This is a genomic window from Flavobacterium sp. AK-345, assembly GCF_058310175.1.
The window spans coordinates 1-115,343 of record NZ_JBZEER010000011.1 but is presented as its reverse complement, the minus strand read 5'-3'; the positions used below and the strand labels follow the sequence as shown (position 1 = coordinate 115,343).

Genomic DNA, 115,343 nt, shown 5'->3' with positions numbered 1-115,343 from the left:
CCAAAAAAAGTTTCTCTCACATTTTCATTCAATGAATGAGTTTGATTAACAGTTGCGTGAGTTCCTACAATAATCAAAGTAAATTTTGTTTTCTTATCTTTTTCAAAAAACAAAACATGTTCCTGATCTTGTTTAGAAGAAAGAATTGCTGTTTGAAACGTTTTCAATTTTCTTTCTTCGCCCGTAATTCCAAAACTGTGAGATAAATTACCTTTAGAACAATAAGCAAAATAAACCGGAGACGATTTTAAGTTTAAGATATTCATTCGAACGTCGGCAGAAAAAGTCATATCAAACTGCACATACGAAATATCATCATTGAATGAAGCACCGGTAATAGATCCTTTTGCAAAACTATTATTGACTTCCAAAGTATATTCATCTAAATCGAAAGTTACTTTTCCGCCTACATTTAAAGTTAACTCATCAAAAATATTTTCGATTTTCTCTGTATTTATAGTTACTATTTTCATTTTGCGTGGATTTTAAAAATTCTACATTCTATTTTTAATAGATTTTTGAGAAACTTTTAGAAACAGAAACATTTCTTTTAGACGTTGGATTTCCTTAAAAATCTATCTGTCAAAGTTCGTTTAATGACCTTCCGAAAATGTTATATAATTTTTGTAATTTGTTTTATAATTACCTCTAAATGATTATTCTAATATTTAAATTTTTTTCTTCTAAATAAGTAAATACAAAATGAAAAGTTTTTCTTTCGCTCCAATAACTTCTAATGATGCTAATATTTTGATTTTAGGCACAATGCCAGGTACTAAATCATTAGAACTCAATCAATATTACGGTCATAAACAAAACAATTTCTGGAAATTTATGTTCACTATTTTAAAAGAAGATTTTTCAGATAACTATCCAACCAAAAAAGCACTTTTGCAAAAAAATAAAATAGCACTTTGGGATGTTTTACAATTTTGTGAACGAGTCGGAAGTCTGGACAGTGCCATAAAAAATGAAATTGCCAATGATTTTGAAACTTTCTTAAAAAATCACCCTAACATAAAAACCATACTTTTTAATGGACAAAAAGCGGCGGCTTTCTTTAAAAAATACGTTCATCTTCAAAAAGAATATCACTTGATCACCTTACCTTCATCAAGTCCGGCCAATGCGAGTAAAACTTTTCAGTCAAAATTAGAGGAATGGAAAATTATTGAAACCTTAATTTAAAATTCAATATTTGAATTCTATAATAAAATCATTTTAAAATGTAACAAAAAAGGACAGCTTCTAAGATAATTTTACCAAAGGTTTTAAGATATTTAAAATAATTAATCCTTTTAATTTATATGGACTCACTACTTATAAATTATTGCCAGGGAATTAGATTATAAAATATTGGTTGTTAGTTTATTTTTAAATAAAAGCTATTCTTTATTGAATAGCTTTTATTAATTTAACACTAATATTTAATGCAGAAGAAATCATGAAAATTCAAACATATTCAAACCATATTCGGTTTTATTCATGGCATCATTTTATTTATTATCCTGTTTTGATCGCATTTTTGACAGGAAGTATATATTTTGTCTGCACCACAAACGATAAATTAATCTGGACATTTATAAGTGTCTGCTTTATTTTTTTGTTCTGTCTTGCTTTTATGCTTCGCCAGCATTATGCAATTACCCTCCAAAACAGAATTGTCAGACTCGAACTTAGGTATCGCTATTTTACGCTAACCGGAAAAAGATTAGAAGAATTTGAATACAAATTAACCGACGATCAATTATTTGCCCTGCGTTTTGCGCCAGACAACGAACTGCTTGGTTTAATCGACGATGCCATCAAAAACAACCTCTCCGGAAACGCCATCAAAAAGACAATTGTTCACTGGCGAGGCGATTATAATCGTGTCTAACAAAACCAACTTTCCATTAGTCTCTTTTAGAGGCTTTTTTTTGAACTAACCAAAATGTAAATCAAAAATACGATCAACTCTCAGTATCTTAACAATCTGGGCGTGCCACCATCCCGATAAGGGGGCAAATTTACATTGCGGTTATTCGCCCCCTTATCGGGATGCTGTCGGGCTATCCGCGCTACTTCGGTAGCTTGCTCCTATCCCTCACGCGACATTCAGTATTCATAAAAAAATATTTGAGCTTTTTAAACATTCTTACAAAATTAATTCACTAAAAAAGCATATAAAGTATCTTTATTTTTACAAAATAAAATATACAATACTGATAATCAAATAAATCTAAAAAATAATAAAATAAAAAAAGTAAGAAGAACGTTTTTTTTTGTTAACTTTAATTGCTAATTTTTGTCAATAAACCTAAAAAACAATCCTATGAAAAAATTATTTTCTTTGTTGGTTATTTCCCTTTTTTGGTTTTCAGCTCAGGCACAAACCACAGCCGAAATTCCTGCCGAAACCACTTTACCTACTTTACAAAATAATAATAATTTAGAAGATCTTCAGGATTATGATGTCAATGAATTGCCCTGGCACGCCAGACGATTTAAATTTACTGCAGGAGCATTTTTTCCTTTAAACAACACACAGGTTCAGGTTGGAAGAAATAGTACCGATACAGCAACCGAGATAGATCTTGAAGACGATTTAGGATTTTCGAAATCGAGCGTGTCATTTTTATCAACATTCGAGTGGCGTATTTCAAGAAGATCAAGACTAGGTTTTGAGTATTTTAATTTAGACAGAAATTCATCAAAAACTTTAGAAAGAGATATTACTTTTGGCGATCACACGTATAATATAGATGCCAGAATAACTGCCTTTTTTAATGTTCAGATTGCAAGAATCGCTTATGGATATGCCTTTTTATCTAAACCAAAATACGAAGCCGGTTTATTAATAGGATCACACGTTATGTTTGTCGATTTAGGGCTGCGCCTTGAAGGAGAAGGACAGAGTGTTGAATACAGAGATAGTTTTAATTTTACTGCACCATTACCGGATGTTGGAGTTTGGGGAGAATTTGTTCTGGGAGAACGCTTTGGTCTTTATGTAAATGCTAATTACCTCGCCGTAAAAATTGACAACATTGACGGTAGAATTCTGAGTTATAATTTATCTCTATTATATAATGTACACAAAAACTTCAGTTTAACAGCCGGATACACAGGACTTAATTTTAAAATTGATACCGTAAGAGAGAGACTAAACGGATATTTAAAATGGGGTTACAATGGCCCAACTTTAACAGCAGCCTATACCTTTGGAAATCATGTTAAACTTTATAAACATTAGATTTTTTTAAAGGTGCTAAGTTGCTGAGATACTAAGGTTCTAAAGTTTTAAGTTATTATCCTTGAAGCTTGAAATGACAAAACAAAAAAATCCGCGACAATCCGTGTCTTCGCTTGCGAATCAGCGTTATCCGCGTTCCATATCGCTCCTATAAACTTTTGTCGATTGAGCACGTGAGATTGCTTCATTCCTCGCAAAGACTTTACTTTTCGGAGTTTCTTTGTGATCCTTCGACTTCGCTCAGGAAGACAATCAAAAAAAAATCCGTGGCAAATCCGTGTTTTCGCTTGCGAATCAGCGTCATCCGCGTTCCATATCGCTCCTATAAACTTTTGTCAATGTGAGATTGTTTCGTTCCTCGCAAAGATTTTTCGCATTGTAAAAAACAAACCCGACATCTTCTTAAAAGACATCGGGTTTCTTACTCAAACATAACTCAAAATAAACTTAAACAATTATTTCTGTACCGGAGAAAATTTTATAGCTGTTCCTCCGCCAGCTGCGAGTTTAATATCTAAAACTGTTCTGTTATTTACTTTTTGTTTTGAAATCGCCACCGGATACGGATTTGTTTTATAATTTGCTCCTGCTCCATCGGCATAAATTTCGGCTTCGTATTCTTTTCCTGCATCTAAAAATGATAATGCTACTTTTAAATCCCGTGCCTCTTTATTTGTTATAGAACCCAAATACCAGTTTTTCTCGTCCCAGTCTTTGCGGACAATTGTGGTGTATTCTCCAATTTTAGAATCTAAAACTTTTGTATCTGACCAATTGCAAGGAACTTCTTTTACAAACTGAAATTCCGGTTTCCCTTCATAATTTTCAGGCAAATCCGAAGCCATTTGCAACGGACTAAAAACTATCACATACAAAGCCAATTGATTTGCCAAAGTCGTCTGCACGCGCGCTCCGGATGGTGTTTTATAATCAAAATTGAAATTACCCGGCGTATAATCAAACGGTCCTGAAAGCATTCTTGTAAAAGGCAAAGTTGTTAAATGTTCCGGCGTGTTTCCACCATCTACAGACCACGCGTTGTATTCCTGTCCTCTCCCGCCTTCCTGCGACATAAAATTTGGATAGGTACGCTGTAAACCTGTTCCTTTTATAGGTTCGTGGTTGTCGATCATGATGTGATATTTCGCCGCTGTTTCCATAACTTTTCTGTAATGACGCGCTCCGTATTGACTATCATGCCATTCTTTTTTGTCCAGATATTTGTTTACATAACCCGTTTTTACGGTATTTACGCCCATTTTATTGTATAGTTTAAAAGCTTCTTCCAACTGACTTTCATAGTTTTTTGTAGCACCTGCCGTTTCGTGATGTCCAATTAAACGAACATTTTTCATGGCGGCATATTTGGTGATTTCTTCCAGATTAAAATCAGGATAGGGTTTTACGAAACTAAACGCAGATCCGTCGGCAGTCCAGTCGCCGTCCCAGCCTTCATTCCAGCCTTCAACAAGAACACCGTCGAAATTGTTTTTCGCAGCAAAATCAATATATTCTTTCGTGTTTTTTGTGGTTGCACCGTGTTTTGGACCTTGTCCCCACGTGAATTTTTCCAAATGCATTCCCCACCAGATTCCAATATATTTTGAAGGTGTTATCCACGAAAGATCTTCAATCTTTGAAGGATCATTTAAATTCAGCATAATCGTAGAAGTTGTTAAATCTCCCGGATTTTTGCCTACAATAATCGTTCTCCACGGCGTTGTAAAAGGTGTTTCTGCATATACTTTTACGCCATCTGCCCAAGGCACCAATTCACTTTTGTATTGTTTATTGTTTACTTTTAATAACGTCATTGAGGCAAAATCAGTTAAATTGGCTTCGTGAATCGCAACAAATAATTTTTCTTTGGTTTCAAAAGTTGCCGGCGTGTTTATAGTATCTGTTTTACTAACAGGTGTTTTGCGATACGTACTTTCATAATAACTGTTTTCTCTGTGAACAGGAATCCACCAAACCTCATTTTCTGATTTAAAAGTAAACTGCGTTGCTTCGTCAGCAATCTTCACTTTGTTTAAATGAGGCTGTTTCGGAAAGAAATAGCGAAATCCTACGCCATCATCAAAAACCCTGAAAATAATATCAACCAAACGTTCTTCTCCTTTTGATTCTTTCAAATGAACAATCAATTCGGTGTGGTGGTCACGAACTTTTTTGAATTCGCCCCAAGGTTGTTCCCAGGTTTCATCAGACGTTTTTTCTTCGGTGGAAACCACTTCAAAACCTTCGGTCATTTTCTGGATTCCCTGAAATTCAAATCCCATCAAAGACGGCTCTATAACCGATTTCCCTTTCGATGAAAAACTGTATTGCGGTTGACCGGAAACAGTTAATTCAAAAATTAATTGTGTGGTTTTTCCAGGCGAACTGATTGTGTATGTTTTTTTAGTACCAGCACTGCAGGCGTAAATCAATATCGACGCTAAAGCAATTAAACAGTATCTATAGTTTATGTTTTTCATTATTTAATTGTATTAATTACAACTCTTTATTTAATTTCATTGATCAATTGTTTTGCTTTTGCAGGCTGTGCAGAAACAAAATAATTAAAAGCCTGATCTAATTTTTGCTGCACATCGGCATTGCTTTTCTTTTCGATTCTTAAATTGTACATTTTACTGATTTCAGGAAAAACCGATTCGGTGTTTTTTACTCCGGCAAAAGCTTTTACTTTTTCGATATACGTATAACCAAATTCTACGGTTGGTTCAAACATGGTTCCTTCGCCAAAGTCGTTCCAGGTAATTAATTGCAAAAAGTTTAGGTTGGCATTTTTAGCCAAAGCTAAAGTTTCATCCAAAGTCGCTCCATTGTTATGTTCAATTGTCCATCCAATCGCTGCTCCGCCCCCTCCTTCGGCATAAAAATCTTTAAAACCGGGATAAGCACTTCCTATTGCAACATCTAGTTTTGGTTTTGTATTGGTATAAAAATTCGTCAGGTAAGAGTTGTCTTTATACACCCACGCATATTCTCCCGAAGCATTTACTCCCGCTTCTACAGACTGATCCCAAAGTGTGACAAATGTAGGTTTTGTAGTTATGGTATTAAAAACGTTTGTCCATTCTGCTGGTGTTTGCAATACAATTGGTCCGAAGTTTAGCAACAATGGTTTTCCGTTTACTTTGATGTAGTTTGCATCATCAAAATAATTTTTCTCCATATAAGCCAAATCGGTTTTTGCTGCTGCGGTTACAGAAATTGCTTTTCCGGCATCAACAGCACTTTTGGTTACTCTGTCTTCATAAACGATGGCATATTCTAAACCAACTTTATTAAGCATGGCAATTAATTGTTCTGTATTTTCTTTGACCATTCTGTAATCAAAAACATCATAAGTGCCGTACCAATCGATTAAAACTCCATCAATTCCGGAGTATTTCATCAGTAATAAATGGTTTTCGATCACATTTTTATCGCCTGAATGGTACGGACCAATTAGGGGATAATAATACGATGCAATTTCTCTGCGATTGTTTGCGCCTATCGTGTTCGGATTTTTGTTGGCCATTGTCCAGTGATATCCCCATTTTTTGTCGGCACTGCTCTCGTTGGTTTCAAACCAAGGCATGTAGTGCACGTAAATTTTGGTGCTATTTGTTTTTTCAATCGCAACGGGCGCAATAACTTCTGGTTCTGTAGGTTTATCTGAACCTTTGTCATCGCTGCTGCAACCGGCGGCGATTAAAATATTCAAAATCCCAAAAAACAATAATGTGATATATCTTTTCATATTAATGTGTTGTTTGTTTTGTTTTTTTTGCCACTTAATTTTCTCACGCAGATTTGGCAGATTTAGCTGATTTTTTTAATTATTTTAATATTATAATCTGTGCCTAAAATTATTTCACGCAGATTTAAAATAGATTTGAGCAGATTCCGCAGATCTTTTAATTAAATTAAATCTTTTTTAATCTGCTTTAATCTGCAGAATCTGCGTGAAACAAAAACTATTCACACAGATAAAATAAATCTGCTTAATCTGCCAAATCTGCGTGAAAAAAAATCCTTTTAATCTGTAAAAAAAAATAAAAGATGTCAGCCTTCCACGACTAACCAACATGGAAGACTGACATTCCAGAATCTAGTTTACAGGATATCCGGGATTCTGATTAAGGTTTTTATTTGTGGTCATTACAGTACTCGGAATTGGAAAAATCGCTCTGTATTTTTCTGTCGCTCCTTTTTCCCACCATGAATCGAAGAAAGTTCCAAAACGAATATTATCCGTTCTTCTTCTTCCTTCAAAAGTAAATTCGCGAAGTAATTCCTTATCGACATAAGCAAGATCAATTGTAGCTGGTAATTCTGTTCCGGCGCGAGTTGCAATTTGCTGTAAAAATGGTTTTGCTAAATCTGCAGATCCTAAACGAACATAACATTCGGCTTGCATCATCAAAATTTCGGCATAACGAATTACGACAAGATCGTGATCACGTTCCCACATTTCGCCGGCTTTCATTTCATATTTACCTAAACGAACACCTTCATTTTCTTTGGCATCGGCAACACTTGTTACGGCTTCTGTGTAGGTTAAAGGTTCTCCATTATCCATCATAATCACTTGTCCGGTTGCTAAATTGATCTGATCTCCGGCAACCATACATTTTCTTCTTTTGTCTGTTGCTTCAAACGCAGAATAAACTCCCGGTTGAGCACACATTCCGTTGGCACTCCAAGGATAATCTCCAATAGCAGAAAGCGTTAATTTATGCAAATAATGACATGACATTGAACTCATATAATTTCCAACAGTTCCAGCTTTTGAATCGTACGGAATTGCAAAAATAATTTCTGGAGATTTTTCATTTTGTGTCGCAAAATTGGCAAAAAAATCAGGTGCTAATGTATAACCCGTCACTTTCTGGCACATGTCGATACAATCCTGCCAACGCGGTGTTCCAACGAATGCTTCTGAATTTAAATACAATCTTGCCAATAACGAATAAGCAACATTTTTAGTAAATTTAGAATACACCACATTCGAAGTTAAATGCGGAAGTGCGTCTAATAATTCTTTTTCTACGAAATCATAAACCTGTTTTCTGGTAGAATTTGACGGCAACGAAGTATCTTCAAAATTAACTACGATTGGCACATTCCCAAACATATCAAGAAGATTGTAATAATAATACGCTCTCAATGCTTTTAATTCGGCATAAATTGGTGCTTTTGCAGCATCTGTCAATGACGATTTATCGATTTGATAAATGATCGAATTGATCTTTGCGATTCCGGTATAGTTGTAACGCCAAGCCGAAAGAATCATACGGTTGTCTGGTTTCCAGGTGTGTTTTTGTGCATCCTGATATTGTCCGCCATCGTACCAGTTGGTTCCTCTTGTTGGAATCGTGGCTTCATCTGAAACGGTTTCGTTCAAAAAGAAAACATATTCGCAAGTTGGGTAATTGTTTGAAATTCCGTCTGCAAATCCTCTTAAAGAAGAATAAGCGCCACCAACCAATGCATCAATTTCTTTTGGCGTATTCCCAAAGTTTCCGTCTTCTACTCTATCGTACAAATCTTCATCTAAGTTTGTACATGATATCGTAAAAAGCATGCTCATCAATATTGCTGCTGTTATTTTGATTTTCATTTTTTATATTTTTGAGTTAATTCGCTTAATTGTTAAACGTGAAATTTAATCCCACAGAAATCGTTGTTGGGCGAGGATAATTGTTGTATCTGTCAATTCCAGGCGCTGCCAATCCGGTTAAATCCATTACTCCGGTTTGGTTGATTCCGTCTTGTGCATTTAAACCAATTTCAGGATCAACACCTTTGTATTTTGTAAACACGGCAAGATTTTCGCCCATTAAATACATTCTCAATTTTGAACCTTTTAATTGCAACGGCAATGTATATCCAACAGAAACCGTTTGAAGTCTGAAGAAAGAAGCATCTTCAATCCAGTAACTTGAGTATTTTGGTGCCGAAGTAATACCTGTATTCAGGAAATCATCAGGAACATTAAAAGCAGGTAATCTGTTTGGATCGTTTAACATCATGTTGGTTGCGTTTAATGCTTTTTGACCAAACATTCCGTAACCGGAAATTCCTAAATCAAAATTTCCATAAGTAAAATTCATTCCGATCCCTAAAGTTAAATCCGGCTGAATATTTCCTAAATCTCTTTTATCAGCATCTACCAAAACATCGTCCAGAACTTTATCTCCGGCAGCATTGTAGTACAACATTTTTCCATCGGCGCCAAGCCCGGCACTTTCAAATCCCCAGAAAGTTCCAACAGGATATCCTTCTGCAATAATTTGAGAATATTGTCCGGACATACCCGCTAATCCGTGTAAAGATCCGCTGTAAATTACATCTGTTTTATACGTTGGGTTTGATAGTTTTTCGATTTTTTGAACGTTGTGTCCTAAAGTCAAATTCGCATCCCAGGTAAATTTATCCCCTTTTACGATGTCTGCATTCAGCGTAAGCTCAACTCCTTTATTTGACATTTCACCAACGTTTGCTAACATATTTCCCACTAAATAAGGCGGTTGTGGTACTTCATACGTATATAATAAATCTCTTGTTGTTTTAGAATACCATTCGAATGAACCTGTAATTCTATTAAATAAACTAAAGTCTATACCCACATTTACTTGTTCTGTAGATTCCCATTTTAAATCAGGGTTTGGGTTTTGTTTTGGCGAATAAGCCAAACTCCACGTTCCTGTAACCGGATCGTAGTAACTGTCATTGCCTACTCCTAAAATCGAAAGCGATTTGTATTCACCAATTCCGTCCTGATTACCGGTAATTCCCCAACCTACTCTTAGTTTTAAATTTCCCAACCAATCTTTAGAAGAAGTCATAAAATCTTCATTAGAAATTCTCCACGCTGCAGATGCAGATGGGAAAGTTCCCCATTTATTGTTTTCTCCAAAACGGCTTGAACCGTCACGTCTTACTGTTGCAGTCAACAAATATTTGCTGTCGTAACCGTAATTGGCACGCGCATAAAATGAAACCAAATTCGATTTTCCTTTGTAGGAGTACACATCGCCCAAACGATAATTATAACCTGCTCCTAAATTATTATAACCAAAAGCATCAGTTACAAAACCGGAACGCTGTGCACCAAAACCATTGTAAATATTTTCCAAATAAGAATATCCGGCAAGTGCGCTAATATTATGTTTATCAATAACTTTAGTATAATTTACATACAATTCTCCTTGTGCATTTGTATATTCTGCATAAGTTTTTTGAGCATAACCGCCTTCCGTTCTTCCTTCCATAACAGCGTATGAAGGTTTGTATGTACTTCCCTGCATCGCATTATGTTCTAATGAAATATTAGCTACCGCTAAGAAATCATTCAGGAATTTAACTTCGGTTTTAAAATAACCCAGAAGTCTGTGTCTTTCGTTATCAACTGTTCTGTTGGTTAAAATCTCCACCGGATTTTCGTAGATATTTCCTCCAACAGAAGAAAAATCTCCATTGGCATCATAAACCGGAATTGTTGGGTTTAAGTTATAAGAACGCTCAAAAATTCTGTAATCAATTGGATGCCACTTATCGATATTGGCAAATAATCCCATATCAAATTTTACGGCTTTGTTGTCTCCAAGATATTGGTAGGCATTTAAGTTTCCGCTAATTCTTTCTAAACCGCTTGTTTTAATAACACCTTCATTATTTAAGTACGAAAGTGAAGCTCTAAAACCACTGTCAGTTTTACCAGAATTTATGCTTAAAGTATGCGATTGCGAAATGGCAACTTGCTCGATTTCTTTTTGCCAGTTGGTATTTCCGCCGTAATCAACAGCGTCAAGATTTCCGGTTTGACGAACTTGCGCTCTCCATTGGTTTGCCGATAAAAGATCTAAATTATCAGCCACATAACCTACGCTTGATAAACCGCTATAGGTAACAGAAACGCCTTTTGTACCTGATTTTGTGGTAATAATAATTACTCCGTTTGCTCCTCTTGAACCGTATATGGCTGTCGCCGAAGCATCTTTAAGAATGTCAACCGATTTAATATCTGAAGGCTGAACGACATTGATATCAACACCCGCGATTCCGTCAACTACAATAAGCGGGCTGTTGCTTGCCGTTAATGATGTTCCTCCGCGCAAGCGTAAAGTAGAACCCGCTGCAGGATCTCCGGAAGGACGAATTACATTCAATCCCGCTACTTTTCCCTGTAAAACCTGTTCTGTTGAAGAAATTGTTCCTTTAACCAAATCATCTGCACCAACGGTCGAAATGGCTCCGGTTAAATCTGATTTTTTCTGAGTTCCGTATCCAACAGAAACAACCTGAACTTCTGCTAGTTGATATCCGTCATTTTGCAAACGAACATCAATGTTTGAAGAAGTTGAAGTGATTTGAACTTTTTGTGTTGATGAACCTATAAACGATACTTCTATTGCACCTCCTACGGCTACATCCAACGAAAATTTTCCGTCAAAATCTGTTGTGGTTGCGTTTTTTGTACCCACTTCAATTACCGAAGCTCCCGGCAAAACACTTCCCGTATTGTCATAAACGGTTCCTGATACTTTCTTTTTTCCCTGCGCAAATATTCCTGCCGAAAGGAAAAGCATGAAAATCATGAATACCACCGATTTAGTAGTCCACATTTGATGCAGGACTATTTTTTTATTTTTACTATTCATTAGAATTGGTGTTTGGTTTGATAGTTATTTGTCTAAAGTTTTAAGCGGAATGGTTGTATCCGAAATTGTTTTGTCTTTATTGTCTTTGACCAAAACATGAATTTCACTTAAATTCGGAATTCCCTGAAGCTCTGAAACCAAATTGACAAATCCTTTTATTTCAGCAGTTCCGCCTGAAAACTCACCCGCAATTATTTTGCTTCCGGCTGTAATCGTGTAAAGTAATTTGTTTACGCCCGGTTCGTTGTTTTTTCTGTACATACCCAGAAAATCTTTTTGGCTAATTTGCAAAGGAAAAAATCCAAATACCGGCGGTGGTGGCGGCTCATAAGCTCCTGCATAAATAATCTGATCACCAGAATTCGTTGTCCAGTCTTTTGCTACAAACAGAAACGTAATGTTTTCCATAACAAAGCCAGGCTCAGGATTGTAATATTGTTGCGGAATCAAATCCATTCTGTAAAAACCATTTCCAAGATCTTTCAGTTTTGTTTTTTCAGATACATCCGGAAGCCATGCCTGATATTCCTGTTTAACCGCCCAATCGTTTAATCCACTGTGGAAATGCACACTTGGAACTCCGGCAAAACCGTCTTTCAAGTTTGTGTTAAATAAAATACTAACCGGTTTATCAATTGTTGGTTTTGTTGGGTATGATCTGATTAACTCATTTGCAGTGTAAAACGAAGAGAAATCAGTGTAAGTTACATTGGCAACCTCACTTTGTTTAGATCCGTTTTTGTTTTTTAAACGAAACCAAAATCCGTCGCTTGCCGTAATTTGTGCCACCGTTCTGGAGAAATAAACTGTTGGTGTTAAAGTAAAACTCCATACTTTATTGCCTTCATAATGCAGTTTTGCAAAATCAGAAGAATTTTCCCAGTTGCCCGCATCCGGTTCAGATGGTGACCACATCCACATATACAGATCTTCGTTTTCGGTAAAAGTTGATCCTGACATGTCAAAATACCACGTAACCTGCTCATCATATTTATAAACTACGGGAAACGATGATATTGGTCCCACAGCTCCCGCGGCTTCCTGAGCCTGCATAAAATTCGGAGCCACTAAAAGGGCAAGTAAAATTGTATATAGAAATTTTTTCATATTACTTTAGTTAATAGCAGTTAATTTGAATACATAAGATACAAAGGCAATCCCGCCTGAAGAGTGCACTAATTGAAGCTCCATTTCGTCGTTGTTTCCAGGAACCGAAGTCAGTCTGAGTTCGTCTGTTTTTTGCGTTTTCTGAGCGTCACTGTACAAATAAATTCGAACCGGACCGCTTGCATTAGTAGGCTGAAAATCTGAACTTAATCTCCAAAATCCAGTTTTGGCAAACAATGGAGGAACATCTCCCAGAACTTCATAACTTGTTGGGTTCCTATTTTCATCTACGTTAAATTTGATCTTAAAATCTTCGTAGTTAAAATACGTACTCAAGTTTTGTTCACTTGGTTCGATGGCATTTGCCTTAGCAGATTCATCAACCATTTTCAAATTTGTTAATCCCCAATTTCCGTTTACTTTCTCGTAAAGGGTAATCGGATCAACGTAGCTTCCGTCTTCTGTATTATCACAACCAATGGCCATGAAACACATCAAAACAGCTAACCAATAAATACTTTTACATTTCATAAATTTGTGGTTTGTTTCGTTAGTTTTTTTGTCTTCTTAAAGACAGAACGAAACTAGATGTTAAATAAATCTAAAAAAAAACATCTGAGAAAAATCAAGATATATTTTGAGCCAATAAGAAGTCAAAAATCTAATAATCAATATTTTACAATCTTGTAACGATTCAAAAAATCAAGACGTTGTTTAGATCAATTTATAGTTTTTTTTAATGGTAATAATGACAATATCTAAATTTATACATGTATTTTTTTCACTATGCATATATATAATTGCTTTTTATTGTATAATTGCAAATTATTAGACTACTTTTAACATTTAAGAGTGATTTGACTTTATAAATCACACATTTCTAAATACAAAAAGCTAATTTTAAAGTTGCTCAATCATCAACTCTTTTAAAATTATTCTGAATTAACCAATTAACACTACAAATCAAAAACTAACTTTACCTAACCAAAACACTATGCGAATACTATTGATTCTGTATTTTTTTATTGCAGGTTTTTCTCTGGCTGCGAAAGAGAAAAATCCTGTATTGGAAGAATTGGATAAAGTGCTTCTGAAAAAGGAAGTTTATTTAAAAAAGAAATATCATAAAATTGCGGCCATAAAAAAAGACGTTTCAAAATTTACTTTGAACCAAAACAACGAGCAATTGTATAATTGTTATATGTCGTTGTTTGAAGAATATAAATCCTTTAAATACGATTCTGCTTATTATTATCTGGAAGAAGCAAAAATCAAAGCCATTGTTTTAAAAGATCCGAAGTTTTTGGCTAAAAGCCGAATTAAAGAAGGTTTCGTATTGCTTTCCTCCGGATTATTTAAGGAAGCAATTGATACTTTGAATGTTATCGATGACCAAAAACTCGACCAGAAACATAAAATCGAATTTTATTCCATCAAAGCGCGTGCTTATTATGATCTCGCCGATTATAACAAAGACCAGCGTTTTAATGTGCATTATGTACAAAAGGGAAATCATTTCCTGAAAAAAGCGCTAGAATTAATTGGAAACAACAGCAACGAATATTGGGCTGCAGAAAGTTTAAAACGCTTAAAACAACAAGATTGGCGTGGCGCCGAATTTGCCTTTAGTTACTGGATAAACAACTATAATCTTCCGCCGGATTATTACGGAATCGCAACTTCCAGCCTCGGTTATATTTATTCTGAACGGGGTTATACCAAAAAAGCCATTTATTATCTCGCGCTGGCCGCTATTGCCGATGTTAAAAATGCGACCAAAGAAACGACAGCGTTGCGAAATCTCGCCAACGAACTCTTTAAAATGGGCGAATTAGAGAAGGCAAATGAATACATTAATATTGCGATGGACGATGCGACTTTTTATAATGCAAGACATAGAAAAATTGAAATTTCGTCGATTTTGCCTATTATAGAAAAAGCACAATTGAATAATGTAAAAGACAAAAATGACAAACTAGAGAGAATCATTATTCTGTTAACGATTCTGACTTTGATTATTATTTTGTTTTTGATTATTATCTTCAAACAATTAAAAGAAAAGAATAAAGCCCGTAAAATAATGGCTTCTTCCTACGCGCAATTGCAAGAAATGAATGTGAGTTTAAGTGAAGCCAATGCAATTAAAGAAGAATATATTACGTATTTTATTAAGGCTACTTCGGCATTTATTAATAAAATTGATCACATTCAGAAAAGTACGCTTCATAAAATTATCACCAAGAAAACCGACGAAGTTATTGCGAGTTTAAAACGTTATAATGTAAAGGAAGAACGTGAAAATCTCTTTCACCAATTTGATGAAATCTTCCTGAAATTATTCCCCACTTTTGTGACCGATTTTAATCATTTATTTCCAAACGATCATAAATGCGTCGTTAAAAAAGGAGAACTTTTAAATACCGAATTAAGGATTTTTGCCTTGTACAGATTAGGAATTCAGGACAGCAGTCAAATGGCAGAATTTCTGGAACTTTCTGTGGCTACAATCTATACGTACAAAACCAGAATCAAAAGCAAATCAGATTTTAAAGATACTTTTGAAGAGAAGATTATGGCGATTAAAACGATATGATTTTTTTGCACACGGATTGGACGGGTTAAAACAGATTGACGCAGATTAGAAAAAAACATTTTAATCTGTGTCAAAAAAACCGCCACGAATTCACGAATTTTAAAACAATTTAATTTTTTGCCCACGGATTGGACGGGTTAAAACAGATTGGCACAGATTAGAAAAAACATTTTAATCTGTGTCAAAAAAAAACGCCACGAATTCACGAATTATTGTTACATCTGCATGTATAAAAATTCGTGAATTCGTGGCGATCTCCATAATTTTATTCTGCTCCAGATCATACAAATTTATACAATAAAAAATCTGTGATAATCCGTATCATCCGCGTCATCTGTGGCCTATTTTTATTCTGATTCCAATTGCAATACTACATTTTGATAACGTTTGCTCAACGAAAACAATTGTTCTGCAAAAATCATAATCGCCAGCGGAACAAACAAAAATGCCGTTAAATCTTCTTCGTATAAAAAATAACTGCTTACGATAAAAATTCTTCCATATTCCAGATAATAAATCCATCTGCGCTGTTCTAATAATGCACCACAGTTGACTAACGTTATTAAGATAAAAGTCAACACAAAAATCTTATCAAAGAGATTTAAAAAGTCGAAATAATAAGTGAAAACAGTTAGAAATAAAGTGCAAATTCCTAATTGGATATAAAGGTAATTACGGAATCTCAACCTTTGATTCGGATTGCTTTTGTCCTGCAAAAAGCGTTTTTCTAATATCGGTCGAATATCCTGATCCATATTCGCAGGACTTCCAAAAACGGCTTTCCATTTGGCTTTAAATCCTGAAGAGCGTTTCCATAATTCATATATTTCAAAATAATAATGAAAGTGCTGCCAAAGGAAACTGTAGCTTTTTAGCGGATGTGTTAATCCGTATTTTGGTTTTTCTTCTTCTTCCTGGAAAGTTCCAAAAATACGATCCCAAAAGGTAAACATATCTCCGTAATTTTTATCCAGATATTTTTCGTCAGAGGCGTGATGAACACCGTGAACGGATGGCGTTACAAGAACATATTCTAACCATTTTATTTTTCCAATAAGCTGTGTATGTGTAAAAAAGGAATAGGCGCCGTGAACAATAAGCATTGTGATTACCATTGTAGGATGAAAACCAACAAGTGGCAAAATGCACCAAAAACCGGTTCGTACAACCGCCTGAAAAGTAGTGATTCTGGCTGCAGCCGTAAAATTAAATTCTTCGCTGTGATGATGTACAATATGCGCAGCCCAGAAAAAATTGACTTCGTGACCTAGTCTGTGGTACCAATACCAGACAAAATCGGTCGCGAGAATTAAGGCAAACCAGACAAATACATTGCTGGGAATATCAAAAAATCGATAATTATTATAGATAAAATAATAGAGCTGATAAAAACTTGCGGCTACAAAAAGATTGATTAATCTTTCGGCAATACCAATACTAATGTTCGAAACAGAGCTTTCGTAATTGAAAATCTCAGGTCTTTTTTTGCGCTGTGCCAGTTTATATTCCAAAAACAAAAAAATGAAAAACGCAGGCATAGCAAACGCTAGAAAATTAATATGTTCCATTTTAAAAATTACTTTTAATTGCTAAACAATTAGGTATTTAATTCGGTATAATTTTAACGAAAAAGATATTTTCATCAGTTACTATTTCGAATAACCAATGAAAATATACTATTCATTTAAAAAATCAGTTTTTAATTCTGTTTGAATTTTGGTGCGCTTAAAGCCACTTCTTTTACAGATTGCGTATCGGCAACTTTTTGCAAAGCGATGATATAAGCCGCAATACGTGGCGTTACGTTATGTTTTGCCGCAATCCTGAAAACAGTTTCAAAACCTTTTTCCAAAATATCTTCGAGACGCGTATTGATTTGGTGAATTCTCCAGGATTCTAAAAGCGAATTCTGAAGCCATTCAAAATAAGAAACCGTTACCCCGCCGGCATTTGCCAAAATATCCGGAACAACCAAAACATTGTTCTCATGCAAAATCTGATCAGCATCTGAAGAAACCGGACCATTTGCGCCTTCTACAATTATTTTTGCCTTAATTTCGTTCGCGTTTTTTTGTGTAATTACATCTTCTTTCGCCGCCGGAATCAAGACATCAACTTCCAAAAGCAATAAATCTTCGTGTTTTATAGCAACAGAGTTTGGATATCCCTTGATGCTTTTATTATTCAGATTATAATACAAAATCAGTTCAGGAATATTAAGTCCGTCCGGGTTATAAAATGCTTCTGAAACATCACTTACTGCGACTACCTTCAATCCTTTTTGATGTAAAAACAATGCGGAATGCAATCCTACATTTCCAAATCCCTGAATGGCAACCGTAGATCTTGCCGGTCTTAATTTTAATTTTTGAAGTGCCAAAAGTGTAATAATGCTTACACCTCTTCCGGTTGCTTCTACCCTGCCCAAAGAACCTCCGGAATGCAAATGTTTTCCGGTTACTACAGCATGAATTGGTTTGCCGTGAAGTAATGAAAATTCATCCATTAGCCAGCCCATTTCGTCAGGACCAGTTCCCATATCCGGTGCCGGAACATCTTTTTCTGGACCAAAAATATCTGATAAAGCTTTTGTATACGCTCTTGTAATTTTTTCTAATTCTTTTTTAGAAAGTGTTCTCGGATCGCAAATAATACCGCCTTTTGCTCCTCCAAACGGAATTCCCGTAACGGCAGATTTCCAGGTCATCCAGGCTGCCAATGCTTTTACTTCGTCAAGATTTACGCCATTATCATAACGTATTCCACCTTTTGACGGACCTAATGCCGTGTTGTGAATTACTCTGTATCCTTCGAAGTTTTGTACGTTTCCGTTATCCAAAACAATAGAAAAATTAACGACAATTTGTTTTTCAGGTCTTTGCAATTTTTGCCTGATTGATTCGTCAAGATTAAGAATATCTGCCGCGATATTAAAACGATCAATCATAGACTGAAAGGGATTCTGTTTAATTATTTCTGTACTCATTTTTATATTTTTAATTGGGGTTATTTTTTTGATTTAGAATTTTACCTGACTCTTTTCCAAGAGAATTGTTATTGCAAACAATTGCCTTGTCTACAACACGGAATTTTGATAAGACAGCATTGCATCATTATGTTGGTATTTCTATTTGATCTCATTTTATTGATTTTTTAATAGTTCTAAAAAAAAGCCTTTCATGGTGCATGAAAGGCTAAAAAAAAAATAACTAACAAGTTCCATTTTCTATTAACGCCATTTCATTACATAGTTCACCATGCAACACATCGTGAAGCTGCACATGACCTGAATGATATTTTGGCTAGAGTTTCTCATTGTTGAAGCAAATTTATAAATATATTTTATAAATTCTATAGAATTAGTCGAGTTTATTTTAATTATTTTAAAACTTAACATAAAAGAACCTGTAAATTAACGTATTAAGCTGTTGAAAAATTTACTTAAATTGAGAAATAACAATCAAAACAATGGCAATTAAGGCCAAAAAGATACCGATAAAGTTAATTTTGGATAGTTTTTCTTTGAAAAAAAGCAGACCAACAAGACTTCCTAAAATAATAACTCCCATATTCATTCCGGCAAAAACGGTAGAGGGATTTTCTGAAAATGCTTTGTGTGCTTTTAGGTAAAACAGAATATTCCCGAAATTAAAGAGTCCGACCAAACTTCCGAAAAGGATATTTTTAACTTCCAATTTTACCTTTTTAATTGCAACATCATAAATAACGATAAGCAAAGAAACCGCTAATGAAATATCAAAAACAATAAATAAAGAAGTTGTATAAGGCAAATTGGTATAAAGGGCAATTTGTTTGAAAAGTATATCGATTAATCCGAAACCTATTAAAACCACAGCGGGATAAATCCATTTGTTTTCTTTATTTTGAGATTGTTTTTTTAAGATAAACAACAGCGCTAAAAAGCCAATTATGATTCCCAGAACTTTATATGTATTAAATTCTTCTTTAAAAATAAACCATGCGGCTAGTATTGGAATAAAAAGTGATAATCGCTGTGCTGTATCAGTTTTTACGATTCCCATATGCTTTATGGATGCGATCAAAAACAAGAAAACAACCGGTAACAGAATTCCTATTGCAAGATAAATATTCCACGGCGCAGTTGTGTGAATTTCAGAAATATCCGGACTAAAAGTAAGGTAACACAATAGGAGAGCAAACACATAATTGAAGGCTACAATCTGAATTGGATTTCCGTTATATTTACGGGTTATTTTGAAAATTACACCAACAGTTACGCTACAAAGAATACTTAAAAGAAGAAATAACATATTATATATTTTAAATACAAAAATAAGGTTTTAAACTCCTTTAGTTTTATTTTTCACTTCTTTTATTCCCGCTTTTTTGATTTCTAACTGTGTAATTTTTCCTTTTTATTTTTAATAAATTCCAATGTCATATTATTATTGTCTGATCTAAAAAATTTCGTCTGAGATTCCGCCAACAGTTCGATATTGTAATCAAGATAATAGAGTTTATTGTCTTTCTTTAAAATTTTGATGCCATCATAATCGCCAACATACTCATCAAAAACTTTTGTATCTATTACTGATTCAATGTGTTTGTACGGAAGCTCTACTTCTTTTCCAAAACAGATTCCGGCAAGACCATAAGCGATATAATATGATTTTGACTGATTATTAGACAAAACGGTTATAAAAACCTTATCCTGTGTGTATTTATTAAAAGAAGTCATAGCACCGTAGAAACCTCCATCGTGCGCAATTAATTGATGTCCCTGATTATAGAAAGGATTTATTACAACTCCAAAACCAAAATTTTGCTCATTATAAGGTGTAAACATTTCTTTCTTAGATTCTTCTGATAAAATCGTTTCACTATCAAAAAGTGCCTTATTCCATAAATATAAATCTTCAGCAGTTGCATAAATACCATCATGCCCTAAATTACAACTCCAATCGATATAGGGATTCTTTACCAATTTATTATTTTTTAAATAATACAATTGAGTCATTTTATCTACTATTGCATCATTAGTTGAAACACCTGAATTATACATTTTTGCTTTATCGAATACATTCTCTTTTAGGCATTCGGCATAAGATTTCCCAGATACTTTCTCTATAATACGCCCCAGAAAATAATATCCAATATTGCTGTAAGCCGTACTTGTTCCAGGCTCAAACAACAATGTTTTTTTGGTTAAATAGTTATAAACAGAATCTTTATCAAGATTTGTTTTAGACAGATACAACTCGTCAAAATCCATTTGTAAACCTGAATTGTGGGTTAACATCATTTTTAAAGTTATTTTTTCTCCTTTAGGAAAATCACTAAAATATTTGCTAAGAGGATCATCCAATGAAAGTAATTTCTTTTCTGTCAATTGCAAAATAGCAACAGCAGTAAATTGCTTTGAAACCGAAGCTAAACTGAATTTAGAGTCTATCGTGTTTTTTACATTCCACTCATAATCAGCAAAACCATATGCTTTTTCCAGCATTACAGAATCATTTTTAGAAATCAAAACAGTACCACTAAAATTATTAATGACAAATTGAGCATCCATATATTTTTCTAATTTTCCCGGAAGTTCTTTTTGTGAATATCCAAAAGTAAATACCAACAATGCAATTAGTGTTAATCTTAATTTCATAATTATTATTTTTTACAATTCGCAATTATTTTATTGAGGGTTTTGTTTAACAATGCTATTTCTTCTAACGATAAACCATCGAGTGCCGTTTCTCTATTAATTTTGATAACTGGCTTCATTAGTTCCAGAGTTGTTATTCCTTTATTTGTTATTTCTAGATTAAATTTCCTGCGGTCTTCGAGATGAATTGTTCGGTTTAGATATTCTTTTTTAACCATTAATTCAATCATTCTTGTAATCGAAGCATTGTCCTTAAAGACTAGATTTGCTAATTCTTTCTGAGAAATATTCTGATTATCATTTAGTATAATTAATACTAAACACTGATCTATCGTAATGTCTTTTACAACTTTGGTTATATTTTTTTGTGCCAGTTTTCGATATTCCTTTATCGCTTTTTCTATTGAATAAAGCGCGGTTCCGGTTGGATTTTCAAGTTTCATGTCCTTTTATTTGATACAAATATAATTGATATATCAATATAATTTCTAAAAATATTCAAACTCCAAACAATTAAATATTTATAAGGATCTTTTAGTCGCTCTTTAACCAGCCTGTAATACTCATTCTGGTATTTTGCGTAACCAAAACCTCATGAACTAATTCATTACTTTTAAAAAAAACTGTTTTTCCCTGAGTTGGGGCAATTTTTTGATTGTTGTTTTCCTGATGAATCATTAATTCACCACCGTCTGCTTCTTTCCAATTACTATTTAAATAACTGATCATGGAATATTTTCGACTTGGATTATTTTTGAATTGATCTAAATGTTTCAGGTAAAAATCACCGGCTTCGTATAATGAATAATGAAATTCATAACCGGTAATTCCGGTGTAACAGCTTTCGTTTAAGTATAATATGAAAGCGTCTATTTTATCGAAAAATTCATTTTCGAAAACATTATTGTGCTTTTTATCAAGCCAATAAATGGAATCACTTCTGATGGCGCCGTCGTAAGATAGTTTCTCTGAATTACCAATTCCGGCAGCAAGCAACAAACTTTTGTCGTTTAAATCAAATAAATTTTGTTTTAAATGATTTGCTAGTTCAGCACTTAAAAAATGCTCTGATATTCCTACTTTATTCTCAATATAACTCGAAATCAAATCTTCGAAACTATCTTCCATTTTGTTTTAGGGAAGACTACAATTGCAGCCAACGGAGCAAGGTAGAGGAAATAAAACTGGTAATAGGTTTATTTTCAATAAATAAAAAATTGAATTATAATTGATTAGTAAATCTTTGTTAAAGATCGCGCATAAAAAACCCGACAGGTTTTAAAAACCTGTCGGGTTTGATTTCTTAAAATATAAAACTTAATTTATAATTAATAATTCACAATTTATAATTTACTTATATAACTTCCGTACATATCTTTAAACTGATGTCCTTGTGCAAAACGATCTTTACTTAATTTTTTATATTCAACCAATCCCCATAAAATAAATTCTTTGAAGAAATAAATATCTTCTTTATCCAGTTCTGGCTGGTATTTTTTCACCAAAATATTTAACGGAGTTACTTCATCCAAAATTCCCTGATATTCAGCATCCGAAGCATCGTCTAATAATTCGAAACCACTTTCGGCAAAAAACCATTCGATCAAATCAGAATATGGTGTTTTTTCTCCCGGTTTTTCGAGCTTTTCTATTTTTGGCAAAAGTGTCGGGAATAACGTTCGAATTGCAGAACCTATTAAACTCTGAGCCACATACGCTGCTCCCTCCTGCTCTCCTTCGTAAACCAATTCTACTTTTCCTGTAATAGCCGGAATAATTCCGATAAAATCAGACAAACGTAAATTTGTTTTATCAACTCCGGCTTTTAAAGCGCGGCGTTCTGCTGTACTTATTAAGTTTTCGAAAGCCGTAATACTCATTCTCGCACTTACACCGCTTTTATTGTCAATGTATTCGCTTTCGCGGGCTTCAAAACTAATTTGTTCTAAAATATCACGAGCTAATCCAGGTACATAAACAATGTCACTTTGGTTTTGATCTAATTTGGATTCCTGTTCTGTAATTGTTCTTGCAATGGCAACACTTTCAGGATAATGCGTTAAAATTTGTGAACCAATTCTATCCTTTAAAGGCGTTACGATACTTCCACGATTGGTATAATCTTCGGGATTTGCCGTAAAAATAAATTGCATATCAAGTGGCATTCTTAATTTGAAACCTCTAATTTGAATATCGCCTTCCTGCAAAATATTAAATAACGCTACCTGAATTCTGGCTTGTAAATCAGGTAATTCGTTGATTACAAAAATGCAACGGTTCGCTCTCGGGATCATTCCGAAATGGATTACACGATCATCTGCATAAGATAATTTTAAATTGGCAGCTTTTATTGGGTCAACATCTCCAATTAAATCGGCTACGGTAACATCCGGCGTGGCTAGTTTTTCAAAAAAACGTTCGCTTCTGTGCATCCATGAAATTGGCGTTTCATCTCCTTTTTCTGCAATTAAATCTTTTGAAAATCGAGAAATTGGATTCAACGGATCGTCGTTAATCTCCGAACCTGAAACAAACGGAATATATTCGTCTAACAATTCGACCATTTTGCGCGCCAAACGCGTTTTTGCCTGACCACGAAGTCCTAATAAATTGATATTATGACGAGATAATATAGCACGCTCCAATTCTGGAATTACAGTATTTTCGAATCCGTGAACACCTTCAAAAACAGGAGCTCCGGATTTTATCTTCTCACGCAAATTATTTCGCAATTCGTCCTTAATACTTATCGTTTTATATCCTGCGGCTTTTAATTGACCTAATGTGTTTATGTTTTCTATTTTCATTTTATTGAAATATCTGTGTTGTTATTATTATTTGTGAATGACAAATATTGTGTCATTACTTTGCGGGAGACGCACTGCTGTGCGCCTCTACGATATGCGTTGTGTATAAAATCTTTGTTCCTTTGAACCTCTGCAACTTTGAACCTAAATCTTTTTACGTTGTCTATAAAAACCTTTGTCCCTTTGAACCTCTGCAACTTTGAACCTAACTAACGAACTCTCTTCTTCCTATTCGTTTCATAATCTTCAAAAATCATTTCGCCCAAACCTTTTAGTCCGGTATAAAATGCTTTTCCCTGATTGGCTTCTGTAAAATGATTTACAAAACGCTGTAAATACGGATCGTTTGCAATCATAAAAGTCGTAATCGGGATATGGAGTTTTCTGGCTTGCTGTGCCTGTGTGTAGCATTTATCTACAATATATTCGTCGAGACCATTACTATTCATATAATAGGAACCATCACGTTCGCGCACGCAACTTGGTTTTCCGTCGGTAATCATGAAAATTTGCTTGTTTGTGTTTCGCTTTCTACGCAAAATATCCATCGCTAATTGCAAACCAGCAACTGTGTTGGTGTGATACGGACCAACCTGTAAATACGGTAAATCTTTTATGGGAATCGTCCAGGCATCGTTTCCAAAAACCAAAATATCAAGCGTATCTTTTGGATAACGTGTTGTGATTAATTCGGCCAGAGCCATCGCTACTTTTTTGGCAGGCGTGATTCGGTCTTCACCATACAAAATCATACTGTGACTAATATCGATCATCAAAACCGTACTCATTTGGGCTTTGTATTGTGTTTCTTCTACAACCAAATCATTTTCGGTTAGCATGAAACTTTCTACACCATTATTGACTTGTGCATTTCGCAAACTTTCTGTCAATGAAATACGTTCTAAACCATCGCCAAAATTAAATTCGCGAAATTCTCCTGTATGTTCATCGCCATTTCCTGCATGCTTAGTTTTGTGATTTCCTGTTCCGGAACGCTTTAAATTTCCGAAAATCTGATCTAAGGCTTGTTGCCGAATGGCGCGTTCTGTTTTAGCAGTAATACCAAAACCGCCGGTTCCATCTTCTTTAACCTCGTCTTTTATGTAACCTTTCTTTTTTAAATCTTCGATAAAATCATCGATTGTATAGTTTTCGTCGGTAAGTTTATATTCTTTATCCAACTCACGAAGCCAGTCTATAGCTTCATCAAAATCGCCCGAAGTATGGGTGATTAGCTCTTTAAAAATCCCAAAAAGCTTTTCAAACGGAGACTGAAATGGGGCTTCGTACGTCTTAAAATAAAAACCTTTTTTAAATTCGTTTTTCATAATTCTAAAATTAAGCTATTTTAGAATTACGAAAAAAGAAACGTTTATTAATTTTTAGTTAAAATATTCAAACAAAAGAGGTTGAATTCCCTTATAAATTTAGCAATTATTCAAACTTTCCGTCAACGTAAAACCAAACATTATTTTCTAATTTAAAAGTCGAAAATTCATAATGTGTTTGAGGCTTATTATTAGCATCTGAAAAATAGGCTTTAAACTCAACTGTATCTTCTGATGAGCTAAGAATTTCTAATTTTTGCCATTTATTACTTGTTGCCCATTTTAAAATTTCAGTTTTTGAATAATACTTTCTTTCCGAAACATAAGTAGTTCCCAAAAGATAATCGGCATTATGAGTCGCGTATGCCGAATATCTCGAACGCATTAACGCTAAAGCTGTTGGCGCTTTTTGATTGTTTTCCAGATACAATCCGCAGCAATCTTTAAACAATAAACCTGTATCGCAAAAACATTTATTCTCCATCAACCTGCTCTTCGCCGTTAATTTTTACATGCAATTGATTCAATAAAACCTGATATCTGCTGATTTCTCTTAAATCTTCATCTTCTTCTGCGTGATCCAGCATTTCGTCTAAATCATCACTTACTTCAAGCAGTTTATTATTGGCTTCTCTCTCTTGTTTTGCAGCTATCAAATCAATGATTTCCTGCACTCTTACTTTTAAATCTTCGAATTTCATATCTTTTGTTTTCTGTTTTCTGTTTTTCGTTTCAAGTTTCAGGTTTCAGGTTACTTGACGCAACTTGAAACCTGAAACCTGAAACTTGAAACAATTATTTCTATTCTTCTTTTTTATCTTCGTTGAACTTTTTGATTATTTCTTTTAGTTTTTCTTTACGTGCAATTTCAGCCTGTTTTACTTTATTTTGGGCTTTATGCAATTTGTCATTGTGTTTCTTGATATTCCTTTCGTTGTTGCGTCCCATTATATTTCTCTTTTAATTTCTTCTAAAGTTTTCTCGGTGTAAATCAATTCGGTAATAATTTGCTTTCGTAAATCGGCAATATCATCATAATCGAAATGTTTAGCCCAGGAAGTTAATTGCTGCAGATTTCTAATCTGTTTGATGCGTTTTGTCGTTTCGAAACTCGTTCTTAAAATTGCTTTTTTATCATAATCCGGGTTATTTTTATGCTGATAGGTTACGGTATTTTTATCAAAATCAGCATCTATATAATATAGTTTTTCTTCGGCATTATCCGGATGAAATTCACTCCATGCGGCAAAACCTATTTTAGTTTTTGATTCCGTTTCAGGCTCGCGCGCTACCAAACGCCATTTACTGTTGGCTAATCTCCCCCAATGATTCGAAACGCGATACATTCCGGCTTCGGTATAATAATAGGTACTTCCGGCTTTGCTTTCGAACTGTTTTTTTAACCCTTCAATTTCATCTCCAAGTACTTCATGAAAAACACAGAATGTATTTTTAAACGAATTAGGATGTGGCTTAAAGTTTTTTTGCATATGCAAATATACTGAGATTGTTGCGAACTCCCCAAAACAAACATTAATTGATTAACTTTGCTGCTTTAATTTTAAATTTAAAAGTCATGTCTAAAGATTCACAAGAAAAAATGCCCCAAAAAGGAGTTTACACCGGTATCATCGAAAAAGATGAAAACAACAATTATTTTTGTGGTGAATATCTTTTAGATTATAAAATTGCACATACTAATTTTAACGTAGGTGATTGGATTACAATTAAATCTGTAATTGAAAATCCAAGCGATATTAGTTATGATAAATATCCTAAAAAGTCCAAAAACTTTGATAAGGCAAATCATAAGCCGGAAAATAAGTAATTTTTGTTCCTGGTTTTATTTGTTTCAGGTTTCAGGTTTTGAAATGAGAATTTAACCACAAAGTCCACAAAGGTTTCGCAAAGTTCGCAAAGTTATAACACATAGCTTTGCGTCCCGAGGCTTCGGGATGCTGTTTACAGGTAATTTATATATAAAAACTTTGCACCTTTGCGATAAAATTTCTCACTTAAACACTAACTCTTAATTTTTTACAATATTTTTTCCTTCAAAAGTAAAAAGTTAAAAAAAAGTGTACCTTTGCAAAAAATTTGTCGTTTTGAAGTAAAAAACACTCATTTCAAACTAATAGACAATAAGTTACCTTTTATTTATGAAAAAAATAGTTGAATACCGCAAGTTACTAAACGTTGATAAAACTGCAGAGTTAAAAGATTTGAAAACCATTTATCGTAATGCGATGAAAGAATCTCATCCTGATAAATTTCAAGGTGATGATGCTGGTTTAAAAGCTGCAGAAGAAAAAAGTAAAGCTATTATTGAGGCTTACCACTTTTTGGTTAGTATTAATCCTGAGACAATTAAAGCAAATTTACCTGAGTATACAGAAACGATTTCAACTTGTTCAATTACCGATTATAAATTTGTTGAAGGTCGTTTAATTATCGATTTTTCTAACGGAAGTGTTTACGAATACATTAGTGTTCCTAAAGCAACTTACGTGAAAATGGTAAACGCTGATTCTCCTGGAAGATTCGCAAAAAGACACATTTTAAACTCTTTTACCTGGAGAAAGAAAACAAATCAGGAATAGATTTAGACCCAAATATTTATAAAAGCATTCTGACAACAGGATGCTTTTTTTATGCTTAAAAATCAGAAAATTGTATATTTTATTTCCAAATAATAATATAATTAAAAGTTTTAAGTCAAATTTAGTCAGCAAACACACTGAAAACATGAGAATTAAGCATAAAAAAACTATAACAAAATTTTAGGTTACAAAATTCTTTAAGTTTTATATTTTTAGATACTTTTGTTGCACAAATCAATTAACTAATTAATTTTTTATAATGAAAAAAATACTTTTTTTACTTACCGCTTCTGTAGCGATAATTTCTTGCAGCAAAGTTAAAGACGGAGAATACCTAATTACAGGAACTGCAACTGGAATTGAAAACGGAAAAACGATCATTCTTCAAGGTCAGGACCCAACAACAAAAATGCCATTAGCTCTTGATACAGTAAAAGTAGAAAATGGAAAATTTGAAATTAAAGGAAAAGTAACTGAACCAGCATTTCATACTTTAATTCTTCAAGGTGCAAACGGGCCAATTCCTTTTATCTTAGAAACAGGAGAAATTAAAATTGCAATCGATAAAGACAGTATCCACAAATCTAAAATTTCTGGAACTTACAATAATGATGAGTATGTAAAATTCAACGAAGAGCTTACTAAAACTCAAAAAGCATTAGTTGATTTTCAAAAAAACAACACTCAAAAAATGCAGGCAGCTCAACAAGCTCAAGATACAGCAACTATCAACGGTTTGATGAAACAATACATGAAAATTCAAACTGAGGTTCAGGCAGATTCTAAAAAGAAATATTTAGCTTACGCTGAAGGTCATCCAAAATCTTATATTTCTGCATTGATTATTCAAGGTATGTTAGGAGATCCTTCTACAGATGTTAAAAAAGCAGAAGCTTTATACAACTCTTTAGATGAGTCTTTGAAAAACACAGCTCCTGGTAAAGAAATTAAAACAAAACTTGGTCAAGCAAAAATGCCTGCAGTTGGTGCAACAGCTCCTCCTGTTGGTGACGCTAAATGAAGATCAGATTTTTCTGCACCCAATCCTGAAGGGAAAGTAATTTCGCTTAAAGAAAGCTTAGGAAAAGTAACTATTGTTGACTTTTGGGCTTCATGGTGCGGACCATGCAGAAAAGAAAATCCGAATGTTGTAGCCATTTACAAAGAATTACATTCTAAAGGCTTAAATATTATTGGGGTTTCTTTGGATAAAGAAAAAAGCAAATGGACAGAAGCTATCGCAAAAGATGGCTTAACATGGACACACGTTTCGAACTTAAAATTTTGGGACGAGCCAATTGCAGCTCAATACGGAGTTCAATCTATTCCGGCAACTTTTATTCTTGATGCGTCAGGAAAAGTGGTTGCTCAAGACTTAAGAGGTCCTGAATTGAAAGCAAAAATCGTAGAATTATTAGCAAAATAATCCTACTTTTTAAAAAAACTTAAAAAATCTCCCTAGTGGAGATTTTTTTATTTTATTCAATTCCAATGAATTAAAAAATAACTTTAAAATAACTTAAAATTAAGTTCGTTTTTTGTTTGTAAACATGAAAAACGTTCCTATATTTGCAACCGCTTAGAACAACAAAGCGCATCAATGCTGAGATCGGGGAGATACTCAAGCGGCCAACGAGGGCAGACTGTAAATCTGCTGTGTGAACTTCGCAGGTTCGAATCCTGCTCTCCCCACCAAAAGGGTAAAAGAAATAAAGGCAACTTTTTCAATCTTTTCAAAAACCCATAAAAAACGTGGTAAAACCTGCAAATCCTAGGATTCGCAGGTTTTTTGCATTTAAGGCAGTTTTCAATTTTATAAAAACACTCAAAAGTTTTGTGGCAGAATCGTGGCACATTGAGTTTTTGAAAATAGAGTTCTGGGAAGATTAGGTTCGAAACTTTATATCACTTCCTATTAACAGATTTTTAATCTTAATCCTCCCTTATTGCCTCAAAATATATTGGATTTTTCGTAGTATTAATTATAAATATTATTATGAGTACTTTCGTATCTATCAGAATCAAATAAGAATTTAAATAATTAAAAAAGGTAAAGATAAAACTTAGGTTTAAATGCGAACAGAAGCTTTAATTCCGATACTGATCTAAAAATACATTTAAAGCCTTTGAAGGTTCTTCATTATTTCTGTAAATTAACACTGTGGTCATCGTGGCAAGTTCTTTAGTTACAGGAAAAGTTTTTATATTTCTGTTGCTGTAATAATGCTCTACCACTTCTGCAGGAAGTATACTAATACCAAGACCTGCCTCCACAAAATTAATAATACCTTCTATCGAATTGAGTACGGTACTTTTATAGCGGAGGATTCCTTTTGAACCGAGCCAGGTTTCAAGTCGCGCCCTGAAAAAACAACCTTGCTCAAAAACTACTATTTTTAAAGGTTCTTGTTTCAATACTACCGAAAGCTTATCCACATCACCACCTGCAATTATTACAAGTTGTTCATCACGAACAATAAGCTGCTGTAAACCCGGAATATTTATGGGTGCTGCAACAAAAGCAGCATCAAGTTTATAACTGATTACATCGTTTATCAATGCTGATAACATTGAAGAATAAAATTCAAGCTCTACATTAGGATAAAGTTCTGCAAAACCTTTGATTATTTCTGGCACTTTAAGAGCCATAGTGGTCTCAATACACCCCATGCGTATTGTCCCTCCTATTTTGTCTGCACTCTGTATATCACTTTTTGCATCATCCAATAATCGTCCTATTTTTTTAGCATATTGCAAAAGTGTTTCCCCTGCTTCAGTTAGAACCACTTTTCTGGATACTCTTCTAAACAGTTCGGCTCCAAATTCATCTTCGAGATTTTTTATGCGCGCCGTTACGTTTGATTGTACCGTAAAGGTTGCTTCTGCAGCTTTTGTAAAACTTCCGAGTGTTGCTGCTGCTTCAAATATTTTTAGGTCATTACTATTCATAGTATCACTTTTAGTGATTGATTAGATCATTATAAATCGTTTTCACGTATCAAATATAGGCTGTATTTTTGTCTTAAACAATTGAAAATATGAAAAACACAATTAAATCCTTAACTCTAATTCTAGCTATAATTATGCTACCACAAACAGCTGTAAATGCACAAGTTAAAAACTCTTTAACTACAAAAGAGAACACTGAAATTCAGGCCACTCATTACAATAACACGGAAGTCAACGGATTAAAGATATTCTATCGTGAAGCAGGATCTAAAGATGCTCCAACTGTATTATTACTGCATGGTTACCCTACATCATCTCATATGTTTAGAAATCTTATTCCTATTTTAAGCAAAAAATATCATGTAATAGCTCCAGACCTGCCTGGTTTTGGCTATTCAGATGCACCGGACCATCTTAGTTTTCAATATACTTTTGACAATCTTGCCAATACTATGCAGGGATTCATCGATAAGCTTGGCTTAAAACGTTTTGCCATTTATGTATTCGATTATGGTGCTCCAACCGGATACAGACTTGCTCTTGCTAATCCGGAAAAGATAACTGGCATCATATCACAAAATGGCAATGCTTACGAAGAAGGATTAAGCAATGGTTGGAATCCTATTCAGAAATACTGGAAAGATCCTTCGCTGGCTAACAGAGACGCGCTTAAGGATTTTGTTTCTAAAGAATCAACCTGGTATCAGTATCACGAAGGTGCTTCGGATACTGCTCTTATCGCACCTGAAACATACACATTGGATCAGCATTTTCTGGATCGCCCTGGAAACATCGAGATACAGCTTGACCTGCTAAAAGATTACAGAACTAATGTTGCTTTATATCCTAAATTCCAAGCTTATTTTAGAGATAAAAAACCTATGATGTTAGCTGTTTGGGGCAGTCAGGATCCTTATTTTCTTCCCGCAGGAGCAGAAGCATACAAACGTGACAATCCAAATACTACTGTAAAGTTCTATAAAACGGGTCATTTCGCCCTTGAAACTCATTATAAAGAAATCGGTACTGATATATTGTTATTTCTTGCCAAACTTCCTAAATAATTAGGAATATAATATATTTAAAATAGCGGTTATAAAAGACCGCTATTTTTTTAAATAAAAGTGGACCTGATATTTTTTTTTTACAAAAAATTAATTTGCATTTTTCTTCCAACTCGCTTTTATGCGATTAAAAAGGGTTGATATTTTTCTGTTATTTACTATAAAACTATATTTTTGCTTTTCAAATAATTAAAAGAATCAGAGTATGGTTCTGTCGCATCTATCAGAATCAAATACAAATATTTAAGGAATTCAAAAGTTAAACTGCTAATTTACAAAATGATTTAAATATGCTCAACGCTGGTCTAACCATTTGATTCTTTCTCAGCAAATGCACAACTTCAATTCCACTCAATGTTCGTATAGCTGATTCAAAACTTTTAAGGCCTAATCCGTTTTGTATACGCCATTTGATAAAACGATGATCCTGTTCTACAATATGTTGAGATATTTACATTGCCGGATTTTAATCTTTGAAAACGAACGCTTGTTATATACTTTGATAGCTGCCAAAGTAGTACCACTTTTATCAATATTAATTACTATCGGCCTGTAGTTATTACTAATTGCTTTAATTAGAAATGACTGTGCACTCATTCTCTGTCTTTTTCTGGTCAAAAGAAAATCTACCGTATTTCCTACTTTATCTACAGCTCGATATAAACTACTTCGTCACAAGTACTTGATTGGTTCATGTTTGACATTAGCACTTATATATTTCATTTTTGGACTCTGCAAAAGTATTTTTTTTAAAGATTTAGGTAGGGTAAAAGAAAAGTAAATTGTTTTATTAAATTATATACTTTCATTATTTAAACCTTTTGGTTTTAAATAAAAATTAATTGTTGGCTTATGGCTTTAAGGAATCAAGTTGAGGCGCAGCTTCCAACGGATTGGGGAATTTTTAAGATTATGGCATATTCTGAGGATGCAGATGATTGGATGCCACATATTGTTTTAGTGCATGAAAAGACTGATTTCGAAAAACCGGTCGCAGTGCGTTTGCATTCGGAATGTCTGACGGGAGATATTTTTCATTCTTTAAAATGTGAATGTGGAAAGCAGCTGCATGTTGCAATGGAATATTTTCAGGCCCATGGAGGTATTTTGATTTATCTGCGTCAGGAAGGGCGTAATATTGGAATTATAAATAAACTTAAAGCATATAAACTTCAGGAGAAAGGTAAGGATACGGTGGAGGCTAATGTTGCACTTGGATTGGCACCAGATGGAAGGTCTTTTGATGATGCAATAACTATCATAGAAGATTTGGGTGTAAAATCGATTGTGCTTTTGACGAATAACCCTGAAAAAATGAAGGCTTTTGAGGATTCAAATGTTGTTTTGGTGGATTGCGTACCAATTGAGATTGAGTCGACAAAAGAAAGTGAAGGGTACTTGCGAACAAAAAAAGATTTTTTCAAGCATTTACTAAACTTGGATCCGGTTGAATAGTTATTTGGAGCATGTATATTCTGATTATATGAAAAGAAAAGAATGGACGGTTGATTGGCTGTTTTATCATTCGATTATAATTATGATCGGATTGATAGTTGATGTTGCCAGAGGTACATTGTTTTTTTGTCCTATAGCCGGTGTTTTGGTTTTTTTAATTTTCCTGATTAAAAATTGGTCTGGATTTACGGAAAAGAAATCTTGGGGTGGTGTGCCAAATGTAGTAACGTTACTTCGATTGATATTGCTTTTTATGGCACCGTTTATTATGCATAATCGTTTTAATGTAGCTGTTTTGGGTACTGTGTTTGTGATGTTGGATGGTGTTGATGGTTTTTTGGCGAGAAGACTTGATCAGATTACACATTTTGGCGGACAGCTTGATATGGAAGCAGATGCTTTTTTCTGTTTGATGTTTTCGTTATTAATTGGGTTTGAATCTTCAGAAATGCAATGGGTTTTGCTTGCAGGATCTATGCGATATCTATATAAAATTGTTACGACTGTATGGAATAAAAACGCTTTCGCAGAGACGAAACAAAAGTATGCCCGTTTTTTTGCAGGTTGTTATTTTGTTAGTTTGGTATTGTTTTTTTATATGGATTTTTCATTAGGGAAATACATTATTGCGATTGGTAATGGGCTGGTTCTGTTTTCGTTTGCAATATCTTTTATAGACTTTTTTAAAATAAGAAGCTCGTGATTATAATACTGACATCTGATATTTGCCATAAGATTAGTGGTGGAACAGTTTATAATACAAAACTTGTTGAGTTTTTGAAAACAAAACACCAACAAGTAGCTATTGAGGTTGCAGAAGATATTAATTCATATGATTTTAATCATGGTGCCACTTACATAATTGATAGCATACTCATTCATGAAAAGTTGAATGTGAATAGCCTGAAGCGCTATAAAGTTTGTTTTTTGATTCACCTTTGGCCATCTTTAAATAAGTTGGGTGTAAATAAAAACAGATTATTAACGGTTGAAAAATTGATTTGTGAGGCGTTTTTGGTTTTTGTCACAGGTTCAGTTTCGTTAGACTATATAGATGATGTTATTCTGCCTGTTGCGGCAAAAAAATATTTGGTAGAACCTGGCATTGATAGTGGTTGGAATACAAAAGTTTATTTTGAACAACACCCAATAAAAATAGTTTATTTGGCCAATTTTATTGAAGGTAAAGGGCATATTAAACTTTTAGAAGTATTGAAAAGGCTGAAACATTTGAATTTTAAGGTGGATTGTTATGGAGAGATACTTTCGGAGCCTTATTTTCTGAAACTTTTAAGCGTAACTGAACGGTACAGCTTACATAATATTGCTTTTAAAGATCCGATACCACATGAGCGCATAAATGGATTGCTTTTGGAATATGATTTAATGCTGCATTTTTCGGATTATGAAAGTTTTGGTATGGGTGTTATGGAAGCACTGTGTGCACATTTGCCTTGTATCATTACACCTACGGGTAATTATAAGCAATATCAATCTATTGGAATTCAGGGTGTTTTGGATTCTTTTGATGTAGATGAAATGACGGCTGTTGTAGAATATGTTTTAAATTCATCTGCCAGATATTTGCAATTGGTAGAATCAGTGAAGCGGGTACATATACAAAGTTGGGGAACTAATTTTGAGTTGTTGTTAAGTAAAATTAAGAATTTATGATTGTTTTTGCATTTGTGTTTGGGTACTTAACCTTACTGATTGAATTGATTTTTTTTCATGTTCCAAGCGTTGCAAATACGCAAAATTTTTTTCAGAAAAATAATAACTATATGATTGATAAGAGTACATATATTTCTAAAATATACGGTTGGCCCATGTGGAAGAAGATCCTAATTTTAGCCGTTCCGTTCTTTTTTATAAATATGTATTTTTTATTACCGTTTTTATATTTTTTTCCGGGTATTCACAGTAGTAAATTGTTAGTTTTTAGAGCTAATAATTGGTTGGTTGCGATTGGGATTTTGTGTGTGATAGCGGGAAGGATAATTACATTTGGATCTATGTTGTTTATGCGCAGAAAAAATAAACAAACACAGAATAGTTTCAAACTTTACACTAATGGTATTTTTAGTTTTTCCAGAAACCCCGGTCTGGATGGTATGTTTTTATTTTTTATTGGATTCGGTATTCTGTTTCCAAGTCTTTTAATATGGATAGGGTTACTATTATATTTTTATTATATGCGGTTTAGGGTAAAAATTGAAGAAGAGTTTCTGAAAGAATTATTTGGAGATGTTTACTTAGATTATACTACTAATACAAAACGTTTTTTATTATTTTAAATGGAAAAAATGATTGAAAATCAACAACAGACAATTAAGGCATGGTTTGATAAAACCTATTTGGCACGAGGAGAAATGTATCTTAGACCGAAAGAAGCATATTATATTTTTGCAGAACTACTTCAGATTAAGCCTAATACAAAGGTACTCGACGTTGCCTGCGGGTTGGGTAGAATGTTAGAAGTAGGGTTCGATTATAATGCTGAGTGTTGTGGCATTGATATTTCCAGCGTAGCAGTAGAAAAAGCGAAGCTGAAATTGCCAAAAGCTGAAATTCTGGAAGCTAACGCCGAAGCATTGCCTTTTAATGATAATATGTTTGATTTCGTTACATGCTTGGGCTCTTTAGAAAGGATGCTCGATAAAGATAAAGTACTGCAAGATATTAAAAGAGTAACAACTGCTGATGCCAGGATTTGTTTTATGGTAAGAAATTCGAACTCCTGGCGCTGGATATTTACTAAAAAACTTTTTTTTGCGGTTAATAAAAAAGGACATCAGGACGCAAAAAATTATCAGCAATGGAAAACTCTTTTTGAACAACAACATCTTGAAATTATAAACTGTATTTCGGATCAATGGCCGATAATGCGAATATTACAGATTTTGACTTTTGGTAAATTTGATGGTTACAAAAACAAACAAAACAAATTTACGCCATTAAAATATGCCAATGAATTTATTTTCATATTAAAGAAAAATTAGCTTGAATACACGAACCGACATAACGCAATTATACAATGCTCTTTTTCAAATTGAAGCTAAATTAAAACCCGATGAGGAATATCCGATTCATAAACAGTTAAATTTTGGAGAAAAGTTTAATGATATTTATGAATATTTGATTTATAAAATTGATATAAAAGATAAATATATTTTGGATGCAGGTTGTGGCGTTGGGTTTGGAAGTTTGCTTTTTGCCAAAAACAAAGCTCAAAAAGTCTCCGGAATCAGCGTGAGTGATTTAGAAATAGAAAGTGCAAATCGAAATAAAAATAAATATGATTTTGATAACGTTGATTTTGAAGTCAGTATTTTTGAAGATGTGCCATCATGTAGTTATGATTTAATTTTTTGTGTTGAATCACTTAAACATGCCTTAGACTTTGATAATGCATTTAATACACTATTGAGCGGTTTAAAAACTAATGGGAAGTTAATCATTGTAGATGATTTTTTTGAAAATGAAATGACAAAAACCGGCAAGGCCTTTATGTCAGATTGGAATTTGAATTTTTTATTTGCATTATCACATTTTTCTAATATACCCCGGGAATTTAAATTAGAAGCAGAGGATTTAACGCATTTTATGCCTAAAAAATCTTTACTTAAAATCAATATGCAACTTCTTTTTTTTAAGCTGTTAAATAAATCTTTATTTAAAAAACTTTTTAAAGGCGGGTTGTTGCTTGATAAAATGTATGCTAAAAAAGCAATGAAGTATCAATTAATTATTATAACAAAGGAAGTTTGAAAAATACATTGATATATACTTTTTTAGGTATTCTGCCTCCAGTCATTGGCTTTGTTTTATTACCTGTGTTTTTAAAATATTTAACTACAGATCAGTATGTAATATTGTCATTGTCGAATGCTTTTTTTGCTGTAATTTCAATAGTTTTAAGTTTAAAAGTGGATCAGGCGTTAAGACATATTTATTTTTATGAATCTGATAATGCGCCTAAACAGTTGGCACTGTTTAGAAATTTGTTTAGTTTTCAGATTCTTCTTTTTTGTTTTTGGATTGTTGTTTTGTATCTGTTTGGGGATCAATTATTTCATCTTATTTTTAAAAACAACTTTTCATTTTTCCCATATACGTTTGTGATGATGCTATCGTTGTGTGTAGGTATGTTGAATGGTTTTTATTTCATCTATTTACAAAATAAATTAGAAGTTAAAAGGTATAGTTTCTATTTTATTGTCAATATATTACTTACGCCTATTTTACAAGTGCTATGCATAAAAGTATTCAAATTAGATTTTTTATGGTTTTTACTTTCAGCGCTTTGTGCTAATTTATTCGTGTTTTTGATGATTTTTTTTAACAACAGATTACTTTTTAAAATTGAGTTTTCAAAATCTATCATCAAAGAAGCTCTTAAGTTTTCGTTGCCATTTATTCCGTTTTTAATTCTATACAATTTAGAAAATCAATTAGACAGGTTTTTTATAGAGAAGTTTTTAAGGCTGGAAGATTTGGCACGCTATTCAGTTTTGTTAGGAATCTCAAGTGCTGTTTTTATGCTTTTTAACAGTTTGGATAATGCCATAAGACCAGAACTATTTGAGATACTTTCTAAAAAATCAGAAGATTTTGAATTGTTAATTCAAAAAAAAATAGATTTTTATATTTTAATAGGCCTTGTCGCATTAAGTTTTTTAGCTGCTTTTGGTACAAATATTCATTGGTTTTTAAATCATCCTAAATACAACGGTATAAGTTTATATTTTCCTTTAATAGTACTCGCATTTCTGCCATTAATTTTGTTGCGTTTTTGGGCTCTGATTTTAAGTTACGAAAATAAAATTAATAAAATTAATTACTTTACAGTTGGTAAAATTGTATTGATGACAATTCTATTTTATTTTTTAATACCCATGTTAAAAATTAATGGCGCATTAATTACGATAGGGGTTTCAAATTTGTTGAATGTTTATATTTTTTATAAAATCATTCATGCCAAAGTGCTTCCCAGTCACAAGATTTATTTTTGTATTGCCCTATTTATATTTTTAAATAGTATGATGTTATTTTTGAACAAACCGACACTTGTACCTTTAATAGCTATTCTTCAATTTGGCGTTTTTATTTTAATATTTCTAATGATATATCAGAAAGAATTAAGAAAAACAATATCAACCATTAAAAATAATCTGACATGAAAATTAAAGATGTTTACTGGAATTTGTTATTAAACATAAAAGAAATCTATCGAACTGTTGACGTATCAACAGAAATGTTAATTATTACTCATGATTACAATGTCATAAAAAGTACAAATATTGTTTTATCAGACTACCTGGCTGCTATTTCTTTTTATTCTAACAATGCGAATGATCCTTTTTTTAAAGTTTTATACGGTAACGGAGTTTCAAGGAAGTTGAAAAAAAATTTAGACCTGTATTTGGGATATTTATTAGTAAACAAACATTCCAAAACACCTTTTACCTGTGTCCATTTGGCACAAACTATTGACGGTAAAATTGCAACTATATCCAGAAAATCAAAATGGATTGGTAATGAGGAAAATTTAATTCATGCCCATCGAATAAGAGCATTGGTTGATGCAATACTCATAGGAGGTAATACATTTAGAATCGATAAACCCAAGCTGGACGTACGGCTTGTAAAAGGCAAAAATCCTATTAAAGCCATTATTGCAAACTCACCTTTAGAGCTTGAAGATTTGACACCAGGAAAGACATATCTTTTTAGTAACAAAAAGCTGTCATACAATAATTTACATAAAGATATTGAAATAGTAAATATCGATGATACATCTGGATATATTCCTACAAAATCATTATTAGAAGTTCTGAAACAAAAAGGCATACATTCAGTTCTTGTAGAAGGAGGGCCTTTAACAATTAGAAGGTTTATAGAAGATAAAATGTTGTCAAGAATAGAATTTCATATTGCTCCAATGCTATTTGGTTCAGGTAAGAATGGAATTGAACTTCAAGAAATCCATGATCTGGATGAGGCAATCCGTTTAAATAACCCAAAGTATTACAATATAGGAAATGCTATAATGATAGTTTCAAATTTATAATTATGACGACAGTAAAAGCATTTTGGCATAACAATAAAAACACATCAGAAATAAAAACTGAAAATATTGATTTTAGTGATATAAATCAAGCTGTTAACTTAAGCTCCAGATATTCGTCAATAAGTTTAGGTACAGAGAAACTCGTGGCGAAAGGTGAAATACCAATGGGACTTTATAATAAAATGAAAGTCAATTATATGGCAGGCAGTTTTGACTTCCCTGTAAAATATGGCTATTCATTAGTCGGTGAAACAGATGACAGTAGATGGGCACATATTATGCATCCACATCAAAATCAAGTTATAGTTAACGATCATGATTGTTATTTTTTTTCTCCAGAAAAAATAGATCCTATCGTTGCTACACAGTTTTCTAACCTGGAAACGGTAATTAATGCTATTTGGACATCTAAAGTAAAAAATACAGATGTGGTTCTAGTTTGTGGTACAGGAAGTATAGGTATTTTATTGGCACAAACAATAAAAAAATATATTGGAGCAACAGTATATGTTCATGAAACAAACCCGATAAAAAAAGAAAAATTAAAAGACTTTGGATTTGATTTATGCACAAACAATATCGAATATGATATCACATTTAATGTATCAGCGAACGAACGAGGCTTGCAATATTGTATTGATCATACAATCGAAGAAGGAAAGATAATTGAGCTAAGCTGGTACGGAAACAATCCTGTTGTGCTGCAATTAGGCGGAAATTTTCATTATAAAAGACTGCAAATTATTAGTTCGCAAGTGTCTTCAATACCAAACGAGAAAAAAGAAACTTATGACTTTTTAACTAGAAAACAATTAGTAGAATATTTGCTTACAACTATTGATTATAAGTCATTTATCTCAAATATTATCTCTTTTGACCAGCTGCCGGCTTATTTCGAACAAATCAGAAAAAATCAACCTAATAACGATTTTATAACTATAGTAAAATATTAAACCAAACTTAAAGATATGTATTTTGTAAAAATTAGAGAAAGCATGATGATTGCCCATTCCTTAAAAGATCCTTTTTTTGGACCGGCACAAAATGTTCATGGTGCAACGTTTGTTGTAGATGTAACATTTAAAACCAAAACTATAAACCAGCACAATGTTGTCATAGATATAGGTGTAGCGCATAAAGTGGTAAAAGATATATTGTCAAAACTAGACTATCAAAATTTTGACGACTTAGATGTTTTTAAAGGCAAACTCACTACCACAGAGTTTATAGCCCGATACATATATGATGAAGTGAGTTTAAGCGTAAAATCTCACTTTGAAGGAAAAATAAACGTTTCAATAAAAGAAAACCCAAATGCATGGGCCGGTTTTGATGAGGATTAGTACATTAAAAAGCTTTGAAAAACACTACACTCTATAATTATTAACCAGAACAAGCAGCCTAATAACAATTAAACTATATACTTTTATGATCGCAGTTGCTATTTATTTATTCCTTAATTTTTTGCTATTTGTTCCTTTGTATTTTTTCAATAAAGAAACCTCAACCTTTTTACCCATAAAACAAATCCTCAGAGAAAAAAACTTACGATCAGTAATTGCCACATTATCAGGGCGAGTGAATAAAGACATATTCCGAGTAAACTTAGAATACACAATCATTATACTCTTGCTGTCCATATTTAAAAATTATATTAATTTTCAATATGTAGTTGTTCCATATCAAATATATTATATACTTACCTTAATTGTATTTTATTATCATTATAGTATTTATGGCATTTATAATACTTTTCCAGCTATTAATTCTGATTTTCAGCTCATTATCCAGGGTGTGAAAATCGCATGGGCTGGCTATAAAAAACAATTACTGCTAGGTATTTGTGGCTTTTTAATTTTACTAGTTCTCATCATTGAGTTAAACACAATTTTGCTGACAGAAATTCAAAACACCAATGCCATTATGTTAGAGATATTTGCATGTATTATTATAATCTTAATTCTGAGGCATTTCTTTTTTCGTCATGCAAACTATATTTATTTGCAGAAAGAGAATGATTTTGAACAATCTTCAGCCATGGAAATTCAGGCACTTTCATTTTTAATTAGTTCTAATATCTTTTTTAGTAAAAAAGCAAAGAGTGAGCTAGCATTAATACCTGAAATGTATAACAAAACGCAACTTATAATTAAGGCAGATCAGACGCTAAAGCAAAGTCCTAACATTTATTTTATAGCCCTTGAATCCTACGGTGCCATTTTATACGAAAATGAAGCATATACCCAACCATACATTGAATTATTGGAAACCTTGCACCAAACAATTAAAAATGATCAATGGCACTCTGCAACTTTTTTATCAAATTCACCTGTAAGTGGCGGAGGCTCATGGATGGCTTTTTTTTCAGTTCTCAAAGGAATACAAATAAAAACAGATTCTCTTTACCGTAAATTAGTTCATCTAAGGGATGAGTATCCTGTACAATCCATCTTTACCGTATTAAGAAAATTTCAATACAGCACCTTTTTGGTTTCAGGAATTGGAGGGTTTGAAAATTTAAAAGTACCATGGAAAGAAATTTTAGAATTTGCAGACGTACAAGATGTTGTTACCCACAAAGATCTTAATTATACTGGTCCTTCATTTATTTTAGAGTCAGCACCTGATCAATACTTTCTCAATCGGTCAATTCAAATCATGAAAGAAAAGAATCAGGGTAAGCCCCTCGCCTTTTTTGTAGAAACTCTCAATTCTCATTACGATTTTTATACCCCCACCGTGCTCCTGGATCAATGGGAAGACTGTAATGTCACTTCTTTAGAGCATTACAGACCAACAGATCCTAAAAACAATAACAAAGAGAACTACTTTGAAGCCATTAAATATCAGTTAAAGACCATTGAAAACTTAATTGTAAACGAACCGCAAGATACTATTTTTGTCATTTTCGGAGATCACCAGCCACCGATGCTAACAACGGATCAGAATTCTTTTAAAACGCCTGTACACATCATTTCAAAAAACAAAGATTTTATTGCATTATGGCATCAAAAAAAGTTTTCAAATAACCTCATCGTCGATATTGAAAAAACGCCAATCGTCCATCACCACGAATTAAAAAACTTATTTCTAGAATTCTTTTTGCAGCAATATTCAGTCTAAGGACATGCAATATTAGATCTTGGATATCATACTAACTGAAGCACTGGTTCTGTCGCATCTATCAGAATCAAATACAAATATTTAAGTAATTCAAAAGTTAAACTGCTAATTTACATGCTTAGCCCTGGTCTAACCATTTGATTCTTTCTCAACATATGCACAACTTCAATTCTACTCAATGTTCGTATAGCTGATTCAAAAATTTTAAAGCCTAATCCGTTTTGTATACGCCATTTAATAAAACGATGATCCTGTTCTGCAATATTGTTGAGATATTTACATTGCCGGATTTTAATCTTTGAAAACGAACGCTTGTTGTATACTTTGATAGCTGCCAAATTAGAACCACTTTTATCAATATTGATTACTATCGGCCTGTAGTTAGTATTCATTTTAGATGAGCTTAAATTTATAAAGATAAAAGTTATTACCAAATGCGACAGAACCACTATTTTCTTACTTAAAAATTCGGCCAATAATTTTTCCAATATCAGCAAAATCATCAAGATTACTTACGGATCTTTTTTCTGTAACCGTATTATCAATTTTTGAGAAAGGATAAATTAATAAATAATTGTTATTATGGAGTTTTTTATTTAAAATTTCAGGCACTTCTTTCATCTGAGGAAAATAAGAATGCATACCCCTGTCAGCCATTAGAATGATAAGCCCTTCATCCTCTTCAAGACTGCTTGCCATATTTTCAGCCTCCTGCCAGGAAGTTACAGCATTAAAAACAGCTTCAATATTTGCCTTTTTAATAATGCTTTTCAATACATCAAGAGTTTTATCGTTTGCATAAAAACTCATTTTAGCACCCGAGTTTTTTCCGATATTCCAAATCCTTAATAAACAATGGAAAAAACCTGGTTCGCGCTCCGCATCGGCAGGAATAAGAACAACATATTTTTTAATAGTTGACACTGGCTGGACCGCATGATAGATAATCAAATTTATATGCTTATTTTGCAGGTAACCGTTATAAAGATTATAAATAAAAGAGGGTGAAAATCCTTTTTCTTCTTCAAGACCAATAATCAGATCCGTAATATTCTGTTCTTTTACCACGTTATTAACACCCGCAATTACATCATTGTCATGTCGTGTTATCGGATTTATTTTAACATCCACAGCTGCGCCCATATTTACAGCTTCACCCAGCAGTTTTTCTGCATTTTTTGAAGACGACTCACTTTTTTCTTCATTAATCACATTAAGTGCGAAAATCTTGTCTTTATTACTTTTATTTTTTATAAGAAGTCCCAGGTTAACCATTTTCTCAACAGTATGCTCATGATTTACAGCCAGCAGAATCTTTTCTTCTTCATCACCCGTACCCGCCGCAGTTTCTTCTTTATCAGCATCGGCAATCCTCTGGGCACTTGCCATTGATACAAAAGATGAAATAGTACAGGAAACCAGGATAAGTAGAATACTGCCATTAAGCACATGTTCGTTTAAAAGCCTCACAGGCTCGCCTGCTTCATTTTCAGATAAAATAATATTATATCCTACCATTACAGATGCAAGTGTCGCTGCTGCAGAGGCGGCGCTCATTCCGAAAATAAGCCTGCCTTCATCATCTGTAAAATTAAATGTCTTTTTAGTTAAGATAGCTGCTGCGTATTTTCCTCCTATTGAAGCAATAAGCATAATTGAGGCTACCCCCAGTGTTTCCCAGCTCTGGATAAAAGCGTTAAAATCAATCAGCATACCAACACTGATCAGGAAAAAAGGAATAAAAATAGCATTGCCCACGAATTCTACCCTGTTCATAAGTGATGAAGTGTGAGGTATAAGCCTGTTTAGGGCAAGACCAGCAAAAAATGCTCCGATAATGGCTTCTATTCCTGCTAATTCTGCCAGTAAGGCTGCAAGGTATATCATTACAATTACAAAAATATACTGCGAAATCTTGTCTTCTACATTCTTAAAAAACCAGCGTGCTATGATGGGAAAAAGAAGTAAAACTACTAAAGCAAATAACAGCATGGAAGCAGATAGTGTAACCCAAAATGAAGTACCTACTTCTCCCTGTGACATACCTACTACAACAGCTAGTACTACTAGTGAAAGTACATCTGTAATCATTGTTCCGCCTACCGTAACATTTACTGCCAGCTTTTTTGCTATTCCGAGTTTACTCACCATTGGATATACAATAAGAGTGTGTGACGAAAAAAGACTGGCAAACAATACCGAGGTTAAGAGCGAAAAATGAAGTATATAATATCCGCCTATAAGTCCCAGGGCAAATGGCACAATAAAGGTATACAGCGAAAAAGTGATACTCTTCCATTTATTTTTTTTAAAGTCACCCATATCTATCTCCAGTCCTGCCAGAAACATTATATACAGCAGTCCTGTAGTACCTGTTACCACTATGCTGCTGTCTCTGGCAAGAACGTTAAATCCATTTGGGCCTATAACAGCACCAGCTATAATAAGGCCAAGCAGATGCGGCACTTTTATTTTATTCAGTAAAAGCGGAATACATAAAATAATAATGAGTTCGATAAGGAATTTTAGCACTGGATCTTCAATAGGAAGACTAACGTGTTGTATACTTAATAACATAAATTATTTTTTTTGAGGAAGTGTAAGTTCTACCGCGAATCTGGCAGAACAGTTATCCTGTCCGGTAATAGTCTGCGTGCCTTTAATAATATTTTCTTTGATATCATCAAGAACCACATTCATTTTCACTCTGTTTTTAGATACACTGTCACTGCTGAATTCAAGCATTATTTTATTTTTTAGGAATTTTGCCTTAAATACCCTGACCAGCTTTTTATTATTTAGAACATTCGTATAAGTTCCGGTAGAATCAGATACAAATTCCCAGGCTTCATTACGCTGGTCTCCTATAACATACTGGCTGCAGTTTGATTCTCTGCACAGCATCTTACTGTTCCAGAAACCTTTAAGCGATTCCGGCCATTCCGTAATTAATTCAGCATCCTTATTTATAGTGTCTTTTAAAGCAAAGATGCTGTCGCGCATAGAGAGTAATGCATTATAATCTGCTTCTTTTTTTTCAAATTCTTCTTCCTTTAAAATTATAGCCTTTTCTCTCTTCAGCAGCTCCTGTTCTTTTCTGTTTTCGCATGAAATAAAAATACAGGCAAGAATTAATAGTAGAGGTAATTGTTTCATAAATCTTTTTTTGGATATACAATTTAACCAAAATATACCGCTATACAAAATAAAAGAAACCTTAAAAAAAATAAGCTTCCATTAAAGTTGATATAGAAAATAAGAATAAATCAGTAAATTTCAATTAAAGTAAGCCACGAAATTAAAAAAGATTACAGTAAATTAGTTTAAAACTTACAACATCATGGTTATGTTATCGACAATCTAAACGAGTTTTGGGTAGACAATCAGGCATTTATATTGATGGCAGTCGTAGTCTATGTTATTGCGACAATTTTTCAAAAAGGAGTTGAAATCCAAAACGATAACGACTTAACAGTGTAAGATATGCCAATAATTGTAAACCTGGATGTGATGATGGCAAAACGAAAAGTTTCTCTGAATGAACTTTCTGAAAGAGTTGATTTGACATTATCTAATCTTTCAATATTAAAGACTGGAAAAGCTAAGGCGATCCGCTTTAGCACCTTGGAAGCTATTTGTAGAGCTTTGGACTGCCAACCAGCCGACATTTTAGAATATGTTAATGATAAGTAAAAAGCGACCACTGACAACCACTAACCGTAATCGCAGAGATTTAGGTAAATTTACGTTGTGATAATCAATATATCGATGTGGAACGAGAATTTGAGCGAAAAATGAAAACGGAATAATATCATTATCAGTAATTAACATATTACAGTACAGTCAATAATAAAAACCTCCAAACTTTTTTGGAGGTTTTTTATTTTGTACTTTAATAAGTTCGAATCAAAATTGAATTTAAATTCTGATAATTTATCACATCTATAAATAGTAGTTCAATTATTTTATTTTAGTTGCAAATTGATTAATGGGCAGGCGAACTTTTGACATGGAAGCCAGATAATCGTTTGCAGTATCGCGATAGCCCAAAGAAAGAATGACAGAAGCATGAAGATTCTTTTCTGACAAACCCAAAGCATTATTAAATAACTCCGGATCAAAACCTTCCATAGGAGTAGCATCTACTTTAAGTTCAGCCGCTGCGATTAAGGCAGTTCCAAGGCCAATATAAGCTTGTTTAGCAGACCAAATCGCGTGTTGCTCGGGAGTTTGAGTGAAAAAAAAAGAAGTCACTGCATCCTTTAAAGCATTTAGAGCTCCAACTTCTAAAGCGCGTTTTTTTTCCATCATTGCTACGTAATCTGCAATGTACTCGCTGGTTATATTGTTAAATGCAGCAAAAACAAGTAAATGAGAAGAATCCAAGATCTGAGTATTGAATGATCCCTCCGCTAATTTTTGTCGTATTTCAGGATTAGTTACCACGATAAGACGATAAGGCTGTATCCCGCAGGAAGAAGCGCTAAGGTTGATGGCTTCGATGATTTGGTCAATCTTGTCTTCACTAACCAGTTCATCTGTGTATTTCTTAACAGCATATCGCCATTGTAAATTTTTAATCAATTCCATATTTGTATAATTTTAATGCAAAGCTATATCAGTTATGTGTATATTTGTCACTAAGTGACAAAAAGTTATAGTGACAAATGGGTAACCACCTAAATAATATGGAACAGAAATTTGAACCAATAAAAGATTGCGCCCATAAAATATTGGCGATCAGCGATACAATGGATATTTTAAATGGAAAATGGAAAATGTCCATCGTTGCCTGCTTGTGCTATAAGCCAATGCGCTATTCCGAACTGCTGAATGAGGTTAAAGGTATTTCCGGCAAAGTGCTCAGTCGCGAATTGAAAGATCTGGAAATAAATGAGCTTATTGAGCGTAGAGTGTTAAGCACTGCGCCTGTTGCCGTCGAATATCGAATTACAGAGTACGGCAATTCGCTTAAAGATCTCACCAATACAATTGCTGATTGGGGATTCATTCACAGAAAACGCATCATTAGTAGAATGAAAAAGGATTGAGCTGTTTATCACTAGTTACTGCAGGTTGCCGTTGTACATTCCTTCGTCAAAATGGACTGCATCTGTTTGTGTGATAAACAATACAATATCGCTTGTTTTAACAGCCTTCAAAAAATCTACTAATCTATTAATTCTTTCTCATCAACTAAATCACAGGTGCAACATAACATTTTTGAAATCATAATTTCACTTTTTAAAGAAGGTTAATCTCTATAAATTCAACATAAAAACTGTTATAAGAATGACTAACTGTAAGTTTAGAATGAAATTATAAAAGTTTACTTTTATTCTCTTAAAATATCAATATTATTTCCAATGTATTTTACAGAGATATTTGTTTGCGCTTTTTCGAGACCAACACCGTTTGATTCATTAACCCAAACGATATTGAATACCCTGTTTTTAATTAACCCATTAAAGATTTTGCCTTTCCGTTTTCCAATTGTAAGGGTTTGTTTTTGCTCATTCCATTCAAAAGGTATAATCGAAAAAGCTCCTTTCTCATAGTTGTAATTTACTCCTTCATCTTCATAAAGTTCAAACTTGCCATCTGATCCTGTATATATTCTAATTTCAAGATTTTCAGCAGGCTTTTCATTTGTGTACTGTGTTTTTTCACCCATTGGAATTACAGAACCCGATTTTACATATAGAGGAATAGTTGAAAGAGACGAAGCTGTTTGTATTGTTTGTCCGCCTTTATACTGTTTTCCCGTCCAAAAGTTAAACCATACTGATTGATTTTCTGGCAAGTAAACATCCCAGTTTTCCATACCTTCTGAAACAACTGGCGCCACAAGAAACGCAGTTCCAAACATATACTCATATTTTTGTTGAAGTGCTTTTGTATCATTTGCAAAATCCATTATCAGTGGACGCATCAAGGTTCCGTTTTTAAATGTTATATCTGCTGCTTGGGAATAAATATATGGAAGCAGACGATAACGAAAGTTTAAATATTTTAAAGATTCGGCTTCTACTTTCTCACCATATCTCCAAAACTCAGTATTCGTTTCATATCCATGTACTCTTTGTAGTGGAGAGAATGTAGCCAACTGAAACCATCTTAAAAAGCGTTCGTGAAATTTAGTATCCGTAAATTGGCTTTTGCCCGGACGGAAAAACCCTCCTGCATCAAAAGTCCACCAAGGCAATCCTGTTATTGAATAATTTAATCCAGCAGTTAGCTGTCGACGTAGGGTTTCCCAATCGTTACCTACATCTCCAGTCCAAACAGCTGCTGCATAACGCTGTTGGCCTGAAAATCCGCTTCTGGTAAGAATAAAAACCCTTTTATCCGGAGCATCTTTACGAGAACCCTCATAAACTGTTTTTGTTACGTACATCGGATACACATTTCGCATTTGCTCTCCGGGAATTGTTCCGTTATTTATTTTTCTGTTTACCAAATCATCATTTTCCGGTTCAGTAGCATCCTGCCACCATGCATCAATTTCATAAGGTTTTAATAGTTTTTTACTAAAGTTTTTCCAATAATAATTTGCAGCATCAGGATTAAAAAAATCAACCCACTCTGTATTTGGGATATAGTATTTTTTGTTACTAAACTCTTTACCAAGAACACTTTCTTTATCAATTTTGGACCAAACGGAAAGCATTAGTCGCATATTCATTTGATGCAATTCTTTTACCATTGCAGACGGATTCGGGTACAGCTCTTCATCAAATTTCATCGAATTCCAACCGTATTTACCCCAATATTGCCAATCCTGAACAATTAAATCCATTGGCAATTTTTTCTCCCTGAATGCTCTGGCATTCTCAAGCAAATCATCTTGCGTAGTAAAACGTTCACGGCAATGAATATAGCCTAATGCCCATATGGGCATAAGCGGAGCCTGTCCTGTCAGATTACGATAACTTGAAATAACCTCATCTGAATTTCCGGCAAAAACGACATAATCCAATCTATCAGCGACAGGTGATCTAAAGACTGTTTCATTTGTAACTTTACGATAATACACTACTGGGAGATCATTTTTTTCTCCAGTAACTGTAATCTCATGTTTACCCGCTGTTAGTTTAACCAATGTACTGGTTGTGGGCGGCAGCCAATGATTCTTAAAATTAAGAATCTCTTGACCGTCAATTGTCAATTGCCATTTTCTGGCCATTTTTTGTCCCACATCCAGCAGAATAGCGTATTCATCTGTATCTTTAATAGTGAAATTTCCGGTAAAAACACCGTCCTGACGAGTTTCCTTTTGTGTTCCGTTAGTAGTCGTAACAGCAACAGTTATCGCTTCCCCACTTATACCTGCAGGCTTTAATTTAACAATACTATCAGCAGGATTAAAATCAGTAAGACCATAATTATGCCATAGCAAACCATAACCTTTGCTTGACATTATAAATGGAATAGCAATTTGTGTATTCACTTGCGTTAGTCTTCTGGGTAATCCCTTAATATTTAAATATCCGTCCTGAAACTGACCTGTTCCAAAAATATATTCATCGGGTAAAGTGCTAAAACCTTGTTCAACAATTTGGCAAGGTACACCTTGTACTGAACTTGGTTTCAAAATACGACTATCAGGTTTTTCGCTAAGAAAAACTTTTCCCTCATGGTTGCGATAAGACAATGCTCCAGTCTTTTTATCTACTGCAATAATCATTTTTGATGTAGCAATTTCAATTAGTGAGTTGGATTCAGAAACCTTAAAATCAGGTACTTTAACTTTCGAAGTAAAAACTAATTCAGGAATTTGACTTTTCATTTCCAAGCCATACTGAACCCTTACGGTATTTTCGGTTAGAGGACTTAAATACAGTTCACCTTTATCGAAAGTTATAATTACTTTATCTTTATATTTCTTATAGCTCTTAACCACTTGTCCAATACAAAATATTGGAATCAGGAAGACAAATAGAATGGTTATTTTTTTCATTTAATCTTTATGTAGAATTATAAAACAAAATCAATTTACATTATGATAAAATTTCCAAAGCATTCGCATAAGAAGCTTCTGGTTTTTGATTTGGAAAATATACTTCAAGAGAATTTGAATTCTGCTTGAATTTCAGTTTTTGTCCTGTACTAACTAGTCTAATCTGTCTTATTTCCTCTCTATGATGTTGGTTAGATTTACCCAGATTTTTAATAATTGCAGTACCGCTTTCCGGCCATGCCATTACAGTAGCATAAAGTATTTTATCTTTTTGAACAAAACGAATATCTTCTGATGTAAAGGGTTTTCCTTTTCCTTCATTAAAACCTTGAGCGGTTAAAGCTCCGGCGCTGCCTAGCTGAGGGCCTTCGCCAAATATTTTCCAAGGACGAGTACCATAAATACTTTTGCTATTTAGTTTCATCCAAACACCAATTTCTTTTACAATCTGTCGTTCTAATTCGTCGATACTTCCATCTCCTCTTACCGGAATATTAAGCATTAAATTCCCATTTTTACTTACTGCATCAATCAGGGTATGAATAACTGTTTTAGCTGACTTATATTGCTTCCTTTCGTAAACCCCACGATCATAATGCCAGTTACCAAGACAAGTATCTGTCTGCCAAGGCAAAGGTTCAATATCGTTACCTTGTCCTTTTTCGATATCCCAAACCAAGGCTTTTTTTTGCTGTGCATCTAATATTTTACCTGTGATTACCGCTTGAACGGTTTTAGTTTTTTGGAGACTTTTGTTATACATGTGTGCCGCAATACGTAAACCTGCATCGCTGACAGGCCACAATGGTAATGCGGTATCGTCAAAATAAACCATATCAGGATTATATTTATCAATCAAATCAATGGTTCGATTATAAAAATTCTCCATGTAGGCTTCCGAAGGCTTTGCTACTCCATTTCCCCAATTCCATTGGCCGTGTATCGCACCATTATCGGAGCTTTTTTCACTTAATGGATGATTTTGGGCATATAATTCCTGAGGATCTAAACCTTCCCACCAAGTTCCTTTTCCATCTGCCTTAGTCAATTTTCCATCATAGGGCACTCCTGCTAAAGATCCATTTTTGTCAGAACGCTGAGCAGTTTCAAACCAAGTCCAGGCATGTGCTGCGTGAACACTAACAGCAAAAGGAAGACCTGCTTTGCGAGCGGCTTTTTCCCATCCTGCTATTATATCTTTTTTTGGACCTACTTTCGTCGAATTCCAATTCGGTTGATATTTACTATCATACAAATCCAAATTATCATGGTGATTCGCCATTGCCATAAAATATTTGGCACCCGAATCCTTATATAAATTAACCAGCTCTTCTGGATTCCAGTTATCTGCTTTCCAGACATTGATCACATCTTTAAAACCAAATTTTGAAGGATGACCGTATTTTTCAACATGATATTTATATTGCCAGGAATCTTCCTGATACATTCCTCTTGCGTACCAATCACCTGCTTCTGGCTCACATTGAGGTCCCCAATGCGCCCACATTCCAAATTTAGCATCACGAAACCAATCAGGCACTTGGTATTTTTCAAGCGAATCCCAAGTAGGTTCGAAAGGTCCTTTGAATGCAGAATTGTTAAAAATATTAATTTGTCCTAATAAAGGTGACAGGTAGAGTCCAGCCAAGGCTGTTGTGCCCAATTTTAAAGCATTTCGTCTGTTCATATTTTTATGATTTTATAATATTTTATATATTTCCGACTTCACCAATCATTAAAATAAGCTCATAATTTAACATTATGGCATATATTTAATATATAAATTTTATTATTAGTTTTTTTTATTATTAATTTTAAAACAATTAACAACAAATATATTAACCTATTTATATATAAATTTTATTCAAAAACGACCTTTTATTATTCAAAAGCGGTATTTTTTAATTATAATGTTATTATGTCCAACAATACTTTTAAATATTCTTTTTCATTATTACATATTGATTATGTAAAACTTAATCATAATTGGAATTATAATAGTGTGATTAGTCCCTATTATCGAATTTATTATATAGATGAAGGAAATGGATTTATTTCTGACAGTTCAACCCGTTGGGCTTTAGAGCCAGGTTACCTGTATCTTGTTCCCAGTTTTACAATTTGTAATCTAAGCTGTGAGGTCTTTTTGAGTCAGTATTTTATTCAGTTTTTCGAAGAATCTCCTGATGGAATTTCTTTGTTCAACAATAATAGAAAAGTAATAAAATTAGCTAGTACAGAACTTGATGTAGCACTCATAAAAAAAATGCTGCATAATAATCCTGGAAGAGGAATCAATAGATCAGACAATCCTAAAATATATGAAAAGGAAGCTTTTTATAAAGAATACCGATCGCTAAATGATACAATGAAAACACATCTAAAGTTTGAAAACCATGGTATTCTTCTTCAATTAATTTCCAGATTTTTAAGCACAAAAGACTTTAGAACATTCAAACCCCAGATTACATCTCCTAAAATATTAGATACGATGAGTTATGTACAGCTTAACATAAGCGAAAATATTACGGTTTCTCAGTTAGCCCGAAGAGTAAATCAGAATCAGGATTATTTTTCCAAACAATTTCTGACTCATACAGGACAAAGACCCATGAAATATATCCATGAAAAAAAAATTGAAAGAGCGCAATACCTCATCGCAACCAGTGATAAAACATTTTTGGAAATCGCTTTAGACACCGGATTCTCGAACTTGCCTCACTTTTCAAAAATATTCAAACAAATAGTAAGCCTGACTCCGGGAGAATATCGCTATCAGAATAATAAACCTTCTATGTAATTCTCTCCATATACATTCTATAAGGTCTTTTTTATTTTGTAAGTTGCTATTCTAGCAAAAAGATATTATTCACAATTAGACGAATCACATTATTTTAGTGATTGCCACAGTGGTATTTTAAAAAACGAGTATTAATAAAAACTGTCGAATTTTAGATTTGAATATCTATTTGATGTGGGAAAAAGTTCCAGCATCAAACGTGTCTTATTTTATTTGTATTTGATAGAAATGTTTAAGATTCCGACGACTGATTTATTGGAAAAAAAATAGTAAAACCAACTCCGGCTCCTTTTACGGATTTAGCAACGATGGTTCCCAAATGTTTTTCGATAATTCTTTTGCAAAAAGCCATATCAATACTAATCTTATCAAACTGTTCTGACCTTTGCAGGATCTGAAATACCTTGGAGGAATCAGTAAGAAAACCTTCTCCATTATCCAGATAGGTTATTCAATTTTAGAAACGCGAAAAAACGTATCATGCAGCTTTGCATCTAGGTTTGAGTCGTCCTAAAATAGATTGACGATTTTTACAATACTAATTAAAACCAGTGAAGTTACTTTCACTGGTTTTTTCATATACAAAATTAGGTGTTTTCATTTTTAAACTTAAATGTGGTCTTTTGGTGTTATAACATTCTATTGATTCTTTAATGAATCTTTTAAGATCAATTCCTGATTTACATTTATATACTAAGAATTCACATTTTAAGATTCCATTTATTCGTTCAGCCAAAGCATTTTGATAACAGTCATAACCATCAGTCATTGAAGGGATGATATTATTTTTATTTAATTCTTGCTGATAAATACTTGAACAATATTGCAAGCCTCTATCTGAATGATGTATTAAGGGATGATTAGTTTTTCTGTTTTTAATAGCCATTTTCAAAGCTTTAACAACATTTTCAGCACACATATCATTGCTTAATTCATAACCAACAATTTTTCTACTAAAAACATCTGTAACCAAGGAAAGATAATGAGTTCTTTCGTATGATTTAATGTAAGTAATATCACTTACAAATACTTGTTCAGGTCTATAAACAACAAGATCTTTTAGTAAATTAGGATGCTTATGCAGCCAATGTTTTGAAAATGTCGTTTTAGTATAATTTTTTACTGGTTTTACAAGCATCTGCTCCCTTTTTAAATAATCAAAAAGCTTGTCTCTTCCTATTTTTATTCCATTGTCCAATAAGGATTGCTTGAGTAAAAAATATAATTTTCTTGTACCTAAACGCGGCATGAGTTTTCTTTGATCTTCAACCAATTGTTTTACTTTGAGCAATTCTTTTTCTTGCTGTAAACAATACGCCTCCTGCTGATAAATAGCTTGCCGGCTTATCCCAAACAATCTACAAGTTTTTGACATGCTTATGCCTTGTCCTTGTTGGATGCGTCGGATGGTTTGGGAGAATACTTTTTTCTTATCTGGGTTCCATACTGACTATCTGAAATATCAATCATAGTATTAAGAACCAGATTTCTAAGCTTTTCATCTGCCAACTCTTTTTCAAGGCGTTTGATGGTTTGTGCCGGTGTTTCCTTAGATTTAGACATAAACAACAAATTAGGTTTACTCCAGTCTAAGGTACCAAATTTTCTTAACCATACCAAAACAGTACTTCTTCCCTGAATACCATACTTCTTTTGGGCTTGTTTATATGTTAATTCGCCTTTTTCTACTTGAGAAATTACAGCTAATTTAAAGCCATGATTATAATCTCTCTGACTTCGCTTTTTTGGTTTGCTTTCATATAAATTCATAATAAGTCAATTTTATGTCAACTTATTTCAGGACGAGACAGTTTATAAAAAAAAGCATCTGTTAATACAGATGCTTTTTTTATACATTTTGCAGGATATTAAAGCACAACTACATTTACTGCGTTAGGCCCTTTTTTTCCCTCTGTTACTTCATAACGCACTTCATCGTTTTCACGAATACTTTCTGAAAGACCTGAAGCGTGAACAAAGATTTCACTTCCGCCATTTTTTGGTGTTATAAATCCAAAACCTTTTTCTTCATTGAAGAATTTTACTGTACCTTCTTGCATATTAAATTATTTATAAAGGGATAAATCTAAGCAATTTAATTGTGTACAACTAAAAAGATACCAGATAATATTTAGGATATTGAAATTATATAATAATTTCAATAAATTATGTAAATATTGTAAATGACACAAAATACAATTCTGGTTCAGGACTTAAGGTTCTAATCCTGTTCAATCTTACTAAAAACGGAAGAAAAAAATTACTCACTCATAATACAAAAGAGCCGTCCGGCAAGACAGCTCTTTTTAGTCTACAAATTCTATAACTAATTCAAATTTAAAGAAACATAAGATTTTCTTTTAGAGACTATTAAAATCAAAGTGAAGAATTGCCGTTCTTATAGTGCTAAAATGCTATTTTGAAGCATTCTGATCTGTTTTAGGCTGCATAACGACTTCGACTTTATCGGCGTTTGGCAATACTTCAGCTGCGTATTTTTTAATGTCTTTTACCGAAATAGATTTGATCAATTTCTCATATTCATTACTGCTTACGAATTTATCATTGGTTTTTAACTGATCAATGATCGTGTTCATCCAATAAGAATTTGACTTAATATTCTGCTGATTGCTTTTTATCAAATCTTCTTTTATATCTGATAAATCTTTATCCGAAACATCATTTTTTGTAATAATGTCCAGTTCGTCATATACAATTTGAAGCAGTTTGCTGTCTTTTTCAGGATTACAATCAAAGCTTACGCGAAGTGAAAAAACCGGAGATGGATTTTTAGATAATGAACTCTGCGTTTGTACACCATAACTTCCGCCCTCGTCTTCTCTAATTTTATCTAAATAACGTTTGTCTAATAATTGAGAAAGCATATATGCCATAATTTGGTTTTTCTCTGAAAATGCTGCATTTCTATTTTCCAGATGTACATAAATACTCGTTTTAGGAATGCTCATTTCTCTGATCAGTTTTTCTTTTACAAACCCTTTTGCTGTTCCAATTTTATGATCTATAAATTTTTCCTGAGTGTGATTTCCTGCTACATTTCCTAAATATTTATTGATGACTTCAAGGTCTTTTTCAGCTATATTTCCAACAAAAACAAAAGTAAAATCAGAAGCATTTGAAATACGCTCTTTGTAAATTTTAGAAGCCTCATCAAATTTCAGTTCTCCAAGATTTTCTTTGCTTAAAAGAAATGTTCGTTTGCTGTGATTAGTGTCTAACAAAGCAATCGTATCACCAAATATTTTACTATTGTTTTCCGTTACATTTTCAAGTGCATCTCCATAATAATCAATGATTCGTTTGTATGCCGTAGTTTCAAATCTTGGATTTTTAAAGTATAAATAAGTCAGCTCCAAAAGTGTTTCTAAATCTTTTTTAACGGCACTTCCGCTGAATCCTTCGTAATGTTCACCAATAAACGGACTCACTTTAACTGTTTTTCCTGAAAGCTGTTTTTGTAAATCAGTCACTTTAAAATCACCCAAACCAGAGTTTTTGGCTAAAACCGTCGCAATCTGTGAAGACGGCAAATCTTTTTCGGGCAATAAAGAAATTCCACCCGGACTAAAAGCTGAAAAAAGAATCTGGTCCTGCGCCAAAGTTGTTGGGTAAATAATTACTTTGGCTCCATTATCTAAAATATATCCTTTTGCTTCTTTGATTCCTTTAATTTCAAATCTCTTAGCGATTGGTTTATCTGTAAGTTTATCCGTTACCAAAGCAGCATTTGCAACTGTTTCGGTATAAGGTTCTAACTTTTGCCCTTTTACTTTTTTAATTACCGTAGTATAATCTGTTTCTGTTGGATAGGTAATATTTTCTTTTTCTGGTCCTGAAACGGTTAAAACCTGATTTTTTTCTGTTGGAAGTGCACGAAACACTTTATTGATTTCATTTACGTCTACATTAGCCAAAGTCGTTTTTACAAACGCTGCTTCGTCTTCTAAACTCATTACAGGCGAAGCTTCTAAAAAGTAATTCTGCAATTGCGAAGCCCAGTTTTCATTACTGATCTTATCTTTATTTTTTAACTGATTTTCATAACCCGTGCGCATATTTTCTTTTACACGGTCCAGTTCTTCTTTTGTAAAACCATTTTGAATGGCACGCTCATATTCTGTATAAGCCTGTTGAAAAGCTTCTAATAATCTTCCGTTTTTGGGATTTACCGTTAAAGTAAAAAAAGACGTTAAGCGTGTCAAACCAGAATAGCTCAAACCTGCTCCCAACAAAGCCGTTTCATTATTTACGGTATATTCTTTAAGACGATTATTCATCATTTGCAAAGCCAATTGTTCTGCAATACTATTTTCAAATGCTGCAAGATCCTGGACAAGCGGTTTATTCTTTTTAAAGTTTAATGAAATAGATGTTTTCTGCGCTTCTTTGTCTACAGCTAGTTTATACAACAATTTATCATTGTCGGGAATAGTCTCATAAGTTCGCTCTGCAGCATTTGAAGGCATCGGAATTGAACCCATTATTTTCTTCACCTTCTCTTCTATTTTTGCAGGATCAATATCTCCCACAATAATTACGGCCTGATGGTTTGGCAGATACCATTTTTTATAATAATCTCTCAGTTGTTTGTATTTGAAATGCTCGATAAGATCCATATCTCCCAAAACATCTCTTTTTCCGTATTTTGAACCGTTGTAAATGATAGGTTCCAGCTGCGAACCAATTCTTAAATCGGCATTTCTTCTTGTACGCCATTCTTCGTGAATTACACCTCTTTCAGCATCGATCTCGGCATCTTTTAGAGATAAAAAACCAGACCAATCGTGTAAAACATATAAACACGAATCTAATAACGCCGGATTTTTAACCGGTACATTACTTAGATTATAAACCGTTTCATCATGCGCGGTATAAGCATTAATGTCACGCCCAAACGTTACACCGTGTTTTGCGAGCATATTGATAATGCCTTTCCCTTTAAAATGTTCCGTTCCGTTAAAAGCCATATGTTCTAAAAAGTGAGCCAGACCATTTTGATTGTCATCTTCTAAAATGGCACCTACATTCTGAACAAAATAAAAATCGGCTCTGTCTTTTGGCCATTCGTTATGCAGAATAAAATATTGCATTCCGTTGCTTAAAGTGCCATGTACCACATCTTTCCGCAGTGGAATTGTAGTTTTAAACTGCGCTGAAACCTGAGTTAAACCCAGTATTATAAAATGCGCCAGAAATAGTTTTGCTTTCATTTTGGTTGATATTTTTGTTCTTCTTTGATTGATTTATTCTTGAATTGTAATTTGAAAATGGTATAGGAAATTCCTGCTGTTGATTTGAAGGTCTCAAAAGAAACCTTCAAATAACAGTCTTTGGATTATAATAACATACAGGCTTGTACTACATCCAGTCTGGTTTTGCTGCACCTTTTAGATAATAATCAAAATACTGCTGCATTTTGATTGTCCAGTCTTTTTTGTTTGCGGCATCTTCAAGCGTATGTCCTTCTTTTTTGTAGTTCACCAATAAAGCATTTTTCCCTAAACGACGAAGTGCAAAAAATAAGGATTGCCCTTCCTGATAAGGCACAGCGCGGTCATTATCATTATGAAAAATAAGTACGGGGGTTTTTATATTCTTAGCAGAAAAAATCGTGGAATTTTTAATATACCCGTCCAGATTATCGTATAAAGAACTTCCCATACGGTATTGATCGGCTTCGTATTTAAACATAGTCGAAATACCATTTGATCGCATAACAGGATAATTGGCCGTAAAATTGCTTACTCCGGAACCTACAATTGCACAGCTGAAAATATCTGATTTTGTTAATAAAAATGATGTTTCGTAACCGCCAAAACTATGTCCCTGAATACCAATTTTTCCTTTTTCGGTAATGCCTTTTTCAATTAAATATTCAACACCGCTGATTACGTCATTGTAAACACTGTTTCCAGGATCTCCGTATGTATAATGCACATCTGGCTGAAAAACAATATATCCCTGGCTCACTAAAGTTGGAATATTGATGTTTGATGTACTAACCTCAGGAGCTTGATAGACATTAAAATCTTCCGTATGTTTTTCGTAAAAATGAACGATAACAGGATATGTTTTTTTACTGTCATAATTGTCCGGAAGGTAAAGATTACCTTGATTTTCTTTTCCGCTGAAGCTTTTCCAGGTCAATACTTTTGAAGTTCCCCAAGCATATTCTTTTTGCTGCGGATTGATATCGGTAATTTTTTGCTGAGATCCAAAACTAGCCGTTCCCCACCATAAATCCGGGAAAATAGTATAACTTTCTTTCGCAAAAAGTATGCTTGAATCATCTCCTGAAACAGTTTCAATTTTTACATTATAATCAGGATTTGCAAATACCTTTGTTATAGAATTGTTATTGGTTAATTTGTAAACTCCTTTGGATTTATGCACGATATCAAAACCTATTAAAGTAATTGACTTTCTATTGTCTAAATCGCCAATAAAACCATTTTCGTTATAACGAAGTTTTATATTGTTTTTTCTTCCATATCCCTGCGTTATAGAATAAGCCTTTTTTTGATTCGTAAGATCAATTGCCCATAAATCAAACTCATCATAGAGAACAACTGTATTTCCGTTGTTTAACCAGCCTGCGATACCAAATGCAGTATTACTGGATTTCATATCTACATCATCATCAGAAACAGGGTAAGGAATTTGCGAACTTATGTTTTTAAACTGCTTGGAAGCGCTGTCAAAAACAGTCCATATTTTTTCTTTTTCATCATAAAAAATAGCAAAACTTCCCTGCGGATTCCAGGATATACCACCAAAAACTCCTGTCAGCAATTTAGTAGATTTTCCAGTTGAAGCATCAATCCAATAAATATCATTGCGTTCGTTAAAAGTCCAGTCCACTTCTATTGTGTATGGTTTTTTATCAATTGCAAAAATGTCTTTAAAATTACCCGATTCTGGAATAATTACCTGATCAAATTCGCCAGTTGAAGCCACTTTAATAACTTTATTGTTTTTTATATCATAAATAAACTTTGGTTCGCTTGGAAGTGTTTTTGAATTTCGCAGCATTTCTTGTCTGCGTTCCATACTTCCCTGATTGGATCTCCAAATTTCAATATTTGATCTGACAATCTGAGTATTTTCCTGACGCTTATTAGAATTTACTACCAATACAATGAACTTGCTGTCTTCATTTAATCCGTAAGCTGTTTTTGAAATTGAAAAGTCAGGATCGTTTAACACAACATCATCATAATTAAACATTGGCTTTGTTGAATTATTAGTCAGATTAAAATAATATACCATATTAAAATCGGTGCTGTTACTGCCTTTTAGCGTAAAAGTACCGCCGTCTTGTTTATCATTTAATTGAAAATCACCAAAATCAGCTGCTTTTCCGCTGAAAACAGTTTCTTGTTTACCGCCTGGAATTCCGTGTTTTAAATAGGCTTTGTCTTTTTCTATTTGTACATATACAATCGCCTGGTTTTTTAAAAAGCGAGACGATTTTATGTTGTTTATAGAAATACTGTCATTACTTTCTAAATTGTAAAAAACCACACGCTGTAGAAAAAAATCTCCTTTAACAGCTTCCGGACGTGAATAGTACAAGAAATCTGTTCCGTCAAGAACATTGGTATAATGCTTGCTTTTCCAAAGTTTTTTTACACCTGTTTTTAGATTTTGCAAAAGCGTACTGTCATTTTTGCTGTACTGAATCCAGTCTTTTTTTCCAATGAATTTTAAATCACTGATATCATTCAGCATCAAACGCTTTCCTTTTGGAGCTTCCTGAATTATGGTTTGTTTATTATTTTCCTTTTCTTCATCCTGAAAAACGGTGTTGTAAGAAATCCATTTACCATTGTATGACAAAGATTTATTGTTTATTCTTTGCCATGATTGATAAGCCGATTCGTCGACCGTTTTTTTCTGTGCAGATAAACTATGTACACTCAGTGCGAGTGTACATAGTAAAAGTATATTTTTCATATTTTTTTGATTTTCAAAAAGAAATTACTCTTTCTTTAAAGCATTAATTACTTCTGTAAGTTCATCAACAAGCTGACCTGGATTTCCTGAATATCCTTCAGATGTAAAACGAATCTGCCCGTTTTTGATCACCACTTTTCTTGGAATCCCGCTTGATTTAAAGATCGCTGCGTATTTAGAAAACGATTCGTTATTCGTTCCTCCGCCTTTTTTAATTAAATCAAAATAAGTATCCAGTTTTAATCCTTTTTCTTTTAAGTAAGCCAATGCTTCTTTTTTGTATCCTTCTTTGGTTTCCTGCGTACTGATAAAATAAACTTCAACTTGTTTGTCTTCTTTGAAGTTGTTTACCAATTGCTGCATCGCTGGAAATGCTTTTTTACAAGGTCCGCACCAAGTCGCCCAAAAATCAATTACGATAATTTTTCCACTGTCCAAAGCCAACTGTTTTGCTTTTCCATCTGCTGTCTGCACTTTAATTGCAGGCGCAGGAACGGGATTCATCCAAACAATTTTTTCTTCAGACTTGTTTTCTTTTTTCAACTGCTCTAAATAAGCAGGAAAATCAGCTTCTTTTTTTCCTTCTTTTAAATACGCTTCTTTTAATTTAGCAGTTAACGCTTCTGATAAAGTATTGTTTTTTGCTGCATTTTTTAAAACTTCGATAGTCGGTTTGTTTAAGGCTTCTAAGGCTCTTACATGAATGTCGTTTATACTTGCTTTTTCGTAACGTTTTGTAAATGGCAACAATTCAAAAGTTTCTAAAACTTCTTTGTATTTTTTCAGCATGTCGTACATACGAATCTGAATCACTAATTCGTCGTTAAGCCTATCTTTAGCATTTTCATTTGCCTGATTTGGAGACCAGTAAATTCCCTGCATGTATGATAAGTCGTTTACTTTTTGCTGCATCTGTTTGATCATTGGCACGGCCATTGTTTCTATAACAGCAGGATCAACCACTTTCAAATACAATGCTTTAGATATATTCTGGTGATAAGCATCGTTTAGATTAGCAAAATTCATGGTTGGAATTAAAGCTAAAATACTTTTGTAATCTTTAGTCTCAAAATAATATCCAAATTGCGTTTTTACGATATTATCATAAAAATACTTTTGAGAATCAGGCACATCAGAAGTGTATGGAAAATCAGTTAAAAACTGCGTTATAACTTTGTTTTTCTCTGCAGCATCTGCAATTGGCATAATTTTTTGATAGGCCTTAAATCTTTGAAAAGCGCCTTTCAGAAATTGTTTTTGGATTACAGTTTCAAGAGAATCTGATTTAGGCTGATCTTTTAGCTCAAATTTGTATAAATTGTAAACTTTTAGAAAAACTTCCTCAGGCTGGCCGTTCATTTTCTTTGTGAAATCTCCTAAAAAATGATGTCCTAATGCATCAAATTTTTCTGGTTTCTGAGCCTTTAGTACTTTAATGTACGTATCAATAAATTTTGGAAAATTGTTACCGTGATCTGCTACTTCTTTTTTTAACCAATATTCCGTAGCATCTCCGTCTATCGTAAAGTCTTTAAAATAACCGCCAAATTCAGAATTGAAATCCTTGTTTCTAAAAGTTGCCCAGGCTAAATCTGCTCCCGGCATTTTTACTTTTGGCTCCTTAAAAACAACCAAAAGATAACCAGTGTCTTGTCCCGTATCTGTAACTAAACCGTTATCTGTATTTCCATAAAACTTGAAAGCCATAAAGCCGCAGTTTTTTGGAACGGTGTATTCTACATTCCAAACAGCGCCGTTTTTCTTCATTTTAAGATCCTCGATCTCCCATCTGTAATCATTAAAAACGTAGGCGTAACCATTGATTTCTTTGATGTTTTCCAAAGGTCCGCCTTTTGCATCGTAAGTCATATTTAAAGCCATTCCCGGAATCGGAACATCTGCCATTCCTTGTAATCTGGATTTAACTTCCTGAGCAGAAATCTGTATGGTAAAGACGCAGAACGCCAATACCAATAATTTGATATTCATTATTTTTTTTAACATTGTTGCTGTTTTTAGTTCCCCAACTCTGGGTTTAAATCAATATAATTTTGATTGATTGGAAATACATATCCTTCGCTATTAGGTTCCAAATTATAAGTCTGTCCCTTAAAAACTCTGGTATATGTTTTTTGATAAAGGGGATCCAGATTTAATCTTCGCTGATCAAACCAACGGAAACCTCTGCCTATAAATTCTTTTTGTCTTTCTGTTAAAGCTAAATCTAATGCTTCTTTCGGCGTTGTTGCAGAAACCTGGTAAACTGTACCCAATTTGTAACGTTTTGCCCTTACGATATTCAAATTATCAATTGCTTCCTGTGTTTGTCCTAATCGGGCGTAGCACTCGGCAGAAATTAAATACATTTCCGGCACCGATACTCCAACGTTAATTCCGTTAGTATAACTATATCTGGTCATACCAAATCCTCTGCCTGTGTAAGTAGGAAAAAAATTGCTTCCTGCTATTGTATAATAATTGTAACGCAAATCGTTGCTGTCAAAACTATTTAATAAATCATTTGATAAAGGAGATCCGTCATAAGTAGTCAACAAGGTTTTTGAGAATATAACTTCGGGATTCTGAACCAAAACGGGATAGCTGTATGCTGTAGCTAATTCTTTAAAATCTATCAAACCGTTTTGCAAAGCCAAAGCTTTTTGTGCATTATCCAGACTTAATTGGTAAGAGCCCATATAAAGATAAGTTCTGGCCAATAAAGCATAAACCGCTCTTTTTGACGGCAGGACATTAAATGGTGCTGCATCCTGAATATCATTATCCAAAGCACTTTTTAAATCTGAAATAATTTGATCGTAAACCTGACCCACCGTACTTCTGTCTAATTTTGAAAATAATTCTGGTTTTAGTAACAATGGAACTGCTTTTGCAGAATTATCTGAAGCCGGATCAAATTGCGGACCATAGGTATTTACCAGCTGTAAATAGGCAAACGCTCTGTGAACAAAGGCTTCAGCATAAATTTCTTTTTTTTCTGCGTCACTTCCGTCCTGACTTCCCATTACTCCGTCAATAATTACGTTGCTGTAATAAATAGCCTTATATAAACCGTTCCAGTCTGAGTCACCCTGAGACGGATCGTATATTTTGTCCTGCCAGGTATAAGCATTAGACCAAATAGTCGAAACGCTATTTTGGTAGGTTGTTGGAAATTCTGCATCGGCGCTCGCAAGCAAATAAATTCCTCCTGCAACAGTCATGCTTTCATAATTGTTAGCCAAACCTCTGTAATCAGATGTATATTTTAAGATTCTGTTGTTTCCAACGGGTTCTACTTCGACATAATCTCTACAAGAGTTTAATAAAAGTACCGGCAGGAAAATATATAGTGTGAATTTTAGCAATTTCATAAAATCTATTTTTTAAAATTAAAAACTACAATTAAACTGTAAAGTATAATTACGCTGTGGTGCAAGTGTATTATAGTTATTATTTGATAAATATTGAGGATCAATACCCTGGTCATTTTTAACCCATAATAAACCTAAATTTCTCGCTGCAAAATTGAAGCTTAACGACTTTATAAAAGTTTTTGCCAGCCATTCTGAAGGAACATTATACCCTAATGATATTTGCTGTAATCGAATATTATCTGCAGGCAGGACGTTGATATCGGCCATTTGATAACGGTTTAAACTATTAAAACTAATATTTGTTAATCCCGGAACATTGGTAACAGCTTCGTCTCCGGCTTGTCTCCAACGATCTGCAATAAGTTCATCTTTTGCGACAGCACCATATTGAGTACCAGAATAAGTAGGATAATTTTGTAATACTGTGTTTCTAAATACATGCCCCATGAAATACGTAACCTGTACCCCTAATGTAAAATTATGATAGGAGAAATCATTCATTAACCCACCAAAATACGGCGCAACGGTGGTTCCCATATATTTCAGGTCATCCGGAGAAACATTCGAGATACCCTGAGAAGCATTTACAATTGTACCGTCTTTTTTAGAAATCGTAGATTGTCCTGTTGCATCAAGACCGGCCCAATTATAAGCATACAGATATCCTATTGTTTTACCCAATATCGGAGTTGAACCAAAATACTGGTTTGTAGATGTAGCCTTAAAACGAGAATCTGTTACTTCGTTGGTATTATAGGCAAAATTGAAATTACTGTTCCATTTGAAACCTTTGTTAATAATAAGTCCGCCAATATTTACATCAACCCCGTGTCCTTCGAGTGTTCCTGTATTGTAATTTAAATAAGACCAGCCATAGGTTGGATTATAAGGTATATTGGTTAAAATATCTTTTGATTTTTTGTAATAAAGATCAACACTTCCGCGTAAGCGATTATTAAAAACGCCATAATCTAAACCGAAATTAAGAGTCGATGTTGTTTCCCATTTAATTTCAGGATTTTCCGGTAATGAAATAGAAGCTGTTGGCAATTGGGTATTAAAATCAATAGATCCAACCGAAATGATAGCACTTTGACTTCCGAATCCTCCGCCGGGTGCACTTCCCGATTTACCATACGTAACTCTTGCCGATAAATTGTCTAGCCAGCTTACTTCTCTTAAGAAAAATTCTTTATTAATATCCCATTTACTTCCCACAGACCATAATGGTAATGCTCTGTTTTTTCTGGAAGCTCCAAGTAAATTATAATCATCAAAACGTACACTTCCAGATATGTGGTATCTGTTCATAAAATCATAAGACCCTAATCCGTAATACGATAAATAACGGTCTCTGTATTTACTGATGCTATTGTCTGAAGTTCCAATGTAAGTTTGCCAACCGTAGATCGTAGTATAATAGGTTGTCGGGTTTACAGATTGTGATGAATTTGTATCGGTATTATAGCCATAATATCTTTGGCTTGATCCTTCCCTGCGCTCTTCTCTGATTTCTGAACCGGCTAAAAAGTGCAATCCATTATTTTCATTGAAATTCTTATTGATATTCATTTGAAAACGCATACTTTGAGATTCATTAGATGTAGTCATATTATACAAATATGCTCCAACTGGTATACCATAAACCAATTTGCCGGCAGTATCTACTGAGGTCGCTTCATTGATCATATTTCGAACATAATAACTGTCCTGCTCGCTCAAAGATTTGGTTTTGTTGCCAATTGAAGTATACATTCCTGATGCCTCAAAATTCAGCCAATTGTTTACTGTAGCTGTTAAACTGGCATTCAATCTTATGTTGGCTCCTTTTGTAACTACATTTGAATAATTTAATTCATCCAAATAATTATAAGACCATGGCAGATATCCTTGGCTTTCAAATCCTTTTGCAACTTCTGGTCTGAAAAGAATATAACGGTCAACACCATTTCCATTTTCATCGGCAATCATATCATAAGGGCGCAATGCTGTTGATGAAACATTGGATAAGGCTTCATTGGCAACGGTATTGACCTGAAAACTGGAAGAAACGTAATTTATTCCTGTGTTTAATTTTAAAAAGCTTTTCAGCTGAAAGGAATTATTTAAGGTTACATTATATGATTTCGATTGGTTGCCTCGCATGGCTGCCTCATCTTTATTATAACCCAAAGACAAGTAATAGGTACTTTTTTCACTTCCGCCGCTTACAGACAAATCATATTGCGTGGTTAATGAGTTTCTTAATAAATATCTGCCAATCTGATCCAGATTATCATTTTGCGAAAGCTTATCCAGCAATTGATCTCTCTCTGCCAATGAAATTGTTCCTCTTTTTTGCTGAAACATAATTTCCTGAGCAGCGCTGGGATTTTTACCTTGCCAATTGCTGATATCGTCTGCTGCAAATCCGCCATCAACCAAATCTTTTTCATAGTCAATATACTGAGCTGTATTCATGACACGCAATTTGCTCAAATCGATTTTATCACCTACTGTAGTTGTTGTACTGAAATTGATTGTTGGCTCTGCTTTTTTACCTTTTTTTGTTACGACCACAATTACACCATTGGCTGCACGAGAACCCCAGATAGAAGCCGCTGCCGCATCTTTTAAAACGGTAATACTCTCAACATCATCGGGATTAATGTAACTTAAAATTGATTGTCCGGGAACTCCTCTTTTACTTAAATAGAAATCACTTATAGGCTGAGGAAAACCATCTATAACGATAAGTGGAGAATTTGCTCCATAACTATTTGTTCCTCTAATGGCTATATTACCTGTTCTTGGATCTACACTTACCCCTGCCATTTTTCCTTCCAGTCTCGATGCAATATCTACTGTAGGGACTTGTGCAAGTTCTTTTGCGCCTATAACTTCAAAAGCTCCTGTTACTCTTTCTTTAGGAATATCTGTATAACCATTTGAGGCTACTACTTCAACTCCTGTTAACTCGGTAACATCAAGACTTAAAATAACTTTTATATTTCTTTGATTGTTAATGGCAATTGTTCTCGGTTTATAACCTAAATATTCAAAACGAAGTGAATCATTGGCCGCTAAAGTTACTCGGAAATCACCTTTTTCGCGGGTAATATCCCAGGCTTGTTTTCCCACTACTATAACATTAACGCCAACTAACGGATTTCCTGTTTTATCGGTAACAATTCCTGTAACTTCATATTCTTCTTGTACTTGTTGCTGCGTTTTTTTATTTTTCTTTATAACAATTTGTTTGTCAATAATAGTATAAGTTAACCCTGTATTATACAAAGCCGTGTCTAAAATTTCAGGAACGGTAGCGTATTGATTAATACTTACTTTTTTAACAGAAGACAATAAATCATCATTGTAAAAAAATACGTAATCGCTTTTTTGCTGAATCGTTGTAAAAAGTGTTTGCAAAGAAGCTCCCTGAACCTTTACTGAGATTTCATTTTGTGCTTTGGCAACGTTGGCGTAGATACTGGTTAATCCTAAATACAGAACTAAAATGAATACTCTCATAAATAAAATAAAAGTAAGGTTGATGATTTTTTTAGGCAATAGAGAGCCTATATCATGATTTTTATTCATAATTTTGTTTTAGTTTATCGATAATTGCAAGTGCAATTAAAATTTTACATAAGCCAAGAGATGTTCGAGCATCTTTTGGTTTTTTTTTTGGTCTGGTTAGATTATTTTATTCTCAGGTTTTATCTTACATCATAGGCACTCACAATTTATAGTCATTAATAATTAGTTAATAGTTATTTCCCTGGTCTCAGCATTATAAACGAACTCAAAACCTGTTGTGGCTTCTAATGTTTTGACCACTTTATCTAAATCATCATTAAGTTTGAAAGCCCCGGAATAGGTTTCGGTCTGGCTTACTTTTTTATTCATGACAAAATCAACATTATAATAGCGTGTTAGTTTGTCTAATACTAATGGAAGTTTTTCCTGTGAAAATTCATAATAGCCTTTTCTCCATGAAAATAAAGGCTCCACATTCTGAACAGTGGTTTTAATCGTTTGCTGTTTTTTATCTAAAGCCGCAATCATTCCCGGTTTAAGAATGCCTTGAAGTGTATCATTATTGAAAAAACCTTTTTTAGCATAAACCACCTGCACTTTTCCTCTTAATAATGCAGTTGTAACTTTTGCATCTTTGGCATAACAGCTTACATTAAACAATGTTCCTAATACACGTACACTATAATTGTTCGCTGCTTTTACAAAAAATGGTTTTGCTGCATTATGCGCTACATCAAAAATTCCTTCCCCTTCCAGAAATACCTCTCTTGTATCTTTATCAAAAGAAGTAGGATAAATCAATTTAGAACCAGAATTCAGCCACACCAAAGTTCCGTCGGCCAGACTAAGCTGCGCTCTTTTCCCGTAAGGAACCAAAACCGTATTGTATTGGGCTTCGAGAGATTTTGTTTGTTTTATCTCCTTATTATTGACTTTAACTTTATTTCCTGATGCATCATAAGCAATCGTCGAGCTGTCACCAACTGTTACAGATTCCTGATTGGATAATACCAGCTTGATTTCATCACTTTTTTCAAAAGCAGTTCGGTCAGTCTTATTGCTGTTTGCAAATTGTTCAATCGGACTTATTTCATTTTGTTCTTGTTTAGATACAACTGTAATAAGTCCAAGACCTACAAAAACTACTGCAGCAACGCTCCACGAAAGTATACGAAGTTTTTTTCTTCTGGTTTGCTGTTTTTCAAACGCAATGCTCTCCGCAATTCTGGCTTTTAAATCAGCTTTATCTTTTTTTGGTAAAATTTTGAAATTTGGGTACAAAATATTTTTCTTTTAGATTCTCTATATTGCTATAAGAATCAAAAGGCAAAAACATAGACAAAAAAAATAACGTTTTTTTAAAGTTTTTTTAAAGCTTAGTCCGAATCTCTTTTAATGATCTGTAAATCAATGTTCTACAAGATTCTAAGCTAATTTCTAAAGTAGAAGAAATTTCCTCATAAGATAAATCTTCACTAAATCTAAGGTGAAGAGCGTAACGCTGTTTTTTGGTCAGAGAAGATAAGGCCAATGCTAAAGTGGCATTCTTATTTAAGGCGGTTTCGCTAAAGATCAATTCATCTTCTGCTGAATCTGTTCTGTAAGCATCTTCTGAAACAATATCAAGACGCAAGGTTTTGGATTGCGATTTTAGTTTTTTGAAAATATCGTTTTGAAGTATTTTGAAAAGATAGGATTTAACCACTACATCTGCTGCAATTGTAGTGCGGTAACGATGAAGATCAACAAAAATATCATGTATGGCATCTTGCACTAAAGCCTGGTCATTAGTGTATTGCATTCCAAATGTAAAGAGTGCATTTATATACCGATCATATAATTGATGATAAGCATGAACATCTCCCTTTTTTATTTGGTGCCATAAATCAATATCTCTTTTTTCATTCTCCATTGAGATTTTCCTGCCTTTAAGGGTTCTTTTCAGCACAAAACTAAAGAATTTAAAAAATTATCAATAGAAATTTCATTTTTATTTCAACCTTTGCAACTTTTTCCGAAATAAGAAAAAATAATACTACATTTTAACACTCTAACCCATAATCTGAAAATTTATAATTTTGTTTATTTTAGTTCTTTTAAGACAATATTAAAACAAAAAAAGATGAGCATTACTGCTCATCTTTAAATTATTCTTTGTTAGTATTTATTATAGAATAGGCTATTCAATTAATATCTTTTTGGTTGTTGTAGTTGAATTTTGAGAAATCGTAGCCAAATATAAACCTCTGGCAAGTTTAGTTCTAATAACTTGATTAGTATTAGATTTTAGATTTTTTGTTTCGTATAATAACTTACCTTCTGTTGAGTATATAGCCAGAGAATAATTTTCATCTGATTGTGAAGTGAAATAAATATTAAACTCTCCGCCCTTTGATGGATTAGGATATACCTGGACATCAGTATCTATTTTAATATTATTTATTAAAATATTTTTCTCATCTACACCTTTTGAAGTATTTCCTATTTTATTGAACTTAAATAATTGACATGAAGTCCCGTAATATTCCCAAAGCTGAAGATTTGCTGTGCCATCCATATTACAATTAGAAATGTCCCAACTTTTTGATGTATTTATGGCTGATTTTATACTATAATAACCATTACCCGCATCGGTTACTAACCATTTTTGAGCATCATTACTATAATTATCCCAAAGTCTTATCGCTTTTCCATTTGTTGGATCTGCGCTGTCAAGATCTATTACACGTCCTGTAGAACTTGCATTTGATTTAAAGCGCCAATAGCCATTTCCGGCATCAATAGCAATCCATTGTTGTGCTGTTGCCCCTGATCTATCCAAAGGACGAATTACAGTGCCATTTGCATTAGTGCCATATTTAAGATCTATTACTTTATTTGAATTTGTTTTAAATTCAATTTCATAAACACCATTGTTTACTAGTGACGTACTACTACTACAGTTTTGCGATGGTATATTGTTATTTGCATATACAGAGAACCACTGCTTAGTTGGTGCAGCACAAGACTCCCAATCGTTGTTGAAAGCAGTTGTAACATTATATGGATCTGCCTTAGTTATCAACCCTTCTGGTGCAAGTAAATTCCAACTACAATTTCCAGTAGCATCAATTCTACCTTTCAGATTAAGACCAAAACCACTTGTTGTACCAGTACCCCATGTTTCGTCCCCACTAGGCGACCAATCTGTTTCTGTAATCATAATAGGCGCTACGTTTGCAATCGGTTGCACATTAGCATTCCAGGCATTATTAAAACTAGTGGTATTTTCTGCATTTGCGCCCCAATATCCCGGATAAACATGAACAGCATAACCTATATTACCTCCTGTTATTAAATGGTTTGGATATCCTTGGTAATGAGACTGATATCCCGTTCCTGGTATCCAACAAACATTATTTGCACCATTAGCCTTAATTCTATTTACTAAATCCTGAAAGTAATTATGGAGAGCGGCAAAATGCTCATCACCTGTTGCACCCCAATTTCCATTTGTTCCAAGTATTTCTATAGGTTCATTGGCTATTTCAAACATAACATTATCCACATTCTTTAAACTTGGATGACTTGATAGAAATTGCCATACCGTTCTTAAATAATTATGGTATTTGTCCCCATAAGCAATTCGATTAGGACATACTCCGGGAGGACGAAGGACAACATAGAGCCCTCTGCTTCTGGCATGATTAATTAAAGGGATTATAACTTGATTTACATAAGTTACTAATCTATTGTAATCAAAACATGCGATATCATTTTCTCCTGCAGAACAACCAGGTTTATTGGTCCAGTAAGGGTCAATATGAAGTCTTATATAATTTAATTTCCATCCGTTATTTGTGTCTGTGAGCGCATCCATAACTGCATTATTATAATTTAGACAACCCTGAACATTATAGTTATCCCAACGACATTGATTATAAGAGCAACCATTAAACCAGGGACTGGGTGTTATGGCAACACCATGTAGTAAAACGTTTTTTCCGCAAGGATCCTTTAAATTTTTGCCTTCAATATGCAGAGGAGGCAGTGGCATTCCCGGCCATGCAAATAGTTGTATTAGGGGAATAAACACTAAAAATAGAAAAAGTAATTTTTGAAATCTTTTCATAATATAAATGGTTTAGTTAATAAAATACACTCACTTTGAGTAAGTTTTTTACTGCTAATTTAACAATAAACATTTTAAAAACAACCGATTGTGTTATTTATTCTTTTTTGACTCTTTCTAAATCATAATTTGATTAAAAATCTCTATACTTAATTTTATATTTTGTCTCAAAAACCAGAACAGGAAATATTCTGTAAAATAATATGTGGCTAAAAACAAAATCACTAAATTAGATTGAATCATTATTTGTTGACATTATAAAAAAAGTTGTTAAACAATCACCATTTTTAAAAAATGAAAACAATTATAATAAAACGAGATAAAAGACTTAGAAAACAGAACGCGGTAATATCGTTGCTGGCGCTAGTGATTTTTTTATCGACTGCTATAGTTGTTATTAACTTATCTGTTTTTCTGGCTCTATTTTTAGGCCTGATAGGACTCTTGTATCTTTTTTCTTTTATAAAGGATAAGCGCATTATTGAGGACCCCGCTGAAATTATTTTTAGCGATAGATGCGTTTTTTTTAATTCAATAGGTACTTTTGAGTGGGATGATATAAATGCCCTTGAAATAAAGAACAGCCTCAGCTATAATGAATATAGTGAGAGGAGCGCCTCTGTTTATTTACATGTTTTGCTGAAAAACAGGGAATCGTTTTATTTTCCGATAACCTTTCTGGAAAAAAATGAAAATGAAATTATGGCTCTTTTTATCAGGTATAAACCAATACTTCTAAAATCTCATTTTTAATAAAAACCTGCCTGCTCTACATTTTTAAGTTACCAATGAACATTCTGTCTACCTTTTCGGGATTAAAAAAATGGGAATACTATTATTGTAGTATCGAACTAAGAAGATCAAAATAACTATTTTTACCAACTTCTATTGGATTTGTATCGATGGTCGTTAGCAAAATGAGATTGTCAACTTTATCCCAATTTATATATATCCGCATCTAAATAATGCGAAAAATACGTTAATAATGAAGACATTTAAATTCTTAAAAAATAAATATAATGTTGAACTCCTAATAGATATAGGTACTTATAAAGACATTCCATATTATTTTTTTGAAAGTGAGCTTCATCATACAGATTTTTATGAACTTATATTTTTTTCTAAAGGAAACGGCTATTTAGAACTTGATCAGCAAAGAATAGAAATTTCAGATAATACAGTTATTTTTATTTCTCCATTTCAAAAAAGAAGATGGTTTTTGGACAAGACTGAAGTTGAATGTTATTTCCTGTTTTTCCAGGATAGCTTTCTGTCTAATTTCTTCTCGGATAAACTCTTCTCTTTCAGGCTACAGTTTTTCTACAACAAAACCAAACCGCTCTATTTAAAGGTTAATGATGACTTCTTTTCACAGTTAGCCAATATAATTCAGGAACTGCTCAATGAGATAAAAACATTTAGATCAGATAGCGAACATATAATAAGAGCACTGTTGTACTTTATATTAATCAAACTCAATCGGGCCTATGCAGAGCATTATCTTCTGTCTTCAGAAACAGAAAATAACAACATTGCATTTATGTTTAAAGAGATTTTACAAAATGAAGTCCGTAAAACAAGAAACATTGACTATTACGCGCAACAGTTGGGTATTAGCAGAGTAACACTAAATAAATGCATCAAAAAGCAGTTCGGGGTTACCGTTTCTGAAATGGTAAATGAATTTATTCTCTTTGAAATAAAGTCCCTGCTAACTTATACGAAGCTTAATATAAATGAAATTTCATATTTATTGCAATTCTCTCACGCAAATCATTTAACGCGTTTCTTCAAGGCGCAAACAGGAATCTCACCAAAAGAATTCAGAAATGCTTATCAAAATGGTAGTTCTGTTATCTAACTGGTAATTATTCTGATTACATGTATGATATATTTGTACATGAGAATATTTTTATCAAAAGTGGTCTGTTCTCAGTAGGAATCATTTAAATTATTAGATAATTAAAAATAGCCTTTCAATGAAAAAGCAAACCAAATTCACATATATATTTACTTTGATATTGCTCCCCTGCTTTCTATTCGGGCAACGACAACAAGCCATTGAACTTGCTAATCTGTACAAAAAAGGAAAGCTAAAATCAGTAAATAGAGAGATCAAAATCGTTTCGAGTGATAGTGGAGCTTATCTACAAATATTAGAAAATAAAAAAGAAGGCATTGTATGGCTGCCTGTTAAAGACTTTAAAAACGGTACAATTGAAATTGAAATGCGGGGAAAAGACGTTTTCCAACGGAGTTTTATTGGGATTGCCTTTCATGGCGTCGATGATATTAATTATGATGCTGTTTATTGTCGTCCTTTCAATTTTTTTGCTAAAGATTCTGTTCGAAAAATTCATGCTGTGCAATACATCTCCCATCCCGATTTTACCTGGGAAAAATTAAGAAAGGAAAAGAATGCGGTTTTTGAGAAGGAAATAATCAATCCACCAAACCCTAATGATTGGTTTACCATGAAATTAGTAATTGACAGCACAACTGTTAAAGCGTACATAAACAATGCGGACCAACCTTCGCTGATAGTCGAAAAACTCAACAATCGAACATCAGGAAAAATAGGGTTATTTACAGCAGACAGCAGCGGAGGAGACTTTAAAACCATTAAGATAAATTATAAAAAAATCCACAGCAAGCCGTAAAAATCCCGCAGATACTGTCATTGCACCTGGTAATTTTTAAAATTAAATACGATGTTTAGTCTAATAAATCGGCAAAACATACATCAAGCGTAACAAAACTGAAATATAAATGTCTTTGGTAATAAAAAACTATGAAAAATTTTCTAAAATGGGCAAAACGAATAGGCTTAGGCTTAATTACATTTATAGTATTATTACTTATTGTTGGATTTGTGTTTGAAAGGATATCCCGAAATGACGCTGAAAAAATTAATCCCGATGGCAACTTTGCAGAAGTTAGAGATCATCGCCTCCATTATTTTAAAAAAGGAAATGGGGGACCAACGGTTGTATTTGAAACTGCATTTGATCCTGCCGGACACCTGCAATGGTACAATATTCAACAAGAATTACCAACCTCTTATACAAGCCTTTCATATGACAGGGCAGGAATTTTATGGAGTGATAGAGGCCACAACCCAAAATCAGGTGAACAGATTGCTGAAGAATTACATCTTTTGCTGGAAAAAACCAATGTCCCAAAACCGTATATACTTGTAGGACATTCATTTGGAGGAACACTTGTCCGATTTTTTGTCAACAAATATCCTGAAGATGTAGCCGGTGTAATATTAGTGGATAGTCAATGTCCTAATGACGAAAAATATTTATCTCCCGAACTATTTAAAATGGTCAATCAAGGATTGCCTGGAGGTTTTTTGAAATTCGCCAATAACTTTGGCCTGGCCAGATTAATGTTCAAAAACATGTTCCCCAAGGATAAACAATACCAATATCAAAATGCAATAATGCCCGCTTTACTTTACAAGAGTGCTGATGCTGTGTTGGAAGAGCAGGATCAGATGCGTTCCATCAAGAAAGAAGCGTCAAAAATAAACTCTTTTGGTGATATCCCTCTTTACTTATTGACCGCCGCTGATGAAAAACGCTATGATTCATTTATTAAAGACGATAAATTAAAATTAGAAATGAAAAATGCCTGGACCAAGATGCAAAAGGATTTTTTACTCCTTTCTACCAACAGCAAACAAATCCTGGTTCTCAATAGTGGACATTATATCAACGAGGAGCAGCCAAAAGTTATTGAAAACGCAATCAATGATATGATTAAAAAGATAATAGTTCCACAATAATTACTACAGCTAACAAGGATTTACATCAAGAGATGCAGGTGCCACAAATTGAACCTTACATTCATCAAAAAACTAAATATAAGTTCTCCTATTTTCAATTAATTCCTATTATGAAATAAGATTATAAAGGGTCTTTTTAAAGCCATTAAATTGGCAGACACTTTATGAATATCATTCATAGCAGTTGTTGCTATTATAAAAACTATAATATTATAATGAAAAGAATACTTTTAATTATCTTACTTTCTACTTCCCTCTTTGCTACTCAGTCACCGAAGGAAACTTTTACCATCTGGGGAAGGATTGTAGATAATGGATTTAGTCCTATTGGGTCATTTTCGATTAAGGTTTTCGAACTTAATACTGTTACAAATCAAAAAAAAATAATCCAAGATTTTAAAGTCAGAGATGATAATGGAGAATTTTTAATAAAAAACCTTAACTCAGAAACTTATCTTATTGAAGTTACAGTTGAAAATTATACAAGGTACAGCATCATAAAAACAGTTGGAAATAAAAACGAATCAGTTGGAGAAATCGTTTTACAAAATACTTGGTAAAAAAATAGATAAGTAATTCATCACTTGATCTCAGTGGGCTCACGAGTTCTATTCATCACTAACTTTTCTTTTAACACTTTGAGCAAATTGAATCAATTTGGGAATAATTAATTACTTTATAAAAAAATAAAAACCTAGTTATATACATTAATACGCAGGTTATTTATTGACTTATTATTTTTAACAAAATATCAAATATCAAAACCTTCATCTCTTTATTGTAAACATTGATATCCTCGTCAGGAATACTCCCGTGGTAAATTATATTTCTAACCCTTAAAATATCTGTTAGATCGACTTCATATTTATTAGGATTTAAATCTAAATACAAAATAAAACTCTCAAACCGATTTACCAATCCCGTTTTTTTTACAGGATCTACCTTTAGATTTACTTTTGAATCAAGCTCTACTCTATCTGACTCCCATATTACTTCTCCAATTTCTTTAAAGCCATTTGTTTTTTTTGTTATGCTTGTAAAATCAAATCCTTCCCTAATAGTAAAAGAAGTTTCTTCTAAAGGATTTGATAAAAAAAAGTTTCTAAATTTTTCAATAGTAATATATAGAATCATAAATGTAGAGATAGCATCTAAATTTTTAATTCTTATAAAACAGGAAACTGCCTGCTCAACAAGCGACTTATAAGTTTGGTATTTTTCAAAATTCACTGATTCAGTAAAATCATAAAATGTTGGATACGCATCTTTTAAAAAATATGTTTCAGAATAATCCAAATCTTCATTACTAAATTTGAAAACTTCTCTCGTTTTATAATTATCGATATGATTGATTCGAAGAGAAGCGCTAAAAAAATCAATATTTTTTTCCCAGTAAAATGACATCAGTAAGCATAAATCTTCTCCCAATTGCAGTAATTCAGCGTCTTTTAAAACTTCACTTTTATCGGTCAAGGTCAGGTACGCATCTCTGGTAATCAAAAAATCTTTAACTAAAGGGCTTGATTTATAGGAATGTTTAAAATGGAGAATAAAACTAACTGGACCAAAATCTGTTCTTCGATTATCATTGCATTCAACAAACTTATTATCCTCTTCATAATTTCCCGGCATACCGTATTTTATATAATGGTCAAGATGAAGAAAAATGTTTTCTGTTATTTTAAATCGCGCATCGCCAGCATATCCGCTACTTAGAATAAGCTCTAGATTATCCAGAATAAGTATCAAAGTTTTTTTATCGTGGTCCAAATAATTCGTATCCTTAATTTCAATCAAGGAGCTCCTTGAAAAATCAAGGATATCAGAATGTTCCCATGAATTTTTAGAAATCACCGGGTTTATTAATTTCAGAATATTAACTCCTGAAGTTTTTAAAAAATTTAATTTTTGATATAAGAAATCTGTCGACTTATAATAGATTATTAACTGCAATTCTTCAGGCTTTCTCTCATTGTAGATTAACCTTGTGTCATATTGGATATTCTCTGTATTTCCGGCAATTATTTCACGTAATAGTTCTTGATGTTTTGACAATTGCAGACTTATTTGAATGTCCCTCTGAAAATATTCTTTCATTATTTTTTTATAACATTGTGAATCATAGACTTAAATAGTTGATAATAGTATTATTACCAAACAAAGTAATCTAAAACCTTTATAATTGGCTCAACCTTGCTTATCTCACTATCGATCTTTTGCAATATATATTCTAACATTTTCTAATCCTTCTCATTTATTTTTAAGTGATTTTTTAAACTGGAAGGAAACATATATATATTCACTTTGGCTTTTTCAAAGAAGCTAATTTCTTTTCTGATCAGATTCACAGAGTTTATAAAACTTTTTTCCTGAGGAGACAATAAAGCCTTACTTTTAAGTTTAAGCTGCATTTTATATAGAAATAAATATTTCAAAACATTTGGGTAACTATTTCTATCAAGAAAATCCAAAGAATTAAGCATATGAACTTTCTTTTGAAAATAAGTATCATTTTGAGTATTAGTCCCATGTTTACGATAAGGAACAAAAAATAAGGGATAGTATTTAATCTTTTTAGCAGTAGTAAAAACATTAAACCTGAAATGATTATCCTCTCCGTATATGATTGAATTATCAAATGCATAATTATTGAAGACTTCTCTTTTAATCAATATTGAATGCATTACTGAATATCTTAAATGGATCATCATGCTTCTGAAATGTTTATAAAAAAGAAGATGCCCCATTACATACATCCAAAAATTTCTTAATAGCTTAAAGAAAACCTCAGAGTAAGACATTTTCGATATGAGTTCTTCACAAGAACCGTTTTTCGAAAAAACACTCACGAAATTGGATATTACTATTTCTGCGTTTGTTGAAACGGCTCTTTTATAGAACCAGGAAAGTGTGTCTCTGCTTATACAGTCATCATCATCGATAAACATAACATATTTTGAATTATCATCCAGATACTTTCCTCTAAAAGATTCGTTTCTACAATAAGCAATTGTCTTTTCTTCCGGCAAAAATATTTTTTTTACATTAAATTTATCTGAAGTAATACTTTTTACATAGTTAACTGTTTCTTCATTTGAATAATTATCGATAATGATAACTTCAAAATCATTAAATGTTTGCTCTTCCAACGATTTCAAAAGGTGTGTCAATAAATGATGCCTATTTTTTGATATTATAATAACTGAAATCATTCTATTTTTTAGTTGTTTTTATTAATTTGATTTTTATTTCTCTTACTGACGTTTTTCAATAGAAAATGCCGAATTCAGTTTTTTACATCTTTATTTTCAGTAGAAAACCCAATACTTTTATTACGTTAGACATTCAATATTAAAAAATTAGAAGTTTCTAAAATATTTTTGAAAAAAATCCAAATTATTAAAAATAAAGAAATGATCACCTTCAAGTTCTGATATCTGAACAGGAGCTTCACTTTCTCTTTTCCAGCCTTCCATTATAAGATCTCCGTCTGTATGTTCTTCTGAACCGTAAAACACATCAATAGGAATTTTTAGTTTGTCTTTATTTTCTTGATAAGTATAAGATTCATAAATAGAAAAGTCAGCTCTTAAAATAGGTATTACAAAGCTCTTGAAATCCTCATTATCTCTGAAGTCTTTTGGTATTCCCCCTAAATTACAGACCTCTTTCCAAAACATGTCATCTGATTGATGGGTATACTTCACCGTACGAACCCTAGAAGGAGGTGTTCTTCCTGTTATTACTAGTTTTTCAGGCATTTTACGATGCATTTCCTGAATTTTCATCGATATTTCATATGCCAGTAATCCTCCCATGCTGTGCCCATAAAGGATATATTTTTCGTTATTATCCAGCATACTTCCAATCTGGCGCATACAATCTTCTATCAATTCTTCAAATGTTCCTGCAAATTCCTCCTTCATTCTGGTTCCTCTGCCGGGATATTCTATCACCTTAATCTTATCTTTGTTTTCAATGTTTTCAATGAGGCTTTGGTAAGAAAACTTGTGCCCTCCGGCAAAAGGGAAAAAAATTATATTCATCATTTAATAGTAAACTTTTTATTTTGAGTTAAACAACCATTCCGGGATCATGTCCGTGTCATATAAATCCGGATATATGGTATGTTCCAAGCCGGAAATCTCCCAGAAGGTATAGTTTTTATTATTCATTTTTTTGAGGTATTTCACCAACATTCTGTCCGGTTCTATAGGATTCTCGGTATCCGTATTTCCATGAATGATCCATATTGGTGACTTTGCCACTTTTTCACTGAAGTCTTTATCTGGAATTCCGGAAATACTTACAGAGGCTTTTAATACATCGGGATTTCTAGCCAGCAAATTATAAATTGTGGAGGCTCCCATTGAAAAACCTATTCCATAAACGCGCTTTGCATCAACCTTAAGCTGCATAGTGAGGCTTTTTATAAGTTCTGAGGTGGCCTCCAGACAATAATCATCCGGTACGGAATACATACGTTTGGACTTATCAAAAAGGTAATTGGAAGAACGTACAGGATATTGTATTGCTACTACATAGGCAGGATATTTATTACGGACTTTTTCCTGAAGCCAATATTTGGGAAGGGTCGTCATCTGGTTCCTGTTGTCATTCCCCACTCCGCCTGAGTGAGGAAATATAATAACCAACGGATACTTTTTTCCTTCCTTTGCTAGAACCGGCTTCAGAATCCTGTAATTAAGTACGGAGTCTTTATAACTAAATTTTTCATACTTATATAATGAATCGTTTAACTTCATTACTTCTGCTCTTTTTTCCTTTATCGCATCCTGGGAAAACTTATTTTCCGTTAACGAATAGGTAGCATGCTGCATTTTACACCCGATAAGGAGCAATATTCCTGTAAAAAAAACCAAGCCTTTTTTTATCATGATTATTTAACTTTCAGATTTAAATTCGAAAATATAAGATTAGCAACCACTTTTGCAGGACCTGTAGCCATGGTCATATGATTTCCAGGAGTGAAGCTTATTTTAATTTCGCCTTCACAATATTCACGGAAACCATTGTAAGGAGTATCATGGTTTCTTTCAAACTCTGAAGTCAGTTCAGGTTTAATAAGGGCAATATCACCTTTATATATTGAAGCGGGCCTGTAGTTTTTAATGACATAATTAGAATGATATGCCTGCTCAATAAATTTGTGCATACCTATCGAATCCGGATCTATATTTTCCTGGATAAGTAAAGCTCTGATTATTTTTTCGTAGTCTTCTCTCTGCTTATTATCACTATCAAATTCCGGTCTGTACATATTAGGATCCAATAATACAAGAGAGCTTACTTCTACTCCCAACGCCTGAAGCTGCAATGCTATTTCAAAAGCTGTACTTCCTCCAAAAGACCATCCGCCCATATGTATTCTTTTACCTTTATACATTTGTAGGATAGAGTTCTTGTAAAAACCAGCCAATGTTTCCAGGTCTTTTGCCAGTTGTGGGTATTCTTCAACAGCAATAGTTTCGAAAACATAGAAATCTATATCTTCCTGCATAAATGGCCTTAATGTATTAAAAAGTGATGTTCCCGTAAGTGGTGGTATCAGGAAGAAAATATCTTCGTTATCATCATTCTGATTCAGGGTATGATATATCTCTTCTCTTTTAAAGTTTTTATTGGCTATCATCGTATCTATAAATACCGCCAGTTTCTCGATAGTATCATGCTGAAACAGCTCTGCTCCTTTTAGGCTTATATTAAACTCTGTACTTAATTTATAGGCGGCTTTCATTGTCAAAATAGAATTTACGCCCATTTCAAAAAACTCTTCATCTATATAAATCACAGAGCTTGGCATGATATCAGTAAAAATGTCCTTTATTCTCTGTTCTGTCATGCTATTTGTTTCGGTTCTGTTTTTATCCGTTACATTTATCTGTCTTTTCAGAGATTGTATATCTATTTTACCGGTACTGGTTCTTGGAAATTCATCCAGAAACAATATTTTATTCGGGATCATATAGTTCGGCAGCATATCCTTCAAAAAGTGTTTAAGGTTGATATCAGTGAACTCATCAACTTTTTTTACATGACAGAATGCTACGAGCCTTGCCATCGTAGGATCTTCGACGTCTACAGGAACTATTTTTGCTTTCATTATGCCCTCAAACTTTTCCATTGCAAGTTCTATTTCTTCGGGCTCAATACGGTATCCTCTTAGTTTCAGCATTGAATCTTTTCTTCCAATAAACTGTAAAATGCCTTCCTGATCTATATATCCTAAATCTCCTGTTTTTAATCCAGAAATTTGACCATCTTTATAGATAAAGTTATTATTTGTAGTTCCAATATAGCCTTGAGCCACGCTTTTACTTTCTACATATATTTCTCCTATAATTCCTGATGGCAGAACATTGCTGCTATCATCAATAATTTTAAACACGGTATTATGTATTGGTTTACCCAAAGCAAAATATCTTGACGATGTGTTAAGATTACTTTCAAGTGCTTCATTATAAGCGGTAGAAGATGCTTCTGTAGATCCATATCTGCTGACAATTTTGGTTGCCGGCATAAGTTTTTTGAATAACGTCATGTCTTCCATAGAAATTGCTTCACCACGTACTTCTAAGAAATTAAGCTTATTCAGGAAGCTTTCTTTATCGTTTTCAATAAGAAGCCTGATAAAGCTTGGAGTAAGTGAGAGTCTTGAAATTTCTTTCTGAGATACGGTCTCTACAAACTTGTCTATATTATGGTACAAATATTCCGGAAGGATAACGATTTTATTTCCCTGGATAATTGCTTCCAATATATTCCTTACAGAAGGGCTAAAAGAAACTCTTATGTTAAGACAAAAGATGTCCTGAGCATTGGCCGGATAATTTTGCAGAAGGTATAATAGCCCGTTTAAGGTGTTTTCATTAGAAACCTTAACTATCTTAGGAATTCCTGTAGATCCGGATGTGTAATAGATCGATAAGATGTCTTCTGCCAGGCTTTCTCTCTCTTCAAGAAGGTTGTCTTCTGACGGAATATAATCTGAAATATGAATCAGGGTACAGTTTTCTTTTACATATGGCAAACGGTCTCCAAAAAGCGTTTTTTCTTCAGAGCTAATAATACATGCCTGCAAATCTGTTTCAAGAGTAATAAGGTTAAGCTGCTCGATCGGGTAACCGTGTTCTAAACTAATCACTGTGCATCCTGCTTTTAAGATTCCCAGAATACTTACAACCAGATTGGTAGAATACTTAAGGTGAACACCTACAGCACCTTTAATGTTTTTCGCTATCAGTTGATTCGCGATATGATTACTTTGTGCATCCAGCTCTGCAAATGTGAGCAAATTATCCTCAATGTCCTCTATTGCTGTTTTTTCTTTATACTTGCCTAATGCTTCTGTAAAGAGCTTTTGCAGAGAAACATTTTTCTGATCAAATTTATCTCCGGCAATAACGGATCTTTCAATGTCTTTTTTGTACTCAAAAATATCAAGTTCAGAATACTTCAGTTCAGCAAGATTTTCCAGATTGTTATAAAGTCCCATGATAATATCAGTCATATCTTTTATTATATCTTCTGAAAATATATCTGATCTGTAGCTGATGCTAAATGAAATTTTATCTTTTTTTGCAGATGCCAGAATAGACAAAGGAAAATGCGATATACTTTGGCTTTCAGAAACAAGTCTTTCGATACCTACATCGTTAAATGTGTCATTATTATTTTCTGAAACATCCTGAAAACTTACATTGGCACTAAACAGGTTTTTAGCATTGATAGCCTCATAGATTTCAGGGGTAGAGATGTAGGAGTATTCACGTGAATCCAAAAGCTGATAATGAAAATCAGAAATAGATTTCATAATGGTTTCCTGTTTCTCAAAGTCATTAGCCACCGGTATTGTTGTAATCATAGGGCCTATGATATCTCTAAAGTTATCATGATCCATATATCGATGTGTTATGGTATTACCCCACACAAATTTTTTGTTTCTAAAATATTTAGAGAACACCATTCCAAATAAAAAGTTGATCACCGTATTGCTGGTCAGTTTGTTATTCTTCAGCATTTCCTGAGTAGCAATATTCAGATCGTAGGAAACATTTAGTTCACCATAAGTTTCCTGAAGGTTTTTCTTAACAGGAACTATTTGTTCTATTGGTGTCGCATCATAATTCTCCAACAGGTTTTTCCAGTAAGACAATCCTTTTTCCTTGTTCTGTTTCAATAGCCATTTCGTATATTCAGAAAAGGGAACTGATTGCAAAGCCTCCGGGGTAACATTATTCTGAAATCTGCTGTAGTAGCCAAATAACTGCTGAAGCATCAGCTGTACAGATACAACATCTGCTATAATATGATGAATTTTTATAATGATAATATGCTTGTCTATCAACGCAAATTTTATAAGAGATTCTTTGGATATGTCAAAGCTACCCTGCCTGAAAGACTGCTCATCCTGAGGAAGGATCTGTTCGCAGAAAAATTCGTCTGTATCTATAATTTTCGACTTAAAAACCTGCTCCTGGGAATCATAATCAAATGATGATTTTAAAATCTCATTGCTTGATACCAAAAGTCCACATGCTTTCTTAAAAGCATCAAAATCAATTTCTTTTTCAGATTTAAAAGTAAGATGAATAATATACCTTGAGCTATCCGGATTATTTTTTACAAATCCTGCCAGGCCTTCCTGAAAAGGTGTCATTCTGTAAACAGGAATAAGGCTTTCACTGTTCTTTGTTTCAAGATGTTTTATAAGATGCTCCTTATTACTTCTGATAGAGTCTATTAATGTTTTGTTTTCGGCGTCTTTTTTATTTAAGACGATGTTTAAGTTATAAGACTCATTAAGGCTTACATCAATGTTATTCTCCTCAATATATGTTAATAATTCTTTAAGTTCCATTAGTTAAAATGTTAGCGTTATTTTGTTATCAGTTATTGTTTGTATCTCTTGTGAAATTTGGTGCAGGTCTGTCGCATCCATAAGGTTTTTAAGGCTGTATTCTAAACTGAATTCTGATTTTATTTTATTCAGAATCACCATTGCTTTCAGAGAGTCGCCTCCCAGTTCAAACATATTGTCCTTTATTCCTACCTCATCCAGGCACAGTACTTCCTTGATGATATTTACCAGCCTGATTTCAGTTTCGGTTTCAGGAGCTATATATTCTTTATTTGTAAAGACTCTCTCTTTAGAGAAAGTAACGTGGTCAAGATCCTCTTCTTCTGTAACTTCCAGATATCCGGTCTCTACATCCATTCTGCTTCTGGAAGCAATTACAAGATGTTCTCCGGATGCTATGGATTTAAAGAGTATTTGAAGCATCTGAGAAACGGTAATTGATCTGCTCAAAATAGATTTATGCCTGTATTCCGGCACGTTCTTTAATGCTTCGTTGATCATACCTACGCCGGCTACAATAGGCCAGTGCACCGTTACTCCATTATTATTCGATATGCAGTTATCCAGATATGAGTTTGCTGCAATATATCCCAGCTGCCCTATAAACGGTTTTGATACGGCACGTGACGAATATCCTAAGAAAAACTGCAGAGAATTGTTCTTTAATATTTCCACTAAATTTTTAGTACCATATATTTTAGGATTAAATACTGAAGAATCATCTGTTCCTCTTCTTAAAATGATACCATTATAATCTCCTACTCCCGCAGCATGTATTACTCCGGTAACAGTTCCTATTTCCTGTTGTGCAGCTTCAATTTTCTCTTTAAGGAGATCATAATCTGAAAGGTCTGCCTGCAGGTACATTACTTTAGTACCGTAGTCTTCAAGTATTTTTCTGTTTTCAGAATTTTCTTCTCCTCTTCCTATAATCATCAGGTTAGCCTGTGCATTTTCTGCAATATATTTGGCTACTTCAAAACCAAGTCCTCTCAAACCACCTGTTATCACATAGGTATTTGGGCTGGAAACCTGATAAGGTTCTGACGGCAATTCAATTTCTTCAAATTTTTTGATAAGGAGTTCTTTTTCCCTTACGGCATATTCAAAATGTGTTTTACCATTCTTTTTAATGTGAGACAATATATCCTGAGATAAACCGCTAAATTCCGGAACATCTGCGCAGGTTGCCGTGATATTCTCAAATTCCACATTCACCATTTTCAGGGCATTATATGCGGTTGCTTTTATGGCGCTTGTTTTTTCACCCGGTTTTACCTTAAAGAATAAATCTCCAATCAGGGTAATATTAAGATCCTTATCAAAGAATACGCTATCAAACCCTCTTACAAAATGATAAATTGAACGATATCCGTACAAAAGTCCTTCTTCTGTTTCCTTATCTCCAAACCATACATAATATACCGTTCTTGGTACAATCCCTTTTTGCTTTAAATCCGAGAACAGCTCGGAAGTCTCTTTCTCGTCTGAAAAATCAGCACATAAAATATTCTCAGATAATTCGGCAGAGCAGCTGTTTTTATCCTGATTACAAATGTAGATGGCCTTTTTACCAAAGAAGGAAAGCTTCTCATATATATTGCTGTCATCAGAGATCACAATAATCTGCTCTTCTTCTGTATTGGTTTTATTTTCTGAAATATCTGTTGCCTGAGCTTCCCATTTTTCGCGGTAGGTATAATATTCTTTTTCAGGTTCACGAACTTCCTCTTTCTGAAAGACAGGGTTCGTTATAATTTCATCTATAAACTCAACTTTGTCAAAAGGATATACCGGTGCTGATATGATATTGGCCTCCGGGAAGATTTTTTCCCAGTTTATCTCATATCCTTTCTCCGACAATAGTACGATGACGTTAAGCATCTGGCTGTATTCAGATTCTTCTTTATGATAGGTATCATAAGTCTGGATGCTAATATCTACATTTTTTAATATTTTGGACACTGTAGTTCCGGGACCAATGTTTACAATAGTAAGATCATCTTTGTTTGGAAGAATCGTACTGATACATTTATCAAACAAAACTGGCATCGCCATATGATCAAGCCAATATTCTGATTTTATGACAGAATTCTCATTTACCTTATTTCCTGTAGCACAGGAAGTAAAAGGAATTTGAGGGGTTTTGAATGTATAGCCATCCAGAAACGACTTAAATTCATCTTTTATAATCCCTGTAAAAGGAGTATGGTAGGGCCCGTCTGCCTGCAGTTCAGTAAAGTATATATCCAGCTCTTTCAACTTTTCCGCAAACAGGATCATATCGTCCTTCAGCCCGGAAATAGTATAGCTATCCTGCGAATTGTATGCAGATATAAATATATTGTCACTTTCTTTGAGCATATCTTCAAGCTGTGATAACGGAATACGAATGCTTATCATTCTGCCTTCCGGCAAGCCAGCAAGCAATTTTGCTCTCTTATATATAATGCTTAGAGCTTCTTCATAAGAAACAACCCCACTTAAACACGCACATACGTACTCTCCGAGACTATGCCCCATCATGTATGATGGTTTCAGTCCCATTTCTATTAATAATTGTGCGTACGAATACTGGAAAGCAAAAATTATAGGGTTTGTATGATCTATTTTTCTTTGATCTATTTCTTCTCCATTGAGGAATATTTTTCTGTAATCTATATCCGAAAGCTTTTCCAATGTAGAAAAACACAGGTCCATAGTATTCCTGAACACTTCAGAATCAAGATACATCTGTACGCCCATCTTAATATAACTGGAACCCTGGCCGGAGAATGTAAAAACCAAGGGTTTATTATTAGGAGATATTGCCTGTACGCGTGAATTTCCTTTATAAAAACCTCTCAGTTTTGAGATCAGATCTTGTCTGGATTCGAATATAAAACTTTTTCTGATATCAAAATTAGATCTTGATTTTCGATAAGTATATGCCAGATCATGAATATTTACATCCTCATTTTCTATAAATTCTGAAACATTTAAAGCTATTTTTCTAAGTGCTTTTTCAGATTTTGCAGAAATTGAAAAAATGTCAGGAAAGTTGTTTTCTATCCTGTTTTTTTCTACAAGCGGAGCCTGTTCCAGAATAATATGAGCATTGGTACCTCCTATTCCCAATGAAGTTACAGCTACCCTTAAAGGTGAATTCTTTTTCTCTATGTCTATAATTTTGTTATTTACATAAAATGGGCTTTGTTCAAAGTTGATGTTAGGATTTGGAGATTCATAGTTAATGCTTGGAGGAATTTGTTTATTTTCTAAGCACAATACAGCTTTTATAAAGCTTAATATCCCTGCTGCATAACTCGTGTGTCCGATATTACTTTTCAGAGAACCAATAGGAATTTTATTTTCTCTTCCCAATCCATAGGCTTGCGTAAGGGCTTCCACCTCAATAGGATCTCCCAAAGATGTTCCTGTACCGTGAGTTTCTACATAAGATATGGTTTCCGGTAAAACCCTGCTGAATTTCAGTGCTTTTTCAATACATTCTTTCTGCCCGATTACACTTGGTGCGGCATATCCTATTCTCCTGTTGGAATCATTATTACATGCGCTCCCTTTTATAACACTGTAAATATGATCTTTATCTCTTATAGCATCTTTTAATTTTTTCAGCACCACAACTCCTATGCCTTCTCCCCACGATGTCCCAGATGAATCTGCATCAAAAGCCCTACAGTGTCCATCTTTAGATTCTACTCCTTCTTTGTAGATATAGCCTTTTTCTTTACTGTTAAAAAAATTGACTCCCGCTACTATAGAATATTTGGATTCTCCCAGTAAAAGACTTTTGCATCCTTCATGAATCGCCACCAGTGAACTTGAGCATGCACTCATAATTGGCAACGGCAATCCTGTAAACCCAAATTTATAAGATAAAAGTGCCGGAGTAAAATGATGGGCCGATAAAAAATTAAAGGAATAAAAATCTATGGGTAATTTATCCCTTAGCGATCTTACATGCATCTGCCATGTAAAGTCTTCTATAATACTTACAAATAAACTGCTGCTTTCTAATTTTTTAATATCACTTCCCGAATCTTCCACTGCTTCCCATATAGACTGATGCAGCATTCTGGTTTGCGGGGAAAGCAGTTGGGCTTCATTCTTATTATATCCAAAAAAAGAATAGTCGAAATTTTTTTTGTTTTTCAACCGTCTGCTTTTGCGAACGTAATCTTTATTCTCAGCCATTTCTCTTGGTACACCTGAAGCAACTATTTCATCAATAGTAAGTTCGTCAATAGGTTCAAATCCTTTTTTAAGCTGATCCCAGAAAATATTATGATTCTCTGCAGTGGGCACTTTGCATGATATCCCTACCACTGCAATTTCTAAACCTGTATATTCGCTCATGTTATTCTGTTGAAAAATTATTTAATATGCTAAGAGTTTCATCTATGGTACTCAAAGACTCTTCAATACTTTTGTTGTAGTCAGAAGTGGCTGTTTCCCCTTTAAGATAAGCCGCCAGTTTTGAAATCTGAGGGAACTCGAAAATATTAACAGGGGTTACTTCTTTTTTTATTTCCGGTAACTGGTTAATTTCTTTTACCAACTGTAAAAGCTTTAATGAGGTACCTCCTATTTCAAAAAAATTGGCATTTGTGCTTATCTGGGATTCTTCAAGGTTCAGAAGATTTGACCAAATTCTTCGGATTTTAATTTCAAAATCACCTTTTGCCTCAATATATTCCGTCTGTATGGTATCTTTAAATGATACTTCCGGCAAAGCTTTTCTGTCAATTTTCCCGTTTGGAGTCAGCGGAAATTCTTCTAATGAAATGTAATAGGTAGGAACCATATAGTCCGGCAAATATTTCATCAGATATTTTTTCAGCTCTGCATTGTTAATTGGCATATCCGAGCAATAATATACTGCTATGTACTGTTCTGAATTATAAGAAACAATATTGGCCAAAACGGTTCTGACATGGCTGGAATAGCTACTTGCAGCAAATTCTATTTCCTGCAGTTCCACCCTGTTTCCTCTCAGCTTTACCTGGAAATCATTCCTTCCTAAGAATTCAATATTATAGTCTTCCATCAGCCTTCCCAAATCCCCGGTTCTGTATAACCTTCCGTATTTAGGATGTTCATAGAAACGAATATCTGTTTCCTGAGGATTGTTTACATATCCCAGGCCTACACCTATTCCTCCTACAACAATTTCTCCTTTGAGACCTAAAGGAAGAACATTATAGTTATGATCCATAATGTATACTTTTACCTTTGGGATAGCTTTACCAATAGGGAAATTCTTTGTACTTTCTTCATTTATCTCATAAAATGAAGAGACATCACTTGCTTCACTTGGTCCGTAAGAGTTATATATTTTGATATCACTTACCAGATTCCTCAGATTTTTAATGATTACAGGATCTATTTTTTCTCCGCCAAATATAACTTTACGCAAAGAGTTTAATACTTTATACTCTGCATCTGTAAAAGAGCTAAATATAGCCGGAGCTGCATTTGCTACCGTTATTTTATTTTTGTGGATGAAGGAAGGAATATCATACAATCCTGTATTTTCCAAATAAATTGTAGCCCCGGCTAAAAGCGGTGCAAAATAGTTTTTTTGAGTAAGGTCAAAACTGATATTACTGATAATACCTACTTTATCATTCTCGTGAATTCCTATATCGTTTTTATACCATTCCAACAGATTCAGAAAACCTTTGTGGGTATTAATGGCCACTTTAGGTTTTCCTGTAGATCCCGACGTACACATTAAATACACAGGATCATCCTGACTAACATGCTTTATCTGCTCTACAGGAGCAATTTCTTCTATCTTATCTAAAAAATCCTGAAGCTGCAATTCATCGAAGATCAATTTACAGTTTATATCTTCCAGCAATGATTTTTTCCTTTCTTCAGGAATGAAGGGATCAATTACAACATATGCATTTCCTGATTTTATGACTCCGAGCAATACGGGGATAAAATATTCCGATTTATTGATACAGATTCCAACATGGCCTTTTCCGTTTTCAGTATAACTGCTGATATAGTGAGATACTTTATCTGACAAATATTTTACGTCTCCATAGGACAATGATTTCCCTTCAAAATCAATCGCTGTTTTTGTAGAATATTTATCAAAAGAATCTTCAAGTTTTGCAATAAGACTTTTATTTTGCAATGGTTGTGATTCCGTGGGAGCCAGATATTCAAGGATCTGATTTTCACTTTCGGACATATAACCGATCTCATGAAGAACTGTATTGAAGCTCACCGGTAAAGCGTTAATTATATTTACCAGGTGATCCAATAGCCGTTGAACATGTTCGTGTTTATATGAAGGATGAGAATCTATACTGATATTCAACTGATTCTGATCATCATTAATCAAAATATCAATGTATGAATTGTCTCTGTCTTCGGATTTCTTGCCATATATCTTTTCTCCGGAATTGTATGAAAAAAACATTCCCGTTTTTACAATTTCTCCAAGCAGTTTATTTTTCTCACCATCTGCCAATAAATCTTTCCACTGATCTTTTTCAGATGCAGCGTGAATTGCTTCATTTTCTTTTCGAATAAGATTCTCTATGGTTTCTTTGTCCTCTATTTTATTCTTTATAAACAGTATTCTGTCTTCATTTGTACTTAAAAGATTAGTACAAAGGATGATGTTTTTCTGTCCGGTATACCGATATAAGAGTATTCTGTAAACTGTCAGGAACAAAGCCTGAGAGGTAATATTATGCTCTTGTGTAAACCTTTTTATTTCATTATACTTTGCATCTGAAATATTTTTGCTTACTACAGAGGATACCGTATTCTGAATGTTTCCGCTATTCCTCAGATCATTCAGATCCAGGCTATCCAGCTCTTCGTGTCCAAAGTAAAGCACATCCCGAAAGAAATAAAACGTATCTTTCCTGATTAGATAATCTATTATTTTTTCTTTATTCTCCTTCAAAAATGTTTTTTCCTCTACAGAAATTTGGGATATATTACCTTTCAGTCTGATCTGTGTGTTTTCAACTTCCAGGCTTACTCCTTTTGTACCGAGTGTTTTTAAAATATGTATAATTTCCATATTTGTTCTATAAATTATATTAAAAATTCTTGGTCCTGATTCATCTCAATTCGTAATGCCTCAACAACATCATTCAAATTATCGCCGGAATTATTTGCCATTTTTTCGATCAGATCTGTATATAACTGCAGTAATTTTGTCATTTTGCTTTCAGAAAAAATGTCTGTATTATATTCCAATCGAATTGTGAGTTCGTCTTTTTTTACCGTAATATCTATTTTGAATTCTATTTTGGAGTGTGTACCTATTTCTTCTACATGTACAAATTCTTCTATCTGTACACCGTCATCAAACAGTACTGTACGGGATACTTCTTCTTCATTATGAAGAATAATTGTTGTATCAAAAAAAGGATTTCTGGATGCATCATTATTCGGCAAGTACTTTTCTACCATCAGGTCAAAAGGATAGTCTTCATTTTCATACACCTGTACAAATCCTTTTGTGTTTTCTTCAAGGAATTCCTGAAAATTCACTCCTGATGAAACCTTGATTTTTAAAGGCAGGTAATTTATAAAAGATCCTATAATCTGTTCTGTATCTACGTGGGTCCTTCCGGAAGAAATTGTTCCGATATAGAATTTATTTTGATTACTATAAGCATGTATTAAGAGCCCATATATCCCAACAAGATAATTGTTCAGAGAAAGAGATTGTTCATTTAAGCTTTGCTTCAGGCCGTTAAAGTTTTCTTTTATCTTTGTGCTTATGGCGGTTCCATTGTAGGAAATCATACCGGGACGCACATAATCTATCGGAAAATCCAGGGAAGGAATGTCTTCGGCAAAAAAGTTTTCCCAGAAATTTTCATGTGTCTGATATTTGCCTTTGTGCCAGTTTACATAATCTTTATATTGTATTGCCAGAGGCTCAATATTGATACGTTTATCTTTAAGATATGTATTGTAATTTTCTTTGATTTCTTTATACAAAATCTCGCGCGACCAACCATCAGAAATAATATGATGAAGCGTTGTTGCAAGGATATATTCTGTCTCTCCTTTTTTGATTAGGTTTAACCTAATAGGCAATTCCTTTGAAAGATCAAAGGGTTTATATCTTTCCTGACGCAAAAATTCTACCATTGATGGTGTATCCTGTATGGCTATAAGAGGAATTTCCAGATCAACATTCTCTATTGGTAAGATATACTGATAAATATCTCCATCTTCATATTTGAATATAGTTCTAAGGGTTTCATGTTTTTGTATAAGCGCCACAAAAGAAGCCTTAATTGCCTCAATATTCAGAGAACCATTGATTGAATAATTCATAGGAACATTAAACAACGCTGCACTTTCTTTTTTAATGGTCGACAGCCACATTCGTTTCTGAGAATTTGAAACTTCATATCTCGACTGAACCGGTACGGGAGAAATCTTCGTGTAAGACGATTCTCCACTCTCATTTACTTTTTCCAACAGGAATTCTGAAAGGCTTTCAAACTCGGGATATTTGTAAATATCTCCCAAAGTTATTTTTACATTAAACGCTTTATATATTTTGTTGAGCATCTGTATTCCCTTTAGGCTATGTCCGCCCAAAGAAAAGAAGTTGCTGCTGCCGGTTATATCATCTGTTATTAAGGTTTCTTTCCATATCCTTAATAAATGTTTCTGTAAATCTGAGGTTATAAAAATCTCATTTTCTTTAGAAGAATCATGAATTATTTTATCAGATTTATGTTCTTCATACAAATCTTTAAGAGCCTGCTGATCAACTTTGTTATTTGTCGTTAACGGAATTTTATCAACAAATAAAATTTCGGCCGGAAGCATATATTCAGGCAGAGAATTTTTAAGGTATTCTTCCAAATCTGAAGAACTTTCTTTGGTAATCCCGGTTACAAAAGCGCAAAGCCCTGTATCTCCGTTGTTTTCTACAGCCAATACTGCTGAATCGCTTACGCCCGAAAAAGTTCTGATAATGTTTTTAACTTCATCCGGCTCTACTCTGTAACCTCTGATTTTTACCTGACTGTCTCCTCTTCCCAGAAACATGATTTCGTTTTCCAGAGTGATGAAACCGATGTCACCTGTCGCATATATTCTTCCATAATCGGGATGAACAATGAATTTTTCTGAAGTAAGCTCTTCATTATCCAAATATCCTTTTGCAAGTCCTGCACCTCCAATAAAGACGTTTCCTGTCTCATATTTTGAAACTTCTTTCTTTTTGTCATCTAAAATAACAGCAAAATTATTGCGAATCGGCGATCCTATTACAGGCCTTTCAATGTATTGCTCTATATTATTTATTTTTTTGAAAACAGTTCCAATAGTCGTTTCCGTAGGGCCATAATGATTGATAACTTCTATTGTCCCGAAAGATTTTTTAAAGTCTGCTAAATCTTTTGTCTTTATTTTTTCTCCTCCCAAGATTACTTTTTTAAGATCTGATCCTTCAATCTTATTAAAGTTTTTTGCATTTAATATGGCGTTAAAATACGACGGAGTCGTTTTAATATAGGTTACTTTTTTATCTGTAATCGTATTGATCACCTCATCTACATCATACAGGGTATCTTTTTTAACCATCTGTAATTTTCCTCCTGAAAGTAAAGTTCCCCATAAGCTTGTATAACCTAAATCAAAGGCATAAGAAGAAAGAAGTATAGAGGTGTCGCTATGGTTAATACCAAGTGTTCCGTTAAGGAAGTCGACATAGTTTATCAAAGATTTATCCTGAATACAAACTCCTTTGGGAGCTCCGGTTGTTCCTGACGTATATATAATATATGAAGTACTTTCCGGCGTACGAATAGCATTACTGCCCGTGGATATACTGGATGTACCTTCTGTAAAATTCAGTGTATCAATAAGGAGTTTTGGTTCAAATTCCTCTTTCTCATAATTACTTCCCGTGATTAAAAGCTGTGCATTGGAATTGTTAAGTATATGCGTGATTCTCTGTTGGGAATCATTAGGATCTATAGGCACAATACTTCCATTGATCTTTAATGTCGCCAAAAAAGCAACAATCACATTATGGTCCCAATCGTACATTACACCTATTGTTGGCGATGATGCATCTGCTATTTTATCCAGAATTAACGCAGCCAGTACATTTGATTTCTCATCGATCTGTTTGTAACTATATGCTCCATTTTCATCTTCTATGGCAATTTGGTCCGGAAACTGCTTCACGATTCCTGCATATCTTTCCAAAACCGATTCTTTAGTCACGGTATTTTCTGTCTTCAACAGTTTTTGGGCACCTGTTTCGTAAGGCTCGATAGCAGCTGTATTTTCAGAATATCTTTCTATGATCTGAATACTATTGTGCTCCCACAGCTGCATAAAGTAGGTAATATCTTCACTTCTGATGCTATTATTATGATGTAAGGCAACAGTAGTTTCTTCTTTTGCAGAATAAATCTGGGCAATAAAACCTGAATAGTCATTTCGACGATCTATAATCTGACTCAAAGGAGTTTTATCTTTAGTAATTATACTTAGATCAATAAATTCAAAAATATACTTGAAGTTTGATTTTATAAAATCTGCATATTCCTGATTATTAAGAATATATTCTTTTCGACTGTTCAGTAATACCACCAGTTTCCCAATGCTGTCACAGTATTCTTCTATTCCTGAAAAACCTTTTGCTGCTTCTGCATTAAAAGGTAAAGTACTGGCATAAAGTCCTATATTTTTATAAAGCTGCTCAAAGCTTCTGCCATGACTTACATATCCTGCACCAAATACTGTATTTTTATCTGCAGATATCTGACAAAGCGTATAGTGCCATCCTGATAACAGCAGTATCTCTTTATCAATTGGCGCATTTTGCAGTAACTGCACAAGCTTGTTGCTCAGCTTATGAATCTGTGTTTTCCTTTTTCCCTCCTCAGGAACATTCAATTCAAGGTTTGTTCTGAAAGGCTGAAATTTTTTCATTACATCTTTCCAGAATTCCGAATTTTCTTCATTCCCTTCTTCACCTATAATATGTTCTCTCCATGCAGAATATTGCAGGTAGCTAATATCAGCCGTATCATAAGTTTCTTTGTGATACTTTTCTAAAATACGGTGGTACAGTGTTATTATACTCCAATTGTCAAAAAAGTAAAGTCCATATCTGAACGCTATCGACACAGCATTTTCATTATCCTGAATGATGGTGATGCTTAGATTATGTTCTTGGGATACGGAGTTCTCTGCATTTTCTATATCTTGTTTATGCACAAGTTTTACATCGAAATTTCTTTCCTGCTCAATACTTAAAAAGGCTTCTTTTCCCGGGGAAGTAATATTCATGTAAAGAGATAATTCATCTTTCAGAACTTCCTTTATATCATCACAGAGCTTTTGTCCCTGAATATTCTCCAGAGAAAAAACCATTAAATTATACAAGTCACCTTTACCCGCCGCCAGATACGTGAGGTTTTGCTGTGGTGACAAATTATATCTTTTTATCATATGCTTAAAGAAATTGGATAGTAGTTTTTGATATCCGCGTGTTCCCTTTCGATTCTTCTCGCCAAAGCATCAAATTCAATTTTGAAGCCCATAGGATTGCTGATCCATTCTTTGGAATTTTGCGCTGTTTGAGAATCTATAAGATTTACTTTTTCGTTCATCTGTCTTGCCAGTACGTTAAGTCTAAGCGTACGCTCCAGACTGATCATGTACATCATAGCTGTTTCAATGCTTTCTCCACAAGCAATTGCTCCATGATTAGCCAGAATGGCAACGTTTTTATCCCTCAGCTTTTCTGCTAATTTAATGGCTCGGTCTGTTGTATTAACAGGACCGTCGAATTCATTATAGAGAACATAATTATCATAGAACATGCAGCTATTCTGGTCAAGCATCAGGATTTCAGGTTTTTCCAGCGATGAAAAAAGCGTTCCCCACGGAGAGTGTGTATGCACGATACAGTTGGCTTCTCTGCTTGTATTATGTATTTCTGAGTGTATGCAGAATCCTGCTACATTAATAGGATATTCCCCTTCAATGACTTCTCCTTCGTTATTTACCAATATCAGATTGTCCGGTGTTATTTCATCGAATAGTATCCCGAAAGGATTTACCCAAAACAGATTTTTCTCATTGGGTACTTTCATACTGATATGCCCGCTGATACTTCCTTCATCAAGCTGAAGACTTCTTAGCATTCTGCACGATAAAGCAAGTTTGTATTTAAGCATTGCTTTACTGTCTCCATATTTGGATTCGTTGGTGATAAAGAAAGACGCTGTATTTTTTCTGGCTTCAGTTACTTTTTTTGTGGCTGAGGCTTTTACGTAGTTGCTAATATTATCTTCTTCAGACATAGATACAAAAAGCTGTCTTGCCCCGTCATAAGAATCACGACCATGAGTGAAATTAATATTATCCATCATCAAAAGATCTCCTTTGTCCCAATCAAACCTGAAAGCCACATCGTCGTAGGCTTGTCTTATCACCTCCAGATCAGCGATGGATATGGCTGTACCATCTCCATAATAACTGTTGCGCGGAAGATTGTCTATTCCGTAGGCATCTATCAAATAATTGTAAACATCACTATCCAGATTACTGTAATGAAAAAGATGCGCCTGATTGAACCATATTTTTTTATTGGTAGCTTTATCAAGAAGTGTTGCCTGTGCAACGTAATCAATTCTAAGTCTGGTCTGATCGATTTGTGTAAGGTTCATATGATGCTCCTTACAGTATTTCTCTACTTCTTTTATGTCTGATGTTCCGAAAAAAGTTTCCCACGGAATATCCATTTCCTGACTAAAATTTCGAACATACATTACGCCTCCTTTATCTTCAAATCTTTTGGAAATATCAGACGGGATTTTATTATACACAGCCGAACTATTACAGATAGGCGTACAACCACCGATCTCTGAGGGACGTTCACAATAAAAAAACAGCTTTTTGGGCCAGGATTTTGAGTAAGAATGCTCGTTATGCTGAGGGATAGACTGTTCTTTAGGATATTCTGTCGAAGTATATATTTTATCTTCCAGTCTCGTTCTTGGAGAAGAAGGTTCTGCATACTCCAAAGCACCGCCTAAGGATAGATTGTCAACAACTGAAGAAAATTCTGTTTTAGAGGTAAAGCTTTTAAATTTTCTGAATAAAATAATTCTGTTTTTTTCATAAATTTCATCTACAAAATTATTGTTTTTTGCGAGCCAACCTTCCAGTTCATTATCTTCAACCGAGGTTATAACTGCTATTTTTGTATATTCATTCCCTATTATTTCAAACTTTATATCTTTAGGAAATTTATCACTTATTTCCTTAGGCTGGATATTGATAAGGCTGTTAAAACTATTTTCCATATTCGTGGTATTTATTTGTTTATATTATTTAAGAAGTTCACATATTTGTTTGTTTCTCTGTTCTCTTTTTTATTGTATAATTGGGTTCAACAAATATTTCAGGTGTTTTCAGATAAGATTTCTTTATTGTTTAATGCTTCCGGAATAGCCACATTTTTAATAAAATCAATCACGAAGTTTTCAAATTCTTTATTTAAAGAAAAATTATATTCGTTGGCCACAATGGTTGAAAATTTTTGGTATAATTCAGCTGTTTTAATTAGTGAATTTTGCATGTTATTTATATTATCAGATAATAACGTTCCGTATAAATCATGATAAATTTCTTCTCCGCTCCAATCATATATTTTTAAACCATTATAAAAAACATCTGTTGATTTTTTGTTTAGGGTCGCTTCCCATTCTATCATTCTTACTAATTCTTTTTTTATGTAATTATCATAAGTTAGAATTGTAAAATAAAAATCTTTTCTTATTAGCTTAATCGATGCGGTATAACAGGATTGCCAAAAAAAATTATAATGCTGGAAAAATATTTTTTTGTCTAATTTTTTATCCAAAGTAATAGTCTCAGAAAAAGTAATAGTTCTTTCTAATATTTCTTTCAGATTAATTTTATCGACATGAATTTTATACCCTCTTTTTATAGTATCATAGAATTTTAAAATACTTCCCTCAACACTTTTTTGTAAAAACCCTGGAAGTAACAATTTCAAGCCAATATTTTTTAGTTTTAAATAATAGCTTATAAGCTTGATTTTTTTTATATCAATAATTGTTAAATCATACATTAAACCATCCTCTAGAATCACTTTGTTTTTATCGACTCCTTCCTGCAAGTCTTTAAATACTCTTCTTGATATTATCTTTCCTAAAGGATTAATCCATGAATGATTCTCTTTATCTAAATATTTTTTAGGATTATTAGTAAAAAGATACAAGTCTATATCGGAAAATTGATCTATCGAATTTTGAGAAAAACTTCCTATTGAAACCAATGAAATAATATCTTGGTTGTTGGATAATAACAATTCAACGCCTTTATTTATAGTATGTATTCTTTCTGATGTATTCATAATAATTTAGTCTATTCGTTCTTTAATTTCATCTGAACCGGTTTCTCTTTTTCTTTGTTTTTTTAATTGATTATTTCCGAAATTATAGGTAAAAGTTAACCTTATAACACGCGGTTCATAACTATAAAGAACATAAGAGCTGTTCAAATTTTCTGTAGACTCAAAACTATAATCACGTCCGAAAATGTCGCTAAAACTCAATTGGACTCTACTATCCCATTTTGGAATTTTTTTATCTATACTTAAATTTACTCTCTGATAATCATCTATATGGCTTACTCCTGATATCCTTTTTGAATTATAGGAAGCAAATACCTGAATAGAAAAGTCTTTTGGTAATGTGAAGTTTTGGGAAGTTCTTAAAACATAAAATGTATCATCCTCTTTTTTATCATCCATTTTTTGATCTAAATAGGATAATTGAAGGTTATTTTGCATATCCCACCAATCTGCAATCTTAAATGGTAAAGACAGAGAAAAATTTAAAACCTTTAGATAATCTATATTTAAGGAAGTTAATACTTGTTGGGTTGTGTTATCCGGAAATATGGTTTGTGATCTGGCTATCGCGTTTTTTTCAATTGTGTATTCCAGCGATACTAAATATTTTTTATATTGATAATTCGTTGAAAATGCGTTACTGATAGATGGTTTAAGCACAATATTACCAAAATAATATGTGTTTGGATCCAGGAATAAAACAAAGGGAGCCAAATCAAAATAAGTAGGTCTTGCAATTCTTCTTCCATAAGAAAATTGCAAAGTATTGTCCTTATTTAATTTTCTGGATAGAAACAAGGATGGAAAAAGTTCGCTTAATTTAGAATCAAGAACATTTCCTTTGCTTAATAAGTTTAAATCCTGAGTTGAATATTCGTAACGCAAACCAAGTTTAATATCTGTCTTGCCATTTGCTTTCCAATCCATAGAAGAATAGACCGCTGCTATATTTTCAACTAAATCCGACTTTTCGCTAAATTCTTCATTCTTTATATATGCACCATTTATCAGATCTTCTACAAGTACGTTATTATCGAGATTTGAATTGGTATATTTTGATCCTAAATCAAATTTTACATTTTTGTTTATTTCTTTTGAATAATCTACTTTTCCAACCCAAACATTCACGGGAGTCTTTTTTGTTGCCGAAAAAGTTTCATTTTTATATGCAGCTCCGGCAGCATCAAAATAAGTATTTTGGTAATTAGTGGGAGCTCCGTTATAATAGTTCAAATAATCAATATCAAAGTTTAAGGATTGTGAATCATCAATTTTTGTATTGAAATTAATATTGGTACTAAATAAATCTCTTTGGCTGTCTTCATCATTAAATAAAACTATTGACGAATTAGTACCAGCTGATTCACTCTGTGCAGTATTGCCAAATACTTCTTGTTTAAATCTACTTGTATTACCATTAACAAGCAATCCAAGTGTGGTTTTATCATTTATATAATAGTCCAGTCCTAACCTTCCGGAATAGCCGTTTATTACCGGATATCTGTCGCTAACCGTTTTATTATAAAAGGTATTGTTATCTGATTGTATGGTAGAAGAATTCGTAAATTGTCGGGGATTGTTATTTCTGTCAAAATTTAAATCTCCAAAAAAATTAATGTCCTTTTTTCTGGTATTCCAGTTAATTCCTGCTTTTTCCTTATCTTTTTTTCCATAACCCAATCCTAAAAGAATACCGCCATTTGTTCCTTCAATATTTTTTTTAATCTGTTTGATATTGATTAATCCACCGGTAAATTCTGCATCATATTTAGATGGTGGATTTGATATTAATTCAATTTTTTCAATGTCTTTTGCATTGGTGCTGCTTAACATTTGCAAAAGAGATGCAATAGGAACTCTAACCAACTTGTCATTGATCATTATACCAACTTCTGTTTTACCATTTAGCGTTATTGCACTTCCGTTTGAGCCAATATCCACTCCGGGCATTCTTTGCAATACTTCTAAAGCACTCCCGGAAATCCCTATTGGAGTTCCTTCAACGTTAACAACCAAACGATCGGTTTTTTGAACCATTTGCTGTTTTTTTGTTGATATCACAACTTCCTTTAAAACATTATCCGTTACCAATATAATGGGACTAATATCCAGATCTTTGTTTTCTATAACGATATCTGTTTTATATTCCTGAAAAGACAAAGCAGAAACGATTAAAATATAATTGCCGTTTTTTATGTTTTTTATATTAAATGTGCCATCAATTCCCGATTGAACAGGGCGAATTTTTACGGTATCATTTACTGCAATAATTTCAATTTTTGCCAATGACACACCGCTTTCCTTACTATCTTTTATACTACCCGATATATTATATTGCGCGATACAATTTGTGGAAATAATAAATAAAAAAATAATCGATAGTATACGTTTCATATGTTTGATATTCTGATTTAAAAGTTAAAATTGATTTCGATGTTTTGCTTGATTTCTTTTTCTGTTTGCAATAAAATGTCATAATCTGCCAATTTATCGTCAGGACTTTTTATGATTTCTTTTATAATTTTTTTAAATTTTTCAATAATTATAGTAATATTATTAAGTGAATAATAATCTGAATTGTACTCTAAGGCACAACATAATTGATCATCATCATGATAAAAATTAAACGTTAAAGGAAATCTGCTGACTTTATGTTTATATTGAAATGGCTTCGTTTCCAATGCATTAAATCCAGAAATATTAGTTAATGAAAAATCCGGATTTTGATATGCAATCATTACATCGAATAATTGTGAATTTTTAGTTTGTAATGTTGCAAAAGGGAAATTTGAATACTGAAATGAATCAATAATTTTTTGATTAATAGTATATGACACTTCTTTAAAAGTATCTTCTTCCTCTATCATAAATCGTAATGGAACTGTATTTACAAACATTCCTATGCATGGGAATAATTCTGTGGAATTTCGACCAGAATTTACAGTGCCAATACAAATATCTTTATGCTTTGAATACTTATGTATAAAAGAACCTGTTAATGAAATTAATATGGAGTATAAGGTTAAATTAAAAGTGTCTGCTAATTTAACCAGCTCTGCTTTTTCATTGGCATTAATTAAAAAATGTACCTGATTGCCATTAAATGAAACCTTATCATGCTTTAGGTCTTTTAAAAATGAATCTTTGGCTTGATAACCTTTCAATTCTTTAACCCAATATGCATTAGCATTTTCATCTAGAGGCTGGTTATTTATCCATTCTGAATAATCTTTGAACTGAAATGGTAATGGGTTGATTTTATATTCAATTCCTTCAAACAATTGATTATAAATAACCATTAATTCTTTTATAAATATTTCAACAGACCATCCATCCATAATAATGTGGTGTGTTGAAAATAACAAATAGTGTTTACATTCATCTACCACAACATGGTATAATCTTAGTAATAAATCTTTTTCTAATTCAAATTCTTTATATAAAATTGAAGCGGCTATTGCATCAAATTGTTCACTTTTTACTTCAATAGTTTTTAATTGAAAATTTACTTCACCAGAAGATTTAATTTTTTGTTTGGGAATTCCTTCTAATGCAAAAAAGTTAGTTCTTAAACTCTCCTGTTTATTGATAACCTGCGATAGCGCCTGATTTAGTATAGAAATATTAAGACTCCCCTGAATTTCATAAATAGCATTCATATTATATGCTATCGATGCTTCAGTTCGCTGAGATGCTATCCATATGTTTTTTTGAACATGGGTAAGATCATAAAACTCTTTCTCCGGAGCATTTGAAATTGGATTGGATATACTTCTCTTAGATGTATTTTCGATTAATGCACCTATAGATTTAATAGTCGGATTAATAAAAATATCTTTTTGAGACAAGTTACAGGCAAATAACTCATTTATCTCATATATGATTCGAACTGCATTTAAGGAATGTCCGCCTAATTTAAAAAAGTTATCTGTAATACTTATCTGATTTACAGGCAGATTTTTCAACCATATTTCAAGCAGCTTTTCTTCTGTTTGGGTTTGCGGCAAAGCCACCTCTTGCAGATTATAGGTTATATTTTGGTTTGCCAGCGCTTTTCTATCGATTTTATTGTTAGGGGTTAATGGAAAGTTTTCTAATCTTACAATGATTTTAGGCACCATATACTCCGGTAATTCTTTTTGCAGAATTTCGGTAACCAAATCTTCCTGAAACAGATCATTTGTTTTTACAAAAGCAACCAGAAAAGCCTCGTCATTTATTTTTTTAGTAATTACGATGGCCTGGTCAATAGTAGGTATTTTAACCAATTTTTCTTCAATCTCACCCAACTCGATACGATAGCCTCTTATTTTAACCTGGAAATCATTTCTTCCTAAAAATTCGATTTCGCCTTTATCATTCCATTTACCTAAATCTCCGGTGTTATATAGTCTTTCATTATAAGCAGTTATATAAGGAAATCTTTCATTTGTTAATTCAGTATTAAGGTAATATCCTTTGGCCTGACCGTGACCACCAATATAAATATCTCCAATTGCACCAATCGAAACCGGATTAAGCCATTGATCTAAAATATAAAAAGAGGTGTTATCTATTGGTTTACCAATGTTTTTGGCATCACGGGGCTGTACTAATTTTTTAGTACTTGACCAGATTGTAGTTTCCGTTGGACCATACATATTCCAAACTTCTTTACAAGTATTAATAAGTTTGCCGGCTAATGATTCACTCAGTAAATCTCCTCCACAAAGTATTTTTAAGGATTTATTTCCTTTCCATCCGGCATGAAACAACATTTGAAAAAAACTTGGAGTTGCCTGTATAATGGTTGGTTTTGTATGCTCTAAATCTGAAATAACTTTTGTTAAATCAGAAAGCACATCGCTCTTAACAACACGCAAAGCCGAACCTGAAATTATAGGCAGGAATAACTCAAGAATTGAAATATCAAATGAATACGTAGTAACTGCATAAAAAATATCATCAGCAGTGATACCTGGCTCTTTTTGCATACTCCATAAAAAATTGATTAAGGATTTGTGCCCAATTTCAACCCCTTTAGGATTTCCGGTTGAACCGGATGTGTAAATTATATAGGCCGTATCGTCAAAAGTTGGCAATGCCGTGATATAATTTTCAGCTCGAAAATCTTGTATATTTTCTAATATGAATTCTTTAGTATTTTTAAAATCAAAACTAACAGAAAGATCTTCGCTTATAATGATACTTTCACATTTGCTGTTTTCTATAATATATTCCAATCGTTCCTTAGGGAAATTAGGATCCAGAGGAATATAGGGTCTCCCAGATTTAATAACTCCCAATAATACACATACTAAATTAGCCGATCTGTTTAATAAAACTGCTATTGGCTTTTTTTCCTGCGAATCGATATTTTGAAGAATATAAGTCGCTATTTTATTGGATTCAAAATCCAGTTGCGAATAACTTAATTCTTCGTCACCATCACTAACGGCTATTTTATCGGGAAATAATTTTACATTTCTCAGGAAAATATCCACGAAGGTTTCAGAAGGATATGAAACAGTTGTGTTATTAAATTCTTTTATAATTTTTTCTCTTTCCTGTACAGAAAGATATTTTATATCTTTAATTTTTTGAGATGGATCAATTAATACCTGATGCAGTATATTTTCAAAATGAATGGCAAATTCATCAATATTAGATTCGCTTAAATAACTTACATTATAATCAAAATCAATTTTTACATCTTCCTGCTCATCAAATTCTCTGATATAAACGGCCAATGCAACTCTTTCAGATTCATGGCTTAAAGGAATAACGGTTGTTTTTGTCCCGTTAAAATGACTGGAATAGTTTTGTTTTTCGTAAGATAATGTAATGTTAAACAGTCGCTCTGTCTCTTCAAAAATATTTAATGACTGAATGAGTTTACCCAAAGGAAACCTTTGATGTCTGTATTCCTGACGTAGTTTATTTTTAATTTGTAAAATTAATTCCTGAAAAGAATTGTCACAATCTAATGCCAGACGTAAAGGCGCAATACCCATAAATAGTCCAACAGTTTTTTTGAAACTTGATTTTCCTCTGTTTAATACCGGGATACCTATAGATAAATCATCCGTTCTGTAATATCTGCCGAAGTAGACATACAATACTCCTAAAATGATATGAAAAGTAGAAGCATTATGCTTACCAGCCAGTTCGTTGATTTGATTGTATATTTCTCTCTTGATGTATATTTCTTTTCTTTTGCTTTCATTCTTTTTTTCAGAAATCAAAGGAATTAGTGCGTCCGGTAAATTTGAAAATTCTTTGGTCCAAAATTTTTTGTCTTCCAAAAAAGCATCAGAACCTTGATAATTAGTATCATCATGAGCAAAATCAATATAATTAAATGGATAATCAGATAGTATTTTTCCGTGTTCCACTATCTCATTATAATTTTGAACCAAACGCTGAAACATTAAAGATGTACCCCAGCCATCTGTAATAATATGGTGGTATTTAGAGAATAAATAATATAAATCGTCTTGTACTTTAATTAAAATAAATTTATGCAGCAGCTCTTTTTTATTCAAATAAAATGGCGTCTGGAAATTTTTACGCATAAATTCCAGAGAAATTCTCTCAGCATCAGATTCGTTAGAATAATCAATATATTCTAATTCAGAATTATGGTTATCAAGTATATAAAAATAAGGGATGTCATTATTGGAATCTATAATAATTCGGTACGCATCATGTTGGTTTATTAAATGAATATAAGCATCCTTAAAAGCATCTACATTGATACTTCCTCTAATTTCGATTTTTGCACCAATATTGTATATAGGATCGTTTGGGTAGAGGATTTGCTCAAAATAAATATCTTGCTGTGGGAGTGTGAGAGAGAAATTATTGATTAATTGTTCCATAAAATAGCTTGACTAAATTCATTTTTTTCTATGCTTATATCTTTTATTATTTTTCCGTATTCGAATTTTAAAATCCGGTCTGCGTGTTGAAAATAAGCGTCATCATGAGTAACTGCAATAATTGTTTTGCCTTGTTGTTTGAACATTGGTATTAATTTCTCGTAAAAATACTTTCTGAAATAAGGGTCCTGATCTGCTGCCCATTCGTCTAAAATTAGTATCGGGCTTTTTTCAAGCATCGCAAATATCATAGACATTCTTTTACTCTGACCTTTAGAAAATTTTCTTCTTGCAGATGATTCTTCATCGTCAGGAAGAACCTTATCCAGCTCCATTAGTTTTAATAAAGAGATATATTCGCTATTATTTTTAAGAGAATAATTATCATAATTTTGAGAGAAAATATAGTTATCAGTAAATATTACAGATAGTAAATTTTGATAATTAGGAGTATTGGATTGAACCGGAGTATTATTTAATAAAATTTCACCTGATGAAGGGCTATATAAACCGGTTAGCAGATTTATAAAAGTACTTTTACCGCTTCCATTTCCTCCAATTATAAAAATGGTTTCACCTTTATTTATAGAAAGATTTATCGGACCTAATCCGAAAGAAGGATTATGCTCGAATTTACAGTCTTTAAATTGTAAATTTTCAAAATCAATTACTTGCGATTGTTCCTTTTTCTCTTCAATTTCGTTTGCGTTAATTTCTTTAAAAAACGATTTTACTCTTTTTATAGCAATACTTGTCCTTGTGTACATGTTTTGCATTGTAATTAACTTATTTAAAGGCCCTGACATAAATAACAATACGGTTACAAAAGAGACCATTTCTTTTGCCTGAATTATGCCAAATGCGGGAAGTAAAAAAAGAATAACACCAAAAACTACATAGAGTCCGTATTGGCTTAATATATTGATAGCGTTAAAATTATTGGCTAAAAACTTGTCTAAATCTTTAGCGTCTGTTCTATTGACAGATACATTATTGTATAAGTTATTTTTTCTTGTTTCACTTATCTTTAATTCCTTGAATCCCTGAATAATATCATGAATGTATTTATTAAAAAAATCATTCTGACTTCTTAAAATACTCAACTTTTTTGATAATTTTTTTCCAACAAGAAAGTACACATAGGCTATCATAGCAATCAATACAACGATCACTAATGTACTTTTATAGGATAGTATAAATAAATAACCAATACATAACAAAATCATTAATAAAGAATTGAGCGTATTTGTCATAATCCCCGGTAGAAATATAAAAACTCTCATTTCTTCTATAATTCCATATATTCTTTCAGTTCCTAAAGTCTCTAATTGCTTTAAGGAGGAATTTTGAAGCTTTTTAGCCAGGAATAATTCATTATCGTACACAAAATTGTATGTGTAATCAATTATTTTTTTCTGAAAAAACAGGTTTAACAGATAAGAATAAACAATAAAAGAAAAGAATGTAATTACAAGATAATTCTTAGATTTAAAATTTTCATCTGTTATTGCGATATTTAGTATATATATAATTCCAAGCGTTAATAAGGTATTTACTAACGAATAGAATATCAACAGCAAAATTTTATTTAGATTAATTTTAATCATTTAGTATTTCAATTTAATTACTTTTTTCTTTAAACTTTTTTATTACAATTTTGAAATAATAAACACTATCAAAATTATCGTATGGTCAATTTGCCATTGTCTTAAATCGGCCATTGCCAATAAAATATTTCGACGTTGACAATCCTTTTTCAGTATGTTTTATTTATTCATGTAATTAAGGAAGCTATCAAATACTTGTTTATTTTTTTGTTGGGTTTTAGTCTCCATATACGCTGTATACATTCCTTCAAAAGAATTTAATGAATGTATTTTTTCTGTTTGATTTTGGCTTATTCGGGTTAGAATATGTTTGTAACTTTCTGTAATCAAATCCATGTATTGGGCATCAAACAATTCTTTTTTATAGTCCAGAGATCCTAAAAGCCTGTTTTTTCTAATTCTCATAACAAGACTAAAATCGAATTTTGCAGTAAACTCTTTTGGTGTAAAAATTTCAAGTTTATTTACCTGAATTTTCTCGGCAACATTATTTAAATCATATAATTCTTCATTAAACACAAATCTGCCCTGGAATAATGCATTCGAATCATTTTTCCCTCTCAAATTCAGTTTTACCAACTCTTCCAAAGAAAGATTTTGATGATCAATATCCTGCATGATGTCAGCATTGGCTCTGATGAGCAGGTCAATGAATGTTTCGTCTGGATTGATTGTTGTTTTTATCGGTAATGTATTCACAAAAAAGCCTATAATAGATTCAAATTCTTTTCTGTTTCTTCCGGTAATAGAGGTTCCCAGCACTATATTTTTTTGATCTGAAATATGATGCAGTAAAACACTGAAACTTGTCAGTAAAATTGAAAACAGGGAAACATTTTGCTCAATTGAGATTTTTTTCAGCAGGGCAAAAACTTCATCTTCAATATAAAAGTCAGTAACATCACCTTCGCTTTTACTATCGTTTTTAATAGGATGCTGGTTTTTAATCAGGTTTAATTTCTCTATTCCGCCTTCCAGCCTGTTTTTCCAATATTGAACATTTTTATTATGTTCGTCATTTTCTTTTATAGCGTCTTGCCATGAAACAAAGTCCAGATAAGTATAATCAACTTCCGGCAAAGTGTTTTTGCTGTTCGTTACGAGTGCATTGTATATTTCGACCCATTCGTTTATTAAAATATTCAAAGACCATCCATCACTTATAATATGATGCATGACGATAATGACAAAATAAGTGTCATTGGGTAATTTAAGGATCTTTAATTTTGATAAAGGAGCAGCACTTAAATCAAAACTTATCAGGTTTTCTTTATTTAAAATCTTTACTAATTCTTCATTTTCAGGTAAATAATCAAAATCTTCAATTTCAATTATTGGCGCTGCCTCTTCTTGTATAAATTGAATAGGATTTTCTCCGTCAAATTCAAATCTTGTTCTAAAACTATCGTGTCTTTTAATAAGCTCATCGTATGAATTTATAAAATCTTTGATACTAAAAATACCTTCAATCAGCAATGCTGTCGAAATATTGTAAGCGTTGGATTCTGTTTCATCCTGACTTAAAATCCATAATCTCCTTTGATTGCTGGATAATAATGATGCCGTTTTTTGGGATTTTTCTATTACAAGGTTCGAATTATGTTTCAAATCCAGCCCGTTAATAAATTTACTCAGACTTCTGACAGTTGGTTTGCTAAAAATATCTTTTAGCTTTAAATCCAGAATAAGTTTTTTATTTATTGAATTTATATATTGAATGGCCAATAAACTATTCCCGCCCAATTCAAAAAAGTTATCGGTAATGCAGATAGCATCTTTTTTGAAGAGTTCCATTAAAATAATAACAAGCGTTTGCTGTACTTCATTTTCCGGAAGGATAATTTCGGCATTTTCTTTTATGCTTTCTATTTTTGGCAATCTTGTTTTATCAATTTTACCATTAGAAGTCATTGGCAATGATTCCATTATCACTAGTACGGCAGGAATCATATAAACAGGCATTTTTTGAGTCAGATATTCTTTAAATTCATCCTCATCATATCCTTCTTTAGTTACCAAATAGGCTATTAGTATATTTTCTGAATTTGAATTTTTATCGACTTTTACACAGCTTTCTTTTATATATTGATTCCTGGCTATCGTTACTTCGATATCCCCAAGTTCAATCCTGTTTCCTTGTATTTTTACTTGTCCGTCTTTTCTTCCTATGAATTCAATATTTCCTTCGGGTAACCATTTAACTAAATCTCCGGTATTATACATTCTTTCACCAATCACAAAAGGATTATCGATAAATTTAACCTTCGTAAGATCCGGATTGTTTAAATAACCATTAGAAACTCCTGCCCCCGAAATATAGAGATTTCCAATAATCCCTATCGGAAGCGGAACTAAATCTTCTGTCAGAACATAAGCAGATGCGTTCGAAAAAGTACGTCCCAGAGGCGTTCTGTCCTGTAATGGTTTATCATCCACAGGGTAAATAAGCTTTCCTATAGTTGTTTCTGTAGGACCATAATGATTAACAATCTTTAATTCATTATTTACTTCTTTTATCTTTTCAATGATCCCTTTTGACAATTCTTCTCCTCCAAAAACAATCATTTTCTTAGGCAGCAAGGGCTTATTATCATTCACTAATGCTTTCCAGAAAGTAGGCACTATTTTAATGCAATCAATGTCGTTTTGATCGAAATATTGATGTACATATTCTATATTTCTTAAAGAATCCTTAGACAATAAATGCAATGTTTTACCATAAATTAAGGAACTGTACAAAGTGGTATTTCCTAAATCTGTTGATAAGGAAGACATTAGTAAAAATGTTTTAGCCTGATCGATTTGAATTCTGGAATTCAGTCCATAAAAATAATCTGTTAAATTCTGTTGATTCACCATTACTCCTTTTGGAGCACCTGTGGTTCCTGAAGTATAGATTAAATACGCTAAATTATCCGGTGTTGTATTATTAATATTTAATCCTTTTTCTTTTAAAAACTGATTGTCATTTTTATTGTTTAATGTGATGATTTGAATATTTTGATTTACAAAAATTCCTGAATCAGTATCATTTGTTATAACAAAGTTGGCTTTGGTATCTTTTATGATATAGGCAGCTCTTTCCTCTGGTACATCAGCATCCAGCGGTACGTATACGCCTCCGGATTTCATGATTCCCAGTAAAGCCACAATTGACATACTCATATGCGAATTGTAACAAAGCAAAACAAAATCTCCTTTTTTAAGTCCATTGCTTAAAAGATAATCCGCCAGTTGATTTGCTTTTTCATTAAGCTCTTTATAGGTGAGTTCTTCATCATCAAAAACAACGGCAATAGTATCAGGAACATTATTAGCCTGCTCTTCAAATAAATCTATAATGGTCTTATCCATAGGATAATCTACCGATATATCATTAAATCCAACTAAAAGTTCTTGTCGCTCCTCCGCTGTTAGAAAATCAATTTCTTCTATAGGGTTTTCAGGTTGCTCTAATGATTTTATCAGAATGTTTTCAAAATGAGAAAACATTCTTTTAATTAAAGATTGATCATAAATATCTGAATCATAATTTATTAACAAGGTTAAAACATCTGACTCAGAAAAAGTAAAAGTGATATCAAACTTAGAATTCGTGCTTTCAAATTCGTAATCCTCTATTTGTAAACCTGTTAATTGTTCTTCATTAACAAGGCTTTTTACCTGTCTTTGGTTTTGTAATACCACTAAAACATCAAATAGAGCAGAACGGCTTGTGTCTCTCTTTAAATTCAATTCGGCCAACAACGCATCAAATGGATAATTTTGATGTTCGTAAGCTTCCAGCAGGATATTTTTTTCTTTATTTAATAAATCAAGGAAACTGTTTTTTCCCTCGAATTGGGTTCGTATCGCTAGAGTATTTAAAAATAATCCCATTTGGTTTTCCAAATCCGGATGCTCTCTTCCGGCCACCGGAGTTCCAATTATGATATCATTTTGCCCCGTATATCGGTGCAATAAAGCATTGATTCCGGCCATTAAGGTCATAAACAACGTTGCATCATGCTCTTTTGAAAAGGTTTTCAGTTTATTTAGAAATTCTTTTGGAAAGATATGTGTATGGCTGTTTCCATTATAGGTACGAACCAATGGGCGTGTTTTAAAACTTGGCAGATCTAATACCGGTAATTCCCCGGCAAACTGCTGTAACCAAAACGCTTTAGATTCCTGGCTTTTTTCCTGTTGCAGTACTTCATTAAGCCATACTGAATAATCTTTATATTGAATGCTTAATTCAGCCAGCTTAGCTTCTATTCCTTGTGTTAGCGCATTATAGATTTTTACAATTTCTGATACCAATAACTCTATTGACCATCCATCGCCAATGATATGATGCATCGACAGGAAAAATACAAATTCATCTTCTTTCAATTTAACCAGACTTGCTCTTATCAATGCAGCTTGCTCTAAATCAAAAGCAATTGCGTTGTTTTCCTGTAAATAGGCAAGTACTGCACTTTGGTCTTTTTCAGATGTAAAATCTTTTTCTGTTATCTTAAAATTAATTTCTTCTGCCGGTACTATAAACTGATGAACTTCTCCTTCTTTATTCGTTTTAAAATAGGTTCTCAATATTTCATGACGCTGGATTAAAAATGCAAAGGATTCTTCAAATTTAATTGTATCAATGTTTCCTTTTAATTTTACTACTGCAGGCATGTTATAAGCCAAAGAACCTCCTTCTAGTTGGCTCAATATCCATAATCTGTGTTGAGATTTGGTTACAGGATATGATGCTTTCTCCGGAGTTTTAGGAATGAAGGCAAAATCTTGTGCCTGTAATTTTAGACTAATTTCTTCAATTGTCGGACTAGAAAAAAACGCTTTAAAAGTTATACCCTGATGAAGTTCTTTATGTATTCTATTGATAACTTGCCCGATGATTAAACTGTTTCCGCCCAGATTAAAAAAGTTATCTGTAATACCTACTTTTTCAATTCCTAAAACGTCTTGCCAGATGGCAGCTAATTTATCCTGAGTTTCGTTTTTTGGCGCTACATATTCACCCCTGATAATATCATCTGCGGTAACAGAAGGCAGCGCCTTTCTATCAACCTTACCATTAGAAGTGACAGGAATACTGTCTAACGCGATATAGAAATTCGGAATCATGTATTCAGGAAGTTTTTCCTGTAGATAATGACGGATTTCTATTTTATCGATTTTCGATTCAGAAACATAATAAGCAACAATTACTTTCTCCTGATTTACTTCTTTAATCTCAACAATTACATTTTTTATTGCTTTTGAATATTGAAATAAATGCGTTTCTATTTCGCCCAATTCTATTCTAAAGCCACGAATTTTTACCTGATGATCTTTTCTGCCAATGTATTCAATGTTTCCATCAGCAAGCCATTTGGCTAAATCTCCTGTGTCATACATTTTTGTGCCCTCAATAAAAGGGTTATTGACAAACTTTTCCTCTGTAAGCGCTGTTTTATTCAAATAGCCCCTGGCAACTCCAACCCCGGCAATGTATAGTTTGCCAACTGAACCAATGGGTTTTAAAGATAATTTTTCGTCAAGAATATATAAACTGATATTATCAATAGGCTTACCAATTGGAACAGAACTAATGTTATGCTGCTCTGCACAATCATAATAACTTACATCGATACTGGCTTCTGTGGGACCATAAAGATTCATCAAAGAAATACCTGATAACTCATTATAAAACAAATCCCTTTGATGCAATGTTAGTGCTTCACCACTTACAAATACTTGTTTTAAGCTTTTTATGCGTTCTTTTTCATTTGGATGCTCCTTAACGTATTCTAAAAAAACTGATAACATGGCAGGAACAAAATGTATTACCGTTACCTGATTTTCATCTATGTTTTGTATTAATTGAGCCGGATCTTTTTCTGCTCCCGATTTAGCAACAGAAAGTTTTGCTCCGTAGATAGCCCACCAAACTAATTCCCAAACCGAAACATCAAATGAATAGGTCGTTTTTTGGATAAGGGTTTCACCGCAGCTTAATGGATATGCTTTTTGCATCCAGGTTAATCTGTTTACTAAAGAAGTATGTTCGATCATTACTCCTTTAGGATTTCCTGTTGTTCCAGAAGTATAGATCAGATAGGCCAGATCCCTGGGAGAATTGATTTTAGCTAAATTGAGATTCGTGTATTTTTCCCTCTGATTATAGAAAATTCCGTATTGGGTTTCATCAATAATAATTTTACTTTGCGTATCACTTTCTATATAATCAATTCTATCCTGAGGATAATTAGGATCAATAGGAACATAAGCCGCGCCAGATTTTAAAATCCCCAGTATGGAGACGATCATACGTTCGCTTCTTTCTAACTTTATACCTATTAAATCATCAGGTTCTATACTGTATTTTTCTCTTAGATAAGCACCTAACTGATTGGTTATTTCATTAAGCTCTTTGTAAGTAAGCTCCCTCCCCTCAAAAACAACTGCTACATTATTGGGTGCCTTTTCTACCTGATCCTCAAATAATTCAATGATGGTTTTATCATGCGGGTAATCTACTTTAGTATTGTTAAAATCAAATAATAACTGATGTTTCTCTTCTGAGCCTAATAAATCAAACTCATTTGTGTCACCGTTAATAAATTCCTGAAGATGGACTAAAATTTTCCTAAAACCGGAACCTAAATGCTGTAGTAATGATTTGTCGACAAAATCTTCATTATAGTAAATTACTAATTCTAATACCTCATCGGTTACATTAAAATTTAATAAAACGCCTTTGCATTTACTCGCCCCTATTGACCCATCGTTTAAACTGATTCCAAAATGGGAATAACAGGCTAAATCCAAATAGGCTGAATCATAGGCTGCATAAGCCAATTTGTTTTGGATTTCTTCTGATATCGTTTGTAAGTGCTCCTTAAAAGATTTGTTTGATGAATTGGTATCGTCTTCCAAAAAGAAAGGATTGGAATCTTTATTTCCTATCAAAGAGTTGTAAGAGGTAATAATGCCTGTATAATTATAAAAATATTTGTACAGCAATATGGAATATATCGCAGTAATTATTGAAAATTGTGAAAGACGATTATTATTGGATATCTTTTGCAAATATCCCAAGTCTTCCAATTCAATTGTGTATTTAAAGGAGCTAATTTCTTTATTTAACGGAAATACCGGCTCTTTCCCCTTAATTTTGTTATTCCAAAAAAGCTCTGCAATTTTATTAATGTTTTCCATGAAACTTATAACATTTTATTTAACGAGTGTATCTTTTATATCATCGAGAGAAATAAAGATCAAAATATTCAACGCAGTATTTTACCAGTATTTTTAATCAAAAATGATAATTCATACTTAGTATAAAACAGTTAACTATTTAAAAAAAATTCATTAATAATACATGAACTTTATTATAGCATAACGCAAAAATAACATAGCGCTTAATAAAAAATTACGGACTTT

The 115,343-nt window shown here is 33.2% G+C and carries 79 protein-coding genes, 1 tRNA gene and 2 pseudogenes (1 of these 82 running past the window's edge); 30 read left to right on the top strand and 52 right to left on the bottom strand.

All coding sequences use genetic code 11. The features are described from left to right. A protein-coding gene (locus AC4FQ3_RS18190) for a helix-turn-helix domain-containing protein (RefSeq protein ID WP_491182786.1) crosses the window boundary here: on the bottom strand, nucleotides 1–473 show its 5' end (the start). 550 nt of this gene lie to the left of the window's left edge; 473 of the gene's 1,023 nt are visible here — the first part of the coding sequence; it begins with the start codon at nucleotides 471–473; its stop codon lies off the left edge, out of view. Nucleotides 474–702: 229 nt separating this feature from the next. Here AC4FQ3_RS18190 and AC4FQ3_RS18185 point away from each other — a divergent pair, with 229 nt between their 5' ends. The 3 genes from AC4FQ3_RS18185 to AC4FQ3_RS18175 all read left to right on the top strand — a co-directional run bounded on the left by AC4FQ3_RS18185 (nucleotide 703) and on the right by AC4FQ3_RS18175 (nucleotide 3,235). Next, nucleotides 703–1,188: a DNA-deoxyinosine glycosylase gene (locus AC4FQ3_RS18185; RefSeq protein ID WP_491182785.1), complete on the top strand. Its 486-nt coding sequence runs from the start codon at nucleotides 703–705 to the stop codon at nucleotides 1,186–1,188. Between the two features lie 256 nt (nucleotides 1,189–1,444). After that, complete coding sequence (locus AC4FQ3_RS18180; protein ID WP_491182784.1) at nucleotides 1,445–1,879, top strand: DUF6526 family protein; 435 nt, start codon at nucleotides 1,445–1,447, stop codon at nucleotides 1,877–1,879. A 435-nt stretch (nucleotides 1,880–2,314) separates the two neighbouring features. Then, complete coding sequence (locus tag AC4FQ3_RS18175; RefSeq protein WP_042565412.1) at nucleotides 2,315–3,235, top strand: hypothetical protein; 921 nt, start codon at nucleotides 2,315–2,317, stop codon at nucleotides 3,233–3,235. 455 nt (nucleotides 3,236–3,690) lie between these two features. Here the strand turns inward: AC4FQ3_RS18175 and AC4FQ3_RS18170 are convergent, their stop codons facing one another. From AC4FQ3_RS18170 to AC4FQ3_RS18145, 6 genes are all read right to left on the bottom strand, one after another. Continuing rightward, on the bottom strand, nucleotides 3,691–5,715 hold the full coding sequence (locus tag AC4FQ3_RS18170; RefSeq protein WP_491182783.1) for a glycoside hydrolase family 97 protein: 2,025 nt from the start codon (nucleotides 5,713–5,715) through the stop codon (nucleotides 3,691–3,693). A 26-nt stretch (nucleotides 5,716–5,741) separates the two neighbouring features. After that, on the bottom strand, nucleotides 5,742–6,986 hold the full coding sequence (locus AC4FQ3_RS18165) for a glycoside hydrolase family 99 protein (RefSeq protein WP_491182782.1): 1,245 nt from the start codon (nucleotides 6,984–6,986) through the stop codon (nucleotides 5,742–5,744). A 351-nt stretch (nucleotides 6,987–7,337) separates the two neighbouring features. Next, nucleotides 7,338–8,849 (bottom strand): RagB/SusD family nutrient uptake outer membrane protein, encoded by a 1,512-nt coding sequence (locus AC4FQ3_RS18160; protein WP_491182781.1) that lies wholly within the window; start codon nucleotides 8,847–8,849, stop codon nucleotides 7,338–7,340. A gap of 25 nt (nucleotides 8,850–8,874) precedes the next feature. Next, nucleotides 8,875–11,892, bottom strand: a complete 3,018-nt coding sequence (locus AC4FQ3_RS18155; RefSeq protein ID WP_491182780.1) for a SusC/RagA family TonB-linked outer membrane protein — start codon at nucleotides 11,890–11,892, stop codon at nucleotides 8,875–8,877. 24 nt (nucleotides 11,893–11,916) lie between these two features. Next, a complete protein-coding gene (locus AC4FQ3_RS18150) occupies nucleotides 11,917–12,999 on the bottom strand; it encodes a hypothetical protein (protein ID WP_491182779.1) in 1,083 nt (360 codons plus the stop codon). Nucleotides 13,000–13,005: 6 nt separating this feature from the next. Beyond that, the gene (locus AC4FQ3_RS18145) at nucleotides 13,006–13,530 is read right to left on the bottom strand and encodes a DUF5004 domain-containing protein (protein WP_491182778.1); all 525 of its coding nucleotides are present in this window, start codon (nucleotides 13,528–13,530) and stop codon (nucleotides 13,006–13,008) included. A 463-nt stretch (nucleotides 13,531–13,993) separates the two neighbouring features. Here AC4FQ3_RS18145 and susR point away from each other — a divergent pair, with 463 nt between their 5' ends. Continuing rightward, nucleotides 13,994–15,592, top strand: coding sequence for a SusR family glycan utilization regulator (gene susR, locus AC4FQ3_RS18140; RefSeq protein ID WP_491182777.1), 1,599 nt, complete (start codon nucleotides 13,994–13,996; stop codon nucleotides 15,590–15,592). Between the two features lie 347 nt (nucleotides 15,593–15,939). Here the strand turns inward: susR and AC4FQ3_RS18135 are convergent, their stop codons facing one another. The 12 genes from AC4FQ3_RS18135 to AC4FQ3_RS18080 form a co-directional block, all read right to left on the bottom strand. Then, entirely contained in the window at nucleotides 15,940–17,160 is a 1,221-nt protein-coding gene (locus tag AC4FQ3_RS18135; protein ID WP_491182776.1) for a sterol desaturase family protein, read from the bottom strand. Between the two features lie 131 nt (nucleotides 17,161–17,291). After that, the gene (locus AC4FQ3_RS18130; protein ID WP_243396748.1) at nucleotides 17,292–18,578 is read right to left on the bottom strand and encodes a Glu/Leu/Phe/Val family dehydrogenase; all 1,287 of its coding nucleotides are present in this window, start codon (nucleotides 18,576–18,578) and stop codon (nucleotides 17,292–17,294) included. A 451-nt stretch (nucleotides 18,579–19,029) separates the two neighbouring features. Beyond that, complete coding sequence (locus tag AC4FQ3_RS18125; protein WP_491182775.1) at nucleotides 19,030–19,884, bottom strand: EamA family transporter; 855 nt, start codon at nucleotides 19,882–19,884, stop codon at nucleotides 19,030–19,032. Between the two features lie 83 nt (nucleotides 19,885–19,967). After that, the gene (locus AC4FQ3_RS18120) at nucleotides 19,968–21,233 is read right to left on the bottom strand and encodes a serine hydrolase domain-containing protein (RefSeq protein ID WP_491182774.1); all 1,266 of its coding nucleotides are present in this window, start codon (nucleotides 21,231–21,233) and stop codon (nucleotides 19,968–19,970) included. A 5-nt stretch (nucleotides 21,234–21,238) separates the two neighbouring features. Further along, nucleotides 21,239–21,676: a MarR family winged helix-turn-helix transcriptional regulator gene (locus AC4FQ3_RS18115; protein WP_042565404.1), complete on the bottom strand. Its 438-nt coding sequence runs from the start codon at nucleotides 21,674–21,676 to the stop codon at nucleotides 21,239–21,241. A 91-nt stretch (nucleotides 21,677–21,767) separates the two neighbouring features. Then, the gene (locus tag AC4FQ3_RS18110; protein ID WP_491182773.1) at nucleotides 21,768–22,361 is read right to left on the bottom strand and encodes a 2OG-Fe(II) oxygenase; all 594 of its coding nucleotides are present in this window, start codon (nucleotides 22,359–22,361) and stop codon (nucleotides 21,768–21,770) included. A 215-nt stretch (nucleotides 22,362–22,576) separates the two neighbouring features. Next, nucleotides 22,577–24,040: an AAA family ATPase gene (locus tag AC4FQ3_RS18105; RefSeq protein ID WP_491182772.1), complete on the bottom strand. Its 1,464-nt coding sequence runs from the start codon at nucleotides 24,038–24,040 to the stop codon at nucleotides 22,577–22,579. Between the two features lie 209 nt (nucleotides 24,041–24,249). After that, nucleotides 24,250–25,368 (bottom strand): vWA domain-containing protein, encoded by a 1,119-nt coding sequence (locus AC4FQ3_RS18100; protein ID WP_042565401.1) that lies wholly within the window; start codon nucleotides 25,366–25,368, stop codon nucleotides 24,250–24,252. Nucleotides 25,369–25,474: 106 nt separating this feature from the next. Continuing rightward, nucleotides 25,475–25,852, bottom strand: coding sequence for a YchJ family protein (locus AC4FQ3_RS18095; RefSeq protein ID WP_491182771.1), 378 nt, complete (start codon nucleotides 25,850–25,852; stop codon nucleotides 25,475–25,477). Further along, nucleotides 25,842–26,069 (bottom strand): hypothetical protein, encoded by a 228-nt coding sequence (locus AC4FQ3_RS18090; protein WP_073397993.1) that lies wholly within the window; start codon nucleotides 26,067–26,069, stop codon nucleotides 25,842–25,844. Before AC4FQ3_RS18090 ends, AC4FQ3_RS18095 begins: the two co-directional genes overlap by 11 nt. 100 nt (nucleotides 26,070–26,169) lie before the next feature. Continuing rightward, nucleotides 26,170–26,316, bottom strand: coding sequence for a hypothetical protein (locus tag AC4FQ3_RS18085; protein WP_089075917.1), 147 nt, complete (start codon nucleotides 26,314–26,316; stop codon nucleotides 26,170–26,172). After that, nucleotides 26,316–26,858: a hypothetical protein gene (locus AC4FQ3_RS18080; protein ID WP_463460672.1), complete on the bottom strand. Its 543-nt coding sequence runs from the start codon at nucleotides 26,856–26,858 to the stop codon at nucleotides 26,316–26,318. The genes AC4FQ3_RS18085 and AC4FQ3_RS18080 overlap by 1 nt, the downstream gene beginning before the upstream one ends. A gap of 86 nt (nucleotides 26,859–26,944) precedes the next feature. Between AC4FQ3_RS18080 and AC4FQ3_RS18075 the strand changes: the two genes are divergently transcribed. The 5 genes from AC4FQ3_RS18075 (at nucleotide 26,945) to AC4FQ3_RS18055 (ending at nucleotide 29,663) form a co-directional block, all read left to right on the top strand. Next, entirely contained in the window at nucleotides 26,945–27,196 is a 252-nt protein-coding gene (locus tag AC4FQ3_RS18075) for a hypothetical protein (RefSeq protein ID WP_042565397.1), read from the top strand. Nucleotides 27,197–27,527: 331 nt separating this feature from the next. Beyond that, the gene (locus AC4FQ3_RS18070) at nucleotides 27,528–27,968 is read left to right on the top strand and encodes a KTSC domain-containing protein (protein WP_026983258.1); all 441 of its coding nucleotides are present in this window, start codon (nucleotides 27,528–27,530) and stop codon (nucleotides 27,966–27,968) included. Nucleotides 27,969–28,227: 259 nt separating this feature from the next. Beyond that, the gene (locus AC4FQ3_RS18065) at nucleotides 28,228–28,989 is read left to right on the top strand and encodes a DUF4369 domain-containing protein (RefSeq protein ID WP_042565396.1); all 762 of its coding nucleotides are present in this window, start codon (nucleotides 28,228–28,230) and stop codon (nucleotides 28,987–28,989) included. 39 nt (nucleotides 28,990–29,028) lie between these two features. Next, on the top strand, nucleotides 29,029–29,394 hold the full coding sequence (locus AC4FQ3_RS18060; RefSeq protein ID WP_082036966.1) for a TlpA family protein disulfide reductase: 366 nt from the start codon (nucleotides 29,029–29,031) through the stop codon (nucleotides 29,392–29,394). A gap of 185 nt (nucleotides 29,395–29,579) precedes the next feature. After that, a tRNA-Tyr gene (locus tag AC4FQ3_RS18055) sits at nucleotides 29,580–29,663 on the top strand. A 393-nt stretch (nucleotides 29,664–30,056) separates the two neighbouring features. Here the strand turns inward: AC4FQ3_RS18055 and AC4FQ3_RS18050 are convergent. Continuing rightward, the gene (locus tag AC4FQ3_RS18050) at nucleotides 30,057–30,917 is read right to left on the bottom strand and encodes a LysR family transcriptional regulator (RefSeq protein ID WP_491182770.1); all 861 of its coding nucleotides are present in this window, start codon (nucleotides 30,915–30,917) and stop codon (nucleotides 30,057–30,059) included. 89 nt (nucleotides 30,918–31,006) lie between these two features. On the opposite strand from AC4FQ3_RS18050, the gene AC4FQ3_RS18045 reads away from it, so the two are divergent. Then, nucleotides 31,007–31,981, top strand: coding sequence for an alpha/beta fold hydrolase (locus AC4FQ3_RS18045; protein WP_491182769.1), 975 nt, complete (start codon nucleotides 31,007–31,009; stop codon nucleotides 31,979–31,981). A 373-nt stretch (nucleotides 31,982–32,354) separates the two neighbouring features. Here AC4FQ3_RS18045 and AC4FQ3_RS18040 read toward each other — a convergent pair. Then, nucleotides 32,355–32,452 (bottom strand): annotated as a pseudogene (locus AC4FQ3_RS18040) (IS6 family transposase); the annotation flags it as partial. A 36-nt stretch (nucleotides 32,453–32,488) separates the two neighbouring features. Beyond that, a pseudogene (locus AC4FQ3_RS18035) lies at nucleotides 32,489–32,599 on the bottom strand (hypothetical protein); the annotation flags it as partial. A gap of 234 nt (nucleotides 32,600–32,833) precedes the next feature. Between AC4FQ3_RS18035 and ribA the strand changes: the two are divergent. The 11 genes from ribA to AC4FQ3_RS17980 all read left to right on the top strand — a co-directional run bounded on the left by ribA (nucleotide 32,834) and on the right by AC4FQ3_RS17980 (nucleotide 42,632). After that, nucleotides 32,834–33,436, top strand: coding sequence for a GTP cyclohydrolase II (gene ribA, locus AC4FQ3_RS18030; RefSeq protein ID WP_491182768.1), 603 nt, complete (start codon nucleotides 32,834–32,836; stop codon nucleotides 33,434–33,436). Between the two features lie 28 nt (nucleotides 33,437–33,464). Further along, complete coding sequence (locus tag AC4FQ3_RS18025) at nucleotides 33,465–34,139, top strand: CDP-alcohol phosphatidyltransferase family protein (RefSeq protein ID WP_491182767.1); 675 nt, start codon at nucleotides 33,465–33,467, stop codon at nucleotides 34,137–34,139. Next, nucleotides 34,136–35,110, top strand: a complete 975-nt coding sequence (locus tag AC4FQ3_RS18020; protein ID WP_491182766.1) for a glycosyltransferase — start codon at nucleotides 34,136–34,138, stop codon at nucleotides 35,108–35,110. Before AC4FQ3_RS18025 ends, AC4FQ3_RS18020 begins: the two co-directional genes overlap by 4 nt. After that, complete coding sequence (locus tag AC4FQ3_RS18015) at nucleotides 35,107–35,733, top strand: methyltransferase family protein (RefSeq protein ID WP_491182765.1); 627 nt, start codon at nucleotides 35,107–35,109, stop codon at nucleotides 35,731–35,733. The genes AC4FQ3_RS18020 and AC4FQ3_RS18015 overlap by 4 nt, the downstream gene beginning before the upstream one ends. 9 nt (nucleotides 35,734–35,742) lie before the next feature. Continuing rightward, the gene (locus AC4FQ3_RS18010; protein ID WP_491182764.1) at nucleotides 35,743–36,438 is read left to right on the top strand and encodes a class I SAM-dependent methyltransferase; all 696 of its coding nucleotides are present in this window, start codon (nucleotides 35,743–35,745) and stop codon (nucleotides 36,436–36,438) included. Nucleotide 36,439: 1 nt separating this feature from the next. After that, a complete protein-coding gene (locus AC4FQ3_RS18005) occupies nucleotides 36,440–37,207 on the top strand; it encodes a class I SAM-dependent methyltransferase (protein WP_491182763.1) in 768 nt (255 codons plus the stop codon). Next, nucleotides 37,204–38,619, top strand: coding sequence for an oligosaccharide flippase family protein (locus tag AC4FQ3_RS18000; RefSeq protein ID WP_491182762.1), 1,416 nt, complete (start codon nucleotides 37,204–37,206; stop codon nucleotides 38,617–38,619). The genes AC4FQ3_RS18005 and AC4FQ3_RS18000 overlap by 4 nt, the downstream gene beginning before the upstream one ends. Beyond that, complete coding sequence (locus tag AC4FQ3_RS17995) at nucleotides 38,616–39,509, top strand: RibD family protein (RefSeq protein ID WP_491182761.1); 894 nt, start codon at nucleotides 38,616–38,618, stop codon at nucleotides 39,507–39,509. Before AC4FQ3_RS18000 ends, AC4FQ3_RS17995 begins: the two co-directional genes overlap by 4 nt. A 2-nt stretch (nucleotides 39,510–39,511) precedes the next feature. Continuing rightward, nucleotides 39,512–40,462 (top strand): MDR/zinc-dependent alcohol dehydrogenase-like family protein, encoded by a 951-nt coding sequence (locus AC4FQ3_RS17990; RefSeq protein ID WP_491182760.1) that lies wholly within the window; start codon nucleotides 39,512–39,514, stop codon nucleotides 40,460–40,462. Between the two features lie 15 nt (nucleotides 40,463–40,477). Further along, the gene (locus AC4FQ3_RS17985; protein WP_491182759.1) at nucleotides 40,478–40,852 is read left to right on the top strand and encodes a 6-pyruvoyl trahydropterin synthase family protein; all 375 of its coding nucleotides are present in this window, start codon (nucleotides 40,478–40,480) and stop codon (nucleotides 40,850–40,852) included. A gap of 85 nt (nucleotides 40,853–40,937) precedes the next feature. Further along, nucleotides 40,938–42,632 (top strand): sulfatase-like hydrolase/transferase, encoded by a 1,695-nt coding sequence (locus AC4FQ3_RS17980; protein ID WP_491182758.1) that lies wholly within the window; start codon nucleotides 40,938–40,940, stop codon nucleotides 42,630–42,632. Between the two features lie 110 nt (nucleotides 42,633–42,742). Here AC4FQ3_RS17980 and AC4FQ3_RS17975 read toward each other — a convergent pair whose 3' ends face one another. The 3 genes from AC4FQ3_RS17975 to AC4FQ3_RS17965 form a co-directional block, all read right to left on the bottom strand. Further along, a complete protein-coding gene (locus AC4FQ3_RS17975; protein ID WP_491182757.1) occupies nucleotides 42,743–43,024 on the bottom strand; it encodes a DDE-type integrase/transposase/recombinase in 282 nt (93 codons plus the stop codon). Between the two features lie 64 nt (nucleotides 43,025–43,088). Continuing rightward, nucleotides 43,089–45,209, bottom strand: coding sequence for a cation:proton antiporter (locus AC4FQ3_RS17970; protein WP_491182756.1), 2,121 nt, complete (start codon nucleotides 45,207–45,209; stop codon nucleotides 43,089–43,091). Between the two features lie 3 nt (nucleotides 45,210–45,212). Next, nucleotides 45,213–45,788: a hypothetical protein gene (locus AC4FQ3_RS17965; protein ID WP_491182755.1), complete on the bottom strand. Its 576-nt coding sequence runs from the start codon at nucleotides 45,786–45,788 to the stop codon at nucleotides 45,213–45,215. Nucleotides 45,789–46,031: 243 nt separating this feature from the next. Here AC4FQ3_RS17965 and AC4FQ3_RS17960 point away from each other — a divergent pair, with 243 nt between their 5' ends. Beyond that, nucleotides 46,032–46,112 (top strand): hypothetical protein, encoded by an 81-nt coding sequence (locus tag AC4FQ3_RS17960; RefSeq protein WP_491182835.1) that lies wholly within the window; start codon nucleotides 46,032–46,034, stop codon nucleotides 46,110–46,112. 3 nt (nucleotides 46,113–46,115) lie between these two features. Beyond that, entirely contained in the window at nucleotides 46,116–46,325 is a 210-nt protein-coding gene (locus AC4FQ3_RS17955; protein ID WP_042562751.1) for a helix-turn-helix domain-containing protein, read from the top strand. Nucleotides 46,326–46,592: 267 nt separating this feature from the next. Here AC4FQ3_RS17955 and AC4FQ3_RS17950 read toward each other — a convergent pair whose 3' ends face one another. Continuing rightward, nucleotides 46,593–47,222: a nitroreductase family protein gene (locus AC4FQ3_RS17950; RefSeq protein WP_491182754.1), complete on the bottom strand. Its 630-nt coding sequence runs from the start codon at nucleotides 47,220–47,222 to the stop codon at nucleotides 46,593–46,595. Between the two features lie 98 nt (nucleotides 47,223–47,320). Between AC4FQ3_RS17950 and AC4FQ3_RS17945 the strand changes: the two genes are divergently transcribed. Next, nucleotides 47,321–47,683 (top strand): winged helix-turn-helix transcriptional regulator, encoded by a 363-nt coding sequence (locus AC4FQ3_RS17945; RefSeq protein ID WP_042562860.1) that lies wholly within the window; start codon nucleotides 47,321–47,323, stop codon nucleotides 47,681–47,683. Between the two features lie 284 nt (nucleotides 47,684–47,967). Here AC4FQ3_RS17945 and AC4FQ3_RS17940 read toward each other — a convergent pair whose 3' ends face one another. Both AC4FQ3_RS17940 and AC4FQ3_RS17935 read right to left on the bottom strand, forming a co-directional pair. Beyond that, complete coding sequence (locus AC4FQ3_RS17940; RefSeq protein WP_491182753.1) at nucleotides 47,968–50,592, bottom strand: glycoside hydrolase family 31 protein; 2,625 nt, start codon at nucleotides 50,590–50,592, stop codon at nucleotides 47,968–47,970. 40 nt (nucleotides 50,593–50,632) lie between these two features. Beyond that, nucleotides 50,633–52,279, bottom strand: a complete 1,647-nt coding sequence (locus AC4FQ3_RS17935) for an alpha-L-fucosidase (RefSeq protein ID WP_491182752.1) — start codon at nucleotides 52,277–52,279, stop codon at nucleotides 50,633–50,635. 231 nt (nucleotides 52,280–52,510) lie between these two features. Here AC4FQ3_RS17935 and AC4FQ3_RS17930 point away from each other — a divergent pair, with 231 nt between their 5' ends. After that, nucleotides 52,511–53,392 carry a helix-turn-helix domain-containing protein gene (locus AC4FQ3_RS17930; RefSeq protein WP_491182751.1) on the top strand — a complete coding sequence of 294 codons (882 nt, stop codon included), beginning with the start codon at nucleotides 52,511–52,513 and terminating at the stop codon, nucleotides 53,390–53,392. Nucleotides 53,393–53,930: 538 nt separating this feature from the next. On the opposite strand, the gene AC4FQ3_RS17925 is transcribed toward AC4FQ3_RS17930, so the two are convergent. From AC4FQ3_RS17925 to AC4FQ3_RS17880, 10 genes are all read right to left on the bottom strand, one after another. Further along, nucleotides 53,931–55,162, bottom strand: a protein-coding gene (locus tag AC4FQ3_RS17925) for an IS3 family transposase (protein ID WP_491182750.1) whose coding sequence is annotated in 2 segments (ribosomal slippage) — nucleotides 53,931–54,814 and nucleotides 54,814–55,162 — 1,233 coding nt in all. Because the reading frame shifts where the segments join, the coding sequence is not laid out codon by codon here. A gap of 98 nt (nucleotides 55,163–55,260) precedes the next feature. Then, nucleotides 55,261–55,452 (bottom strand): cold-shock protein, encoded by a 192-nt coding sequence (locus tag AC4FQ3_RS17920; protein ID WP_042562756.1) that lies wholly within the window; start codon nucleotides 55,450–55,452, stop codon nucleotides 55,261–55,263. A gap of 354 nt (nucleotides 55,453–55,806) precedes the next feature. Next, a complete protein-coding gene (locus tag AC4FQ3_RS17915; protein WP_491182749.1) occupies nucleotides 55,807–58,623 on the bottom strand; it encodes a M16 family metallopeptidase in 2,817 nt (938 codons plus the stop codon). Between the two features lie 148 nt (nucleotides 58,624–58,771). Beyond that, complete coding sequence (locus AC4FQ3_RS17910; RefSeq protein ID WP_491182748.1) at nucleotides 58,772–61,369, bottom strand: alpha/beta hydrolase family protein; 2,598 nt, start codon at nucleotides 61,367–61,369, stop codon at nucleotides 58,772–58,774. 24 nt (nucleotides 61,370–61,393) lie between these two features. Next, entirely contained in the window at nucleotides 61,394–63,373 is a 1,980-nt protein-coding gene (locus AC4FQ3_RS17905) for a TlpA family protein disulfide reductase (protein WP_491182747.1), read from the bottom strand. 11 nt (nucleotides 63,374–63,384) lie between these two features. Further along, complete coding sequence (locus AC4FQ3_RS17900; protein ID WP_491182746.1) at nucleotides 63,385–64,740, bottom strand: RagB/SusD family nutrient uptake outer membrane protein; 1,356 nt, start codon at nucleotides 64,738–64,740, stop codon at nucleotides 63,385–63,387. Nucleotides 64,741–64,758: 18 nt separating this feature from the next. After that, nucleotides 64,759–68,322 (bottom strand): SusC/RagA family TonB-linked outer membrane protein, encoded by a 3,564-nt coding sequence (locus tag AC4FQ3_RS17895; protein WP_491182745.1) that lies wholly within the window; start codon nucleotides 68,320–68,322, stop codon nucleotides 64,759–64,761. 162 nt (nucleotides 68,323–68,484) lie between these two features. Further along, nucleotides 68,485–69,543, bottom strand: a complete 1,059-nt coding sequence (locus AC4FQ3_RS17890) for a FecR family protein (protein WP_491182744.1) — start codon at nucleotides 69,541–69,543, stop codon at nucleotides 68,485–68,487. A gap of 88 nt (nucleotides 69,544–69,631) precedes the next feature. Then, entirely contained in the window at nucleotides 69,632–70,174 is a 543-nt protein-coding gene (locus tag AC4FQ3_RS17885; protein ID WP_491182743.1) for an RNA polymerase sigma factor, read from the bottom strand. A 267-nt stretch (nucleotides 70,175–70,441) separates the two neighbouring features. Continuing rightward, on the bottom strand, nucleotides 70,442–72,298 hold the full coding sequence (locus AC4FQ3_RS17880; RefSeq protein WP_491182742.1) for an RICIN domain-containing protein: 1,857 nt from the start codon (nucleotides 72,296–72,298) through the stop codon (nucleotides 70,442–70,444). Between the two features lie 369 nt (nucleotides 72,299–72,667). On the opposite strand from AC4FQ3_RS17880, the gene AC4FQ3_RS17875 reads away from it, so the two are divergent. The 5 genes from AC4FQ3_RS17875 to AC4FQ3_RS17855 all read left to right on the top strand — a co-directional run bounded on the left by AC4FQ3_RS17875 (nucleotide 72,668) and on the right by AC4FQ3_RS17855 (nucleotide 76,726). After that, complete coding sequence (locus AC4FQ3_RS17875; RefSeq protein ID WP_042562763.1) at nucleotides 72,668–73,126, top strand: hypothetical protein; 459 nt, start codon at nucleotides 72,668–72,670, stop codon at nucleotides 73,124–73,126. Nucleotides 73,127–73,358: 232 nt separating this feature from the next. Then, nucleotides 73,359–74,234 (top strand): helix-turn-helix domain-containing protein, encoded by an 876-nt coding sequence (locus AC4FQ3_RS17870; RefSeq protein WP_491182741.1) that lies wholly within the window; start codon nucleotides 73,359–73,361, stop codon nucleotides 74,232–74,234. A 118-nt stretch (nucleotides 74,235–74,352) separates the two neighbouring features. Next, nucleotides 74,353–75,033: a hypothetical protein gene (locus tag AC4FQ3_RS17865; protein ID WP_491182740.1), complete on the top strand. Its 681-nt coding sequence runs from the start codon at nucleotides 74,353–74,355 to the stop codon at nucleotides 75,031–75,033. Nucleotides 75,034–75,164: 131 nt separating this feature from the next. After that, nucleotides 75,165–76,166, top strand: coding sequence for an alpha/beta hydrolase (locus AC4FQ3_RS17860; protein ID WP_491182739.1), 1,002 nt, complete (start codon nucleotides 75,165–75,167; stop codon nucleotides 76,164–76,166). 215 nt (nucleotides 76,167–76,381) lie between these two features. Next, nucleotides 76,382–76,726, top strand: a complete 345-nt coding sequence (locus AC4FQ3_RS17855; protein WP_491182738.1) for a hypothetical protein — start codon at nucleotides 76,382–76,384, stop codon at nucleotides 76,724–76,726. Between the two features lie 163 nt (nucleotides 76,727–76,889). On the opposite strand, the gene AC4FQ3_RS17850 is transcribed toward AC4FQ3_RS17855, so the two are convergent. The 14 genes from AC4FQ3_RS17850 to AC4FQ3_RS17785 all read right to left on the bottom strand — a co-directional run bounded on the left by AC4FQ3_RS17850 (nucleotide 76,890) and on the right by AC4FQ3_RS17785 (nucleotide 115,118). Then, complete coding sequence (locus AC4FQ3_RS17850; protein ID WP_491182737.1) at nucleotides 76,890–78,263, bottom strand: hypothetical protein; 1,374 nt, start codon at nucleotides 78,261–78,263, stop codon at nucleotides 76,890–76,892. Between the two features lie 143 nt (nucleotides 78,264–78,406). Continuing rightward, on the bottom strand, nucleotides 78,407–79,378 hold the full coding sequence (locus AC4FQ3_RS17845; protein ID WP_491182736.1) for a glycosyltransferase family 2 protein: 972 nt from the start codon (nucleotides 79,376–79,378) through the stop codon (nucleotides 78,407–78,409). 147 nt (nucleotides 79,379–79,525) lie between these two features. Next, on the bottom strand, nucleotides 79,526–80,215 hold the full coding sequence (locus tag AC4FQ3_RS17840; protein ID WP_491182735.1) for a thioesterase II family protein: 690 nt from the start codon (nucleotides 80,213–80,215) through the stop codon (nucleotides 79,526–79,528). Nucleotides 80,216–80,230: 15 nt separating this feature from the next. Then, nucleotides 80,231–81,064: a carboxylesterase family protein gene (locus tag AC4FQ3_RS17835; protein ID WP_491182734.1), complete on the bottom strand. Its 834-nt coding sequence runs from the start codon at nucleotides 81,062–81,064 to the stop codon at nucleotides 80,231–80,233. A gap of 2 nt (nucleotides 81,065–81,066) precedes the next feature. After that, complete coding sequence (locus AC4FQ3_RS17830) at nucleotides 81,067–85,047, bottom strand: non-ribosomal peptide synthetase (RefSeq protein WP_491182733.1); 3,981 nt, start codon at nucleotides 85,045–85,047, stop codon at nucleotides 81,067–81,069. 3 nt (nucleotides 85,048–85,050) lie between these two features. Further along, nucleotides 85,051–89,376 carry a type I polyketide synthase gene (locus AC4FQ3_RS17825; RefSeq protein WP_491182732.1) on the bottom strand — a complete coding sequence of 1,442 codons (4,326 nt, stop codon included), beginning with the start codon at nucleotides 89,374–89,376 and terminating at the stop codon, nucleotides 85,051–85,053. A 31-nt stretch (nucleotides 89,377–89,407) separates the two neighbouring features. Further along, the gene (locus tag AC4FQ3_RS17820; protein ID WP_491182731.1) at nucleotides 89,408–92,101 is read right to left on the bottom strand and encodes an AMP-binding protein; all 2,694 of its coding nucleotides are present in this window, start codon (nucleotides 92,099–92,101) and stop codon (nucleotides 89,408–89,410) included. A 14-nt stretch (nucleotides 92,102–92,115) separates the two neighbouring features. Further along, nucleotides 92,116–96,522 (bottom strand): condensation domain-containing protein, encoded by a 4,407-nt coding sequence (locus AC4FQ3_RS17815; RefSeq protein ID WP_491182730.1) that lies wholly within the window; start codon nucleotides 96,520–96,522, stop codon nucleotides 92,116–92,118. After that, nucleotides 96,519–98,384, bottom strand: coding sequence for a class II aldolase/adducin family protein (locus AC4FQ3_RS17810; protein ID WP_073397964.1), 1,866 nt, complete (start codon nucleotides 98,382–98,384; stop codon nucleotides 96,519–96,521). Before AC4FQ3_RS17810 ends, AC4FQ3_RS17815 begins: the two co-directional genes overlap by 4 nt. 98 nt (nucleotides 98,385–98,482) lie before the next feature. Further along, a complete protein-coding gene (locus AC4FQ3_RS17805) occupies nucleotides 98,483–99,460 on the bottom strand; it encodes an aminoglycoside 6-adenylyltransferase (protein ID WP_491182729.1) in 978 nt (325 codons plus the stop codon). A 6-nt stretch (nucleotides 99,461–99,466) separates the two neighbouring features. Beyond that, on the bottom strand, nucleotides 99,467–101,854 hold the full coding sequence (locus AC4FQ3_RS17800; protein WP_491182728.1) for a TonB-dependent receptor domain-containing protein: 2,388 nt from the start codon (nucleotides 101,852–101,854) through the stop codon (nucleotides 99,467–99,469). Nucleotides 101,855–101,871: 17 nt separating this feature from the next. After that, nucleotides 101,872–106,320, bottom strand: coding sequence for an amino acid adenylation domain-containing protein (locus AC4FQ3_RS17795; RefSeq protein WP_491182727.1), 4,449 nt, complete (start codon nucleotides 106,318–106,320; stop codon nucleotides 101,872–101,874). Continuing rightward, nucleotides 106,308–107,927, bottom strand: a complete 1,620-nt coding sequence (locus tag AC4FQ3_RS17790; RefSeq protein ID WP_491182726.1) for a cyclic peptide export ABC transporter — start codon at nucleotides 107,925–107,927, stop codon at nucleotides 106,308–106,310. The genes AC4FQ3_RS17795 and AC4FQ3_RS17790 overlap by 13 nt, the downstream gene beginning before the upstream one ends. Nucleotides 107,928–108,086: 159 nt before the next feature. Next, a complete protein-coding gene (locus AC4FQ3_RS17785; RefSeq protein ID WP_491182725.1) occupies nucleotides 108,087–115,118 on the bottom strand; it encodes an amino acid adenylation domain-containing protein in 7,032 nt (2,343 codons plus the stop codon). Nucleotides 115,119–115,343: the final 225 nt, after the last annotated feature.

Coding starts and splice junctions, on each gene's coding strand:
- AC4FQ3_RS17790 (WP_491182726.1), bottom strand. CDS start 107,927: ATGATTAAAATTAATCTAAATAAAATTTTGCTGTTGATATTCTATTCG.
- AC4FQ3_RS17820 (WP_491182731.1), bottom strand. CDS start 92,101: ATGGAAATTATACATATTTTAAAAACACTCGGTACAAAAGGAGTAAGC.
- AC4FQ3_RS17915 (WP_491182749.1), bottom strand. CDS start 58,623: ATGAAAGCAAAACTATTTCTGGCGCATTTTATAATACTGGGTTTAACT.
- AC4FQ3_RS18080 (WP_463460672.1), bottom strand. CDS start 26,858: ATGCAAAAAAACTTTAAGCCACATCCTAATTCGTTTAAAAATACATTC.
- AC4FQ3_RS17845 (WP_491182736.1), bottom strand. CDS start 79,378: ATGATTTCAGTTATTATAATATCAAAAAATAGGCATCATTTATTGACA.
- AC4FQ3_RS17800 (WP_491182728.1), bottom strand. CDS start 101,854: ATGAAACGTATACTATCGATTATTTTTTTATTTATTATTTCCACAAAT.
- AC4FQ3_RS17970 (WP_491182756.1), bottom strand. CDS start 45,209: ATGTTATTAAGTATACAACACGTTAGTCTTCCTATTGAAGATCCAGTG.
- AC4FQ3_RS17910 (WP_491182748.1), bottom strand. CDS start 61,369: ATGAAAAATATACTTTTACTATGTACACTCGCACTGAGTGTACATAGT.
- AC4FQ3_RS17875 (WP_042562763.1), top strand. CDS start 72,668: ATGAAAACAATTATAATAAAACGAGATAAAAGACTTAGAAAACAGAAC.
- AC4FQ3_RS18110 (WP_491182773.1), bottom strand. CDS start 22,361: ATGGAAGATAGTTTCGAAGATTTGATTTCGAGTTATATTGAGAATAAA.
- AC4FQ3_RS18165 (WP_491182782.1), bottom strand. CDS start 6,986: ATGAAAAGATATATCACATTATTGTTTTTTGGGATTTTGAATATTTTA.
- AC4FQ3_RS17795 (WP_491182727.1), bottom strand. CDS start 106,320: ATGGAACAATTAATCAATAATTTCTCTCTCACACTCCCACAGCAAGAT.
- ribA (WP_491182768.1), top strand. CDS start 32,834: ATGGCTTTAAGGAATCAAGTTGAGGCGCAGCTTCCAACGGATTGGGGA.
- AC4FQ3_RS17920 (WP_042562756.1), bottom strand. CDS start 55,452: ATGCAAGAAGGTACAGTAAAATTCTTCAATGAAGAAAAAGGTTTTGGA.
- AC4FQ3_RS18070 (WP_026983258.1), top strand. CDS start 27,528: ATGAAAAAAATAGTTGAATACCGCAAGTTACTAAACGTTGATAAAACT.
- AC4FQ3_RS18015 (WP_491182765.1), top strand. CDS start 35,107: ATGATTGTTTTTGCATTTGTGTTTGGGTACTTAACCTTACTGATTGAA.
- AC4FQ3_RS17815 (WP_491182730.1), bottom strand. CDS start 96,522: ATGATAAAAAGATATAATTTGTCACCACAGCAAAACCTCACGTATCTG.
- AC4FQ3_RS17810 (WP_073397964.1), bottom strand. CDS start 98,384: ATGGAAAATAGTTTTAACAGCCTTATCAATATCCAGCCTAAGGAAATA.
- AC4FQ3_RS18025 (WP_491182767.1), top strand. CDS start 33,465: ATGAAAAGAAAAGAATGGACGGTTGATTGGCTGTTTTATCATTCGATT.
- AC4FQ3_RS18125 (WP_491182775.1), bottom strand. CDS start 19,884: ATGTTATTTCTTCTTTTAAGTATTCTTTGTAGCGTAACTGTTGGTGTA.
- AC4FQ3_RS18075 (WP_042565397.1), top strand. CDS start 26,945: ATGTCTAAAGATTCACAAGAAAAAATGCCCCAAAAAGGAGTTTACACC.
- AC4FQ3_RS18010 (WP_491182764.1), top strand. CDS start 35,743: ATGATTGAAAATCAACAACAGACAATTAAGGCATGGTTTGATAAAACC.
- AC4FQ3_RS17965 (WP_491182755.1), bottom strand. CDS start 45,788: ATGAAACAATTACCTCTACTATTAATTCTTGCCTGTATTTTTATTTCA.
- AC4FQ3_RS18095 (WP_491182771.1), bottom strand. CDS start 25,852: ATGGAGAATAAATGTTTTTGCGATACAGGTTTATTGTTTAAAGATTGC.
- AC4FQ3_RS17980 (WP_491182758.1), top strand. CDS start 40,938: ATGATCGCAGTTGCTATTTATTTATTCCTTAATTTTTTGCTATTTGTT.
- AC4FQ3_RS18145 (WP_491182778.1), bottom strand. CDS start 13,530: ATGAAATGTAAAAGTATTTATTGGTTAGCTGTTTTGATGTGTTTCATG.
- AC4FQ3_RS18090 (WP_073397993.1), bottom strand. CDS start 26,069: ATGAAATTCGAAGATTTAAAAGTAAGAGTGCAGGAAATCATTGATTTG.
- AC4FQ3_RS17905 (WP_491182747.1), bottom strand. CDS start 63,373: ATGTTAAAAAAAATAATGAATATCAAATTATTGGTATTGGCGTTCTGC.
- AC4FQ3_RS17855 (WP_491182738.1), top strand. CDS start 76,382: ATGAAAAGAATACTTTTAATTATCTTACTTTCTACTTCCCTCTTTGCT.
- AC4FQ3_RS18160 (WP_491182781.1), bottom strand. CDS start 8,849: ATGAAAATCAAAATAACAGCAGCAATATTGATGAGCATGCTTTTTACG.
- AC4FQ3_RS18150 (WP_491182779.1), bottom strand. CDS start 12,999: ATGAAAAAATTTCTATATACAATTTTACTTGCCCTTTTAGTGGCTCCG.
- AC4FQ3_RS17860 (WP_491182739.1), top strand. CDS start 75,165: ATGAAAAATTTTCTAAAATGGGCAAAACGAATAGGCTTAGGCTTAATT.
- AC4FQ3_RS18155 (WP_491182780.1), bottom strand. CDS start 11,892: ATGAATAGTAAAAATAAAAAAATAGTCCTGCATCAAATGTGGACTACT.
- AC4FQ3_RS17955 (WP_042562751.1), top strand. CDS start 46,116: ATGCCAATAATTGTAAACCTGGATGTGATGATGGCAAAACGAAAAGTT.
- AC4FQ3_RS17830 (WP_491182733.1), bottom strand. CDS start 85,047: ATGGAACTTAAAGAATTATTAACATATATTGAGGAGAATAACATTGAT.
- AC4FQ3_RS17990 (WP_491182760.1), top strand. CDS start 39,512: ATGACGACAGTAAAAGCATTTTGGCATAACAATAAAAACACATCAGAA.
- AC4FQ3_RS17930 (WP_491182751.1), top strand. CDS start 52,511: ATGTCCAACAATACTTTTAAATATTCTTTTTCATTATTACATATTGAT.
- AC4FQ3_RS18185 (WP_491182785.1), top strand. CDS start 703: ATGAAAAGTTTTTCTTTCGCTCCAATAACTTCTAATGATGCTAATATT.
- AC4FQ3_RS17885 (WP_491182743.1), bottom strand. CDS start 70,174: ATGGAGAATGAAAAAAGAGATATTGATTTATGGCACCAAATAAAAAAG.
- AC4FQ3_RS17995 (WP_491182761.1), top strand. CDS start 38,616: ATGAAAATTAAAGATGTTTACTGGAATTTGTTATTAAACATAAAAGAA.
- AC4FQ3_RS18180 (WP_491182784.1), top strand. CDS start 1,445: ATGAAAATTCAAACATATTCAAACCATATTCGGTTTTATTCATGGCAT.
- AC4FQ3_RS17975 (WP_491182757.1), bottom strand. CDS start 43,024: ATGAATACTAACTACAGGCCGATAGTAATCAATATTGATAAAAGTGGT.
- AC4FQ3_RS17900 (WP_491182746.1), bottom strand. CDS start 64,740: ATGAAATTGCTAAAATTCACACTATATATTTTCCTGCCGGTACTTTTA.
- AC4FQ3_RS17840 (WP_491182735.1), bottom strand. CDS start 80,215: ATGATGAATATAATTTTTTTCCCTTTTGCCGGAGGGCACAAGTTTTCT.
- AC4FQ3_RS17870 (WP_491182741.1), top strand. CDS start 73,359: ATGAAGACATTTAAATTCTTAAAAAATAAATATAATGTTGAACTCCTA.
- AC4FQ3_RS17850 (WP_491182737.1), bottom strand. CDS start 78,263: ATGAAAGAATATTTTCAGAGGGACATTCAAATAAGTCTGCAATTGTCA.
- AC4FQ3_RS17835 (WP_491182734.1), bottom strand. CDS start 81,064: ATGATAAAAAAAGGCTTGGTTTTTTTTACAGGAATATTGCTCCTTATC.
- AC4FQ3_RS18065 (WP_042565396.1), top strand. CDS start 28,228: ATGAAAAAAATACTTTTTTTACTTACCGCTTCTGTAGCGATAATTTCT.
- AC4FQ3_RS17895 (WP_491182745.1), bottom strand. CDS start 68,322: ATGAATAAAAATCATGATATAGGCTCTCTATTGCCTAAAAAAATCATC.
- AC4FQ3_RS17805 (WP_491182729.1), bottom strand. CDS start 99,460: ATGAATACATCAGAAAGAATACATACTATAAATAAAGGCGTTGAATTG.
- AC4FQ3_RS18100 (WP_042565401.1), bottom strand. CDS start 25,368: ATGAAAAACGAATTTAAAAAAGGTTTTTATTTTAAGACGTACGAAGCC.
- AC4FQ3_RS18135 (WP_491182776.1), bottom strand. CDS start 17,160: ATGGAACATATTAATTTTCTAGCGTTTGCTATGCCTGCGTTTTTCATT.
- AC4FQ3_RS18115 (WP_042565404.1), bottom strand. CDS start 21,676: ATGAAACTTGAAAATCCAACCGGAACCGCGCTTTATTCAATAGAAAAA.
- AC4FQ3_RS18130 (WP_243396748.1), bottom strand. CDS start 18,578: ATGAGTACAGAAATAATTAAACAGAATCCCTTTCAGTCTATGATTGAT.
- AC4FQ3_RS18085 (WP_089075917.1), bottom strand. CDS start 26,316: ATGGGACGCAACAACGAAAGGAATATCAAGAAACACAATGACAAATTG.
- AC4FQ3_RS17865 (WP_491182740.1), top strand. CDS start 74,353: ATGAAAAAGCAAACCAAATTCACATATATATTTACTTTGATATTGCTC.
- AC4FQ3_RS17935 (WP_491182752.1), bottom strand. CDS start 52,279: ATGAACAGACGAAATGCTTTAAAATTGGGCACAACAGCCTTGGCTGGA.
- AC4FQ3_RS17985 (WP_491182759.1), top strand. CDS start 40,478: ATGTATTTTGTAAAAATTAGAGAAAGCATGATGATTGCCCATTCCTTA.
- AC4FQ3_RS17880 (WP_491182742.1), bottom strand. CDS start 72,298: ATGCCACTGCCTCCTCTGCATATTGAAGGCAAAAATTTAAAGGATCCT.
- AC4FQ3_RS17960 (WP_491182835.1), top strand. CDS start 46,032: ATGGCAGTCGTAGTCTATGTTATTGCGACAATTTTTCAAAAAGGAGTT.
- AC4FQ3_RS17785 (WP_491182725.1), bottom strand. CDS start 115,118: ATGGAAAACATTAATAAAATTGCAGAGCTTTTTTGGAATAACAAAATT.
- AC4FQ3_RS18170 (WP_491182783.1), bottom strand. CDS start 5,715: ATGAAAAACATAAACTATAGATACTGTTTAATTGCTTTAGCGTCGATA.
- AC4FQ3_RS17945 (WP_042562860.1), top strand. CDS start 47,321: ATGGAACAGAAATTTGAACCAATAAAAGATTGCGCCCATAAAATATTG.
- AC4FQ3_RS17950 (WP_491182754.1), bottom strand. CDS start 47,222: ATGGAATTGATTAAAAATTTACAATGGCGATATGCTGTTAAGAAATAC.
- AC4FQ3_RS18175 (WP_042565412.1), top strand. CDS start 2,315: ATGAAAAAATTATTTTCTTTGTTGGTTATTTCCCTTTTTTGGTTTTCA.
- AC4FQ3_RS18045 (WP_491182769.1), top strand. CDS start 31,007: ATGAAAAACACAATTAAATCCTTAACTCTAATTCTAGCTATAATTATG.
- AC4FQ3_RS18050 (WP_491182770.1), bottom strand. CDS start 30,917: ATGAATAGTAATGACCTAAAAATATTTGAAGCAGCAGCAACACTCGGA.
- AC4FQ3_RS17940 (WP_491182753.1), bottom strand. CDS start 50,592: ATGAAAAAAATAACCATTCTATTTGTCTTCCTGATTCCAATATTTTGT.
- AC4FQ3_RS18120 (WP_491182774.1), bottom strand. CDS start 21,233: ATGAAATTAAGATTAACACTAATTGCATTGTTGGTATTTACTTTTGGA.
- AC4FQ3_RS18105 (WP_491182772.1), bottom strand. CDS start 24,040: ATGAAAATAGAAAACATAAACACATTAGGTCAATTAAAAGCCGCAGGA.
- susR (WP_491182777.1), top strand. CDS start 13,994: ATGCGAATACTATTGATTCTGTATTTTTTTATTGCAGGTTTTTCTCTG.